This window comes from Micromonospora citrea (assembly GCF_049629545.1).
In the GTDB taxonomy this organism is placed as follows: Bacteria; Actinomycetota; Actinomycetes; order Mycobacteriales; family Micromonosporaceae; genus Micromonospora; species Micromonospora citrea_A.
Genome location: NZ_JBNADX010000012.1, coordinates 72,591 through 173,772, shown reverse-complemented (window position 1 = coordinate 173,772; position 101,182 = coordinate 72,591). Strand labels below are relative to the sequence as shown.

The window sequence follows — 101,182 nt, the reverse complement described above, 5'->3', positions numbered from 1 at the left end:
CACTGGGTCGCGGCCTGCGCCGCGGTGACCGGAATGGTCACCAGCCCGCCGGCCACCAGGGCGCTCGCACCGGCGAGTGCGACCGCCCGGCGCCTGCCGGACAGGTTTCTCCACAGATTCATGCCACTGAACTCCTTGGGCGAGACCGGATCCGTGTTACGGCCCGGCACGTGGCCCGGCGGACGCCCTGTACAGGACGACCCTCGGCGCCAACGGGATCTTCGGGGGGTGCGCCCGACCCGGACGGGCGTGGTGGTGGGGGGCGACCGGTCCGCCGGACCGGTCGGGTGGCCCACGTCGTCCGGCTCTCACCGGTTGCCCTCGACGTCTGCCTTCGCGGTGTAGCTCCCCGTACCGCGTGCAGCGATTCTTGCATGGGAGCGCTTCCATGGCAATGGCTCGATACTCGCCCGAAACCTTCCGGCAAGGGACGGACGACTCGGCGGACCCGGGACATTCGGCCCCATCAGCCGGTTTCCCCCCGGGAACCCCAGAGTTCGCGCGACCGCCTCCAAGGCCCGGAACACCAACAGAAGCCGTCTACCACCAGTAAAGCCGTGATCACTCGCAAACTCCAAAACACGAATCTTTCCCCGGATAAGTCGCGAAACGGTCTAACGTCGGTCATAGCTCGACTGACGTCGGGCTCAGGACAACAGGGATGGAGTGACGCAGGTCATGGCTAACAAGATGCTCGGGAAGGTCGTCGCGGGTGCCGCGCTCGGCGGCGCGTCCCTCCTGGTGTTCACGCCGGGGATCGCGTTCGCGGACGGTGCCCAGCCCGGCGGGGACCGTGAGGGCAAGGTCATCGCCAAGCCGCACGCCGTCAAGCCCGGCGAGACGGTCAAGCTCCTGGAGATCTGCCCGACGCCGCAGGAGCACGCCTACGTCTGGTCGAAGGTCACCGGCAAGGTGAAGCTCAAGGCGGCCGACGAGGGCCGCGGCGACCACGGCGGCAAGGACAAGGGCGGTTCCTGGGAAGGCGACAAGGGCGGCTCCTGGGAAGGCGACAAGGGCGGCGACAAGGGCGACGACGGCAAGGGGCCGCAGCCGAAGCCGCCGGCCAACGGTGGTCAGCCCCCGGCCGGAGACGCCCAGCCCCCGGCGGGTGGTTGGGGCGGTGGCTTCGCCACCGACGTCGCGCCCGATCGGGGCGGCAAGGCATACGAGGAGGAGCGGGCCGACGCGGGCCGCGAGGACGGCAAGCACCACTGGAAGGGCCACGAGTACGGCCAGGAGGCCGGTGCCGAGGGCGAGCACTCGTGGAAGGGCGGCGACAAGCGCGGCTCGTACGGCGGCGAGTCCGGCTCGTACGGCGGCGAGTCCGGCTCGTACGGCAGCGACAAGTACGGCAGCGAGTCCGGCTCGTACGGCGGCGAGTCCGGCTCGTACGGCAGCGACAAGTACGGCAGCGAGTCCGGCTCGTACGGCGGCGAGTCCGGCTCGTACGGCAGCGACAAGTACGGCAGCGACAAGTACAGCAGCGACAAGTACGGCAGCGAGGCCGACTCGCGCGGCTACGACAAGTACGGTCAGGACGCCGAGGCCGGCGCCGAGGCCTGGCAGGGCCACGGCGCCGAGTACGCCGAGGACGCCGCCGGGGCCGAGTCCGGCTACGGCTGGAAGGGCAGCGGCGAGGACGCCGCCGGGGCCGAGTCCGGATCCGGCTGGAAGGGCCGCGGCGAGGACGCCGCAGCCGCCGAGGCGGAGCGGAGCTGGGAGCACAAGAAGGACTTCGTCTACTACGGCGAGGCCCAGGTCGCCCCGGACGCCGCCCCGGGCACGTACGAGCTCAAGGGCTCGTGCGGCGAGGGCGAGCTGGTGGTCCTGCCGCGCGGCGGCGTCGAGGGCGGTGACGGTGGCATGACCACCACCGGCACCGACCGCGAGCTGGCGCTGGGCGGGGCGGGCATGATCGGCGCGGCCGCCCTGGGCGGCATCGTGCTGATGCGTCGGCGTCGGGCCGATGGGCTCGTCTGACCAGACGGCGACACGGGCCGGCGGCCGTCACGGGAGACCGTGGCGTGCCGCCGGCGCGGCCGTCGTCGTCCTGCTGGCCGTCGGGGGCGCCGGCATGATCGGCGCGTCGCTGCGGACCGAGCCGCCGCCCCGCCCGCCGCAGCCGATCGCCCAGGCCGCCCCGGACGCACGGACCGACCCGGACGTGGGCGGGATCGACCAGGCGGCGCCCCCCGCCCCCCTGCCCCGCTCGGCCCCCGTCACCGTCTCGATCCCGCGCATCGGCGTCGACGCCGAGGTCATGTCGCTGGGCACCAACCCGGACGGCACCGTCCAGGTTCCCCCGCTGGACCAGGCCGAACGCGCCGGCTGGTACGCCCCGGGCGCCAGCCCGGGCGAGGCCGGCAACGCGGTGATCGTGGGGCACGTCGACTCGGCGAAGCTCGGCCCGGCCGTCTTCTTCGAGCTGGGCTCCCTGGGCAAGGGCGACACCATCACCGTCACCCGGGACGACGGGACGAAGGCCACCTTCACCGTCGGCGACGTGCGGTCGTACCCGAAGACGGAGTTCCCCCACGAGTTGGTCTTCGGCCCGAACGAACGGCCCGCCCTGCGGGTGGTGACCTGCGGCGGCGTGTTCGACCAGAGCGCCGGCAGCTACACCGACAACGTCATCGTCTTCGCCACGATGACGTCCTGAGGGCCGGACACGGAAGCGCCCGCGACGGGACCGTCGGGTCCCGCCGCGGGCGTGTCGGCGTACGGGTCAGGCCGCGGCGGAGGTCCGCACCAGCGTGCGGATCTGGCGCAACAGCACCGACAGGGCGGCCAGGTCGGCCCGCGACTCGTCGAACTCCCCCATCGCCCGGCGGGCCCGGTGGATGGAGGTGGCGTTCGACTGCTCCCACTCCTGCACCCGCTCCTGGGCGGAGAGGCTGTCCGAGGTGGAGCCGAGCACCTCCGCGGTGAGCGCGGCGAGCGCGGCGTACAGGTCGTAGCGCAGCGCCATCCGGGCCAGCGTCTGCCAGCGGTCCTCCCGTGGCAGCAGGGAGATCTTCGACAGCAGGGAGTCCACCCGGAACAGGTCCGACAGGACGAAGTAGACCGAGGCCACCTCGTCGACGTCGCGTCCGCTCGTGGCCGCCGTCTCCACCACGTCCAGCAGACCGAAGCTGTACATCAGCCGGGTGGCCTGCTCGGCCAGCTCACGCGGCAGCCCGCGCCCGGTCATGGTGTCGATGTGCGCGGCCAGCGACTCACGCTCGCTGCCGTGGAAACGGGTCTCCAGATCGGGCAGGAGCCGGACCACCCCGGCGCGCAGCCGGGCGATCTCCGCCGGCACGTCGATCGGCGAGCGCCGGTTGGTGACCAGCCAGCGCACCGCCCGGTCGAGCAGCCGACGGGTGTCCAGGTAGACGCTGGTCTGCAACTCCGGCGAGACCTTGTTGTCCAGCGCCTCGACCGCGTCCCACAGCTCGCGCAGGCCGAAGACCTCACGCACCACCACGTACGCCCGGATCACGTCCGCCGCCGAGGCGGCCGTCTCCTCGACCACCCGGAAGACGAACGAGATGCCGCCCCGGTTGATCGCCTCGTTGACCAGCACCGTGGTCACGATGTCGCGGCGCAGCCGGTGCTGGGCCATCCGGTCGGCGAAGCGCTGGCGCATCGGCGTCGGGAAGTAGTTGACCAGGACGTCGGTCGTCCACTCCTCGTCCGCGAGCCCCTCCGCCAGGATCTCCCGCTCCAGGACGATCTTGACGTACGCGAGCAGCACCGCGAACTCCGGCGCGGTCAGCCCGGACTCGCTGCGCACCGCCAGTTCCTCGTCCGGCGGCAGCGCCTCCAGGGCCCGGTCGATCTGGCCCGCCCGCTCCAACTCGTTGATCATCCGGCGGTGCACCGGGAGCAGGCTGGCCGCCTGGGCCTGGGCGTTGTTGATCGCCCGCGCCTGGTCGTAGTTGTCCCGCAGCACCAGCTCGGCGACCTCGTCGGTCATCTGGGCGAGCAGTTCGTCCCGCTCGGCGATGTCCAGCGCCCCGTCGGCGACCACGGTGTTGAGCAGGATCTTGATGTTCACCTCGTGGTCGGAGCAGTCCACCCCGGCCGCGTTGTCGATGAAGTCGGTGTAGATCCGACCGCCCGTGAGGGCGTACTCGATCCGGCCGAGCTGGGTGCAGCCCAGGTTGCCGCCCTCGCCGACCACCCGGCACCGCAGGCTCTTGCCGTCCACCCGGATCGCGTCGTTGGACTTGTCGCCCACCTCCGCGTTGGTCTGGCTGCTGGCCTTCACGTACGTGCCGATGCCGCCGTTCCAGAACAGGTCGACCGGCGCGGTCAGGATCGCCTTCATCAGCTCCTGCGGGCTGAGCTGCGTGACGTCGTCGTCCAGGCCGAGCACCGCGCGGACCTGCGGCGAGACCGGCACCGACTTGGCGGTACGCGAATAGATGCCGCCGCCTTCACTGATCAGACCGGCGTCGTAGTCCTCCCAAGACGACCGGGGCAGGTCGAACAGGCGCTTGCGTTCGTCCCACGAGGTCGCCGCGTCCGGGTCCGGGTCGAGGAAGATGTGCCGGTGGTCGAAGGCGGCCACCAGCCGGATGTGCTTCGACAGCAGCATCCCGTTGCCGAACACGTCGCCGGACATGTCACCGACGCCGACGACCGTGAAGTCCTGGGTCTGGGTGTCGTGCCCCATCTCCCGGAAGTGCCGCTTGACCGACTCCCAGGCGCCCCGGGCGGTGATGCCCATCTTCTTGTGGTCGTAGCCGGCCGAGCCGCCGGAGGCGAACGCGTCGCCCAGCCAGAACCGGTGCGCCGTGGAGATCTCGTTGGCGATGTCGGAGAAGGTGGCCGTCCCCTTGTCCGCCGCGACCACCATGTACGGGTCGTCGCCGTCGTGCCGGACCACGTCCTCCGGCGGCACGATCTCACCGCTGACGATGTTGTCCGTGACGTCGAGCAGGGCGGAGATGAACTCCTTGTAGCAGATCACCGCCTCGTCCCGGTCGCCCGGCTTCTGCTTGAGCACGAAGCCGCCCTTGGCGCCCACCGGCACGATCACGGCGTTCTTCACCATCTGCGCCTTGACCAGGCCGAGCACCTCGGTACGGAAGTCCTCCCGCCGGTCGGACCAGCGCAACCCGCCCCGGGCCACCGGCCCGAACCGCAGGTGCACGCCCTCGAACCGGGGCGAGTAGACGAAGATCTCGAACTTCGGCCGCGGGGCCGGCAGGTCCGGGATGGCCTGCGGGTCCAGCTTGAACGCCACGTACGACTTCGGCCGCCCGCCGGCGCGCTTCTGGTAGAAGCTGGTCCGCAGGGTGGCCTGGATCAGCGTCAGGTACGACCGCAGGATCCGGTCCTGGTCGAGGCTGGCGACGTCGTCCAGCGCCTCGCCGATCGCGGTGACCAGCTCGCCGCTGCGCTGCCGGCGTGCCTGCGCGGTCAGCCCGCCGGGGGCGAACCGGCTCTCGAAGAGCTCCACCAGCAGCGACGCTATCCGCGGGTACGCGATGAAGGTGTGCTCCATGTACTCCTGGGAGTAGACCGTGCCGGCCTGCCGCAGGTACTTCGCGTACGCCCGCAGCACCACCACCTGCCGCCAGGTGAGGCCGCCGCGCAGCACCAGCTCGTTGAAGCCGTCCACCTCGGCCTCGCCCCGCCAGGCGGCGGCGAAGGCGTTCTCCACGTGCGGACGCACCTCGGCCAGCTCCTGGTGCCCCTCGGGCAGGCGCAGGCCGAAGTCGTACAGGAAGACCCGGCCGTCGATCCGGTCCACCTCGTACGGATGCTCGTCGACCACCCGCACGCCCAGCGAGTGCAGCACCGGCAGCACGGCGGAGAGCATCATCGGCTCGCCGTACCGGTAGACCTTGAACCGGACGTCCATCGTCTCGTCGACGGCGCCGTCGCCGCCCGCCCGCGGGGCGAGCTGCTTGCGGAACAGGTGCATCTCCAGCTGGCCGGGCTCCTCCAGCAGCTCCAGCTTGGCCAGGTCCTTCATCGCCTCGTACGGCGTGTGCCCGTCCTTGTAGCCCTCCGGGAAGGCGTCGGCGTACCGGGCGAACAGGTGCTTGGCCTGCTCGTCGCCGAGCTTGCGCTCCAGCACCAGCCGGTAGTCGTCGTCCCAGAGCCGGGTGGCGTCGGCCAGTTCCTCGGCGAGCAGGTCGGCGTCGATGTCGCCGGGCGGGTTGGTCGGGTCGGTCCGGACGATGAAGTGCACCCGGGCCAGCATCGACTCGGTCACCCGGGTGGTGTAGTCCACCCCGACGCCGTTGAGCTCCCGCAGCAGGATGTCCTGCATGCGCAGCCGGTTCTGGGTGGTGAACCGGTCCCGGGGCAGGTAGATCAGGCAGGAGATGAACCGCCCGTACGCGTCCCGGCGCAGGAAGACCCGCAGCTGGCGGCGACCCGCCATGCGCAGCACACCGGTCACCGCGTGGTACAGGTCGTCGGTCTTGATCTGGAACAGCTCGTCGCGCGGGTAGGTCTCCAGGATCTGCAGCAGGTCCTTGCCGGAGTGGCTGCGCAGGCTCAGGCCCGAGCGGTCCAGCACCTCGGCGACCTTGCGCCGGACCACCGGCAGCTCCTGCACGCTGGTCCGGTACGCGGCGGTGGAGAACAGGCCCAGGAACCGCCGCTCGCCGACCACCCGGCCGGCCTCGTCGAAGATCTTGAAACCGATGTAGTCGAGGTACGCCGAGCGGTGCACCGTGGCCCGCGAGTTCGCCTTGGTGATGATCAGCAGCCGCTTCTCCATCACCTTCTCGTGCGCCTCGGGGGTCATCGACGACAGCGACCGGGCCTCCGGCGAGTCCGACCGCAGGATGCCCAGGCCGGTGCCGAGCACCGCCTCCAGCGCCGGGCCCCGCCCGTCGCCGTCGACCAGCCGGTACTCCCGGTAGCCGAGGAAGGTGAAGTGGTCGTGGGCCAGCCAGCGCAGCAGCTCGACCGAGTCGGTGATGTCCTTCTCCGGCACCGGCGGGCGGTTGTCGGAGGTCCGCGCGGCGGCCAGCTCGTCGGCGAGCGCCAACGCCCGCTGGCGCATCTTCGGCCAGTCCTCCACGGCCTCCCGCACATCGGTGAGCACCCGCTGCAACTCGCGACGCAGCTTCTCCCGCTCGTCCGGGTCGCGGACCGGGTCGATCTCGATCCGCATCCAGCTCTCGACCAGGTCACCGGCGATCGCGTCGTCCGGCTCCACGTCGGCGGAGACCTCGGTCAGCCGGCCGAGCGGCTCCCGCCGCACCACGACCAGCGGGTGCACCAGCAGGTGCACGTCCAGGTGGTGGGAGTTCAACAGCGCGGTCACCGAGTCGACCAGGAACGGCATGTCGTCCGTGACGATCTCGATGACCGTGTGGTGCTGCTCGGCGTCGGGCTCGTGGATCCGCAACTTCAACTCGCCCGGCACCCGTTGCTGGGCGAGGTCACGGTGCGCCCGGGCCGCGTCGAGCATCTCCTCCGCGGTGAACCCGATCAGCTCCTCGTCCGGCGCGAACCGCCAGAACCGGCCCACCAGGGTCGCCGCGTCGTGGTCGTCGCCGGCCAGCGCCACCGCCTGCGCCACCAGGCGTTCCGCGTTGGGTACCGGCTCGTCGAGCTCGGTGTCCTCGGCGTCGTCGCCGAGCGCCTCCACCGGAAGCCCCAACTCGTAGAGGGTGTCGATACTCGAACCGGTCATCCCGGTCACTCCTGTGTCGAGTCGGCCGAAGCCGTCCCCGTCGGTCGCCGAATCGAAGCTGTCGTCCCGGCCGGTGTCAGCCTGCCGGAGGTCGGGTCCCGGTTTGATCGCCGGACGCCGGTCCATCGGTGCCACTCCCCTCGACCCACCGCGTTGTGGGTCACTCTGCCGCCCAGCCTAGGCCCTGCCGCTCTGTGCGTTCGTCGGCGGACCACCGGCCGGACGTCCGGTTCGGGACTCTGTCCTTTCACCCGTTGCAGACGCGTGGTCGGCCGGTCGCGGAGTACCCCGCCTCGCGATGTTCATCACACTGCCGACGGAGCCTCTTCACGCAGCGTGCGGCCACGCGGGGCGGTGCGGCGGACGAGTCCGTACTAGCGTGCGAGGCGGCATCGTGACCGCGGAGGTGTAAGGATTCATGACCCTGTCGTACCCGTACGGGCGTTTGCGCACGCGTCCCCGTCCGATGCTCTCGGCGCTGGCCGTCACCGCGCTGCTCGCCGGCGTGCTCGTCGGGTGCTCCGACGCGGACGGGCCGGAGCGGACGGTGGACGCCTTCCTCGCCGGCTGGCGCTCGGGGGACCTGAACGGGGTCGGCTTCATCGACCCGACCGGGGCGCGGCTGCCCGCCGCCGACGTCACGAAGGAGATCAAGGAGCTCTCCGGCGAACTGGCCGCCACCCCACCCACCCTGCGCCGCACCGGTGAGCCCGAGATCACCAAGGACATCGCCACCGCGAAGATCCGGGTGGAGTGGAAGCTGCCGGGCGACACCACCTGGGCGTACGACCGGCCGGTACGGCTGCGGCAGGGCCGCGACGACCAGTGGCAGCTGATCTGGGAGCCGCAGCTCGTCCAGGAGCAACTGGAGAAGGGCGACCGGCTGACCGTACGCCGGGAGCGGCCCGCCCGGGCGGCGGTGCTGGACGCCGCCGGGCAGCCGATCGTCGCGCCCCGCCCGGTGGTCCGGGTCGGCGTGCAGCCCTCCCAGGTCCCCGACCCGGCCGCCCTGGCCCGCCGGCTCGACGCGGCGTTCAAGGCGGTCCGGCCGGCGATCACGCCTCCGGTGGACGTCTCCGACCTGCCCCGGCGCATCGAGGAGGCCGACCCGGACGCGTTCGTCGAGGTGGTCACCCTGCGGGACGAGGCGTACCGGCAGATCAAGTCACGCATCCACGACCTGCCCGGCACCCTGTTCCCCACCGAGCAGCGCGACCTCGCGCCGACCCGGGAGTTCGCCCGGGCCCTGCTCGGTTCGGTCGACGAGGCGACGGCCGACGACCTCGCCGCGCGCCCCGACACGGTCGCCCGGGGCGACCAGGTGGGCCACGGCGGCCTCCAGGGCCGGTACGACGACCGGCTGCGCGGCGTGCCCGGGGTGGCGGTGCTGATCCAGCGGACCGGTCCGGACGGCAAGCCGGCCCCGGGCCCGCAGGTGCACCGGCACGAGCCGCAGCCGGGGCAGCCGCTGAAGACCACCCTCGACGTCGCCACCCAGAACGCGACCGACGGCGCGCTGCGCGGCGAGAAGCGACGCTCGGCCCTGGTGGCGGTACGGATCAGCGACGGCGCGGTGCTCGCCGCCGCCAACGGGCCCGGGGCGGCCGGGGAGAACCTCGCCTTCACCGCCCAGGTGCCACCCGGCTCCACCTTCAAGATGGTCAGCGCCCTCGGCCTGCTGGACCGGGGGGCGGTCACCGCCGACGCCACGGTGGACTGTCCGAAGACCCGCACCGTCGACGGCCGCCCGTTCAAGAACTCCGACGACTTCGCCCTCGGCAAGGTGCCGTTCCGGACGGACTTCGCGAAGTCCTGCAACACCGCCTTCGTCTCGCTGGCGCCGACGCTGGGGGCCGACGGGCTCGCCGTCACCGGCCGTACCCTCGGCCTGGAGGGGCAGTGGGACCTCGGGGTGGACGCGTTCACCGGCAAGGTCTCGGCCGACGGCGGCGCGACCGAGCAGGCCGCCGCCGCGATCGGCCAGGGCACCACCGTGGTCAGTCCGCTGGCGATGGCCGGCGCCACCGCCGCCGTGGCCCGGGGCCGTTTCACCCAGCCGAAGTTGATGCTCGATCCGGCGCCGACCAAGCCGGCCGAGCCGGGCCCGCAGCTCAAGGCCGAGTCGGTCGAGGCGCTGCGGGCGATGATGCGCGAGGTGGTCACCGCCGGCACGGGCACGGCGCTCGCCGACGTCCCCGGCGGCCCGGTGCACGGCAAGACCGGCACCGCCGAGTACGACGACAACCCCGAGCACACGCACGCCTGGTTCGTCGGCTGGCAGGGTGACGTGGCGTTCGCGGTCTTCGTCGAGCAGGGCGGGTCGAGCACGTCGAGCGCGGTCCCGATCGCCGAGCGCTTCCTGCGCGGCCTGAACTGACCCGCCCACGGGCCGCAGCCGCCCACGGGCCGGCCCGTCGACGGCTGCGGCCCCCGTTGCGGCATGTTGCGGTATCCCGGCCGAGCGACACCGCAACATGCCGCAAGCGGTGTGGATCAAGGCCGGGCAGGGATGGGTCCTCGGCGCTGTCGTGATGGCCGGTCCGAGAAGGGTTCGGCTCAGGCGATGCCGGCGGGTGGCTCGGCGGATCCCTCGTCGGCCTCGGGTGGTGACACCCGGCGTAGCAGGCCGGGCCCGGCCGAGGCGGGCGGCCCGACCGGCTCCACGACCACCGGGACCAGCTCCGGTGGCGCTGCCGGCCTCGGCACCGGACGGGCGTCCGGGCCCGCCGTACCCGCGCGCACCGGGTGGTCCGGCGCGGGGTCGGCGTCGGCCGCCCGCACACCACCGGCAGACAGCGAGCCGGGACCGTCCGACAGCGAGCCCGAAGCGGCCGACAGCGAGCCCGAAGCGGCCGACAGGGAGCCTGAGCCGGCGGAAGGGGCGGCGGCGGGGCGACCGTCTGCCGGGGAGTCGAGGCCGACGATGACGTCCGGCCGCCCCGCCTTCCGCACCCGGGCCACTGCGGAAGGTGACGTCGGGGACGACGGCAGCAGCCGGGGCGGCACCGCCTCCGGCGCCGACACCGGGGCCAGCCCGGCGACCACGGTGTTGACGATCTCGGCGGCGTACGCGCCGTCCGGGTCGTAGTCGGGGTCGAAGACGGTCAGCTCGACGCCGAGGCAGTGCGGGGTGTCGACCAGGCCGGCGAGGAGGATCTCCAGCTCGGCGAAGGCGATCCCGCCCGGGTCCGGCGCGTCGACCGCCGGCATGACCGCGGGGTCGAGCACGTCCACGTCGATGTGCACCCAGTAACCGGCGCAGTCCGCCAACTGCTCGTGCGCCCACTGGGCGGTCCGCGCGGCCCCCTCGGCGCGCAGCGCCGGCACCGGGCGGGTGGTGATCCCGGCGGCCTGGAGGTCGAGGCGGTACTCGTCCTGGGCCCGGATGCCGAGCACCACCACGTCGATGTCACGGAAGTAGGGGCGCCGCCCCTCGATGGCGGCCAGGTCGGCCTGCCCGCGCCCGGTGACCAGGGCCAGGTCCTCCCCCGCCGCCGCGCCCACGTACGAGGCGTTGCCGGGGTGCCGGAAGTCGGAGTGGCCGTCGACGAAGACCAGCCCGATCCGCCCGCCGACCGCCTCACCGAGCCGGTGCATGGCCAGCGCCGAGCCGAGCAGCACCGAGCAGTCCCCGCCGAGCACCAGCGGGAACTCGCCCCGGTCGATGATCGCGCCGATCCGGTCGGCGAGCGTCACCGAGTACCCGGAGATCTCCCGGGCGTGGCAGACCCCGTCACCGGGACGCCAGTCGCCCGGGTCGTACCGGGGCGGGGTGAGGCAGCCGGCGTCGCGGGCGCGCAGCCGGGCGAGCAGCCCGTGGTCGCGCAGCGCGCCGGGCGCCTTGGCGCAGCCGGGGACGGAGGTGGACGTGGGCGGGCGCAGGCCGAGGTTGGTCGGCGCGTCGAGGACGGCGATCCGGCGCATCATGGGCTCCCGTCCTCGATGGTCGGGCGGGCCGGCCGGTGCGCCGGCCCGCGCTGGCGTGCTACGAACTCAGAACAGTGCGCTGGCCAGGGCTCGGCGGGCCGAGGCGACGGCGGGGTCGTCCGGGCCGGCGACGGTGAAGAGCGAGACCAGGTGCTGGCGCACCTTCTCCCGGTCCTCGCCGGCGGTCCGCCGGACCAGGCCGACCAGGCGGGCGTACGCCTGCTCGGCCATGCCGCTGAGCACCTCGACGTCGGCGGCGAGGAGCTGGGCCTCGACATCGTCGGGGGCTTGTGCGGCGGCGGTGAGCGCGGCCTGCGGGTCCGCGCCGGCGACCCGGCGGGCCAGCCCGACCTGGGCCAGGCCGGCCTCGGCCGCGGCGTCCGCCGGGGACTCGGCCAGGATCTTCCGGTACGCCCGCTCGGCGGCCTCCAGGTCGCCGCTCATCAGGGCGTCGTCGGCCTCGTCGAGGCGGGGGTCCTCCGGCTCGGCGACGGCGACACCGCCGGCCTTGAGGACGGCCTGGAGCCACTGGCGGAGCTGGGCCTCCGGCACCACGCCGGAGAAGGCGTCGACGGGCTGGCCGCCGACGACCGCGTACACCATCGGGATGCCCTGCACCCGGAACATCTGGGCGATGCGCGGGTTGGCGTCCACGTCGACCTTGGCGAGCACCCAGGCCCCGCCGCCCTCGGCGGCCAGCCGCTCCAGCACCGGGGAGAGCTGCTTGCAGGGCTCGCACCACTCGGCCCAGAAGTCGACCACCACGGGTGTGCTGAGCGAGCGCTCCAGGACCTCGGACTGGAAGGTCGCCTCGGTCACGTCGATCACGGCCACCGCGCCGCCGGCGGGGCCACCCGGCAGACCGGTGGGCGGACCGGCCTGGGCCGGTGTGGTGGGACGGGGATTGGCCGGCGGTGTGCTGCGCAGTGCGCTGAGGTCGACGGCGCCGCGGGTGAAGATCGACGAAGTCATCCGTGGGTCGCTCATGGTTACCTAGTCTCGCACGGACCCCGCCGAACTCAGATCAACCGCGACGGCGCAGTTGCCACTCTCACCCCTGCTCACCACCCCCTCCCCCACCCCCACCGCCTCCCCACCGCCACCCCACCGCCTGCCCCGGCGATCTTGCACTTGTGGTTGGCCTTATGCGCAGTTCATGGCGCTTCGGGACCACCACAAGTGCAAGATCGCGGGGGTGGGCGGGGCGGGGCGGGCGTGGGCGGGGTGGGGTGGGAGCGGGGGTGGGGTGGGAGTGGGGTGGGTCAGAAGCGGGCGGGCTCGCGGTAGACGCCCCACTCGGCGCGCAGCGCGTCGCAGATCTCGCCGAGGGTGGCCTCGGCGCGGACGGCGTCGAGCATCGCCGGGATCATGTTCCCGTCGGTGCGGCTGACCTCGACCATCCGGGCCACCGCGGCCTTGACCGCGGTCTCGTCCCGGGCTGTCTTGCGCTCAGCCAGCACCCGGCGCTGCTCCAGCTCCACCTCGTGCGAGATGCGCAGGATCTCCAGGTCCTTGGCGACCGTGCCGGTGTGGCAGTTGACCCCGACGATCTTCTTGTCGCCCTTCTCCAGCGCCTGCTGGTAGACGAAGGCGGACTCGGCGATGTGGCCGGTGAACCAGCCGTCCTCGATGCCGCGCAGGATGCCGGAGGTCATCGGGCCGATCTGGTGCGGGCCCTCGCCGCCGAGCTGCCGGATCCGGGCGAAGATCTCCTCCGCCTCGGCCTCGATCTTGTCGGTGAGCGCCTCGACGTACCAGGAGCCGCCCAGCGGGTCGGCCACGTTGGTCACCCCGGTCTCCTCCATCAGCACCTGCTGGGTACGCAGGGCGATCTCGGCGGACTCGTCGGTGGGCAGGGCGAGGGTCTCGTCGAGGGCGTTGGTGTGCAGCGAGTTGGTCCCGCCGAGCACCGCGGCCAGCGCCTCGACGGCGGTCCGCACCACGTTGTTGACCGGCTGCTGGGCGGTCAGCGACACCCCGGCGGTCTGCGTGTGGAACCGCAGCCAGAGCGCCTTCTCGCTGGTGGCGCCGTAGACGTCACGCAGCCAGCGGGCCCAGATCCGGCGGGCGGCGCGGAACTTGGCGATCTCCTCGAAGAAGTCCACGTGCGAGTCGAAGAAGAAACTCAGACCCGGGGCGAAGACGTTGACGTCCAGCCCGCGCGAGAGCCCCAGCTCGACGTAGCCGAACCCGTCGGCCAGCGTGTACGCCAACTCCTGCGCGGCGGTCGAGCCGGCCTCGCGGATGTGGTAGCCGGAGACGGAGAGCGGCTTGTACCGGGGGATCTCCCGGGCGCAGTACTCCATCAGGTCGCCGATCAGGCGCAGGTGGGGCTCCGGGTCGAAGAGCCACTCCTTCTGCGCGATGTACTCCTTGAAGATGTCGGTCTGCAGGGTGCCGTCCAGGGTGGACACGTCGACGCCCTGCCGCTCGGCGGCGACCAGGTACATGCAGAAGACCGGCACGGCCGGGCCCGAGATGGTCATCGAGGTGGTGACGCCGGCCAGGTCGATGCCGTCGAACAGCGTCTCCATGTCGGCCGCGGTGTCGATGGCGACGCCGCAGTGGCCGACCTCGCCGAGCGCCTGCGGGTCGTCGGAGTCGCGCCCCATCAGGGTGGGCATGTCGAACGCGACGGAGAGGCCGCCGCCCCCGGCGCCCAGGATCATCTTGTAGCGCTCGTTGGTCTGCTGCGCGTTGCCGAACCCGGCGAACTGCCGGATCGTCCAGGTCCGCCCGCGGTAGCCGGTCGGGTGCAGGCCCCGGGTGTACGGGTACTCGCCCGGCCAGCCGATCCGGTCGAAGCCCGGGTACGCCACGCCCTCCGGCGGGCCGTAGACCGGGTCCACGGTCATCCCGGACAGGGTGGTGAAGTCCGCGTCCCGCTTGCGCGCGGCGTCGTAGCGGGCCTGCCAGCGTGCCCGTCCGGCGGCGATCTCGTCGGCGTTCATCCGCGGAGCTCCTCCTCGAGTCCTCGACTGCAGACCGAGTGTAGAACGGAGTCCTGAACGATCGCTAAGGAAGTTCGTACCCGCCGGTAACCTGATCAGGCCGGGGGCGCCTCCATGGCCACGTCGTCCACCCGGATGTTGATCTCGTCGGCCCGCAGCCCGTACGCCTCGACCGCCGCCGTCACCGCCACCCGCACCGCGTCGGTCACCTGCGGGACCGGGTGGCCGGCGGAGATCACCAGGACGAGGTTGACCACCGCCGCGCCGTTGCTGACGTGCGCCGAGCAGCCCCGCCGGGCGTCACCGACCTGGTCCAGGCCGACCTTGTCGAGCACCGCGTTGAAGAAGCGGGCCACGTCGCCGCCGAGCTCGGCCACCCCGGGCACGGACCTCGCGGCGGCCACCGCGATCTTCTCCACCACCTCGTCGGAGACGTACGTCGCCCCGCCCGCCATCGCGGCCGGGGTCACCGACAGTTCCTGGGTCGCCTCGTCAGCCATGCTCTCCCCACAACGTCGCACCGCCCCACGCCGAGCCGTGAGGCGGTGCGAGCGTACTAGGTGGACGGCGGGCTCAGGCCCCCAGTTGCGCGAGCAGTTCGTCCGCCGCCGCGTACGGGTCGATCGCGCCCTCGGCCACCTTGGCGGCCAGCGTCGGCAGCTCCGTACCGTCGCGCAGCGAACCGATCCGGTCGCGGAGCACGCCGAGCGCGATCGCCTCGACCTCGGCGGCGGCCCGCGCCTCCCGGCGGCGGCGCAGCTCGCCGTGCTGCTCCAGCCAGCCGCGGTGCTTGTCGATCGCGGCGGCGATGTCGTCGATGCCCTCGCCGCGCGCCGCGATCGAGCGGACCACCTGCGGCCGCCACTCGCCCGGGGCGCGCTCGCCGAGGGCGATCATGCCCTGGATGTCGCGGACGGTGGCGTCCGCGCCGTCCCGGTCGGCCTTGTTGACCACGAAGACGTCGGCGATCTCCAGGATGCCGGCCTTGACCGCCTGGATCGCGTCACCCATGCCCGGGGCGAGCAGCACCAGCGTGGTGTCCGCCAGGGAGGCCACCTCGACCTCGGCCTGCCCGACACCGACGGTCTCCACCAGCACCACGTCGCAGCCGGCACCCTCCAGCACCCGCACCGCCTGGGGCGTGGCCGCGGAGAGGCCGCCCAGGTGGCCCCGGCTGGACATCGACCGGATGTAGACGCCCGGGTCGGTGGCGTGGTCCTGCATCCGGACCCGGTCGCCGAGGATCGCCCCGCCGGTGAACGGGCTGGACGGGTCGATGGCCAGCACGCCCACCCGGTGCCCGCGCGCCCGCAGCGCCCGGACCAGCTCGTTGGTGGTGGTCGACTTGCCCACCCCGGGGGAACCGGTCAGACCCACCACCTGCGCCTGGCCGGCGTACGGCGCGAGCGCCGCCGCGACCTGCGGCAACACCGCGTCACCGGACTCGACCAGGGTGATCAGGCGGGCCACCGCGCGGGGGTCGCCCGCGCGGGCCCGCTCGACGAGCATGGGCACGTCCCGGCTGCGGCGCACCGGACCGGTGGCCGCCGCCGGGGCGTTCTCGATCGTCTCGCTCACTGGTGGGTCTCGGCGCCGTTCGGGACGTGGATGATCAGCGCGTCGCCCTGCCCACCGCCGCCGCACAGCGCCGCCGCGCCGGTGCCGCCGCCCCGGCGCTTGAGCTCCAGCGCGAGGGTGAGCACCAGCCGCGCGCCGGACATGCCGATCGGGTGGCCCAGCGCGATCGCGCCGCCGTTGACGTTGACCCTGTCCGGGCTGATGCCCAGGTCGCGGGTGGACTGGATGCCGACCGCCGCGAACGCCTCGTTGATCTCGACGAGGTCGATGTCCTCGATGCTCAGTCCGCCCTTCTTCAGGGCGTGACTGATCGCGTTCGACGGCTGCGAGTGCAGGGAGTTGTCCGGGCCTGCCACGTTGCCGTGCGCGCCGATCTCGGCCAGCCAGGTCAGCCCCAGCTCCTTGGCCTTGGCCTTGCTCATCACGACCACCGCGGCGGCGCCGTCGGAGATCGGCGAGGAGCTGCCGGCGGTGATGGTGCCGTCCTTGGCGAAGGCCGGGCGCAGCCGGCCCAGCGACTCGGCGGTGGTGTCCGGCCGGATGCCCTCGTCCTCGCTGATCACCAGCGGATCGCCCTTGCGCTGCGGGATGACCACGGGGGTGATCTCCTCGGCGAAGTGGCCGTTCTTCTGCGCGGCGGCGGCCCGCTGGTGGCTGGCCGCGGAGAAGGCGTCCTGCTCCTCGCGGGTGATGCCGTGCCTCGCGCCGTGCCGCTCGGTCGACTCGCCCATCGAGCAGCAGTCCCAGGCGTCGGTCAGTCCGTCGAGGGCCATGTGGTCCTTGATGGTGACGTCGCCGTACTTGTAGCCGGAGCGCTGGCCGAGCAGCAGGTGCGGGGCGTTGGTCATCGACTCCATGCCGCCGGCCACCACGATGTCGAACTCGCCGGCCCGGATGAGCTGGTCGGCCAGGGCGATCGCGTCCAGGCCGGAGAGGCAGACCTTGTTGATGGTCAGCGCCGGGGTGGACATCGGGATGCCGGCCTCGACGGCTGCCTGCCGGGCCGGGATCTGCCCGGTGCCGGCCTGGAGCACCTGCCCCATGATCACGTACTGGACCTGCTCCGGGGCGACGCCCGCCCGCTCCAGCGCCGCCTTGATGGCGATGCCGCCGAGCTTCGTCGCCGGAAGGTCCTTGAGGTTGCCCAGCAGGCGCCCCATCGGGGTCCGCGCGCCGCTGACGATCACCGAAGCCATTGCCTGCCTCCGAGGGGGGTGCCGACCTGTACGCCTTAACGATTGTTCGGTCAGACTAGCGCCATGGCTGAGAACTCCCCCGTCGAGCCCGCTGCCGACTATGTCACAGACATCGGCCTGCGCCGCATCGACCACGTCGGGGTCGCGGTCGCCGACCTCGACGCCGCGATCGACTTCTACCGGCGCACCTTCGGCATGCGCTGCGTGCACACCGAGACCAACACCGAGCAGGGCGTACGCGAGGCGATGCTGGCCGTCGGCCCGACGGCCGAGGGCGGCTGCGTGCAACTACTCGCCCCGCTGAGCCCGGAGTCGACCATCGCGAAGTTCCTGGACCGCAACGGCCCGGGCGTGCAGCAGGTGGCGTACACGGTGGCGGACATCGACGCCGCCTGCGCGGCGCTGCGCGAGCGGGGCGTACGGCTGCTCTACGAGACCCCGAAGCGGGGCACCGCGGACTCGCGGATCAACTTCGTGCACCCGAAGGACGCCGGCGGCGTCCTGGTCGAGTTGGTCGAGCCGGCCGCCGGGGGTCACTGACCGTCCCGTCCGCGCAGGTCGGGGCGTCCGTACGGCGCCCCGACCCGCGCGGCCCGTCGTCGACCGCGCGCCATCCCAGAAGGTGGGAACACGAGCGCCGTTGCGCGAATCGACGTTCCCACGAACAGCTCCACGCACGGCGCAATGCACTTTTTCACACAGGACTTCCGACCCTAGCTACCGTTCAGTAACGTCCGGCGGCACAGGAGCGTGACCGGTGCCGGTTGTGTCGATTGCCGACATGGCGGTCGGTCGCACCGGCGCCGACGATGGCAACAGCCCGTGCCCGGCGTGCGGGTGCGGACGAACGGGAGGTCACCGTGCAGGACATCCTCGAAGCGATCATGGCGGCGGAGGGCTCGGACCAGCCGGAGCGCGAACTGGCCGGCCTCGCCGGCCTGCCCGTGCCGGAGAGCTACCAGGGCATGGTCGTCCGCGCGGACGAGACCCGGATGTTCGACGGGCTGGCCACCCGGGACAAGGACCCGCGCAAGGCGCTGCACCTGCAGGAGGTGCCCACCCCGGAACTCGGCCCGGGCGAGGCCCTGGTCGCGGTGATGGCCAGCGCGATCAACTACAACACGGTCTGGACCAGCATCTTCGAGCCGCTGCCGACCTTCAAGTTCCTCCAGCGCTACGGCCGGCTCTCCGAGCTGACCCGCCGGCACGACCTGCCGTACCACGTGGTCGGCTCCGACGCCGCCGGCGTGGTGCTGCGCACCGGGCCCGGCGTGACGAAGTGGAAGGCCGGCGACGAGGTCGTCGCCCACTGCCTCTCCGTCGAGCTGGAGGACGCGGCCGGCCACGACGACACCATGCTCGACCCGCAGCAGCGGATCTGGGGCTTCGAGACCAACTTCGGCGGCCTCGCCGAGCTGTGCGTGGTCAAGGCCAACCAGCTGATGCCGAAGCCGCGCCACCTGAGCTGGGAGGAGGCGGCGAGCCCGGGCCTGGTCAACTCGACCGCGTACCGGCAGCTCGTCTCCCACCACGGCGCGAACATGAAGCAGGGCGACGTGGTGCTGATCTGGGGCGCCTCCGGCGGCCTGGGCAGCTACGCCACCCAGATGGCGCTCAACGGCGGTGCGATCCCGGTCTGCGTGGTCTCCTCGCCGGAGAAGGCCGAGCTGTGCCGGTCCATGGGGGCCGAGCTGGTCATCGACCGCTCCGCGGAGGGCTTCCGGTTCTGGAAGGACGAGCACACCCAGGACCAGGACGAGTGGCGCCGTTTCGGCGAGCGGATCCGCGAGCTGACCGGCGGCGACGACCCGGACATCGTCTTCGAGCACCCGGGCCGGGAGACCTTCGGCGCCAGCGTCTTCGTGGCCAAGAAGGGCGGCACCATCGTCACCTGCGCCTCCACCAGCGGCTACCAGCACCAGTACGACAACCGCTACCTGTGGATGCACCTCAAGCGGATCGTCGGCAGCCACTTCGCCAACTACCGCGAGGCGTGGGAGGCCAACCGGCTGGTGTCGCTGGGCCTGATCCACCCGACGGTGTCGAGGACCTACCCGCTGGAGCAGACCGGCCAGGCGGCGTACGAGGTGCACCGCAACGCGCACCAGGGCAAGGTCGGCGTGCGCTGCCTCGCCCCCACCGACGGCCTCGGCGTCCGGGACCCGCAGATGCGGGCCCGGCACGAGACCGCGATCAACCGGTTCCGCGGCCACTGAGCCGTCCGGGTGACGCCGGGTCGCCCATTGCGGTGAGGAGGCCATTGCCTTTCCACCGCGACCCGGACACCCATTCGAGTGAGGTCGGACAAAGGGCCGCGGGCACCGCCCCGCGGCCCTTTTCCGCTCACCTTGCGTGACGTGCGGCCCGCCCGGGAGCTGCCAAGATCGTCATTCGGGCGGGTCTCCCGACGCGGACCGGTGGACCATGTAATGAGGACACGAAAGCTCGGGACCGCTCTTGCGAACGACCCCGGGGGGTCTGCGAGTATGTCCCAATGCCCCAGCAGCAGTCCTCCCCTCTCGCGTTCTTCGATAACGCGAACTCGCAGCCGGATTTCACCGTCGGCCTGCGCGGATACAACACCCACCAGGTCGACGACTTCATCGGCCGGATGACCGCGGCGCTGACCCAGTCGGAGCAGGCCCGGGCCGAGGCCGAGCAGCGGATGAACGACGCCCAGCGTCGCCTCCGCCAGGCCGAGCAGCGCCAGAGCGCGCTCGAGCAGAAGCTCACCGACACCAACAAGCAGCTCGAGGAGAACAGCCGGCCCACCCTCTCCGGCCTGGGCACCCGGGTCGAGCAGATCCTCCGGCTGGCCGAAGAGCAGGCCAACGACCACCGCAACGAGGCCAAGCGGGAGTCGGAGGGCATCCTCTCCGCGGCCCGCCTCGAGGCGCGGGAGATCACCGACAAGGCGCGCGCCGAGGCGGCCGCCATGAAGGCCACCGCCGAGCGGGAGGCGGGCAACGTCCGCACCACCGCCGAGCGCGAGGCCGCCGAGGTGCGGGTGCAGGCCCGCCGCGAGGCCGACACGCTGCGCGCCGACGCCGAGCGGGAGACCAAGCAGCTGCGCACGGTCACCGCCCACGAGGTGGCCGAGCTGAAGTCCACCGTCGAGCGTGAGGTCGCCACCCTGCGGGCCACGGCCGAGCGGGAGATCACCCAGCAGCGGGCCAAGGCCGCCCGCGAGGCCGAGGAGAAGCGGGCCGAGGCGACCAAGCTGCTCACCGACGCCCGGGACAAGCGGGACAAGGACCTCCAGGCCCTGGAGCTCCAGCTCGCCGAGCGGCGCGAGAAGGCCGAGCGCGAGGAGTCGGAGCGGCACGCCGCCCAGGTCGCACAGACCCAGAAGCTCGTCGGCGAGGCCGAGCAGCGCGCCCACGCCGCTCAGGAGCGGGCCAAGGAGATCGAGCAGCGGGCCGAGGCCCGCCGGGTCGAGTCCGAGCGCACCGCCGCCGAGACGGTCGAGAAGGCCAAGGCACTGGCCGAGAAGACGCTGAGCGAGGCCAAGGCCGAGGCGAAGCGGCTGCTCACCGAGGCGCGCACCGAGGCGGAGCTGACCACCCAGGCCGCCCGCCGCGAGGTCGAGGACCTCACCCGCCAGAAGGACGCCGTCACCTCCCAGCTCGGGCAGATGCTCTCCGGCCTGGCCGGCATCGTGCCGGGCGTGCCGGCGCAGCAGCAGGCCGCCGCTCCGGCCAAGTCGGAGCCGGCCAAGGCCGACGCCGAGCAGCGGGCGACCGCGGAGACCGCCAGCTGACCCACCGCACGTCGGGGCATGAGTGACACGGCGCGGGGTGCCATCGGGTGACCGGTGGTACCCCGCGCCGTATGCGTTCGCCCACCCTCTGAGATCGGCGTGCCGGAACCAGTGAAGTAGGTCCCAACAGGGGCGTCCGTATCGCCCCAGGAGGGCCGGATGCGTGTGAGGATGGGGGCATGTCGCACGGCGAGGAACTGTTCGCTCTCGGCGGGGACGTGACCACGGAGCCCAGCTTCGAGTCCGCCCTGCGGGGGTACGAGAAACGACAGGTCGACCGGTACGTCGCTCGTGCGGAGCACGAGATCGCCACCCTGACGGCCGAGCGGGAGCAGGCGTACACCCAGATCCACAAGCTGGCCGGTCAGGTCGAGCACCTCCAGCGCGACCTGGCCCAGGTGCGCAAACAGGCCGCCGTGGTGGACCGGGCCTCCTTCAAGCACCTCGGGCCCCGGGTCGAACAGATCCTCGCCCTCGCCGAGGAGCAGGCCGACGCCATCCTCGCCGCCGCGAACGAGGAGATCGACGCCCGCCGCGCCGCCGCCGAACACATCATCGACGAGGCCCGGGAACAGGCCGCCCGAGCGCTGAAGGACTTCGAGATCGCGCTCGCCGCACGGCGCGCCGAGGAGGAGCGGCACACCGCCGCCCGCAAGGCCGAGGCGGACGCCGCCGTGAAGTCCGCCAAGGAGGACGCGGCCCGGCTGCGGGCGACCGCCCAGGACGAGTCCACCCGGCTGCGTACCGCCGCCCAGGAGGCGCTGAGCAAGGCCCAGCAGGAGGCCACCCAACTGCGGGACACCGCCAAGGAGATCCACGGCCGGGCCCAGCAGGAGGCCACCAAGCTGCGGGAGACGGCGAAGGAGGCCCTGGCCCGGGCGCAGCAGGAGGCCACCCAGCTCCGCGAGGCGGCCAAGGAGGTGCACGCCAAGGCCCAGCAGGAGGCCAAGCGGCTCACCGAGTCCGCGGCCGAGGCGGGGCGGGCCACCCACGCCAAGGCCCTCCAGGAGGCCAAGAAGATCGTCGACGACGCCGAGGAGGCGGCGAAGGGCGCCCGGGGCCGGGCCCGGCAGGAGGCGCACCGGCTCACCACCGAGGCGGCCGAGGCGGCCAGGCGCAGCCGCGCCGAGACCGAGGCGTACGTGCAGCGGATGCGGACCGAGACCGAGGCGTACGTGCAGCAGACCCGGGCCCAGACGCAGCAGGAGCTGGGTGCCTGGCGGGCCGGCGTCGAGAAGGAGGTCAACGGCCGGCGGGAGGCCGCCGACCGGGAGCTGGCCCAGCGCCGCGCCACCGCCGAGAAGGAGTACGCCAAGCGCCGCGACGAGCTGGAGAAGCAGGTCAAGTCCAAGCAGGACGAGCTGGCGCAGCAGCACCGGACGCGGCACGACGAGCTGGAACGGGAGTGGACGGCGCGGCGGGACGAGATCGAGCGGGGCGCCGCCGAGGTCCGCCGGGCCGCCGAGACCGACGCGCTGACCATGCGCCGGCGGGCCGAGGAGGAGGCCACCGAGCTGCTCCAGCAGGCCGAGCAGGAGGCCGCCGACAAGCGCCGCAAGGCCGACGAGCACGTCGCCGCCTCCCGTCGGCAGTTCGAGGAGTACGCGGCCACCACCCAGCAGCACCTGGCCACCACCCAGCAGCACCTCGCCGCGACGCAGCAGGAGGCGGCGGCCAGCCGCCAGCAGCTCGCCCAGGTGATGCTGGAGATCGCCCAGGCCCAGCAGCAGCTCGCCGACCTGCGGCAGGAGACCTGGCAGGCGCGGCAGGAGTCCGACGAGCTCCAGCGACAGATCACCGAGCTGAAACTGCGCAGGATGGCCCCCGTCGGGCTCGACGGCGGGTCGCCGGACGGCGCCCGACCGGCGCGTACGGCGGACGGTGGACGCCCGACGGCGGACGTGGACGGGGACGCCCCGACGAACGGCGCGAAGCCGAAGGCGGGGGTGACCACCGCCGCGGACGGTGCGCAGCCGTCGGCCGAACCGGTGGCGGGCGGCGCGTTGAAGGCCGAGCCGGTCGGCGGGGACACCACCGCGGCCAACGGCGCCAAACCGAAGGCGGAGCCGGTGACCACCGTCGACGGCGGGACCGCCAGCGCCGGGGTCGACGGCGAACCGACGGTCGCGGCGGTGCCGGGCACCGGGGGCCGGGGGGCCACCCCCACGAAGATCACCAGCACCGGGGAGAGCGGCAAGCGGCCGACGAAGCCGACCACCGACGAGCGCAGCGCCAAACCCAGCACGGTCACCGTCGAGTCGGAGTGACGTCCTGAGGGGACCCGGCCAGCACGGTGCGTGACGTAGGGGACCCGGCCAGCACGGTGCGTGACGGCGGGTGGCCCGGTGCGCCGGACGCCACTACCCTGCCGGGCAGGGCCTGCTGGCAGGGGCCCGCAGCGGCAGCCTCCGGCCACGTGCCGGAGCGGCACCCGGGGAGGTCCGGTGGAACAGGACGGGCCGGCGCGCGACGGCGACGACACCTCCGGCGGGCACGCCGGGCGGGATCCCACACCCGAGACCGGTGACGCGGACCCCACCGACTTCGAGGCGGCCGGTCCGGTGGCGAACGGCTCGGGCCGCTTCGGCCGGCCCGGGCGACCGCTGCGCCGCAGCAGCTTCCTGGTCGGCTTCACCGGGGCGCTCGGTGTGCTGCTGGCGTACACGGTGTGGCTGGGTGTCCGCAACGCCGGCGGCATCCTCGTCCTGGTGGTGATCGCGCTCTTCCTCGCGGTGGGGCTCAACCCGGCGGTGGTCCGGCTGCGCTCCTGGGGGCTGCCGCACGGGCTCGCCGTCGCGACGGTCGTGCTCGTCCTGCTCCTGCTGATCACCGCCGGCCTGGTGGCGCTGGTCCCACCGGTGATCACCCAGAGCGGCGAGTTCCTCACCCAACTGCCCAGCTACGTCGAGGAGCTGCGCCGCAACCGCGCGGTCAACGACCTGGTGGAGCGGTACGACGTGATGGAGCGGGTCCAGGCCGCGGCGAACGCCGACACCATCGGCCGGGCCCTCGGCGGGGTGCTCGGCGGGGCGCAACTGATCTTCGGCACCCTGTTCCGGGCGCTGACCGTGCTGGTGCTGACCATCTACTTCCTGGCCTACTTCGACCGGCTGCGGGACCTCGGCTACGCGCTGGTCCCCCGCTCCCGGCGGCAGCGGGCCAGCCTGATCGGTGACGAGATCCTGGCCAAGGTCGGCGCGTACATGGTCGGGGCGTTGAGCATCGCGGTGCTGGCCGGCGCGACCACCTTCACCTTCGCGCTGATCATCGGGTTGCCGTACCCGTTCGCGCTGGCGGTGGTGGTGGCGGTGACCGACCTGATCCCGCAGATCGGGGCCACCCTCGGCGCGGTGGTCGTGAGCCTGGTCGCGTTCGCCACCGGGCTGCCCGAGGGGATCGCGGCGCTGGTCTTCTTCGTGCTCTACCAGCAGGTGGAGAACTACCTCATCTACCCGAAGATCATGCGGCGGTCGGTGCAGGTCAACGAGGTGGCCGCACTGCTCGCCGCGCTGCTCGGGGTGGCCCTGATGGGGGTGGTCGGCGCGCTGATCGCGATCCCGACGGTGGCCGCCGGGCAGCTCATCCTGCGCGAGGTGGTGCTGCCCCGGCAGGAGCGGCGCTGACGCCGGCGGGGTCAGTCGCGCTGCGGTCCGGGCACCGGGGTGTCGGCGAAGGAGGCCACGGTACGGTCGGCGTACGCGCTGACGTCGCCGGTCTCCACCGGGCCGTCCCAGGTGGTCGGCAGCGGCAGCGGCGCCGCCGGGTCGACCCGGCGGACGATCTCGTCGAGCACCGTCTCGGCGTCGCCCACCCAGAGGTGCTTCGCGCCGGGCACCCCGACCACCTCGGCCTGCGGCACCACGGCGAAGCGCTCCTTCGCCTCGGCCGGACGCAGGTAGTCGTCGAACTCCGGCACCAGCGCGGTGAGCGGCGTGCCCCGCTCGGCCCAGACGGCCAGGTCCTCGGGCGTGGAGAAACGCAGTGGCGGGGAGAGCAGGATCGCCCCGGCCACCGCCGGGTCGCAGCCGTACTTCAGCGCCAGGTCGGTGCCGAACGACCAGCCGACCAGCCAGATGTTCGGCAGCTCGTGGAACTCGGCGTACTCGATGGCGGCGTGCACGTCGAAGCGCTCGCCGACGGCGGCGTCGAAGGCGCCGTCGCTGGTGCCGCGGACGCTGCTGGTGCCCCGGGTGTTGAACCGCAGCACCGCCAGGTCGGCCAGGGCGGGCAGCCGCCAGGCGGCCTTGCGGAAGACGTGGCTGTCCATCATCCCGCCGTGGGTGGGCAGCGGGTGCAGGCAGACCAGGGTGCCCACCGGCTCCCGGTCGACCGGCCGGGCCAGCTCACCGACCAGCCGCAGGCCGTCGGCGGTGTGCAGCTCGATGTCCTCCCGGTGGCCGGGGAGGATCGACGACGCGCGGATCGGTGTGCTCACCGCTCAAGTCTGGCGCGAACTCGCCGCCGCCGCCCGCCCGGGCGGAAACAGCGTGATCCAGATCGCTCAGCCGTACCTCGGGGCGCTGCGGCCGCGCTGGAGGTTCGGGGTGCGCCGGTCCCGGGCCCGCCAGCAGCCGCTGTGCCAGTGCCGCCGGTCGGTGAGGTCGCCCGCCCCGTCCGCCGGCCAGGCCACCAGGTGCGCCACCCCGGGCCGGATCTCCTGGTCGCACCCCGGGCAGCGGTACGTCTTGGTGGACGCGCCGCCGCTGATCCCGCGTACCTGCCAGTCGCCGTCGCGCCACTGCTGGACCGTGGGCACGCCCTGGCGTACCCGGTCGGAGTCCAGGTGGGCGGCGTCGTCCCGGCGGGGACGGTTGCGACGGGGGCTCACATCGTCAAGATTACGGTCAGTTCCAGGTCGACGGCCTGGTGAGGTCGTCGGCGAACCGTGCCCCGCCGAGCACGACGGTCGCGTCCGCCTCGGTGAACCCCCGGTACGGCCGACCGAAGCGGGCGGTGACGTACGCCTGGTGGACGCCGAGCAGTTCCAGCTCCCCGCCCTGCGGGGGGACGTAGCCGGCCCGGTCACCGATCGTCCGGTTCCCCACGGTACGGCCACCCGGGAACTCGCTGCCGTACTCCAGCCGGACGTCGAGGCGCTGGTCGCCGGGGCGGGTGACGGTGAGGAGCACGTCCAGCGAGTGCGGGAAGCCGATCACACTGACCTCGCAGCCGGCCAGCGAGGCGTCCGGCGGCAGGGTGGTCAACCGCAGCGGCGTCGCACACCGGTGCACCTCGTCCAGCCGCAGCGCCGCGACCGCCTCGCGCAGGCCGCCGTCGTCGTCGTCGACGGTGTGCACCCGGACGAAGAGGCCCGGGACCGGCTGCCAGCGCAGGAACCAGCCCGGCTGCCCGCCCGGCCCGGGCGACGGCACCCGCTGCACCCGCCCGTCGAAACCGGCGGCGGTGGCCGGCGTGTCCGGGTAGGTCATCCCCTGGTGCACCGACCGCTCCACGGCGGCGACGTCGGTGGACAGGTCGACCGCGACGATCCGGCCACCGCCCAGGTCGAGCCGGCCGCCCTCGACGCCCCCGCCGGTACGCCAGGTCAGCAGCCGGGCCCGCGCCGGGTCCACGCCGAAGTGCAGGAGGTGCGGATCGGTGCCGACCAGGGTCGGTTCGGCGAGTGCCCCCGGTACGCCGAGGACGGGCGGCGGCGCCGGCGTGGCAGCCGTCCACGCCGGCCGGCTCGGCAGTACGTCCAGGTGGGTGCCGAGGACGCCGAGGACGCCGACCAGCGCCAGGGCGGTCGCGGTGACGGCCCGGCGGCGTAGTCGGCGGCGGCGGCCCCGGGCCAGGGAGTCCCGCAGCAGCCGGTGGCTGTCGACCTCTCCCTCGGCGTGTGCCCGCAGCGTGCTGGTGATCCGCTCGTCGAGGTCGGTCACGGCCGGCTCCCGTTCGTCGCCGGGGCGGCGAAGCGCCCCCGGAGGTGGGTGAGCGCCCGCATGGCGTGGGTGCGGACGGTGACCGGCGAGCAGTCCAGGATCTGGGCGATGGTCGCGTCGTCGAGGTCCTCGTAGTACCGCAGCACCAGCACCGCGCGCTGCCGGTCGGGCAGGGCGCGGATCAGCCGCCACATCTCGTCCCGGTCGGCCGCCTCGCCGCCGAGGTCGCCGCGACCGGCCCGCTCGGCGAACTCCGGCACGGTCAGCTCACGGCTCGACCGGCGACGCCACCAGGAGGTGTTGGCGTTGACCAGCATCCGCCGCACGTACACGTCGGGACGGTCGGCCCGGGCGATCTTCCGCCAGTGCAGGTACGCGCGGGCCAGCACGTCCTGGGTGAGGTCCTCGGCGCGGTGCTCGTCACCGGTCAGCAGCCGGGCCAGCCGGACGAGGGCCGGCCCGCGGCTGCTGACGTACTCCTCGAAGGTCACACCCTCAAGACGCCGTCACCGGCGCCCGGTGTTGACCGGAGTCAGCGGCGGGTGTGGTCGCGGAAACCGCGACCGGTCTTGCGGCCCAGGTAGCCGGCGGTGACCAGGTGCTCCAGCAGCGGCGCGGGCGCGAAGCCCGGCTCGCGCAGCTCCAGGTACAGCTCGCGCTGGATGGCCAGCGAGACGTCCAGGCCGACCACGTCGAGCAGCTCGAACGGACCCATCGGGTAGCCGCAGCCGAGCTTCATCGCGTGGTCGATGTCGTCGGCGGTGGAGTAGCTCGCCTCCAGCATCTTCACCGCGTCGTTCAGGTACGGGAAGAGCAGCGCGTTGACGATGAAGCCGGAGCGGTCGCCGCAGACCACGCCGGTCTTGCCGAGCGCCGCGCAGACCGCCTTGGCGGTGGCGGTGGTCTCGGCCGAGGTGCGGATGGTCTGCACCACCTCGACCAGCGGCATGATCGGCGCCGGGTTGAAGAAGTGCAGACCCACCACATCGGCCGGACGCTGGGTGGCCATCGCCACGTCGATCACCGGCAGCGAGGAGGTGGTGGTGGCGAGCACGACGCCCGGCTTGCAGATCTCGTCGAGGCTGGCGAAGAGCGCCTTCTTGACACTCAGCTCCTCGACCACCGCCTCGACCACCAGGTCGACGTCGGCCAGGTGCTCCAGCGTCGCGGACCAGTTGATCCGGCCCAGCGCGGCGTCCCGGTCGGCCTCGCTGAGCTTGCCGCGTACCACGCCCTTGTTGAGCGAGGTCTTGACGGACTCGAAGACCTTGGCGGACTTCTCCGCGCCCCGGGTCACCGAGACGACCTCGTAGCCGGCCTTGGCGAAGACCTCGATGATGCCGGTGGCCATCGTGCCGGAGCCGACCACGCCGACCTTCATGATGCCGCGCGCGCCGTCGGCGAGCGCCGACTCCGTGGCCACGGGCGTCTGCTCGTCGGGTACGACCACCGGGGAGCCGGGCCGCTCGTAGGTGTAGAAGCCGCGGCCGGACTTGCGGCCGAGCAGACCCGCGGTGACCATCTGCTTGATCAGCGGCACCGGGGCGTGCCGGCGGTCCCGCCCGCCGCGCCGGTACATGGTGTCCAGGATCTCGTACGCGGTGTCGAGACCGATCAGGTCCATCAGGGCGAGCGGACCCATCGGCAGGCCGCAGCCGAGCTTCATCGCGGCGTCGATGTCCTCGCGGCTGGCGTAGTGCGACTCGAACATGCCGACGGCGTGGTTGAGGTAGCCGAAGAGCAGGGCGTTGGCGATGAAGCCGGCCCGGTCGCTGATGGTGACGTCGACCTTGCCGAGCCGCTTGCAGAGCGCCTCGACGTCGGCGACCACGTCGGCGGAGGTGACCACGGTGCGGACCACCTCGACCAGCTTCATCACCGGAGCCGGGTTGAAGAAGTGGATGCCGATCACCTGGTTGGGCCGGGTGGTGGCGACCGAGATCTCGGTGACGCTCAGCGAGGAGGTGTTGGTGGCCAGGATGGCCTCGGGCTTGCAGACCCGGTCCAGCTCGGCGAAGATCCGCTGCTTGAGGTCCAGGTGCTCGGGGACGGCCTCGATGACCAGGTCGACCGAGTGCAGGGCGTCCAGCCCGACCTGGAAGTCGACCCGGGACAGCAGGGCGTCCCGGTCGGCCTCGGCGAGCTTGCCCTTGGCGACCGCCCGGTCGGTGGAGCCGGTCAGGGTGGCCCGGCCGCGCTGCAGGGCGGTCTCGGAGATCTCCACCGCGACGACGTCGACGCCGTTGCGGGCGAACACCTCGACGATGCCGGCACCCATGGTGCCCAGACCCACCACACCCACACTGGTGAACTCGCGCGCCACGTCCGGCCTCCCCAGGATCGACTCCGCCGCCATCGACATGAACGGCCGCTAAGGTTATGCGCCGGAGTCTGCCACGTGACGCTACGTTGTCGAGACGCCGTGGGATATTTCACGCAGTGGCTCAGTTCGTGATCGGCACCCCGGCCAGCGCCAGCAGTTCCGCCACGAACTCCGCCGGCCGTTCCAGGTGCGGGCTGTGCCCGCAGCCGGGGAGCACCACCTCCCGGTACGAGCCTCCGGCGGCGGCGTAGCGCTCCAGCACCGCCCGGGTCTGCCCGACCATCGGCTGCGGCGGGCACGCCCGCTCACCCGGCCAGCCCGGCACCATCCCGAGCGACCCCAGGTACGCCAGGTCGAACAGGGAGGTGTCGGAGACGATCACGTCGGCGTCGCCGCGTACCCAGATGACCGGCGGTTTGTCTCCGACGGCGACCAGCTCGTCGGCGACCCGGAAGCGGGCGAGGGCGTTGAACACGCCCCGCTCCCCCGGCGCCGTGCCCGGCCAGTGCGGGGACGTCGTCCCGGTGCCCGGATAGTTGTCGTCGCCGACCACGGTGCTCAGGACGCTGTCCAGCAGCAGCTCCTCGTCGTCGCCGAGGCTGGCCGGGTCGGCGACGTAGGCGGTCCGCAGCACGGTGCGCGGGCTGGTCGGGCCGTCGACGCTCCGGTCCTTCGCGGCGAGCCGGGCCACGAACCCGGGGTTGGCCGTGCCCCCACCGGTGCCGGCGAGGTCCGGGGTGGTCGGGGTGCCGTCGAGATCCCGGGTGCCACCGAAGCCGTACGGGGAGACGGGGGCCTCCAACAGCAGGCCCGCCACCTGATCGGGTCGGTCCACCAGCAGTCGCATCGCCACGCCCCCGCCGAGGGAGTGCCCGACCACCACCGGTCGCGCGCCGGGCGGGTAGAGCCCCGGGACGTCGAGCAGGGCGGCCACGTCGTCGGCGAAGTCGGCCAGCCCCCGGGTCCCGTCCAGCGGGGCGGGCTCGGTGTCGCCGTACCCGCGCAGGTCCGGCGCGACCACCCGGAGCATCGGCGGCAGCCGGCGGATCAGCGGCTCCCAGAAGGCGGACGAGGAGACGTTGCCGTGCACCAGCAGCACCGGCACGCCGTCCGACGGGCCGGCGACCCGGACCCGCTGGGTGATGCCGTTGGCCGCCACGGTCCGCTGCTCGGTCTCCATCCGCGGCATGCTGCCACGGCCGGTGACCCCGGTCCATGGTCCGGCCGACCATCATCCGCCCGCCGGAGGTGGGGACCACCCCCGGCTCGGCCCGGGCAGCCGCCGGTACGCCGGCTCAGCCGGGGCGTGTCAGCGAGTCAGGCGGGGCCGTCGCCCCGGCCGACCGAGGCCACCGGCAGCGGCACGGTCGGGCGGTGGCTGCGCCGTGCGTCGCCGCCGCCCCCGCCGAGGAAGCGCAGCCCCACCGGGTCGGTGGTGGCCAGCCCCGGGTCTAAGAAGCGCAGTTCGGTACGGCCGAGCCGGATGACGTCGCCGTCGGCGAGCGGCTCGGCGCCGGTGATCCGCCGGTCGTTGAGCCAGGTCCCGTTGGTCGACCCCAGGTCGACCAGGAGCGCCCCGGCGTCGGTCAGTCGCACCTCGGCGTGCCGCCGGCTCAGGTGCGGATCGGGCACCACGATGTCGGCGTCGGGCGTGCGCCCGATCACCTGTGGCCGCGGGCTCAGCCGAAAGCTGGCCCCACGCATCGTGCCCGCCGTCACCGTCATCAACGGCGTCAGTTCCGGATGTTCCTCCATGGACAGTCAGCTCCCCACCCACCGTCACCCCGGCTCAGCCTGCCAGTTGCGCACCACCACCTCACCACCCGGCCGGCCACCTCCGCGACCCCGGCCGGACAACTCACGTTGGCCGATTCGTGACCCGGCCGGCCGACCCGCTCCGGCCCGCCACCGCTTCGGTGCCGGCGTCGGACGCTTCGACGGCCGTCAGCACCCCTACCGGCGAGTAATTCTCAGGTCTAGACTTCCGCCATGACGGCTGTGCATGTCCCCGGCACCCCGGTCATCGACGACGGTCGACTGGTCTCGACGAGCCCGGCGACGGGCGAGGAGGCGGGCCGGTTCCCCGTCGCCACCGTCGACGACGTCGCCCGCGCGGTGGACCTCGCCCGCGCCGCCGCCGACTGGTGGGCCGGGCTCGGCTTCACCGGGCGGCGGGAGCGGCTGCTGCGCTGGCGCGCCCTGCTCGCCCGGCGGATCGAGGAGCTGGCGCAGCTGGTGCACGTCGAGGGCGGCAAGCCGGTCCCCGACGCGATCGTCGAGATCCTCACCGCCATCGAGCACATCGACTGGGCCGCCCGCAACGCCCGCCGCGTGCTGGGGCCGCGCCGGGTCCGCTCCCGGCTGATCCTCGCCGAGTTCACCGGCCACCTCGAATACCAGCCGTACGGCGTGGTCGGCGTGATCGGTCCGTGGAACTATCCGGTCTTCACCCCGATCGGGTCCGCCGCGTACGCCCTCGCGGCCGGCAACACGGTCGTGCTGAAGCCGAGCGAATACACCCCGGCCGTCGGGCAGTGGCTGGTCGACAGCTTCGCCGAAGTGGTCGGGGAACAGCCCGTGCTGACCGCCGTGCACGGTCTCGGCGACGTGGGCGCGGCGCTGTGCCGCTCGGGCGTGGGCAAGCTCGCCTTCACCGGCTCGACCGCCACCGCGAAGAAGGTGATGGCCGCCTGCGCCGAGACGCTGACCCCGGTGCTGCTGGAGGCCGGCGGCAAGGACGCGATGATCGTCGACAGCGACGCCGACCTGGACGCCGCCGCCGAGGCGTGCGTCTGGGGCGCGCTGACCAACGCCGGGCAGACCTGCATCGGCATCGAGCGGGTCTACGCCGTCGACCCGGTCTTCGACGCGTTCGTCGGCAAGGTGGTCGCCAAGGCCGAGCGGCTGACCGTCGGCGCCGAGGGCGCGGACATCGGCCCGATCACCATGCCGAGCCAGCTCGACGTGATCCGCCGGCACATCGACGACGCGGTCGGCGCCGGCGGGCGCGCCGTGCTCGGCGGCCCGGCCGCGGTGCAACCCCCGTACGTGCACCCGACGGTGCTGGTGGACGTTCCCGAGTCCTCGGCGGCCGTCCGGGAGGAGACCTTCGGCCCCACCCTGACCATCAACCGGGTCCGCGACGCCGACGAGGCCGTACGCCGGGCCAACGCCCTGTCGTACGGCCTCGGGGGTTCGGTCTTCGGCCGCAAGCGGGCCGTGGCGATCGCCCGGCGGCTGCGCTCCGGCATGGCCTCGGTCAACTCGGCGCTCACCTTCGCCGGCATGTCCACCCTGCCGTTCGGCGGGGTGGGTGACTCCGGCTTCGGCCGGATCCACGGCGAGGACGGGCTGCGCGAGTTCGGCCGGGCCAAGTCGATCACCCGGCGCCGGGCCCGATCGCTGCTGCCGTCGATGACCTTCGAGCGGACCCCGGGCGACGTCGCCCGCCTGGTCAAGGCCGCCAAGCTGATGTACGGCCGGCGCTGAGCGGGCGGCCGGTCAGAAGAGGGTCAGCTCGTCACGCTCGATGCCGCGCAGCTTGTCGTAGTCGACCACCACGCAGCGGATGCCCCGGTCGGTGGCGAGGACGCGGGCCTGGGGCTTGATCTCCTGCGCGGCGAAGATCCCGGTGACCGGGGCGAGCAGCGGATCGCGGTTCATCAGCTCCAGGTAGCGGGTGAGCTGCTCCACGCCGTCGATCTCGCCGCGCCGCTTCACCTCGACCGCGACCGCGCCGGAGTTGGCGTCCCGGCAGAGCAGGTCGACCGGGCCGATCGCGGTCATGTACTCCCGCCGAACCAGGGTGAAGCCCTCGCCGAGGGTCTCCGGGTTGGCGGCCAGCAGCTCCTGCAGGTGCGCCTCGACGCCGTCCTTGCGCAGCCCCGGATCGACGCCCAGCTCGTACGAGGTGTCCTGGAAGATCTCCTCCAGGGTGATCCGCAGCTCCTCGCCGGCCTTGTTGACCACGCGCCAGACGCCCGGAGCCTCCTCGAGCCGACAGGGCGGGCTCATCCAGTTCAGTGGCTTGTACGCCCGGTCGTCCGCGTGGATCGAGACCGAGCCGTCCGCCTTCACCATCAACAGTCGGGTGGCCGGCGGCAGGTGAGCCGAGAGCCGTCCGACGTAGTCCACCGAGCACTTCGCAATCACCAGCCGCACCCGACGAGGGTAGCCGAGGACCGGCCCGTCGCCAGCGAGCGGCACTGGCGTGCCGGTGCGATGCTGAGACGGTGTTCGAAGTTCTCACCGGCACCGGGCTCGCCGCCTCGGCGGGCCTGAACGCCTACATCCCCCTGCTCACCATGGGGTTGCTCGCCCGGTACACCGATCTGATCGACCTGCCCGGCGGCTGGCAGTGGCTCGGCAACGGCTGGGTCCTGGCAATCCTGGCGGCGTTGTTCGCCGTCGAGGTCGTCGCCGACAAGGTGCCGGTGGTCGACCACGTCAACGACGTCGTGCAGACCGTGGTCCGCCCGACCGCCGGCGGCCTTGCCTTCGGGGCCGGCGCCAGCTCCGAGACGGTGACGGTCAGCGACCCGGACAGCTTCTTCTCGTCGAACCAGTGGGTGCCGGTGGTCACCGGTGTGGTGATCGCGCTCGGCGTGCACCTGCTCAAGTCGGCCGCCCGGCCCGTCGTCAACGCCACCACCGCCGGTTTCGGCGCGCCGGTGGCGAGCACCGCCGAGGACGCGACCAGCGTGGCGATGTCCCTGGTGGCGATCATCCTGCCGGTGCTGGTGCTGGCGTTCCTGCTCGGCCTGGTGGCCTTCCTCTTCTGGTTCCTGCGCCGCCGGGGCGACCGTCGCCGCGAACGCGAGGCGGCCCGCGCCGCCGGCTTCCGCGTCTGACCCACCCGCTCCACAGCTCGGCCACCCCCGTACGCCGCTGGCCGGCACCCCGTTGTGGGGTGCCGGCCAGCATGCGTGTGTGGGTGGGTCAGCTGTTCCAGTGCTCGGCGACGAGGTCGGCGGCCTGCTGCTCCCACTGGGCGTAGTGGTCCGGGTAGGCCGACACCTGCACCGTCTGCGCGGCCTCGGTCAGCGGCATGTCCTGCCAGCCGTCGACCTGCTTGAGACCCTTGAGGAAGGCCAGAGTGGAGTACTCGGGGTCGGTGATCTGCTCCACCGTGCCCCAACCCGAGGAGGGGCGCTGCTGGAACAGGCCCTGCGAGTCGTGGTCGTTGCGGTCACCCAGGTGGCCCAGGTTCTCCAGCTTCGACTCCTGCAACGCCGTCGCGATGGACACCACCGCGGCCCGCTCGTCCATGCCGGCCTTCTTCGTGGCGGCGATGATCGCCTTGACGTTGGCGACCTGCTCGTCGGTCAGGTCGATACGCGACTGCTGGCCCTGCACACCGTGCGGGATCAGCTTGCCCTTGTCCACGGCCGGCTTGTCGGCCTGCACCACACCGGCGGTCGGCACCGGAGCGGCCTGGGCCTCGGTCATCGGGCCGGCGAACACGCCACCGGCGAAAGCCAGACCAGCAATACCCAGAACGCTCTTACGCAGCATCGTGTTCATAGCAGAAGCTCCATTCGGGGGGTCGACACACACACGCCGTAGGGGGACGACAGCACGTGCGGGCACCTCGACAGGCGCTCAAAGGGGGAAAGTCGATGCCCGGCTCCACGCAAACCCCGAGGGGATCGCGGTCACGCCAAGCCGAGAGGCTCGCGACGCCGGGACCATGTGTAACGACCGGCGGGCCACCATCATTCCGGCCCCGCACCCCCCGGCCGGCCCGGCAATCGGGGCCTGGCAGCGGGGCGTGCTGCTGCGGTCGTACACATGATGTAACGACCCCGCCCCCGCCACCATTCCGCCACCACGGTGCCGCCGGTCACCGGACCCACACGCCATTCGGCATGAACCGGACCACAACGCACCACCACGCCATCGCCGAACCGGACACCCCACACCCATACCGCACACCACGCACACTCAGATCGGGCGCAATCGTTGTCGTCCCGGCAGCAACGAACGCACCCGAACCCGCCAACCGCCCACCAGACCGAAGGCGAACACACCCGCCCGCGGCCCGACCACGACGCGGTGTGGCCCGACCGTGACCGGCGCAGGTATCAAACCTGACCGCCCAAGCCGCGCACGGTCGAGCCACACCCCCTGCACCACTCCCCCGCCCCCACCTCGGCGATCTTGCACTTAGGGTTACCTCTATGGACCCTTTGTCCATCTATGCCCCCACCACAACTGCAAGATCGCGGCGGGCGGGGGGCGGGAGGGGGCGGAGGCAGGATCGCGGGCGGGCGGGAGGGGAGGGAGGGGAGGGAGAGGAGGGGAGGGAGGGGTAGCGGAGCGGGGCATACGGGGGTCGTTCGCGGCGGGCGCCGCCACGTCAACGGTCGGGCCACACCGCGACCGACCACAGGACAGCCGACCAGGGTCGTCCATTCGGGGGCCACCCGCACCACCTTCGCGCTGCGATCATCACCCGGTGCACGTGAAGAAGACCCGTATCCCGCTCGTCGCCGCCGCCGTCGCGCTCGTCGCCGTCGTCGCGCTGCTCCTCGCCCCGAATCCCCTACGCGGTCGGATGCAGGCGACCGCCCTCAACCCGACCGGCACCGCCCCGACCGGCACCGCCCCGGCCGGCAGCCCGCCGACCACACCCCCGGCAGCCGTCCCACCGCCCACCGCCACGCCGAGCAGCACCGCCGAGGGCCGGGACCAGGAGCGCGACGACGCCCACGTGCCGGGCGCGACGAAGCCGGGCAGCATGCCGCCGGTCGTCGACCACGGGCCGCGTACGGGCGGGAAGGTGGCGCTCACCTTCGACGCGGACATGACCGACGCGATGCGCCGCCAGCTGCGCGGCCCGAACCCGCCGTCGTACGCCAACCTGGCCATCGTGGAGCTGTTGGAGCGTCAGCGGGTGCCGGCGACCTTCTTCCTCACCGGCAAGTGGGTGCGGGAGTACCCGGCGCTGACCCGGCGACTGGCCGCCAACCCCCGGTTCGAGCTGGCCAACCACACCTACGGGCACGCGGCGTTCACGTCGGACTGCTACCACCTGACGCCGCTGCCCCGGCGCGAGATGACGGCCGACGTGGCGCGCACCTTCGACGTGATCGCCCCGTACGGCGGGCGGCAGACCCGGTACTTCCGCTTCCCGGGGCTCTGTCACGACCGGACGGCGTTGGCCGAGCTGGCGCCGCTCGGGCTGACCGTGGTGGACGGTGACGTGGTCAGCGGCGACCCGTTCGCCCGGTACTGGCAGCCGATCGTGCGGGCGGTCCTGAGCCAGGCCCGGCCCGGCTCGGTGATCATCCTGCACGTGACCGAGGCGAACGCGCCGATGACCGACGAGGCGCTGCCGCACATCCTGGCCGGGCTGGCCGAGCGGGGGCTGGAGCCGGCCCCGCTCTCCGAGGTGCTGGGCGACACCGCCGGGGTTGCGCCCCGGTCCTAGCCTGCGGCCATGACGTACGAGCCGATCATGGCGCCGAAGAGCAGCCGCCGCCCGCTGCGGATCGTCCTGGTCGTCGTCGGCGTCGTGCTGGCGCTCTGCTGTGTCGGCGGCGCGGTCGGCGGCTTCTTCGTCTACGGCGCGGTGAAGGAGACGGTCGGCCCGGTCAGCGAGGCCACGACGACCTACCTGGACGCCGTCCGGTCGGGCGACCACCAGCGGGCGTACGACCAGCTCTGCCGGCAGCGGCGGGAGCAGACGTCGCTGGCGGAGTTCACCCGGCAGCAGGAGGCCCAGCCGCAGGTGGTCGGCTACCGGGTGGGCGGCGTGAACGTCACCAACACCAACGGTCGGGTCCGGGGCAGCGCGACGGTACGGCTGACCACCGAGACCGGCAGCACGAGCACCCAGGTGTTCACCCTGGTCAAGGAGGACGGCGCCTGGCGCGTCTGCGGGTGACGGCGGGCGGAAGCGGCCCGACAAAACCTCCCAAATGCCTACCATGGGGGCAGAACCGAGAGGGAGGGTCGTCATGACCGCCGCGATGGAGATGCCCCGCGTCCAGGAATGCGCTGCCGCGTCCTGCGCCTACAACCACACCAACGACTGCCACGCGTTCGCCATCACGATCGGCAGCAGCGACCACGCGCACTGCCACACGTTCATCGAGATGCCGGTGCGGGGCGGGATCGGGCAGGCGATCGCCCAGGTCGGCGCCTGCCAGCGGGCCGACTGCCGGCACAACGCGGAACTGGAGTGCCACGCGCCGGCGATCAGCGTCGGCGGGTCCATGGACATGGCCGACTGCATGACGTACCAGAGCCGCTGAGACGGTCGGGTCGGCAGGACACCCGCCGGCCCCGGGGACGCGGGGCCGGCGGGGTCGCTCAGCCGGCCAGTCCGTTGGCCTCCCGGATCACGGTGACCAGCTCGTCGATGATCCCGGTCAACGCGAAGTCCTTCGGGGTGAAGACCCGGGCCACCCCGGCGGCCCGCAACGCGTCGGCGTCCCCGGCCGGGATGATGCCGCCGACCACCACCGGCAGGTCACCCCGCCCGGCGGCGCGCAGCCCGTCCAGCACCGCCGGTACGGCGGCCAGGTGCGAGCCGGAGAGCACCGAGAGGCCGACCAGGTCGACGTCCTCCTCGACGGCGGCGGCCACGATCTGCCCGGCGGTCAGCCGGATGCCCTGGTAGACCACCTCGAAGCCGGCGTCGCGGGCGCGTACCGCGATCTGCTCGGCGCCGTTGGAGTGCCCGTCCAGGCCCGGCTTGCCGACCAGCAGCCGCAGCCGGCCGCTGCCCAGCTCCCGGGCGGTGGCGGCGACCCGCTCGCGGACCGCGCCCAGGGTGGCGTCGCCGCCGGCCCCGGCCGCGCCGGCCAGCCCGGTCGGCGCCCGGTACTCGCCGAAGACCTGGCGCAGCGCGCCGGCCCACTCGCCGGTGGTCACCCCGGCCCGCACGCACTGCAGCGTCGCGTCCATCAGGTTCGTCGTGGTCGCGGCGTCCGCGCGGAGCCGGGCCAGCGCGGCGTCCACCGCCGCCGCGTCCCGACCGGCCCGCCATTCGCGTACGGACGCGGTGGCGGCCGCCTCGACGGCGGGATCGACCTGCTCGACGGCCTCGGCGCCGGCCGCGGTCAGCGGCGACGACTCGGTCTCGGTGAACCGGTTGACGCCGACCACCACATCGGCGCCGGACTCGATCCGGCGACGCCGGTCGGCGAGCGAGGCGACCAGCGCGCTCTTGAGGTAGCCGGTCTCCACGGCGGCGACCACGCCGCCCATCTCCAGCACCTTCTCCAGCTCGATCCGTGCTCCGGTGACGATCCCGTCGACCAGCGCGGTCATCACGTGCGAGCCCTCGAAGAGGTCCGGGTACTCCAGCAGGTCCGACTCGTACGCGAGCACCTGCTGCATCCGCAGCGACCACTGCTGGTCCCACGGGCGGGGCAGGCCGAGCGCCTCGTTCCAGGCGGGCAGCTGCACGGCGCGGGCCCGGGCGTCCCGGGAGAACGTGACGCCGAGCATCTCCAACACGATGCGCTGGATGTTGTTCTCCGGCTGGGCCTCGGTCAGCCCGAGCGAGTTGACCTGGACGCCGTAGCGGAACCGGCGCTGCTTCGGGTTCTCGACCCCGTAGCGTTCGCGGGTGATCTCGTCCCAGAGGGCGCCGAAGGCGCGCATCTTGGCGATCTCCTCGACGAAGCGCACCCCGGCGTTGACGAAGAAGGAGATCCGCGCGACGACGTCGCCCATCCGCTCGGCGGGCACCTGGCCGGAGTCGCGCACCGCGTCGAGCACGGCGACCGCGGTGGCCAGGGCGAAGCCGACCTCCTGCACCGGCGTCGCGCCGGCCTCCTGCAGGTGGTACGAGCAGATGTTAACCGGGTTCCACTTCGGCATCTCGCCCAGGGTGTACGCGATGACGTCGGCGGTGAGCCGCAGCGACGCCGCCGGCGGGAAGATGTACGTCCCCCGGGACAGGTACTCCTTGATGATGTCGTTCTGCGTGGTGCCCGCGCAGCGGGACAGCTCGGCGCCCTGCTCGGCGGCGACCGTGCCGTAGAGCCCGAGCAGCCACATCGCCGGCGCGTTGATGGTCATGGAGGTGTTCATCTCGGCGAGCGGGATGCCGTCGAAGAGGGCCCGCATGTCGCCGAGGTGCGCCACCGGCACGCCGACCCGGCCGACCTCGCCGGCGGCGAGTTCGTGGTCCGGGTCGTACCCGGTCTGGGTGGGCAGGTCGAAGGCGACCGAGAGCCCGGTCTGCCCCTTGCCCAGGTTGCGGCGGAAGAGCGCGTTGGTGGCCGCGGCCGAGGAGTGGCCGGCGTAGGTGCGCATCACCCAGGGGCGGTCGCGTTCGGGCAGCCGGCCGGGGAGAGCCTTCTCATCCATGGCCGGAGTTTAAGTTACCGTTCAGTAAAACGGGCTGTGGAAAACCACACAGGTCCATGGAGCGGACCACCGGGTACGCGGGGCGCGACATGGCCGACACCACCACACCCCCGGCAGCCGGCCGGCCCCGACGGGTCGCACACTTGACGTCATGGATGACCAGCTCGCGATCTCCGTACGGGGACTGCGCAAGGCGTACGGCGACAACGTCGCGGTGGCGGGAGTGGATCTCGACGTCCACCGGGGCGAGGTGTTCGCCCTGCTCGGCCCGAACGGCGCGGGCAAGACCACGACGGTGGAGATCCTGGAGGGCTACCGGCAGCGCGACGCCGGCGAGGTACGCGTGCTCGGCAGCGACCCGGCCCACCCGGACCCGCGCCACCGCTCCCGGGTCGGCATCGTGCTGCAGGGCACCGGCGAGTTCGACGAGCTGACCGTCGCCGAGGTGGTCCGGCACTTCTCCGGCTTCTACGCCGACGCCGACGACCCGGACAAGGTCGTCGAGCGGGTCGGGCTGGCCGGCAAGGCGACCGCCCGTACCCACACCCTTTCCGGCGGGCAGAAGCGCCGCCTGGACGTGGCGCTGGGCATCATCGGCCGTCCGGAGCTGCTCTTCCTCGACGAGCCGACCACCGGTTTCGACCCGGAGGCCCGGCGCGAGTTCTGGGAGCTGATCCGCGACCTGGCCGCCGCCGGCACCACCATCGTGCTCACCACCCACTACCTGGACGAGGCGGAGGCCCTCGCCGACCGGGTCGGGGTGATCGCCGCCGGCCGGCTGGTCGAGGTGGCCCCGCCGAACCGGCTCGGCAACCGGCAGGAGGCGCTGGCGACGGTCTCCTGGCGTACCCCCGACGGGACGCCGGAGACCGCGCAGAGCGCGACGCCGACGGCGCTGGTGGCGGAACTGGCCGCGCGCTTCGGCGGCGAGGTCCCCGGACTCACGGTGACCCGGCCCACCCTGGAAGACGTCTACCTGAAGATGATCGGACACTGATGACCACCACCTCGAAGCCCGCGATCCCGGTCGCCGCCGTGCCCGCCCGGCGGCTGGGCGGGGGCGCCCTCGCCCTGCGGCAGGGCTGGCTGGAGATCACCCAGTTCCTGCGCAGCCGGGAGTCCGTCGTCTTCACGATGGGCTTCCCGATCATCATGATCCTGATCTTCGCGGCGATCTTCAGCGACGAGATCGCCCCCGGGGTCAGCTACACCCAGTACTTCATCACCGGCATGATCGCGACCGGCCTGATGACGGTGAGCTTCCAGAACCTCGGCATCTGGATCCCGATCGAGCGGGACCGGGGCGTGCTCAAGCGCTACCGGGGCACCCCGATGCCGAAGTGGGTCTGGTTCGCCGGCAAGGTGATCATGGTGGTGGCGATCGGGATCGCCGAGACCGCGCTGCTGCTCGCCGTCTCGGTGGCCCTGTTCGACCTCGACCTGCCCGGCACCGCCGGCAAGTGGCTCACCTTCGGCTGGGTCTCCGTGCTGGGCGTGACCGCCTGCACCCTCTGCGGCATCGCCATCTCGTCGCTGGCCCGCACCGCCCGCAGCGGCTCCGCCGTGGTGACGCCGGTGGCGCTGGTGCTCCAGTTCATCTCCGGCGTGTTCTTCGTCTTCACCAGCCTGCCCAGCTGGATGCAGCAGGTCGCGGCCCTGTTCCCGCTGAAGTGGATGTGCCAGGGGCTGCGCGCCGTCTTCCTGCCCGAGAGCTTCGGCGCCCGGGAGCCGGGCGGCTCGTTCGAGCTGGGCCGGGTCGCCCTGGTGCTCGCCCTGTGGTGCGTGATCGGCCTGGTGCTGTGCCTCACCACCTTCCGGTGGACCACCAAGCGCGACGGCTGAGGACCGCCGGACGTGACGGGGCCGGACGCCTGCGCGTCCGGCCCCTCGTCTTCTTGATCCACTCCGTTGCGGCGAAGCCGTGGCATCACCGGCCCGGGGACACCACCGTTTCGGCGACACGGAGTCGATCAGGCTCAGTACTGGTAGAAGCCCTGGCCGGTCTTGCGGCCCAGGTCACCGGCGGTGGCCATGCGCTGGAGCAGCTCCGGCGGGAAGAACTTCGAGTCCGCGGTGTCGGTGTAGATGTTGCGGGTGGCGTTGAGCAGCACGTCCACGCCGGTCAGGTCGACCGTGGCCAGCGGGCCCATGGCGTGGCCGAAGCCGAGCTTGCACGCCGTGTCCAGGTCCTCGGCGGAGACCACGCCGGACTCGACCAGCGCGACCGCCTCCATGGCGAGGGCGCAGATCAGCCGGGTGGTGACGAAGCCGGCGATGTCCCGGTTGACCACCACGACGGTCTTGCCGATCCCCTCGGCGAACGCCTTCGCCGTCGCGATCGTCTCGTCGCTGGTCTTGTAGCCGCGTACCAGCTCGCAGAGCTTCATCATCGGCACCGGCGAGAAGAAGTGCGTGCCGACGACCGCCTCCGGCCGCTCGGTGACCGTGGCGATCTGGGTGACCGGGATGGCCGAGGTGTTGGTGGCGAGCACCGCGTCGGACTTGCAGATCTTGTCGAGCACGCGGAACACCTCGTGCTTGATCTCGATCTTCTCGAAGACCGCCTCGACGACGATGTCCGCGTCGGCCGCCGCCTCCAGGTCCGTGGTGGTGCTGATCCGCCCCAGGGTGGCGTCGACCTCGGCCGGGTCGATCTTCCCCTTCTCGGCGAACTTCTCCAGCGACTTCCGGATGCCGTCGACGCCGCGCCTGGTGGCCGCGTCGTCCAGGTCCCGCAGCGTCACCTGCCAGCCCGCCTGCGCCGCCACCTGGGCGATACCCGAACCCATCAGCCCGGCACCGACGACCGCGAGTCGACCCGCCATCTGCTTCTCCCTCGCTGCGATTGAGTGTCTGACTGCACCCTAGTGGGCGAGCCTGAACGAGGGCTAAGGCACCGGCGGCACTCCATTCTTCTCGCCCTTTGCGGCGTGTCGCGGTATCCCAGGGCCGAGATGCCGCGACACGCCGCAAACGACGGCGGCGTCCACCACCGGCGGGAACGCGACGGGGCGTTCAGATGGTCAGGTCCGGGGCCTGCGGGGCGGTGCCCCGTTCGACCTCCACACCGAGCGCCCGCAGGTCGCCCGCGAAGTCCGGGTACCCCCGGTCGACGTGGTGCACGTGGGAGACCTCGGTGACCCCGTCCGCGCAGAGACCGGCGATGATCAGCCCCGCGCCGGCCCGGATGTCGGTGGCCCGCACCGGCGCCCCGGAGAGCCGGTCGCGCCCCCGGACCACCGCGTGGTGTCCGTCGGTCTTGATGTCCGCGCCGAGGCGCATCATCTCGTTGGCGAACATGAACCGGCCGTCGAAGATGTTCTCGGTGATCAGCGAGGCCCCGTCGCTCACCGCGGCCAGCCCGATCGCCATCGGCAGCAGGTCGGTGGCGAAGCCGGGGTACGGCAGGGTCACCACGTCCACGGCCGAGGGACGGTCGTCGGCACGTACCCGGAAGGCGTCGCCCCGGGTCTCCACCAGCGCGCCGGCCGAGACCAGCTTGTCCAGCGCCACCTCCAGGAACGCCGGGTCGATGCCGGTGACCGTGACGTCCCCCCGGGTCATCGCCGCGCCGAACGCCCACGTCCCGGCGACGATCCGGTCCCCCACCGTGGCGTGCCGCACCGGGTGCAGCCCGGGCACCCCGACGATGCGCAGCATCGAGCTGCCGGCGCCGGAGATCCGCGCACCCATCTGGTTGAGCATGGTGCAGATGTCGACGATCTCCGGCTCCCGGGCGGCGTTGTCGATGACCGTCACGCCCCGGGCCAGCACCGCCGCCATCACCAGGTTCTCGGTGGCCCCGACACTCGGGAAGTCCAGCACGATCTCCGCGCCGTGCAGCCCCTCCGGGGCGGCGGCGATGACGAAGCCGTGCTCGCCGGAGATGTCCGCGCCCATCCGGGCCAGCCCGGCGATGTGCATGTCCAGGCCCCGGGAACCGATCGCGTCACCACCCGGGTGGGCCACCCGGACGTAACCCCGGCGGGCCAGCAGCGGGCCGAGCACGCAGATCGACGCGCGCAGCCGCCGGACCAGGTCGTAGTCGGCCTCGGTGCCCGGCCGCTCCGGCACGTCGATGACGACCGAGCGGGACCGGGCCGTCCCACCGTCGACCGCCATCGGGTCGACCGGGTCGTCCGCCTCGAAGCGCACCTCGCAGCCGAGACGGCGCAGCACCTCACCCATGATCGCGATGTCGGTGATCCGGGGGACGTTGGTGATCACGGTGCGTCCGGGGGCCAGCAGCGCCGCCGCCATCAGCTTCAACGCCGAGTTCTTCGCGCCCACCACGTGCACCGTGCCGGCCAGCCGGGCGTCGCCCGCCACCCGGATGACGTCGACGTCGCTGACCGCCGGGTCACCGGCGTCGCCGGGCCCCACCCGGGCGGGCCACCCGGCCGCGGGGTCCGGCCGCGCCGGGATCGTCAGGTCCGGTATCCGTAGGCTGTGCGTCATGGCCGTCCACCTCACGCGCATCTACACCAAGGCCGGCGACGCCGGCATGACCAGGCTGAGCAACAACGAGCAGGTGCCGAAGACCGATCCGCGCATCGCCGCGTACGCGGATGTCGACGAGTGCAACGCCGCGATCGGCGTGGCGCTCGCGCTGGGACAGCTCGACGACGAGCTGCGGGCGGTGCTGAGCTCGATCCAGAACGACATGTTCGACGTGGGCGCCGACCTGGCCACCCCCGTCGAGCCCGACCCGAAGTACCCGCCGCTGCGGGTCACCGAGGAGTACGTCGAACGTCTCGAGGGCTGGTGCGACGAGTACAACGCGCGCCTTGGCAAGCTCGACTCCTTCATCCTCCCCGGCGGCACCGCTGGCGCGGCGCTGCTGCACGTGGCACGGACGATCGCCCGGCGCGCCGAGCGGGCGGCCTGGGCACTGGTCGCTCACGATCCGGATCGCACCAACTCCCTTCCGGCAAAGTATCTCAACCGCCTCTCCGATCTGCTGTTCATCCTGTCAAGGTCGGCAAATCCGAACGGGGATGTGCTATGGGTGCCGGGCGGCAAGCGCTGAGCGTCGGCGCGCTGCACCACGTCGAGCTCTGGGTACCCGATCTCGACGCCGCCACCACGAGCTGGGGCTGGCTCCTCGGCGAGCTGGGCTGGACGCCGGTCCGTCCGCCGCGGTGGACCGGCTGGTGGCGGCCGCGCCGACGTACGGCTGGACGCTGCTCTTCCCCGACCGCCACCCGCACGCCGGCGGCCCCGGCACCTACGCCGCCTACCTCACCGACAACCAGGGCTACGAGGTAGAACTCGTCGCATCCCCCGAGGCGTAACGGTGCAAGGTTAAGAGCGTGACACGCGGCAGGGCATGAGGAGTTCGGGGAAGCCCGCCCGCGCAGGGATCAAGCCTGACCGCCCGGAGCGGGTGGGCTCCCCCGAACTCCGGAGCGCAGAGCGGGCGTCAGGCAGCCGGCCAGTCCTGGGACGCCAGACGCGGCGAGGCCGCCCCGGGTGGGGCGGCCTCGAGCCAGGAGAGGAACCCGGTGACCGTGGAGCGCGCCATGGCGATCTCGACGGGCGCGTGCTGACTGGTACACCGGAGGATCACCCAGTCGGCGGGCATGGAGAAGCGTTCCTGCCCCTCGGGCAGCCGGCGCCGCTCCACGATCAACTCCTTGCGGGAGAGCACCCGCTTGGGGCGTAGGGCGAAGCTGAACAGCCGGTACCACCGGAGCTCGTCGCCGACGAAGCGGCCGAAGCCGGGGGACCAGCCGCGACCGTCGAGGACCGTGGTGACCCGTACGCCGAGCCGGATGATGCCCCCGCTACGGGTGACCACCGCCCGCCGGGCGAAAAGGATCAGGATTGCGGCGAGAACCACCGCGATGCCGATTCCGATCCCTTCCACGATCTCCATCGGCGGGTCGGCTCAGCGCGCCGGAGTGGCCGGGGTGGCGCTCTCGGCGAGGACGGTGACGCCCTCACCGGTCACCGACAGGAAGCCGCCGGCGACGTCGTAGGCGACCTGCTCCCCGCCGGCCTGCTTGATGCGGACCTGGCTGGGCTCCGCGAGCTGGCCGAGCAGGGGCGCGTGCCCCGGCAGCACACCCAGCTCACCCTCGGTCGTCCGGGCGACGACCATCTCGGCCTCGCCGGACCAGACCTTCTCCTCGACGGCTACGAGCTCGACGTGAAGCTGCTGTGCCACGCTGTCTCCTTGCTGCGGCGGCGGATTGTCGAAAGTCTAGTCCCGCCGCCGTGGCCGACCCAACGCGGGTGGCGAGACCTGCGCCACCGCGGGCGCGACACGCCGGCGCGGGCCGGCACGGCGCCGGCCCGCTCGGGACGTGGTGGTCACTTGTTCCGGTTACGGAACTCCGGATGCTCCAGCAGGAAGGCGTCGAGCTGCTCGTTACGCAGGGCGGTGAAGAAGTCCTCGGCGACGGGCAGCAGCCGCTCCCCCCGGTACGCCGAACCGGTGCCGATCCCCTCCCCCGGCAGCTTGATCAGCTCGACGTTCTCCGCCCGGACGCCCTTGAGGGCGATGGCGAAGTCGACGACGCTGTTGCCCCGGCCGTTGAAGGTCAGCGACTGCCCGGCGGCCCGGACCACCCGGTCCAGCTTGATCGGGTTGCTCACCACGTCGGCACTGAACGCCTGCTTGACCATCGCCTTGACGAACTGCTGCTGGTGGCGCTGGCGACCGTAGTCGCCGTCCGGGACGCCGTTCTTCGGGTAGCGCTGCCGGACGTAGTCCAGCGCCTGCCAGCCGCTCAGGTGCTGGGTGCCCTTCTTGTACTCCGCCTGCGGACCGATGTAGCCCTCGCCGTACGGGTTGCCCTTGCGGTGCTTCCCGTCCGGCTCGCGGTGCTCGGACTTGACGTCCCGCTCGATGTACATGTCGACGCCGCCCATCGCGTCGACGATCTTCTGGAAGCCGGTGAAGTTGATGATCGCGCCGGCGTCGAAGCGCTCGATCCCGGTCACCTGCTGCACCGTCTTGGCGAGCAGCTCGAAGCCCTGCGCGACGCTCGGGTTCTGCCCCTGCACGATGCTGCCGTGCGACATGGCCCCGTTGAGCTTGCCGCTGCCGCCGCCGTAGTTGGCCTTGTCGAACTTCGGGATGTCGACGTAGAGGTCGCGCGGCATGGAGAAGAGGTACGCCCGGTCCATCGACTCCGGCACGTGCAGCACCATGATCGAGTCGGCCAGCGGCGGGGTCTCCGGCTTGCGCGGGTCGACCCCGACCAGCAGGATGTTCAACGGGCCCTTGATGTCGCTCTTGCGCTCCTGCGCCCCGGCCGCCTGGTCACCGAAGAGGTCGGCCTTGCCGACCGCGCCCTCGTACCGGGCCAGCAGCGCCTCGGAGCCGACCAGCACGGCGCCGCTGAGCAACATGAGCACGGCCCCGAAGAGGGTGCACACGCGGGCCCACCGCGGCACGCCCGCCCACACGGACGGTTTGCCACCGCCCTTGCCGGCCTTACCCACGGGCATCTCCATTCGTCGTCACACCCACGACTCAGAGACGGGCGGACGGAGCCGAAACGTTGCACGGGATCGACATCCGTTCGTGGACGCCGCGCACGAAACGGTACCCCGCCGAAGTGGGAATCGCTCGCCCGGGAACCGGACGCCGGGCACCAACCGGCAACGGAACGGCCGAAGGCCACCCCGGGCATCGCCGGGGTGGCCTTCGCGGGTGTGGTGGAGGTCTCAGCCCTCCGCCATCAGCTCCTTCGCCTTCTTCTCCAGGTCGTCCAGACCGCCGCACATGAAGAACGCCTGCTCGGGGAAGTGGTCGTACTCGCCCTCGCTGATCTTCCGGAACGCCTCGATGGTCTCCGCGATCGGGACCGTGGAGCCCGGCACGCCGGTGAACTGCTCGGCGGCGTACGTGTTCTGCGACAGGAAGCGCTCGATCCGCCGGGCCCGGCCGACGGTGAGCTTGTCCTCCTCGGAGAGCTCCTCGATACCCAGGATGGCGATGATGTCCTGCAGGTCCTTGTACTTCTGCAGGATCCGCTTCACCTCGGTGGCGACCGCGAAGTGCTCGGCGCCGACGAACTCCGGGGCGAGGATCCGGGACGAGGACGCCAGCGGGTCCACGGCCGGGTAGATGCCCTTGTCGGAGATCGACCGCTCCAGGTTGGTGGTCGCGTCCAGGTGGGCGAACGTGGTGGCCGGCGCCGGGTCGGTGTAGTCGTCGGCGGGCACGTAGATCGCCTGCATCGAGGTGATGGCCTGGCCCCGGACGGAGGTGATCCGCTCCTGGAGCTCGCCCATCTCGTCGGCCAGGGTCGGCTGGTAACCCACGGCGCTCGGCATCCGGCCGAGCAGGGTGGAGACCTCGGAACCGGCCTGCGTGAAGCGGAAGATGTTGTCGATGAAGAGCAGCACCTCCTGCTTCTTCACGTCGCGGAAGTACTCCGCCATGGTCAGCGCGGAGAGGGCGACCCGCAGCCGGGTGCCCGGCGGCTCGTCCATCTGGCCGTAGACCAGCGCGGTCTTGTCGATGACGCCGGACTCGGTCATCTCGGCGATGAGGTCGTTGCCCTCACGGGTCCGCTCCCCCACACCGGCGAAGACCGAGGTACCACCGAAGTTCCGGGCCACCCGGGTGATCATCTCCTGGATGAGCACCGTCTTGCCCACGCCCGCGCCGCCGAACAGGCCGATCTTGCCGCCCTTGACGTACGGGGCGAGCAGGTCGATGACCTTGATGCCGGTCTCCAGCATCTCGGTCTTCGGCTCCAGGTCCGCGAAGGCCGGGGCCTTGCGGTGGATACCCCAGTGGTCGTCCGGGGTGAGCGTCTCGCCCTCGGTCAGGTTCAGGCACTCGCCGATCGCGTTGAACACGTGACCCTTGACCGCGTCGCCCACCGGCACGGTGATCGGCGAGCCGGTGTCGCGCACCTCGGTGCCGCGGACCAGGCCGTCGGTCGGCTGCATCGAGATGGCGCGGACCATGTTGTCACCCAGGTGCTGGGCGACCTCCAGGGTCAGCGTCTTCTCACCGCCGGACAGGTTCACGTCGACGTGCAGGGCGTTGAACAGGGCCGGCATGGCGTCGCGCGGGAACTCGGCGTCGACGACCGGGCCGATGACCCGGACCACGCGACCCGTGGCCGTCTTGGTCTCTACTGGGGCAGTCATCACACTTCACTTCCCGACGCGGCGAGCGCGTTCGCGCCGCCGACGATCTCGCTGATCTCCTGGGTGATCCCGGCCTGGCGGGCCGAGTTCATCTCACGCGTGTACTTCTCGATCATCTCTTCGGCGTTGTCGGTGGCGCTCTTCATCGCCCGCCGCCGGGCCGCCGACTCGCTCGCCGCCGACTCCAACAACGCCGCGTAGATCCGCGTGTTGATGTACCTCGGCAGCAGCGCGTCGAGCAGCGCCTCCGCCTCCGGCTCGAACTCGTACGCCGGCAGCAGACCCTCGGACCGCGGACGGTCCTCGACCTGCATCGGGCCAATGATCTTGGTGACCGGGTTCTGGGTCATCAGGCTGTGGAACTCGGTGTAGACGATGTGCAGCTCGTCGATCCCGAGCACACCGTCCGCCCCGGCGTCGCCGTCCACGTCGTCCGCGCCGGCCGTGAACGCCTTGATCAGCGTCCCGCCCACCTCACGCGCGGCCTCGAAGGTCGGCTGCTCCGAGAAGCCCGTCCAGTTCGCCGCCATCTCCCGGTTGCGGAACCGGTAGAAGGAGACGCCCTTGCGCCCGATCACGTAGAGCACCGGGTCCTTGCCGTCGGCCTTGAGCCGGGCGATCAGCGACTCGGCCGTCCTGATCGCGTTGGAGCTGTAACCGCCGGCCAGACCGCGGTCGGCGGTGACGAGCAGGACACCCGCCCGCTGCACCCGCTCGCGCGGGGTGAGCAGCGGGTGGTCGATCCGGGCGTTCGAGGCCAGCGCCGTGAGCACGCCGGTGATGGCCTGGGCGTACGGCAGCGACGCCTCCACCCGGGCCTGGGCCTTGGCGATGCGGCTCGTCGCCACGAGCTCCATCGCCTTGGTGATCTTCTTCATCCCCTTCGCCGAGCGGATCCGTTGACGAAGAACGCGTACCTGGGCCGCCATGAGTCAGCCCTACTGCTTCTCGGCGTCGTCGGCGTACCGGGTCACCGTCTCGCGGCTCTCCTCGCCCTCCAGCGGCTTGGCCGGGGGCTCGTTGATCCGCCGCTCGTCCTCCTTGCCCAGGAAGACCCGCTTGAACTCGGCGATGGCCGAGTCGAGCGAGGCGACGATGTCGTCGCCCCACTTGTTGTCGGCGATGGCCGCCAGGACGCCCTCGTGCTTGTGGCGCAGGTACTGGAGGAACTCCGACTCGAAGCGGCGCACCTCACCGACCGGGACGTCGTCCAGCTTGCCCTCGGTACCGGCCCAGACGGAGACGACCTGCTCCTGCACCGGGTACGGCGAGTAGTTCGGCTGCTTGAGCAGCTCGACCAGGCGGGAGCCACGCTCCAGCTGGGCCCGGGAGGCCCGGTCCAGGTCGGAGGCGAAGGCGGCGAACGCCTCCAGCTCGCGGTACTGCGCCAGGTTCAGCCGCAGCGAGCCGGCGACCTTCTTCATCGGCTTCACCTGCGCGGCGCCACCGACCCGGGAGACCGAGGTGCCGACGTTGATGGCCGGCCGGACGCCCTGGTTGAACAGGTCGGTCTCCAGGAAGATCTGGCCGTCGGTGATGGAGATGACGTTGGTCGGGATGAAGGCCGAGATGTCGTTGGCCTTCGTCTCGATGATCGGCAGACCGGTCATCGAGCCGCCACCCAGCTCGTCGGAGAGCTTCGCGCAGCGCTCCAGCAGGCGCGAGTGCAGGTAGAAGACGTCACCCGGGTACGCCTCACGGCCCGGCGGGCGACGCAGCAGCAGGGACACGGCCCGGTACGCCTCGGCCTGCTTGCTCAGGTCGTCGAAGACGATCAGGACGTGCTTGCCGCCGTACATCCAGTGCTGGCCGATGGACGAGCCGGTGTACGGGGCGAGGTACTTGAAGCCGGCCGGGTCGGAGGCCGGGGAGGCGACGATGGTGGTGTACTCCATCGCGCCCGCCTCCTCCAGGATGCCCTTGATCGAGGCGATCGTGGAGGCCTTCTGGCCGATGGCGACGTAGATGCAGCGGACCTGCTTCTTCGGGTCGCCGGAGCGCCAGTTGTCCCGCTGGTTGAGGATGGTGTCCAGGGCGACCGTGGTCTTGCCGGTCTTCCGGTCACCGATGATCAGCTGACGCTGGCCACGGCCGATCGGGGTCATGGCGTCGACGGCCTTGATACCGGTCTGCAGCGGCTCGTCGACCGACTGCCGGGCCATCACGTTCGGGGCCTGGAGCTCCAGCTCGCGGAAGCCCTCGTTGGCGATGTCGCCGAGCCCGTCGATCGGCTGGCCGAGCGCGTTGACCACGCGGCCGAGGAAGGCGTCGCCGACCGGCACGGAGAGCACCCGGCCGGTGCGCTTGACGCGCTGCCCCTCCTCCAGCTTGGCGGAGTCACCGAGAACGACGACACCGATCTCCCGGACGTCGAGGTTCAACGCCACGCCGAGCGTGCCGTCCTCGAACTCCAGGAGCTCGTTGGTCATGGTCGAGGGCAGGCCCTCAACGTGGGCGATGCCGTCGCCGGTGTCGGCGACGGTGCCGACCTCCTCGCGGGAGACGTCGGTCGAGTAGGAGGAGACGTAGCGCTCCAGGGCGCCGCGGATCTCCTCCGTCGAGATGGTCAGCTCGGCCATCCTCTGCTTCCTTAAGTATCAGGGGCCCGGGATACCTAGTACCGACCGGTCCGAATGGCGTCGATCAAAGGGCTGCGAGGACGCTGGTCAGCGCTTCGCGAGCGCGTTGCGGGTCTCGTTGAGGCGGCGCAGGACGGTGCCGTCGTACAGGTCGGAACCGACCCGCACGCTCACCCCACCGAGCACCTCCGGGTCCACCGTCTGCTTGACGGAAACCTCTCGACCGTACATGGCGGAGAGGCGCGCACCGAGGCGTCGCTCCTCCTCGTCACTCAGCGGGGCGGCCACGGTCACGTACGCGACCTGCCGGTCCCGCCGGTCGGCGGCCAGCTCGACCAGCCGGGTGAGCGCCCCGCTGAAGGAGCGTCCCCCGAACCCGCCGAGGGCGACCCCGACGAGGTAGCCGGTGACCGGACGGGCCTTGCCGGCGAGCAGCTGGTCCACCAGGGTGGCCCGCCGCTCGGCCGGGGCCATCGGGTCGGAGAGCACGCTCGACAGCTCCGGGGAACCGGAGACGACCTGCCCGAAGCGGAACAGCTCGTCCTCGACCTCGCCCAGCTCGCCGGCGGAGTCGGCGCTCGCCAGGAGCGCCTCCACGCCGAGCCGCTCGGTGGCGTCGAGCAGCTCCGAGGGCACCGACCACCGGCCGGAGACCAGCGTGGCGAGCAGGTCGAGCGCGTCCGCGCCGATCCGGCCCCGCAGCATCTCACCGAGCAGGCCGGAGCGGTCCGCGCCGGAGCGCGCCGGGTCCGACAGCGCCCGGCGCAACCGCGGCTCGCGCCGCAGCAGGGCGGCGACGGAGAGGATGTCGTCGGCGGTGGTGGCCACCGCCGACGGCTCCGCGCCGCGGACGTACGCGTCGAGGCGCTCGGCCGCGACCTTGTACGACTCCCGGCTGGCGGCCTGCATCAGCGGGCCCCCGTGCTCTCGAGACCGCTCAGGAACCGGTCCACGGTGCCCTTGCGACGCGCCTCGTCGGCGAGCGACTCACCGACGATCTTGCTGGCCAGGTCCACCGCGATGGTGCCGACCTCCGTGCGCAGCTCGCGCACGATGGTGGCCCGCTCGGCGGCGAGCTGCTCCTTGCCGGCCGCGATGATCCGGTCGGACTCCTCCCGCGCCTTGGCGAGGATGTCCTGCCGGATGCCCTCCGCGTCGGCCCGGGCGTCGTCCCGGATCTTGGCGGCGTCGGTCCGCGCCTCGGCGAGCTGAGCCCGGTACTGCTCGAGGAGCTGGTTGGCCTCGGCCTGGGCGGCCTCGGCACGCTTGATGCCACCCTCGATCGCGTCGACCCGGGCCTGGAACGTCTGCTCCATGCGCGGGAAGACGAACTTCATCAGCACGATGCAGAGCAGGATGAAGGCGATACCACCGACCACGATCTCCTGCCAGATCGGCACGATCGGGTTGTGGGTCGACTCACCACCCTCTGCGGCGAGGAAGAACATGGAAGACCTCCCGGTCGAGGGGCCGAATTAGAGGTTGCCCTGCCAGATGAAGCCGAAGGCGATGCCCAGCAGCGCGAGGGCCTCGATGACGGCGAAGCCGATCCAGACGTACGGCAGGGTCATCCGCGACGACTCCGGCTGGCGGGCGGTCGACTGGATGTAGGCGGCGAAGACCAGGCCGACACCGATGCCCGGGCCGATGGCCGCGAGACCGTAGCCGATGGCGGCGGTGCTGCCCTCTACCGCGGCGTAGATGTCCATTAGTGGGTTCCTCCTGGTTATCACGCGTGACGGTCACGCGGGACGACAACTGTTGGTACGAGGTGGATCAGTGCTCGTCGGCGAGCGCGCCCTGCACGTAGCTGGCGGTCAGCACCGTGAAGACGTACGCCTGCAGGACGATCACCAGGAACTCGAGGAAGGTCAGGGCGACGGTCATCACCCAGGACAGCACCGAGACGGGCGCCAGCCAGACGTTGGCGTTGAGCATCGCGAAGCCGCCGAGCGTGAAGACCAGCAGGAGCATGTGGCCGGCGAACATGTTCGCGAAGAGACGGACGGCCAGCGAGAACGGCCGGACGAGGAAGGTCGAGAAGAACTCGATCGGGATCAGCAGCGGCAGGATGTACCAGGGTGCCGGCGGGATCAGGGAGTTCTTGAAGAACTTGCCGAAGCCGTGGTGCCGGATGCCGACCCAGATGAACATCACGTAGCTGATCACGGCGAGGAAGGCCGGGAAGGCGATGTGCGAGTTCGGCGAGATCTGGAACAGCGGCACGATCGCGAAGAAGTTGGTCAGCAGGATGAAGCAGAACAGCGTGGTGAAGTACGGCGCGAACCGCACACCCGCGTGCCCGATCATGTCGATCGCGATGTTGTTGCGCACGAAGCCGTAGATCGACTCGGCGAGCCACTGCTTCTTGGTCGGCACCAGCTGCGGCTTGCGGTAGCTGGCCAGGAAGAAGACGATCAGGACGCCCACCGCGATCCAGACCATGGCGGTGATCTTGGTGAACCAGTACGAGTTCTCCGCACCCCAGGGCAGGATGCTGGGCAGGTAGAAGTCCTCCACGCTGGGTGGGAATGCCGCCTGGCCCGCTGCCAGGACGTTCGCCTGTCCGAACACCGCGTCCCTTCCTAAGTAGGCGTGCCGAGTCGGCGGACGACCAGGATGATCCCCCCGGCCATGCCGAGCACGACGCCGATCCCGGTGGCGATGCCCCCGGTGTCGAGCCACTGGTCGACCAGCCAGCCGATGAAACCCCAGACGAGCATGCCCCCGATGAGGTACGAGAGCGCGGTCCAACCCTGGCCGGCTCCGGTCGGAACGTCGTCCGGGCCGCCGGTGGGTCGGGGGTTTTGGTCACCAGCCATGACGGGGCGAACGATATCAGCCGGGTAGACGAGGCTGTGCCTCACCCCCCGCACAACCGTCGTTGTGTGGGCGCCTGGCGGGTCACGTCGTCTGGGGGCACGCTACTCCCCTTCCGCCACCCAGAAAACGACCGAACACCGACAGTGCGGCGCGCCGTCCGACAGGTGGGACGGTCAGCGGGCGGAGCCACGGGAATGCACCCTGGTCAGCCACCAGATGTGCACCCCGGTCCAGACCACCACGCCTGCGGCGATGCCGACACAGAGCGGAATCAGACCGTCCCAGCCGGTCGACGCCACGGCCACCATCACCACCCCGAGGAGGGTGAACTTCGCCGCGTACAGGCCGAGTCCGAAGGGGAGCACCAGCTGCGGGTTGATCGCGTCGGCCCAGGCCAGCACCACCGTGGTCAGGGTGTAGCTGACCACGGTCACGGCCACCCCGGCCGCCGCGCCGAGCGCCGCGTCGGCGCCGCCGGTCACCCCGCCGACCAGAGCGGCCACCGCGCCCAGCACCGCCGAGGCCAGCAGCAGCACCGGGAGGTGGCGCAACCGCCAGCGCCGGTCGTCGGCCGCCTGCGCCGCGCGCACCCCGGGCTCAGCCACGGGGGTACGCCGGGAAGGCGGCGACCAGCTCGGCGACCTCACCGGCGATCCCGGCGAGCGTGTCGGCGCCCCCGGGGGCCGACGGGTCGGTACGCACCGCGCGGGCGATCAGCGCGGCGACCTGCCGCATCTGCCCCTCCCGCATGCCCTGGGTGGTGACGCTCGGGGTGCCGACCCGGATACCGGAGGCGACCATCGGCTTCTGCGGGTCGTACGGGATGGCGTTCTTGTTCAGGGTGATGGTCGCGGCGTCGCAGCGGGCCTCGGCCTCGGCCCCGGTCACCCCGGTCTCGCGCAGGTCGACCAGGGCCAGGTGGGTGTCGGTGCCGCCGGAGACCGGTCGCATCCCCTCGGCGGCCAGCCCGGCGGCGAGCGCCTGCGCGTTGGCGACCACCTGGGCGGCGTACGCGCGGAACTCCGGCTGCGCCGCCTCGCGCAGCGCGACCGCCTTGGCCGCGACGGCGTGCATGAGCGGTCCGCCCTGGGTGAACGGGAAGACCGCCTTGTCGATCCGCTGGGCCAGCGACTCCCGGCAGAGGATCATGCCGCCGCGCGGGCCGCGCAGCACCTTGTGGGTGGTGAGGCAGACGACGTCGGCGTGCGGCACCGGCGACGGGATCGCCCTGCCGGCGACCAGGCCGATGAAGTGCGCGGCGTCCACCATCAGGTACGCCCCGACCTCGTCGGCGATCTCCCGGAACCGGGCGAAGTCGATCAGGCGGGGGTATGCGGTGGCCCCACAGATGATCATCTTGGGCCGGTGTTCCCGCGCGAGATCGCGCACCTCGTCGTAGTCGATCAGCTCGGTGTCCGGCCGGACGGTGTAGCCGACGGTGTGGAACCACTTGCCGGAGAAGTTCACCCGGCTGCCGTGGGTGAGGTGCCCGCCGTGCGGCAGGTCCATCGCCAGCACGGTGTCCCCCGGCTGCGCCAGGGCGGCGTACGCGGCCAGGTTGGCGCTGGCCCCGGAGTGCGGCTGGAGGTTGGCGTGCTCGGCCCCGAAGAGCTCCTTCGCCCGGGCGATGCCGATCTCCTCGGCCCGGTCCACCTCGGCGCAGCCACCGTAGTAGCGCCGGCCCGGGTAGCCCTCGGCGTACTTGTTGGTGAGGGTGGAGCCGAGCGCCGCGAGCACCGCCGGGGAGGTCAGGTTCTCGCTGGCGATCAGTTGCAGGCCGCCGCGCAGCCGGTCCAGTTCGCCGAGCACCACCCCGGCGATCTCCGGGTCGACGGTGCTGAGCTGCTGGAAGTCCGGCCCCCAGAAGGTGTCCCTCGCGTTCTCCACAGCGAAGGAGTCTATGGGGCCGCACACTGGAAGCCGTGAGATGCCTCGTCACCGGAGCCACGGGTTACATCGGCGGGCGGCTGGCGCCCCGGCTGCTCGCCGAGGGGCACGAGGTGCGCTGTCTGGCCCGCAAGGCAGCCCGGCTGCGGGACGTGCCGTGGGCGGCACGGGCCGAGATCGCCGAGGGCGACCTGCGGAAACCGGAGACGCTGCCGGCCGCCTTCGCCGGCGTCGACGTCGCGTACTACCTCGTGCACTCGCTCGGGCAGGCCGGATTCGAGGCCGCCGACCGGGAGGCGGCGACCCGCTTCGCCGAGGCCGCCGTCGCGGCCGGCGTACGCCGGATCGTCTACCTCGGCGGGCCGGAGCCGAAGTCCGACGGCGAACTGCCCTCGCCGCACCTGCGCTCCCGCGCCGAGGTCGGCCGGATCCTGCTCGCCAGCGGCGTGCCGACGGTGGTGCTGCGGGCCGCGGTCATCATCGGCTCGGGCTCGGCGTCGTTCGAGATGCTGCGCTACCTGACCGAGCGGCTGCCCGCCATGGTCACCCCGCGCTGGGTACGCAACCGGATCCAGCCGATCGCGGTCCGCGACGTGCTGCGCTACCTGGTCGCCTGCGCCACCCTGCCGCCGGAGGTCGACCGGGCCTTCGACATCGGCGGCCCGGACGTGCTCACCTTCCAGGAGATGATGCAGCGCTACGCCCGGGTCGCCGGCCTGCGCCGCCGGATCATCCTGCCGGTGCGGCCGTTGACCCCGTCGCTCTCCTCGCACTGGGTCGGGCTGATCACCCCGGTGCCCAACAGCATCGCCCGACCGCTGGTGGAGAGCCTGGTCCACGAGGCGGTGGCGGGCGAACACGACATCGCCCGCTGGATCCCCGACCCGCCCGACGGGCTGACCAGCTTCGACCAGGCCGTCGCGCTGGCGCTGACCAAGGTGCGCGACGCCCAGGTGGAGACCCGCTGGTCGACCGCCAGCGGACCGGACGCGCCGGCCGAGCCGCTGCCCAGCGACCCGCAGTGGTCCGGTGGCACGGCCTACACCGACGTCCGGGAGCGGACGGTGGCCGCGCCGCGCGACGCGCTCTGGCGGGTCATCGAGGGGGTCGGCGGCGAGCACGGCTGGTACTCCTTCCCGCTCGCCTGGTCGGTGCGGGGCTGGCTGGACCGGTTGGTCGGCGGGGTGGGGCTGCGCCGGGGCCGGCGCGACCCGCACCGCCTCCAGGTCGGTGAGGCGCTGGACTTCTGGCGGGTCGAGGAGATCGTCCCGGGTGAACTGCTGCGGCTGCGCGCCGAGATGCGCCTGCCGGGCCGGGCCTGGCTGGAGATGCGCGCCGAGCCCGCCGGGGACGGACACAGCCGCTACGTCCAGCGCGCCGTCTTCCTCCCCCGCGGCCTCGCCGGGCACCTCTACTGGGGTGCGGTGGCCCCGTTCCACGCCGTCGTCTTCGGCGGCATGGCCCGCAACATCGCCCGCGGCGCCGCACACTCGCTCTGACCTCCGGCGACGCGTGTGTCGGCGGGCGCGCGGGGTGTTGGCGGGCGCGTGCGGCGCGTGTTGGCCGGTGGTCTCGCGGCGGGTGTCGGCGGGCGCGTGTGCGGCGCGTCTCGACGGCGCGCGGCGGCGGGTCAGTTGCCGTCGCGGGGGCCGCCGAGGCGGTAGGCGACGGCCTCGCTGGGCGGGACGAAGTCGCGCACCGGCTGCTCACGCAGGGAGTGGTCGAGGATCTCGCCGATCGCCGCGACCATCCGGCTCTGGACCGTCGGACCGACCGGGTCACGCGGGTCGTCGGGGTTGGCGGCGATCTGGGCGACCACGAGTTGCGGGGTGAAGGCCACCACCGACGTCGTCTCGTTCCGCTCCGAGGTGCCGGTCTTGCCGGCCACCGGCCGACCCAGCGCCCGGCGCAGCCGCTGCGCCGTCCCGCCGTCGCAGCGGCCGTACATCGACTGGTCGCCGACCGGGCAGCGGGCCGCGTCGGCCGCCGCCCGGGCCACGTCCGTGGCGACGGCCTGTCGACAGTCCGGACGCCCGGCGGCCACCTCCTGCCCGGCGCTGTCGGTGATCGACACGACCGGCAGCGGAGCGCACCAGGTGCCCTCGGCCGCCACCGTGGCGTACGCGTTGGCCAGGTCGAGCGGGGTGGTGGAGGAGACACCGAGGGTGAACGCACCCCAGTCCCGCGCGCCGCTGCGGGCCAGCTCGGCGTCGCCGTCGGCGCGGAACCCGATGCCCAGCCGCTGGGCCATCTCCACCACCTTGTCCGCCCCGACCCGCTCGATCAGCCAGGCGAAGTAGGTGTTCACGGAGCGGCCGAAGGCGGTCCACATGCTGTGGTAGCCGTCCATGTACGACGGGGAGGCGTTGACCGGGCACCACTGGCCGCCGCAGCTCGCCCGCCCCTCGTCGGCCGGGAAGCGGGTGAGGATCCGGCTGGGGGCGCGGAAGCCGGTCTCCAGCGGCAGCCCCGCCTCCAGCGCGGCCAGCAGGGTGAACAGCTTGAACGTCGATCCGGCCTGGTAGCCGGCGATGCCGTTGCCGCCGCCGACGAGCTGGTTGACCGTGTTCGGGTGGTTCTTCCACCCGCGTGGGTTGTCGGCCACGCTGTAGTTCCGGTTGACCGCCATGGCCAGCACCCGGCCGGTGCCGGGCTGGACCACCGCCGTGGGCACCGCGTGCCGCTCGTCGCGGTCGTAGATGTCGAGCACCTGCCGCATGGCGGCCTGCTGCACGTCGGGGTCGAGCGAGGAGACGATCCGGAAACCGCCCCGGCGCAGGGTGTCCTGCCGCTCGGGCGCGGACCCGCCGAAGGCCGGCTGGGCGCTCCACCACTGGGTGAACCAGTCGCAGAAGAACCCCCAGTCGTTCTGCTCCGCCGGCACGGCGGTGCAGTCGTTCGGGGTCTCGCTGGGCCGCAGCGCCAGCGGGGCCTGGCTCGCCTGCGCCGCCTCGGCGGGCGACACCTGCCGCAGTTCCACCAGCCGGTCCAGCACGTACGCCCGGCGGCCCAGCGCCGCGTCGGCGTCGCCGTTGATCGGGTCGTCGGTGTTCGGCGAGCGGACCAGTCCGGCCAGCAGGGCCGCCTGGGCGAGCGTGAGCTGGGCCGGCGGGATGGAGAAGTAGCGCTTGCTGGCGGCGGCGATCCCGTACGCCCCGGCGCCGAAGTAGGCGATGTTGAGGTAGCGCTTGAGGATCTCGTCCTTGCTCAGCCCCCGCTCCAGCGCGAGGGCGTACCGCATCTCCCGGATCTTGCGGGCGGCGGTGATCTCGGTGGCCGCCTGGCGCTGCTCCTTGGTCAGCCGGGGGTCACCCGCCAGCACGTTGCGCACGTACTGCATGGTCAGCGTGGAGGCGCCCTGCCGGGTGACGCCGTCGCGCCGGTTGTTGGTGAAGGCCCGGACCACGCCCCGGACGTCCACCCCCTTGTGCTGGTGGAACCGGGCGTCCTCGGCGGCCACGATGGCCTGCCGCATCACCGGGGCCACCTTGTCCAGCGGCACGTCCACCCGGTCCTCGGTGTAGAAGGACGTGATCAGGGTGCGGCCGTCGTTGGCGTACAGGTTCGACCGCTGGACCGTGGGCGGCTTGCGCAGGCTCTCCGGCAGCTCGGAGTACGGCATGGCGAAGGCGCCGAAGCCGATCCCGAACACCAGCGCGGCCGGAAGGGCCGCCACCGCCAGCACCAGCCCGGCGAGCACGCCGGCGAGCACCACGGTGAACAACTTGTCGAGATGGGCCCGGATCATCAGCTCTCCTCGCAGGAGCCGGCAGGACCCGTCCAGAATGACCCGCTATGCCCCTTCCGCCCTCACGTTTCCCCAGATCCGGAGGAAATTCGCGAGCGGGATGCGGCGCGCAGAGCCGGACACACCGTGACGCGTCACCCGGGAGGGTGGCGGCGGCTCCGGTCACCTCGTGCCACCGCCGCCGTCGGGCCGACGGCGCCGGCCGGCGGTCAGGGCAGCAGGGCCGCCGTCAGCGGGTGCACCGTCTCCTCGATCTCGTCGGCGACCCGGTCGAAGCACTGGTCGCCCCGCCCCCACGGGTCGTCCAGGTCGTCCGAGTGCAGCGGGGACGCCCCCTGCCGGGCCGCGTCGGCGGCCTCCACCAGCGCCACGCCCCGGGCGTACAGGGCGTCGGGGGTGGGCTGCGCCGCCGGCAGGGCGGCGGCGTCGACCAGCCCGAGCAGCCGGCCGAACTCACCGAGCACGAAGGTGCGGGACGCGGCGTCCGGACGCAGCGCCACCACGTACTCCTGCTGGTCGGCGGTGGCGGTGAGGACGAGGTCGGCGGCGTCGATCAGGTCCGAGCGGAGCTTGCGGGCGGCGAAGCCGTCGACGTCGCCGCCGCGGGCGAGCACCTGGCGGGCCGCCGGCGGGTTCATCTCCTCACCGGCGTGCCAGCCACCGGTGCCGGCGCTGTGGCTGTGCAGCAGCTCGTCGGAGCGGGTCGGGTCGACGCCGAGCCGGTCCAGCCGCTGGCGGACGGCCAGCGCCAGCAGCCGCTCGGCCATCGGGGACCGGCAGATGTTGCCCATGCAGACGTGCAGGACGGTGAACGGCGGCACTCAGGCCCCCTGCTCGTCGAGGATGTCCGGGACGACGTCCCGCAGCTTGTCCAGCCCGATCGCGCCGAGGCGCAGCACCCGCGGCACCTCGCCGGTGAGATCGACGATGGTGCTCGGCACCGGGTCCGGGCAGGGCCCGGCCTCCAGGTACGCGCGGACCTGGTACCCGAGCTGGTCGCGCGCCTCCTCGGCGGTGAGCGCGGCCGGCTGGCCGGTCTTGTTGGCCGACGCGACCGCCATCGGGCCGGTCTCCCGCAGCACCTCCAGCGCGACCGGGTGCAGCGGCATCCGCACCGCCACCGTGCCGCTGGCGTCGCCCAGGTCCCAGGCCAGGCTCGGCGAGTGCTCCACCACGATGGTCAGCGCCCCCGGCCAGAACGCCTCGACCAGGTCGCGGGCCGCGCGGGGCAGCGAGAAGACCAGGCCGTCGAGGGTGTGCCGGGAGCCGATCAGCACCGGCGGCGCCTGCCGGGAGCCGCCCTTGGCGTCGGCGAGGGCCTTGACCGCGTACGGGGTGAAGGCGTCCGCCCCGATCCCGTAGACCGTGTCCGTCGGCAGGACGACCAGTTCGCCGTTCTTGACCGCCTCGACGGCAGCGGCGATGCCGCGGTCCCGGTCGGCGGGCGACCGACAGTCGTAGAGCATCACGAGGAGCCAGTCTGCCACGCCGGGGCGGTGTCGGGGCGGCGGCCGTCCGCCCGGCGGGACGCGGTGGCGAACCGGGCCCGGCCGGCCAGGTCCCGGTGCTCCTCGACCTCGGCGTACCGGCCGTCGGCGGCGAGCAGCGCCGGCACCGCCGCGCCGTGCGTGTCGTCGTGCTCGACGCCCAGCCCACCGCCGGGGCGCAGCAGCTCGGCCGCGCGCGACAGCACCGGGCGGATCACGTCCAGCCCGTCCGCCCCGCCGAAGACCGCCTCGTCCGGGTCGTGGCGGGCCACCTCCGGCGGTACGGCCACCGCGCGCGGCACGTACGGCGGGTTGCAGAGCAGCACGTCGACCCGGCCGACCAGGGCGGCCAGCAGCCGCGGATCGGTGACGTCGGCGGCGACCACCTCGACCGGCCGGTCCCCCGCCGCGGCCCGCTCGGCGGCGTTGCGCCGCAGCCACTCCAACGCGGCCGGCGAGCGCTCCACGGCCACCACCCGCGCCGCCGGCACCTCCTGGGCCACCGCCAGGGCGATCGCGCCGGAGCCGCTGCACAGGTCGACCACCAGCGGGTCGGGCCGACGTCGGGCCCGGGCGATCCCCCAGCCGGCGAGCAGCTCGCTCTCCGGGCGGGGCGTGAACACCCCCGGCCCGACGGCCAGCTCCAGGTGCCGGAAGCCGGCCCGGCCGGTGAGGTGCTGCAACGGCTCCCGCTCGGCCCGCCGGGCCACCAGCGCCTCGAACCGGTCCCGCTGGCCGGGGTCGAAGCCGTCGGCGAGCGCCAGCCGGCCCCGGGGCACGTCGAGCACGTACGCCGCGAGCTGTTCGGCCTCCGCCCGGGCCGAGGCGACCCCGGCGGCGGCGAGGGTACGGGCGGCGCGGGCCACGGCCAGTGAGGGCCGCTCGCGTTCTGTCCCTTCGGAGGGGTGGCGCGGCAGGGAGGTCACGACATAATCATGAAGCGTCGCGGCCCCCTCCACGAGCGGGTGCGTCCCGACGCACACCGACAGGGAGGTTGGCAGGTGGCGTGGCTCGACCGGGTCGAGGACCAGGTTGACGCTCTCCAACGCTCCCGGGCGTTGCAGGAGGCGAGCCGCTCGGCCGAGGCGTGCGGCCTGCTCGACCGGGTGCTGCGCACCACCGCCGATCCGCACGCCCGCGCCGACGCGTTGGTCCAACGGCTCTGCGCACTGATCAATCTCGGCCGCACCGCGGAGTTCACCCGGGCGATCGAGGAGGCCTCCGACGCCGTCCGCGACCTGCCGGAGCCGTACCTGCACGGGCACCTCAACGCGCTGGCCGCACTCGCCGCGCACCACCAGGGCGCGCTGGACCGCTGCGTCACCCACCTGGTCCGGGCCGCCCGGGCGCTGGGCGCGGCCGAGGAGGAGGACCGGGACACCGCCTGGGGCTGGCACGACCTGGCGATGGCGTACTCCTACCTCAGCTTCCACGGGTACGCGCTCGGCGCGATCGAACGGGCCCGGCAGCACGGGCTGGCCGCCGGGCTCCCCGAGGAGGTCTTCGCCGCGCCGGGCATCCGACTGCGCAACGCGGTCGCCCTCGACCACAACGGCGACAGCGACGGCTGCCTGCGGGTGCTCCGGGACATCGCCATCGACCTGGCCCGCTTCGTCCGCGACGGCCGCGGCGACCGGCTGCGCCCCAGCAGCCTGGCCGCGTACGGCTACGCGGCGGCCCGCCGCGCCGCCCTCGGCGACCCGGTGGAGAGCGGCACGGCGGCCGACCCGGTCCGGCTGCTCGGCCACGGCGGGGACAGCGCCCGGGCCCGCGACATGCGCCAGCTCGGGCAGATCTGCCTGGCCATCGCCGGCGGCCGGCCGATCGAGGCGATCACCCGCCTGGACACCGCCCTGGTCTCCAACGAGACGCTCGGGGCGGCCGAGCCGTCCCGGCTGCGCAGCATCGCCTTCGCCCGGGCGGGCGACCACGCGGGCGCGCACCGGGCCGACCGGATGGCGTTCCGCCTCGCCGCCCAGCGCAACGACCGGCTGCGGGACGTCTACATCGACGGCATCGCGGCCCGCATCGACCACGAGGAGATGCGCCGCGAGGCCGCCCGGTACGAGGGCGAGGCGCTCACCGACCCGCTGACCGGGCTGCCCAACCGGCGCCGACTGGAGCGCTACGTCGCCTCGGTGACGGCCCGGGGCGAGCGGGTGGTGATCGGCGTCTGCGACCTCGACGGCTTCAAGGCGGTCAACACCCACCACGGCCACCACTCCGGCGACCTGGTCCTGCAACGGATCGCCGGGGTGATCAACCGGGTGATGCGCCGGGGCGACTTCGTGGCCCGCTACGGCGGGGACGAGTTCGTCGTGGTGCTGTCGGGGGCCGGGATGACCGAGGCCGCCGAGGTGGCCCGGCGCATCGACGCCGCGGTGCGCACCGAGGACTGGGAGTCGCTGGTGCCCGGCACCCCGGTCGGGGTGAGCATCGGCTTCGCCGAGGTCGACGGCGACAGCGGCGCGGCGCGGGACGCGCTCGGCGCGGCGTTCGAGATCGCCGACCGGGAGATGCTGCGCGCCAAGCACCGCCCCTACGCCTCCTGACCCCGCAGGGCCGGGGTCAGCGGCGGGTGAGTTCGGTGTCGCCGGCCAGCCGGGCGGCGCGGTCGGCCTCGACCAGGGCGTCCAGGACGCCGTCCAGGTCACCGGCGAGAGCCAGGTCCAGGTTGTACGCCGTGTAGCCGATGCGGTGGTCGGTGATCCGGTTCTGCGGGAAGTTGTAGGTGCGGATCCGCTCCGAGCGGTCCACCGTACGCACCTGCGCCTTGCGGGCGTCGGAGGCGGCGGCGTCGGCCTGCTCCTGGGCCACGGCGAGCAGCCGGGCGCGCAGGATGCGCATCGCCTGCTCGCGGTTCTGCAGCTGGGACTTCTCGTTCTGGCAGGAGACCACGACACCGGTCGGCAGGTGGGTGATCCGGACCGCCGAGTCGGTCGTGTTGACCGACTGCCCGCCCGGCCCCGACGAGCGGAACACGTCGATCCGCAGTTCGTTCGGGTCGATGGTGACGTCGACGTCCTCCGCCTCGGGCAGGACGAGCACCCCGGCGGCGCTGGTGTGGATCCGCCCCTGCGACTCGGTGACCGGGACGCGCTGCACCCGGTGCACGCCGCCCTCCCACTTCAGCCGGGACCAGACCCCGTTGCCGCCCTCGGGCACGCCCTTGGTCTTGATGGCCAGCGAGACGTCCTTGACCCCGCCCAGGTCGGAGTCCTGCGCGTCGATGACCTCGGTGAGCCAGCCGCGGCGCTCGGCGTACCGGGTGTACATCCGCAGCAGGTCACCGGCGAAGAGCGCGGACTCCTCACCGCCCTCGCCGGCCTTGATCTCGATGATCACGTCCTTGGCGTCGTGCGGGTCGCGCGGGATGAGCAGCTCGGCCAGGCGCTCCTCCAGCACCGGCAGGGTGGCCGCGATCGATTCGGCCTCCGCGGCGAAGGACGGTTCCTCGGCGGCCAGTTCCCTCGCCGCGGCCAGGTCGGCGCGGGCCTGCTCCAGCTCACCGGCGGCCTTGTGCAGCGGCACCAGCTCGGCGTACCGGCGGCCGACCCGGCGGGCGGTGCCCTGGTCGGCGTGGATCGCCGGGTCGGCCAACCGCTTCTCCAGCTGTCCGTACTCGTCGAGGAGGGCGGCCAGACGCTCGCTGCTCATGCGGGGTGCTCCTTCGACGATCGGGCGGCTGGGCCAGCTGCTGGTCGAACGACCAGGAAGGGGACGGAACGGACGAACGCCCGCGCCCGGCACGGAGCCGGACACGGGCGTCGTCGGGAAAGCTACTTGGCCTTCTTCGCCTGAACCTTGGCGTACTTCTGCTGGAACTTGGCGACCCGGCCGGCGGTGTCGAGGACGCGCTGCTTACCGGTGTAGAACGGGTGGCAGGCGCTGCAGGTCTCGACGTGGATGGCGCCGCCCTTGGCGGTGCTACGGGTCGTGAAGGTGTTACCGCAGGAGCAGGAGACCTCGGTGGTCACGTACTCCGGGTGGATGTTGGGCTTCATGTCGCCTCGGTCCTCTCGTCGGTGGTCGCCGGGTCGCCGCTGATCTCCCCGTCGCCCGGTGCGCGACGGACTCGGGCGTGAACCGGAACCGGTGGCCGATTGACCAGTGTGCCATGGGCGTGAGCCGACCCGTCAGGCGGGCCGCACGATCGGTCCGCACACGCCAACGCCCGGCGTACCTGCCGCATTCCCGCTGCCCGGGAGCAGCATTCACGTCGGCGGCGTACGGTGGGACGGTGCCCGATTCGTCCCCGAACCGGAGCGGAACGGGCAGGACGCCCCGTCTGGTCGCCACCCGCGGGCTGCCCGCCTCCGGCAAGACCACCTTCGCCCGTACGCTCCAACCGGCCGTGGTCCGGGTCAACCGGGACGACCTGCGCCGGATGCTGCACGGCGAGCGGCTCTTCACCCAACGCGCCGAGTACCAGGTGACGCTCGTCCAGCGGGCCCAGGTGGAGGCCCTGCTGCGCTCCGGGGCCAGTGTCTGCGTGGACGACACCAACCTGCGCTCGCGCACCCTGCGCGAGTGGGCCGACCTGGCCGCCCGCCACGGCGCGGAGTTCGAGGTGCACGACTTCACCGACGTGCCGCTGGACGAGTGCCTGCGCCGCGACGCCGCGCGGGCCGAGGGCGACCGGGTCGGCGAGGCGGCCATCCGCCGGCTGCACGAGCGCTACCTGGCCCACCGGCCGCTGCCGCTGCCGGTGCCCACGGCCCGCACCGGCCGGCCCGCCGAGGTGGCCACCGCCCCGTCCGGGCCACCGGAGATCGTGCTGGTCGACATCGACGGCACGGTCGCGTTGACCGTCTCGCGCAGCCCGTACGACATGACCCGGGTGGGCGAGGACGCGCCGAACGAGGCGGTGATCGCGGCGGTCCGGGCGATGCACGCCGCCGGGTACGGGGTGGTCTTCTGCTCGGGCCGGGACGCCTCCGCCCGGGAGGCCACGGTGGCCTGGCTGGACCGGCACGTCCGGGTGCCGTACCTCGGGCTGCACCTGCGCGCGGTGGGCGACCACCGCAAGGACGCCGTGGTGAAGCAGGAGATCTACGAGCGCGAGGTGCGCGACCGCTACCGGGTGGCCGGCGTCTTCGACGACCGGCAGCAGGTGGTACGGATGTGGCGGTCGCTGGGGTTGACCGTCTTCCAGGTCGCCGAGGGCGACTTCTGAGCCGGTGGGCCGACGGGGCTCACCCCGCCGGCCCACCCGGGCGACCGGGCGCGCGTCGCACCCGCGCGCCCCGGGCCACCCGTCAGGCGGCGGGAGCCTCCCCCGGGTCCACCGCCGTCAACGCGACCGTCGCCTCGGCGCGCACGTCGTTGACGGTCACCGCCAGCACCACCGACGCGCCGGGCCGCAACGCGGTCAACTCCCCGGTCGCCGGGTCGAAGCGCGCCACGTGCCACGGCTTGACCCCGGCCGCCGGTCCGACGTGCACCGACGGCGAGCCGGACCAGTCCGCGCTCACCGGCGCCGCCACCGGCACGGCACGACCACCGGGCTGGGTCAGCGTCGCCGTCACCCGGGCCGGCGCGCCCACCGCGACGGTGGCCGGCGCGGTCACCGCCAGCCGGTCGACGTGCGCGTGGAACTCGACCGCGACCCAGCGCGGCCCCTCGGCGAGCGGGTCACGCCGGGCCCGGTCGGCCTCGGCCGGGGTGACCGGGTCGACGCCGACCTCCGTCCAGCCGGTGAAGCCACCGAGCTGCGCCGGGGTGGACGGGTTCTTGCCGGCGTTGCCGTTGATCACGTACGGCACCCCGTCGACCCGGTCGGCGTGGAAGGTGCCGACGTGTCCGCCGACGAAGAGCGCGCCCTTGCCGGTGCGGTGCTGGAAGTCGGCGAGCCACTGCTCCACCAGCGCCGCCTCCTTGCGGTCGGTGAGCTGGCTGGCCTTCGCCGGGCTCGGGTCGCGCGGCGGATGGTGGTGCAGCACCACGACCGAGCCGACCGCGGGGTCCCCGACGGCGGAGTCGAGCGCCTCGCGCAACATCCGCACCTGGTCGAAGCCGCCGCCGCGCAGCGAGCCGGTGGCCGAGCTGAGCGTGACGAACCGGGTGCCCCGGTGGTCGAAGACCCGGGACGTGGCACCGAAGACGGACCGGAAGTTGTCGATCGGGGCCCCCATGATCTCGTGGTTGCCGGGGACGTAGTACCAGGGCACCGCGCCGCCCAGCTCCTCGTCCAGCAGCCGCTTCGCCAACGCGAAGTCCGCCGGGTACGCGGTGTCCACGAAGTCGCCGTCGATCACCAGGAAGTCGGGGTCGGCCGCGCGGACCTCGCGCAGCGTACGGCGGGCCTGGGCGACCAGGTCGCTGTCCGGGTCGGCGGCGACGAACTGGGCGTCGGACAGCACCGCGAAACGCCAGGGCGCGCCGTCCACGGTGCCGTCGTGCAGCACCACCCGGTCGGTGCGGGCCGGCTCGGCGGGTACGTCCACGGTGGGCGGCACCTTCGCCACCAGGTCGTCGATCACCACCTCGCTGGTGTACTGCGCGTCCGGCCTGGTCTCCGCCACGTAGAACCGGCGCACCCGCACCGGGTACTGCACCCCGGCCGGGACGGCGAACTCGACGTACCGCCAGCCGGACCAGGTGACCAGTGGGCCGCGCAGCACGTGCTGGGTGTCCTGCGCGTCGTGCAGGTGCAGGCTGGGCCACTCCCCGGTGCCGTTGCCGTGGATCCACATCCCGAACGCCTGCGGCTGGCCGGGTACCGCGATCCAGGCCGGCGGGTCGGCGTACGCGGCCCGGGTGCCGGTCGAGCGGCTGAAGTCGTACGACATCCGCAACCCGGTGCCGGTGTGCCCGGGAGCGGGGGCGACCGAGCCGGCGGCCCGGGCCTGGCTGAACCGCCAGGAGGCCGCGTCGTCGAAGCCGGCCACCGGCACGCCGGTCAGCCCGACGGTGACCGGCAGGACCGTGGTGTGGCCGCCGACCCGGGCGGTGACCAGGGCGGAGCCGGTGTCGGTGCGCGCCCTGACCGACAGGTTGCCGTCGGCGGTCGGGGTGACCTCCAGCAGCTCACGGTCGTACTCCAGGGCCAGGTCGGCCGGCTCGACCGGGGCGGTGTTCCCCTCCGCGTCGTAGCCGACGACGCCGAACAGGCCGGCGTCCCCGGCCCGGTTCAGCCCGACCCGGTCCACGGTGGAGTCGACCCGCGCCAGCGGGCCGAGCACGGTCAGGTCGAGGGTCCCGCTCGCCGAGTCCCGCCAGGCGGTGACGGTGCTGCGGCCGGGGACGCCGGCGGAGAAGACGCCGTCGCGGACCGTGCCGTGCACCGCCGGGTTCGCCCGCCATCGGGGCGCGCCGGCCGCCGGGCCGTACGTCTCGTCGTGGCCGGCGGCGGTGAGCCGACGGGTCAGGCCGGGGAAGACCCGGTCGGGACGGCCACCCCGGACCGGGGCGACGCCGGGCGCGGCGGTCGGGTCGCTCGCGGTCTCCAGCCAGTACCCGGTGAGCCGGCCGCTGCCCTGCGGGGCGTAGACGGCCAGACCGTTGGGCACGGCCCGTTCGACGCCGTCGGACGGGCTGTTCTCCACCTGCACGGCGGCCGCGCCGGGCTCCCGGGCGAGCAGGGTGGACGAACCGCCACCGTCCAGGTTGAGCGCGTGGTGCGCGCCGAGTTCGGCCATCATCCGGCCCATCTCGGTCTGGGTGACGCCCCGGCTGTCCACCTGCCGGCCGTCCACGGTCAGCAGGATCATCCGCCGGCCGTCGGCGGAGAAACCGACCGCGGTGCGCGGGGCCAGGGTCGGGTCGGCGATGGACTGCACCACCCCGTCGCGGACCAGCACGTTGCCACCACCGACCGCGGCGCGCAGCGGGCCGCCGTCCGAGGGCTTCGGCTGCCAGGTCAGGTCGACCAGGTCTCCGGGACGCAGCACGGCCAGCGCGTCGGCGCCCGCGTCCCGGCCGAGCAGCACGGTGCTGCCGGCCGGGATCGGCCCCTCACCCGCCGCGCCGGTCACCGACACCACCCGGCCGTCCCGGACGACGACCTCGGCCACCCGGGCCGCCCCGGCCACCGCGCGCACCCGGGGGTACGAACCCCAGAGCGCGGTGAACACGCCGACGCCACCCACCTGCACCATGTTGTTGAACTGGGTCAGCCGCAACGGCCCGGCGGGCAGCGTCGCGGTGCCGTCGAAGTGCACCTGCACCACCCGGCCGAGGCCGTCGGCGGTGATCGCGGCGGCGTTGTGGTGACCGGCGACCGGCGACTGGACCAGCTCACCGCCCTGGATGCCGACGCCCTGCGCCGCGCCGGAGTTGTTGATGTCGAAGAAGTCGCCGTTGACGGCGGCCACCGCGCGGGACCGGTCCACCGCGCCGCGCAGCGGCTCGGCCTTCGCCACCGCGCCGGAGTTGACGTAGTCGACCCGCAGCCCGCCGCCGAGGTCGGCGGTGAGCGCGTCGGCGCGCAACCAGCCGGCCGCGTCGTACCGGTCGAAGGAGGTCAGGTGCAGCCCCGGCGCGACCGGCCGGGTGGTCCGCTCGGTCTCCAGGCCGCCGGCCGGCTCGACGCCGGTGGTCGTCGCCGTCGCGGCGACGGCGGCGGCCGGGTCGCGGGCCAGCGTGACGGAGCCGGCGGGGTGTGACGAGGAGCGGGGAGCGTCCTCGGCGGCGGTGCCGACACCGGGGTCGGCTGTCCCCGCGCCGGCCGGTACCGGCCCGGCCAGGCCGATCAGCGGCGTCAGCAGCAGGACGCCGGCGAGGTGGGCGGTGCGACTGCGGGTGCGCATGGACGACAGTCAACCCGAAGACGAACAGGAGTTTCAATACTTCGCGCTGAACTGAAGGAAAATTTCAGGCCACCCGGGCCCCGATGCGCGGAAGGGCACGACCGGTGACCGGTCGTGCCCTTCCGTCGTCTCGGCCGGACTACTCGCCCGGCGTCGACTTCGCGATCTGCATCAGGAACTCGATGTTGGTGCGGGACTGCTTGAGCCGGTCCAGCAGGAGGTCGAGCGCCGCCTGCGAGTCCAGCGAGTGCAGCACCTTGCGGAGCTTGTGCACGATGGCCAGCTCCTCCGGCGCGAGCAGGATCTCCTCCTTGCGCGTGCCGGACGGGTGGATGTCGATGGCCGGGAAGGTCCGCTTGTCGGCGATCTTCCGGTCCAGCTTCAGCTCCGCGTTACCGGTGCCCTTGAACTCCTCGAAGATGACCGTGTCCGCCATGGACCCGGTCTCCACCAGCGCGGTGGCGAGGATGGTCAGCGAGCCGCCGTTCTCGATGTTGCGGGCCGCACCCAGGAAGCGCTTCGGCGGGTACAGCGCGGTGGAGTCGATACCACCCGACATGATCCGGCCGCTGGCCGGCGCCGCCAGGTTGTACGACCGCCCGAGCCGGGTCACCGAGTCGAGCAACACGACGACGTCGTGCCCCAGCTCGACCAGGCGCTTGGCCCGCTCGATCGCCAACTCCGCCACGGTGGTGTGGTCCTGCGGCGGACGGTCGAACGTGGCCGCGATGACCTCGCCCTTCACCGACCGCTGCATGTCGGTGACCTCTTCGGGCCGCTCGTCCACCAGCACCACCATCAGGTGGCACTCCGGGTTGTTGTGCGTGATCGCGTTCGCGATCGCCTGCAGCACCATGGTCTTACCGGCCTTCGGCGGCGACACGATCAGTGCGCGCTGCCCCTTGCCGATCGGCATGACCAGGTCGATCACCCGGGTGGTGAGGATGTGCGGCTCGGTCTCCAGCCGCAGCCGCTCCTGCGGGTAGAGCGGGGTGAGCTTGTAGAACTCGGGACGACGCTTGGCCTCGTCCGGCTCCATGCCGTTGATGGTGTCCAGCCGGACCAGCGGGTTGTACTTGTCCCGCCGCTGCTCACCGTCGCGGGCGGCCCGCACCGCACCGGTGATCGCGTCACCGCGGCGCAGGCCGTACTTCTTGATCTGCGACATGGAGACGTACACGTCGTTCGGGCCGGCCAGGTAGCCGGTGGTCCGGACGAAGGCGTAGTTGTCGAGCACGTCGATGATGCCGGCCACCGGGACGAGCACGTCGTCCTCGCCGACCTGCGGCTCGCGGCCGCCACCGTCGTTGCCGCCCTCGGCCCGCTCGCCCCGGCCTCGCCGGCGGTCACGGAAACGGCTGCGCCGGCCACGCCGGCCGCCGCCCTCGCCGTCCTCGTCGGAGTCGTCGACGCGCTGCGCCCGGTCGCCACCGCGGTCGTTGCGGTCACCACGGTCGTTGCGGTCACCGCGGTCGGCCCGCTCACCGCGGTCGGCCCGCTCGTTGCGGTCGCCGCCCCGCTCGGCCCGCTCGCCCCGGTCACCACGATCGGCACGCTCGCCCCGGTCGTTACGGTCGCCACGCTCGGCCCGCTCGCCACGCTCGGCCCGCTCGCCACGCTCGGCCCGCTCGCCACGCTCGGCCCGGTCACCGCGCTCGGCCCGGTCACCGCGCTCGGCCCGGTCGCCACGCTCGGCCCGGTCACCGCGCTCGGCCCGCTCGCCACGCTCGGCCCGGTCACCGCGCTCGGCCCGCTCGCCACGCTCGGCCCGGTCACCGCGCTCGGCCCGCTCGCCACGCTCGGCCCGGTCACCGCGCTCGGCCCGGTCCCGGCCACCTCGACCCTCGCCGCGCTCGGCGCGCTCGCCCGTCTCGGGGGCGGCCTCCTCGGTCCGGGTCTCGGCGGGACGGGTGGTCTCCGCGGCACGGGTCTCGGCCGCGGCGGCCCGGCTGCGCCGGGTCCGGGTACGTCCCTCGGGCTCCCCGGCGGCGGCCGGAGCGGCCGGCGCCTGCTCGGCGGTCTCGCGTACCTCGGCGTGGACCTCTTCACGGGCCGGGGCGGTCGCGGCCGCGACCTCGGCCCGCGGTCGAGGGGTGCCGGTGGCGGCGGCGCCACCCTGCTGCCGCTCGGTGATCGCGCTGATCAGCTCGCCCTTGCGCATGCGAGCCGTACCGGAGATGCCGAGCGACGCGGCCAGGCTCTGGAGCTCCGGCAGCAGCATGGCCGACAGGCCGGTACCGCTGCGCCGACGACGGGCAGGGGCGGCAGTGGTGGCATCGCCAGCGACGTTGGAAACATCCGACGTCACGTCGGTGGTGTCGCTCAATGGATTCCTTCCCTCGATAGGCCGGGACTGCCCGGAGTCGACAAGCTCAGGTGGCCGGGCGGCCTCGGTGCACCCGCCTCGCAGGGACGCGTCGCGGGAGTCTGTGGCACAGCAGCCGGTCGGTCTCCCGACTCACCAACCTCGGTGAGCAGGTCTCGCCGTCTGCGGCGACCTGTGGAAACTGCGGTGCGGCGTGGGCCTTTGGCAGGGGTGACGGGCTGACCGCCGATAGCTTCGGGGGTGCGCCGACCCGCAGGGAGATCGCATGCTTCGCGGCTGTGCTGAGTCTAGAGCGTAATCAACTCTTCCGACCTGCGGCAACAGGGCCCCGCTCGGCGTGTCCCAGTCTACCCCGCGCGACGGTCGCACCGCTCGCCTCTATCGCCAACCGCCAGACCTGCCATTCTGTTCCCGGCGCGAAGTCGGCGGGCGGCTCGGTCAGGGCCAGCACGGTCGGCCCCGCCCCACTGACCACGGCCGCCACACCCGCCGCACGCAGCGCCGCGACCAGGGCCGCCGTCTGCGGCATACCGGGGGCACGGTGGTCCTGGTGCAGCCGGTCGACGGTGGCCGGCAGCAGCAGCGCCGGCGCGGCGGTCAGGGCGTGCACCAGCAGCGCTGCCCGGCCGGCGTTCATCGCGGCGTCGGCATGCGGGACGGTGGGTGGGAGCGCCGCCCGCGCCGTCTCGGTGAGGCCACGCTCGGCCGGGACGAAGACGGTGGGCCGGACCCCCTCGGCGACGGGCAGCGAAACCGCGTCGGCCCCGGACGGCTCCGTCCAGGCGATCGTGAAGCCGCCCAGCAGGCAGGGGGCCACGTTGTCCGGATGGCCCTCGATCTCGGCCGCCAGCCGCAGCGCCCCGGCGTCGTCGAGCCGCTCGGCGCCGTCGGTCACCAACGCCCGGGCCAGCAGCACCCCGGCCACGATCGCCGCCGAGGACGAACCCAGCCCACGGGCCTGCGGGATCCGGTTGACGCACTCCAGCGCCAGCCCGGCCGGCTGCCCCCCGAGCACGTCGAAGGTACGACGCATCGACCGGGCCACCAGGTGCCGGTCGTCCGCCGGCAGCTCGCCGGCGCCCTCGCCGCGCACCGTCACGCGTACGCCCCCGGAGGTCACCTCCGCCGCCACGTCGTCGTGCAGCCCGAGGGCGAGACCGAGCGCGTCGAAGCCCGGACCGAGGTTGGCGCTGGTGGCGGGGACCCGGACCCGGACCGGCCCGGCGGCGAAAGTCAACGGCACCGGCTCATGCTAGGGCCCCGGGCCGCCGTCGCGGAGCGTCGCCCGGACCGTGGGACTTGATCGTCACGGCTAGCCTGACCCCGACATCGGCAGGCGGAGGCGGCATGCAGCGGTACGGTTTCTCGATCCTGACCTTCGTCATGGAGCTGCCCACCATCGCGGTCCTGGTGACCGCCCTGGTGCTGGCCGCGACCCGTCGAGACCGACTGCCGCGCCGGGCCCGGGTGCTGCTGTCGTCCGGCGCGCTCGTGCTGCTGGCGGCCGGGCTGGTCTCCCTGGCCTGGAACCTCGCCTTTCCGCACCTGGTCGGCGCCGATTGGATGCGCGACGGCGGCTACCGGCGCATCAGCATGATCAGCTTCGCGGTGACCGCGGTCGCCTCGGTGGGCTTCCCGGTCGGGCTCGGGCTGCTGGTCGGCGCGGTGTTCGCCGGGCGCGGCCGCACCGACGCGCCGGTCGGCCCGTTTGGGTCCTGGACCGCACCGGCCGTTGACGCGGCCCCTCCCGCCGCGCCGGCCGGAGCCGGCACGACGCCGCCCGCCACCCAGTGGGGCGCCACCGACCTGCCCTCGCCCGCCCCCGGCCGGGACTGACGCCGGCGGGTCAGGTCGTCGCCGTCGGCTGCGGCTCGACGGCCGGGTCGGAGAGCGAGAGGCGGCGGGTGGCGATCCGCCAGCCCACCGCGTACACCAGGGTCACCAGGCCGCAGCCGGCCAGCACCACCCGCTCGTCGACCACGTCCACCACCGAGGCCACCACGAGCTGACTGACCGAGATGGCCAGCGTCGCCAGCATCATGTCGGTGGCGAAGACCCGGCCGCGCAGCCGGTCCGGCACCTCGCCCTGGAGGGCGAAGTTGGAGAGCACCCAGTTGCTGCCGCCGCCGAAGTGGGCGACGAAGACCAGCAGCAGCACCAGCGGGAACCAGCCGGCCACCGAGGCGCCCAGGTAGGACAGGCCGTACAGGGACATCGACACGGCCAGGCCGGGCAGCAGCCAGGCCCGGTTGGTGAGTACCCGACGCATCAGGATCGGCCCGACCAGCGCCCCCGCGCCCCGGGCGGCGAAGAGCAGGCCGGTGCCGACGGAACCCGCCCCGTACACGGCGGCGAGCAGCGGGAAGACGGTGAGCACACCGTTGCCCAGGCCGACCGCCGACTTCACCGTGACCAGCGCGAGCACCCGGGGGCGGTGCCCGATGTGACCGAGGGCCTCACGGATCGCCGCCCAGGTGCGCGGCGTCGGCCGGTCGGCCTCGCGGGGCGCCTGCAACGGCCGGCGGATCAACGCGGCCAGGCACGCCGCCAGCGCCAGGCCGACCGCCGCCACCCAGAAGCTGGTGTACGGCCCGGTGGCCGCGCTGAGGACACCGCCGAGCGAGGCGCCGACCACGGTCATCGTGCCCCACGCCGAGCCGGCGATCGCGTTGCCGGCGGCCAACTCCTCGGGATCGAGCACGTTGGGCAGGGCGGCCTGGGCGGCGGGCGAGTAGAACGCCTTGGCCACCGCCACCACGGCGATCCCCACCATCGCCAGCCAGGCGGTGCCGGCGTCGCGGACGCCGAGCAGGAGCAGCACGCCGACCAGGGCGGCCAGGTTCGCCACCATCATGATCTTCTTGCGGTCGAAGCGGTCCGCGATCGTGCCCGTGTACGGCAGCAGCAGCGCCACGACACCGGTGTCCAGCGCCAGCACGAGGGCTCCCCAGACGCCGCTGCCGGTCAACTCGGGCAGCAGCACGAGCAGCGGCACCATGACGAACCAGTCGGCCCCGAAGACCACCAGCTCGGCCAGGAAGAGATTGCGGAAGTCCCGGTTACGGGTCAGGACCGAGAGGGTGGAGGACACGTGCCGAAACCCTACCCCGCCCGGTCAGACCTTCGCGCTGGTGCGCAGCAGGTCGGAGACGGTGACGAAGGTGAAGCCCCGCTCGCGCAGACCGTCGATCATGGCGGGCAGGCCGTCCAGCGCCACCTGGCGGTTGTCCGGGCCGACGTCGTGGGCGAGCAGGATGGTGCCCGGTGTGACGTCGGCGACGATGCGCCGGGCGTGCCCCGCCGGGTCGTCCGGGTACTCACCCTCGACCATCTTCAGCGACCAGAGCACCAGGAGATAGCCCAGGCGTACGGCGGCGTGCAGCACCCCGCCGCCCAGGTGGCCGTAGGGCGGACGGACCAGCCGGGGCGGTCGGCCGACGATCGCGGCGATGGTGTCGTGGCTGCGACGCAGGTCGTCGTAGGCCTCCCGGGCATCCATCCGGGCCAGGTCACGGTGCCGCCAACTGTGGTTGCCCACCTCGTGCCGGTCCAACCGGTCCCGGATGAGCCCGGCATGCCGCCGCACGCGCTCGCCGACCAGGAAGAAGGTGGCCGGGACGTCGTACCGGTCGAGGGTGTCCAGCACCATCGGGGTCCACCGTGGCCCGGGACCGTCGTCGAAGGTCAGCGCGACCTTCCGGTCACCGCCGGGGACGTTCCAGACCACCTGCAACGCGCCGCCGCCGACCTGCTGGGGGCGGTTGCCCACCGTGGCGCTGGCCGGGCCCCCGGCCAACGGCAGCCGCCGATCCGCGACCCAGGTCGTCTCCACCGCGCCGGCCGCGCCCGCCACGACACCCCCGGCCAGCAGGGCGCTCCCGCGCAGCATGGCTCGCCGGTCCCACCGCACGCCGCCCCCGCTCGTCATTCCGCACCCCGCCCGGTCCCACCGTCGAATTCATGATCGAGAGCGACGGTAGGCGGTGGGCGCAACGACGGTGCGGAGCGACGTCACCCCGGTCGTCACCCCGACGACGGCGCCCCCGGCCGGTCGTACCGGTCCGGGGGCGCGTCGTGGCGCTCGGGGCTACTCCGTCGGAGGCAGCGGCGACGTGCGGCTCTTCGGCAGGCGCAGCACCTCGAACTGGTCGGTGCCGTCCACCAGCGCCGCCGAGGGCGCCGGCCGGGCCGGAGGCGTCGCGTCCGGCGTACCGTCGGCAGCGCCGGCGCCCACCGTGACCGGGACCGCGGCGGGAGCCTCGCCCCCGGCGGAGGCCCGCGGACCCGGGTCCGACCCACCGGAGCGGCGGGCGCGGCGCTCCCGCAGCGACTCCTTGGTCCGCTCCACCATGGTGTAGAGCGTCGGCACCAGGACCAGGGTCAGCAGCGTGGAGCTGAGCAGACCACCGATCACCACCACCGCGAGCGGCTGGGAGATGAACCCGCCCTGACCGGTCAGCCCGAGGGCCATCGGCAGCAGCGCGAAGATGGTGGCGACCGCGGTCATCAGGATCGGCCGCAGCCGGCGCCGGCCGCCCTCGACCACCGCCTCGGTCACCCCCATCCCCTGCGCCCGGTACTGGTTGACCAGGTCGAGCAGCACGATCGCGTTGGTCACCACGATGCCGACCAGCATCAGCACGCCGATCAGCGCCGGCACGCCGAGCGGGGTGCCGGTGGCCAGCAGCAGGCCGATCGCGCCGGTCGCGGCGAACGGGATGGAGATCAGCAGGATCAGCGCCTGGGTGATGCTGCGGAAGGTCGCCACCATGATCAGGAAGACGATGGCGATCGCCGCGAGCACGGCCAGCCCCAGGTCGGCGAAGGCCTCCTGCTGGTCGGCGCTGGCACCGCCGACGGTGACGGTCGCGCCCGGCACGTCGATCGCGTCCAGCCGCTTCTTCAGCTCGGTGGTGGTCGCGCCGAGGTTCGAGCCGGTGGCCGAGCCGGTCACCGAGACGCTGCGCTCACCGTCGATCCGGGTGACCTGCTGCGGCCCGGTGCCCTCGGTGACGTCGGCGATGGCGTCCAGCGGGACCGGGCCGACCCGCAGCGCGCGCAGCTGCTCCACGGTCAGCGGCGGGGTCGCCGCCGTACGCAGGACCACGTCCTGCTGGCCACCGTCGAGCGTCACCTGCCCGAGCGGGGCGCCCCGGTACGCCTGGGCCACGAGCTGCCCGACCGCCGCCTCGCTCAACCCGACCTTTGCCGCGGCGAGCCGGTCGACGACCACGTCGACCCGCGGCACCCGCGTCGCCAGGCTGGACTGCACGTCCTCGACGCCCGGCGTGCCCTCCATCGCCGTGCGGGCGGCGTCGGCGGCCCGGGTCAGCGTCTCCTGGTCGGCGGCCTGGACGACCACCTCCAGCTTGTCGCCCTGCCCCTGCCCGAAGGTCAGCTCGCCGACCTGGTCGCTGAGGGGCGCGAGCCGCTCGCGGAGGACCTCCTTCATCTCCTTGGCGTCGGTGCCGTCGCCCAGCGCCAGCGACCAGCGGGCGAGGTTGTTGCCGCTGTCGCCCTCCCACGGCCGGTCGCTGCCGCCCACCGTCACCTGGTACGTCTCGACGCCGTCGGTGCCGGCCAGCACCTCCTCGACCTTGCGGGCGGCCTGGTCGGTGGCGGCCAGGCCGGCGCCGGCCGGCAGCTCCTGGGTCATGGTGAGGGTGTCCTGGCCGGAGTCGTCCAGGAAGTTCGTCTCGAGCTGCCGGGAGAGGCCGAAGGTGCCGAGCAGCACCAGCAGCCCCACCGCCACGGTGATCCAGCGGGTCGCCCGGGACCGGGTGGCGAACCCGATCGCCGGCAGGTACGCCCGCTGCAACGGGCTGCGCAGCTCCCTGGCCTCGGCGGCCCGGCGCACCTCGGCGTCGTCCGCGCCGGTGCGGGGCTTCAGGAACCAGTACGCCAGCACCGGGATCACGGTCAGCGAGACCAGCAGCGACGCGAGCAGGGCCACCGTCACGGTGATCGCGAAGGGCGCGAAGAGCTGCCCGACGAAGCCACCCACCAGCGCGATCGGCGCGAACACGGCGACCGTGGTGAGGGTGGACGCGGTGACCGCGCCGGCCACCTCGCGGACCGCGGTGACGATCGCGTCCCGCTTCTCCTCGCCGTACTCCAGGTGGCGTTTGATGTTCTCCAGCACGACGATCGAGTCGTCGACCACCCGGCCGACCGCGATGGTGAGCGCGCCGAGGGTGAGCAGGTTGAGCGAGTAGTCGCCGACCCAGAGCGCGATCAGCGCCACCACCACCGACAGCGGGATGGAGACCGCGGTGACCACCGTGGAGCGCACCGACAGCAGGAAGACCAGGATCACCACCACGGCCATCACCAGGCCGAGCAGGCCCTCGGTGGTGAGGCTCTCGATCGACTTCTCCACGAACGGGGCCTGGTCGAAGACGACGGTCAGCTCGGTGCCCGAGTCGGCGCGCAGGTCGGCCAGCCGGTCGCGGATCTCGTGGGAGATGCGGACCGCGTTGCCGTCCAGGGTGGCGGTGACCTCGACGCCGATGCTCTCCTTGCCGTTGGTGCGGGTGATCGCGGTGGCCGGGGCGGTCTGCTGCTCCACCGTCGCCACGTCGCCGAGGAGGACCGGGGGCGCCTTCGGCGCGGTCGGGGTCAGCACGATGCCGCGCAGCTCGTCCAGGGTGGTGACCGGGGCGCCGACCTGCACCGGGAGGGCCCGGGTGCCGTCGGTGACCGCCCCGGCGGGGACCGAGACGCCGTTGGTCTTGAGTGCCGTGCCGATCGCGGTGGGAGCGAGCCGGGCGGCGGCGAACTTCGCCGGGTCCGGGGTGATCGTCACGACCTGGTCGCGGGTTCCGGTCACCGCGACCGTACGGACGCCGTCGATCCCCTCCAGCTCGGGTACGACGGTGGCGCGCAGCTTCTCCGCCAGCGCCTGCTCGTCGCCGCCACCGCTGGCGGCGAGCACCACCGCCGGCAGGTCGTCCGTGCTGCCGGTCAGCACCTGCGGGTCGACGCCCTCGGGCAGCTGCGCCTGGATCCGGCCCAGCGCGGTCTGCATCTTGTTGGCCGCGTCGTCGGTGTCGGTGCCGAAGGTGAACTCGACGGCGACGGTGGCCGAGCCCTCACGGGAGGTGGAGGTGATCTTCTCCAGCCCGGGCAGTCCCCGAAGGCTGTTCTCGATCGGCTCGGTGACCTGGGACTCGACGATCTCGGGGCCGGCGCCGGGGTAGACGGCGACGACGAACGCCCCCGGGAACTCCAGGGACGGCAGGAGCTGCTGCTTGAGCGAGGGCACCGCGAACGCCCCGAACAGCGCGGTGACCACCGCGATCAGGGCGACGAGACCCCGGTTGGCGAGACTGGATCTGGCGAGCAACGACATCGGCGTGACTCACTTCTGGGAAGGCGGCGACGAAGTACGCAAAGTCTGCCCGACCCGCCCTCCCCCGCCCGCCCCACCCCCGCACCCACCCTCCCCACGGTCTCCCCACGGTCTCCCCACACCGACCCCAGCACCGTTGATCATGAAGTTATTGCCCCCGGAAAGCGCGTTCCAAGGCAATAACTTCATGATCAACCCGTGGGGGGTGGGGTGGGGTGGGGTTAGGCGAGGTCTAGGGCGCGGGCGGCGGAGAGGGGGTCGTTGGCGATGGTGATCGGGGAGGGCGCCGTGGAGATGGCCCACTCCGGGTCCTTGAGGCCGTGACCGGTGACCGTGCAGACGACCGTGGAGCCGGCCGGGACCCGGCCCGCCGCGCCCTGCTGGAGCAGGCCGGCGACGCTCGCCGCGCTGCCCAGCTCGACGAAGACCCCCACCTCACGGGCAAGCAGCCGGTACGCCGACAGGATCTCGCGGTCGGTGACCGCCGCGATCAGCCCCCGCGAGGCGTCCCGGGCGTCGACCGCCTTCGTCCAGCTGGCCGGGTTGCCGATCCGGATCGCGGTGGCGATGGTGGACGGCTCCGGCACCACCTGGCCGGTGACGATCGGGGCCGCCCCGGCGGCCTGGAAGCCGTACATCTTCGGGGCCCGGGTGGCGTTGCCGACCGCCAGGTCCTCCGAGTAGCCCATCCAGTAGGCGGAGACGTTACCGGCGTTGCCGACCGGCAGGCAGTGGATGTCCGGGGCGTCGCCGAGCGCCTCGACGATCTCGAAGGCGGCGGTCTTCTGCCCGTGCAGCCGGTCCGGGTTCACGGAGTTGACCAGGGCCACCGGGTAGTCCAGGGCGAGCTTCGAGGCGAGCGCGAGGCAGTCGTCGAAGTTGCCCTGCACCTGGAGCAGCTTCGCGCCGTGCACCAGCGCCTGGGCCAGCTTGCCCAGCGCGATCTTGCCCTGCGGCACCAGCACCGCGCAGGTGATCCCGGCGCGGGCCGCGTACGCCGCGGCGGAGGCGCTGGTGTTGCCGGTGGACGCGCAGATGATCGCCTTGTCACCCGCCTCGACCGCCTTGGAGACCGCGACGGTCATGCCCCGGTCCTTGAACGAGCCGGTCGGGTTGGCCCCCTCGACCTTCAGCCAGACGTCGGCGTCGAGCCGGGCGGAGAGCACCGGCGCGGGCAGCAGCGGGGTGTTCCCCTCGTGCAGAGTGACGACGGGAGTCGCGTCGGTGACCGGCAGCCGGTCCCGGTACGTCTCGATCAGACCCCGCCACATGTCGCTCTCCTCGCCTTCGTCGCCCCGGGTCACGCCGGGGCCCCTTCCCAGAGTGGACCAGCCGCCCGGACCGGCCGACGGCACACCCGCCCGTAACCACCAGGCGAGACGCGCGCTACGCGCCGCCCTCGACCCGCAGCACGCTCGCCACCGACCGGACGATCTCCAACCCGCGCAGCTCCCGCACGGTGGCGGCGAGCGCGGCGTCCGGGGCGATGTGGGTGACGATGACCAGCTCGGCGTCGGAGCCCCGTCCGGCCGGGCCGCCGCCTGCCGGGCCCTGCCGGACGGTGGCGATGGAGACCTCGTGCCGGGCGAAGACCCCGGCCACCGCCTCCAGCACACCCGGACGGTCGGCCACGTCGAGGCTGATGTGGTAGCGGGTCAGCGCCTCCCCCATCGGCCGCACCGCCAGGTCGGCGTACGCGGACTCGCTGGCCGCACGCGCTCCGGCGAGCCGGTTGCGGGCCACCGCCACCACGTCGCCGAGCACCGCGCTGGCGGTCGGCGCGCCACCGGCGCCCCGGCCGTAGAACATCAGCTGCCCGGCCGCCTCGGCCTCGACGAAGACCGCGTTGAACGCGTCGGAGACGCTGGCCAGGGGGTGGGTGAGCGGGATCATCGCCGGGTGCACCCGGACGCTGACCGTCTCCCGGCCCTCGGCGTCGGCGCCCCGGGCGGCGATGCAGAGCAGCTTGATGGTGCAGCCCATCGCCTTGGCGCTGGCCACGTCCGCGGCGGTCACCTCGGTGATGCCCTCGCGGTGCACGTCGGCGGCGGTGACCCGGGTGTGGAAGGCGAGCGAGGCGAGGATGGCGGCCTTGGCGGCGGCGTCGAAGCCCTCGACGTCGGCCGTCGGGTCGGCCTCGGCGTACCCCAGCTCGGTGGCCTCCTCCAGCGCCTCGGCGAAGCCGGCGCCGGTGGCGTCCATGGCGGAGAGGATGAAGTTGGTGGTGCCGTTGACGATGCCGGTGACCCGGTTGATCCGGTCCCCGTGCAGCGACTCGCGCAGCGGACGCAGCAGCGGGATCGCCCCGGCCACGCTGGCCTCGTAGTAGAGGTCGGCGCCGCCCTCGGCGGCCGCGTCGTGCAGGGACGCGCCGTCCTCGGCGAGCAGCGCCTTGTTGGCGGTGACCACGCTCTTGCCGGCCCGCAGCGCCTCGACCAGCCAGCTCCGGGCCGGTTCGATGCCGCCGACGACCTCGACCACGACGTCCACGTCCTCGCGCTTGATCAGGGCGAGCGGGTCGGTGGTGAAGAGCGCCGGGTCCACCGGCAGGTCGCCGCGGTCACGCCCGACCCGGCGTACGGCGATGCCGGCGATCTCCAGCGGCGCGCCGATCCGGGCCGCGAGGTCGGCCGACTGCTCGTGCAGCAGCCGGACCACCTCGCTGCCCACGGTCCCGCAGCCGAGCAGCGCCAAACGCACAGGTGACGTCATCCCACATCCAAAGCGAGCAGGTCCTCTTCGGTTTCCCGCCGGACGATCAGCCGGGCCGCACCCTCGCGCACCGCGACCACCGGGGGCCGGGGCACGTGGTTGTAGTTGCTGGCCATGCTGCGGCAGTAGGCGCCCGTGCCGGGCACCGCCACAAGATCTCCGGGCTGCACGTCGGCGGGCAGGAATTCATCCTTCACCACGATGTCCCCGGACTCACAGTGCTTTCCCACCACGCGGGCGAGCAGCGCCGGGGCCACCGAGGCCCGGTTGGCCAGCGTCGCCGAGTACGACGCGTCGTAGAGGGCGGTGCGGATGTTGTCGCTCATCCCCCCGTCCACGCTGACGTACGTCCGGATGCCGTCGACGTCCTTGACGGTGCCCACCTCGTACAGGGTGAAGACCGCGGGGCCGACGATGGCCCGGCCCGGCTCGATCGACAGGTGCGGCACGGCCAGCCGCTCGCTGGCGCACTCCGAGTCGACGATCTTGCGCAGCCGCTTGGCCAGGTCCTGCGGGCTGGCCGGGTCGTCCTGCGTGGTGTACGCGATGCCGAAGCCCCCGCCGAGGTCCAGCTCGGGCAACTCCACCCCGCGCGCGTCGCGGATCTGCGCCTGCAGGGCGAGCACCCGGCGGGCGGAGACCTCGAAGCCGCTGGCGTCGAAGATCTGCGAGCCGATGTGCGAGTGCAGGCCGCGCAGGTCCAGCACGCCCTCGTCGAGGACCTTGAAGGCGGCCGCCGCGGCGGCCCCGCCGGCGAGGGAGAAGCCGAACTTCTGGTCCTCGTGGGCGGTGGCGATGAACTCGTGGGTGTGCGCCTCGACGCCGACGGTCACCCGGATCAGCACGCCGGGGCGTACCCCCCGCTCGCGGGCGAGCGCGGTGAGCCGGTCGATCTCGGTGAACGAGTCGAGGATGATCCGGCCGACCCCGGCGTCCAGCGCCCGGGTCAGCTCGGTCACGGACTTGTTGTTGCCGTGGAAGCCGATCCGCTCGGGCGGCATCCCGGCCGAGAGCGCGGTGGCCAGCTCGCCGCCGGTGCAGACGTCGAGGTGCAGGCCTTCCTCGGCGATCATCCGGACCACCGCGCGGCAGAGGAACGCCTTGCCGGCGTAGTAGACGTCCACGTCGCTGAAGGCGTCGCGGAAGTCGCGGCAGCGGGAGCGCAGGTCGTCCTCGTCCAGCACGTACACCGGGGTGCCGAACTCGGCGGCGACGTCGCGGATGCCGAGGCCGGCGACGGTGAGCGCGCCGTCCGCGGCGCGCGCGACGTTGCGCGGCCACAGCTGCGGCACCAGGGCGTTGACGTCGGCCGGGGGACGCAGCCACGCCGGCCCCCGGTGGCCGATGTCGCCGTGCAGGGCGCCTGCCTCGTGCGCGCGCATGGTTACATCCTCTCCGGGGCGGAGACGCCGAGCAGCCGCAGGCCGTTGGCGATGACCACCCGGGTCGCGTCGTTGAGCCAGAGCCGGGCGCGGTGCAGGTCGGTGACCTCCTCCTCGCCGCGCGGCAGGATCCGGCAGTTGTCGTAGAACCGGTGGTACGCGCCGGCCAGGTCCTCCAGGTAGCGGGCCACCCGGTGCGGGCCGCGCAGCTCGGCCGCCGTGGCTACCACGTCGGGGAACTCGGCGAGCGCCTTGAGCAGCTCGTTCTCCTTCTCGTGGCCGAGCAGCCCGGCCCGGAAGTCCACGCCGTCGCCCCGGGTCAGCCCGATCTCGGCGGCGTTGCGGCCGACGCTGGCGGTCCGCGCCGCCACGTACTGCACGTAGTAGACCGGGTTGTCGCGGGTCGCCCTGGTCCACAGCTCGACGTCGATGTCGATCGGGGAGTCGCTGGAGTAGCGGGCCAGCGCGTACCGGGAGGCGTCCACGCCGATGGCGTCGACCAGGTCCTCCAGGGTGACCACCGTGCCGGCCCGCTTGCTCATCCGCACCGGGGCGCCGTCGCGGACCAGGTTGACCAGTTGGCCGATGAGGATCTCCAGGTTGCGCTCCGGGTCGTCGCCGAAGCAGGCGGCCATCGCCTTCATCCGGCCGATGTAGCCGTGGTGGTCGGCGCCCAGCATGATCACGACCCGCTCGAAGCCGCGCTCGCGCTTGTCGAGGTAGTAGGCGCAGTCGGCGGCGAAGTAGGTCCACTCGCCGTTGGACTTGCGCAGCACCCGGTCCTTGTCGTCACCGAAGTCGGTGGTGCGCAGCCAGGTCGCGCCCTCGGACTCGAAGACGTGGCCCTGCTCCCGCAGCCGGTTGAGGGCGAGGTCCAGCTCGCCCCGGTCGTGCAGGTCCTTCTCGTTGAAGTACGTGTCGAACTCGACCCCGAAGCCGGCCAGCGAGGACTTGATCTCGGCGAACATCAGCGCGACGCCCTCGACCCGGAAGACCTCCTGGGCCGCGGCGTCGTCCAGCTCCAGCACGTCGGGGCGGGTCCGCCGGACCGCCTCGGCGATCTCCGCGATGTACGCCCCGCCGTACCCGTCCTCGGGGGCGGGCTCGGCCTTGGCGGCGGCGAGCAGCGAGCGGGCGAACCGGTCGATCTGGGAGCCGGCGTCGTTGAAGTAGTACTCCGTGCCGACCTGGGCGCCGGTGGCCCGCAGCAGCCGGCTGAGCGCGTCGCCGACGGCGGCCCAGCGGACCCCGCCGATGTGCACCGGGCCGGTCGGGTTGGCCGAGACGAACTCCAGGTTGATCTTCAGACCGGCGAGCCGGTCGCTGCGGCCGTACTCCTCGCCGGCCTCGACGATCACCCGGGCGAGCTGGCCGGCGGCGGCCGCGTCGAGCCGGATGTTCAGGAAGCCGGGGCCGGCGATCTCCACCGACTTGACCCCGGCGGCCCGGCCGAGCTGCTCGGCCAGCGCGGTGGCCAGCTCGCGCGGCGGCACCCCCACCTTCTTGCTGAGCTGCAGCGCCAGCGTCGAGGCGTAGTCCCCGTGCTCGGGATTGCGCGGTCGCTCGACCGCGGTCTTCGCCGGGAGCGCGGCGGGATCCAGCCCTCGCTCGGTGAAGACGGCGTGGGCTGCGGAGAGGACGACCTCGGCGAGTTCTGCAGGAGTCACCGAACCATGCTAGCGGGGGTAGACTCGGTCCCCGCGGCGGCGACCCAGCATGTGAACCCGGCCCGCCAGATCCCCTGACCGACCGACCTGACGAGGCACGATGAGCATCAGCACCCCGGGCGGCCCGGAGCGCCGCCCGACCGTGGTCAGCACCGGCAAGAAGCCGGCGGCAGGCCGGCCCGCGTCCGGCGCCAAGCCGGGGGCCGGCAAGTCGACGGGCACTCCCCGCCAGACGGCGGGCGGTAAGGGCCCCCGCAAGCCGATCGCCCCGGTGAAGGTGAGCCAGGGCCGGTCGTGGGGCCCGATCGCGCTCTTCGTCGCCGTCGGCGTGCTCGCCGCGTCGATCATCGGCTACGGCGCGTACGCGGCCTTCCAGGGCTCCAAGCCGTGGGAGAAGCGGGCCGCCGACATCGACGGCATCGTCGACTTCCGGGCGAAGGACTCGAAGCTGGTGCAGGGCGGCCAGCACCAGCAGGGCGCGATCAAGTACGACATCACCCCGCCGGTGGCCGGCCCGCACAACGCGGCCTGGCAGAACTGCATGGGTGACGTCTACGACGCCCCGATCGCCAGCGAGCACGCGGTGCACAGCCTGGAGCACGGCGCGGTCTGGATCACCTACCGCCCCGACCTGCCCGCCGACCAGGTGGCGAAGCTGCGCGAGAAGGTCCAGGGCAAGGAGAAGCTGATGCTCAGCCCGCACGAGGGGCTGGACAAGGCGATCTCGCTGCAGGCCTGGGGTTACCAGCTCAAGGTCGACAACGCCGACGACGGCCGGATCGACGAGTTCATCAAGACGCTGCGGGTGAACGCCTCCGTCGAGGGCCCGAACGCCAACTGCGGCCAGGGCATCACGGCGACCGGCACCACGCCGCGTGACCTCGGCAACCAGATGCAGACCCAGTGACGAGGGACGCCCGATGACCGCACCCACGACGACGGCGCAGACGCCGGTCACCGACCCCGGCGACCGGGGGTCGGCCCGCCGCTTCGGCACCCTGGCGCTCGCGGCCGCCGTCGTGGTCGGCCTCCTGCTCGGGTACGCGGGTGGCCTGCTCACGCCGACGCTCACCCGCCCGGGTGACACCTCGGCGGAGGCGGGCTTCGCCCGGGACATGACCAGCCACCACGCCCAGGCGGTGGAGATGGGGCTGATCGCCTTCCAGCGGGGCACCGACCCCGAGGTACGCCAGGTCGGCGGCGACATCGCCACCGGCCAGCAGGGCGAGATCGGCACCATGCAGACCTGGCTGCGCTCCTGGGGGCTGGACCCGACCGGCTCCGAGCCGGCGATGGCCTGGATGCCCGACGGCAAGGCCGGCGTGCAGAACGGGCTGATGCCCGGCATGGCCACCCCGGAGGAGATGGCGAAGCTGCGCGCCGCGCAGGGCGCGGAGCTGGACCGGCTCTTCCTGCAGATGATGATCAAGCATCACCTGGGTGGGATCCACATGATCCAGGGCATCCTCGACGCCGGTGGGGACGACGACGTGCTCAAGGTGGCCCAGACGATGAAGAACACCCAGCAGACGGACCTGGTCAACCTCCAGAACGCCCTCAAGCGCCTGGGCGGCTGACCGACCCTGCCGCACCCGAGGCCCGCGTACCGCTCCGACGGACGCGGGCCTCGGCGCGTTTCGTACCACTTAAGTCCGTTTGGCGCGTATAGCACCATCCGACCCATTGCGTGGGTTGGAGACTTTTCTACCTACATATCGTGACCAGTTGCGATTCGGGCTCGTTGCGCAGGACGTGGGGGTTGCACTGAGAGACGCGCGGCGTTCGGTCACCAGCTGGTGCCGACGCCACACCATCGGCGGTGACGGAGCGGTGGCAGCCGTCCGTCGCGGACACCGGCAGGGCGAGCCCGGAACGCTCAGCCGCGAACAGGAACTCGAACTGATCGACGTCCTGCGGGGCGTCCACCCCGACGCGTTCGGGCTGGACGAGGAGCTCTGGACGCGACAGAGCCTCACCACGCTGATCCAGCGCCAGTTCGACCTGGCGATGGACGCCGGCACGGTCGGGGCGTACCTGCGGGCCTGGGGGCTGGGTCCGCGGGAGCCGCGGGAGCGGGCCTGCGGGCTCTGCGTGGGCGCGGTCGAGCGTTGGGTACGCAGCGAGTACCCGGCGATCACCCGGGCCGCCCAGGAGCACGCCGCGGAGGTCTACTGGATCGGCCGGGTACGCCTGCGCGGCACCATGCCCGCCGCAGACGTGATCTCCGCGGTCTCCTCGCGGGGCCGGGTGCGGTTCATGGTGACCACGCCGAGCGTCGACCCGCCGCTCCCCCGCGAGTTCGTGCTGCGGCTCAGCGGCGCCGACGAGCGCACCGTGCACCTGATCGTCGACGGCTCGTGGCCCAAGAACGAGTGGCCGCGCCGGCTGCCCCGACGCATCGTCCTGCACCCGCTGCCCAGCTGCGGCCGCACCCTCCTCGCCGCCTGACCCACCCACCACGCCCCACCGGCCAGCCCGGTGCTCATGAGGTCGGCGGCACTCGTGGAGATCCACTCCGCCGCCAACTTCATGATCACCGCAGGTCGTCGCGGGGGCGGGTGACACGGGTGGGGGTCGGGAGATACCGATTGGGTGATCGGGGAAGGGGTTTGCTACTCTTTCCGGGTCGCTGAGCCCCCGTAGCTCAGGGGATAGAGCACCGCCCTCCGGAGGCGGGGGCGCAGGTTCGAATCCTGCCGGGGGCACAGACACGAGAAGCCCGGGCCGATGGTCCGGGCTTCTCCGCGTATCCCATCGGTCACATGCCGGGCCGACCGGCCTCCCGCCGGGCGCGGGCCCGCCGTTTCCCCTCGTGCATGGCCTGCACCCGGGCCACCGGGATGGTCCGCCCCTCGGCGACCAGCTCGGCCGGGAGGCGCTGCGGCGCGGGCATCGCCTCCGCCCACGGGTCGCGGTCGGCCACCAGAGCGGGAACGGTCCGCACGGTGAAGTCGGCAGGGGTGACCGCGTCGAGGTCGTCCCAGGCCACCGGGAAGGAGACCGGCAGGCCGGGCCGCACCCGAGGGCTGTACGCGGCGACCACCGTCGCCCCGCCGGCCCGGGTCGGGTCGACGAAGACCCGACCGCCCCGGTCCTCGCGGATGAAGGCGGTGGTGGCCAACGCCGGGTCGAGCCGCTCGGTGTGCACGGCGAGCGCCCGGGTCGCGGCGGCCGCCTCCTCGGCGGTGGTCTCCCCGGCCACCGGCACGAAGACGTGCAGCCCCTTGGCGCCGCTGGTCTTCACCGCGCCGGCCAGGCCCACGTCGGCCAGCGCCCGCCGGACCAGCGCGGCCGTCCGGACGACCGGGCCGAACGCGTCACCCTCCGGCGGGTCCAGGTCGAGCACCAGGTGGGTGGGGTGCTCCGGCCGCGCCACCGTGGAAAGCGTCGGGTGGTACTCGATCGCCCGCTGGTTGGCGAACCAGAGCAGCGTGCGCCGGTCGTCGCAGAGCGCGTACGACACCTGCCGGTGCGACGCCTCCGCCCACACCGAGGTGCGGCGCACCCACTCCGGCGTGTACTTCGGCAGGTTCTTTTGCATGAACGGGCCCTGGCCGCGCAGCAGCCGGATCACCGACAGCGGCCGGTCGGCCAGCCCGGGCAGGATTTGCTCGCGGACCGCGTCCAGGTAGTCGACCAGGTCGCGCTTGGTGACGTCACCACCGGCGAGCAGCGGCTGGTCCAGATTGGTCAGCCCGACCCCGTCCCGGGTCTCGTCCGCGTCCCCCATCCGACCACCCTGGCGGCCGGGCCGGTCCCGGTCAACCGGAAGCGCCGGAATAGCTCCACGGAGCGATGCCGGGCCGGTGGTGCCGCTCCTAGCGTCGATGGCATGTCCCGACCTCGTACCCGATCCGTCCCCGTACGCCGGATGCTCGGCGCGGCACTGGCCCTCTTCGGCGTGTTCGTCCTCTTCGGCGGACTGTTCGTGCCGCCGCACGTGATCCTCCGCGAGCCGGCCGTGGTCCCGGCCCCGGAGTCCTGGGTGGCCGGCTGGCTGATCCTGGTCGGGCTGGTCGTCACCGCCTGGCCCGGGCGGCACGGCCGGTGACCTCCCGACGTCGGCTGCTGCGGCTGGCCGGACTGGCCGGCCTGGCGACCGTGGTGCCCGCCGCCGCGCTGGCCGGCCACGTCTGGGTCGGTGCGGGCCGGGGCAACGTCGGCCGCGTCCGGTTCGACCGTCCCCTGGCGATCCCGCCGATCGCCGAGGCGCGCCGGGACGACGCGGGGCGGAGGGTCCATGAACTGACCCTGCGTACCGGCACGACCGAGCTGCTGCCCGGACGGACCACCGGCACCTGGGGCGTCAACGGGGCGTACCTGGGCCCGACCCTGCGGATGCGCCGTGGCGACCAGGTGGCCCCCCTGGTGCGCAACGCCCTGCCGGAGGCCACCACCCTGCACTGGCACGGGATGGAGCTGCCGGCCGCCGCCGACGGCGGCCCGCACCAGTTGGTCCCGCCGGGTGACCGGTGGCAGCCCTCCTGGCGGGTGGACCAGCCGGCCGCGACGCTCTGGTACCACCCCCACCCGCACGGCACCACCCGGCACCACGTGCACCGCGGCCTGGCGGGACTGCTCCTGGTCGACGACGGCCGGGCCACGGGTCTGCTCCCCGAGCGCTACGGCGTGGACGACGTCCCGGTGGTCCTGCAGGACCGGACGGTGCGCAGGGACGGGAGCACGGACACCGGCGGCATCGACTTCGCCGGCATCGACATCGTGGGACTGCTCGGCGAGGACGTCTTCGTCAACGGCACCTGGGGGCCGGTGCTGCGGGTGACCAGCGAGCGGGTGCGGCTACGCGTGCTGAACGCCTCCAACGCCCGGGTGTACGACCTCGCCCTCGCCGACGGCCGTTCCTTCCACGTGGTGGCCTCCGACGCCGGGCTGCTGCCGGCTCCGGTGGAGACCGACCGCGTCCTGTTGACTCCGGGCGAGCGGGTCGAGCTGCTGGTCGCCGTCCGGCCCGGCGAGCGGTTGCTGCTGCTCAGCCGCCCGCCCGAGCTGGGGGCGAACGTGCTGTACGACCGGCTGGCCGGCGGCGACGACGAGTTCCACCTGCTCCTGCTCGCGGCGGACGAACGGCTGACCCCGTCGCCCCCCGTCCCGGCCGCGCTGCCGGCCGCCCCACCGGTCCCGGCGCCTCCACCGGGCCGGCCCGACCGGCATTTCGAGCTGGGCGACTTCACGATCAACGGCAGGACGGCGGACCTCGGCCGGATCGACTTCGCCGTGCCGCTCGGGACGACGGAACGATGGCGGATCCGCAACACCCAGGAAGTGCCGCACAACTTCCACGTGCACAACGCGGCGTTCACGGTCAGCGGGACCGGTGGCGGCCCCGTACCGCCGGAGCTGCGCGGCCGCAAGGACACGGTGTTCGTCCCGCCCGGCGCCGAGGTTACGCTGCTGGTCGCCTTCGGACAGCACGCCGACCCGACACGTCCGTACATGTTCCACTGTCACCTGCTGGCGCACGAGGACGCCGGCATGATGGGACAGTACGTCGTCGTACCGCCCGGGACGGAGGACCAGGTGAGCCCGACGCACCCGCGCCCGCACGCGCACCCGTGAGATGCCGCGACGCGGCGCTGGCCGCGATCGTCACCGGTTCGGTCTGGGTGGCCGCCGACATCGCCGTCGAGCCGGCCAGCCGCTCGCCGGAGCTGGCCGGCTGGGTGCTCGGCGCCGTGCTGGGCGGCCTGCACCTGGCCGGTCTACGCCGGCCGGTGCCGGTGCTGGTGCTCTCCGCCGTGGCGGTGGTCGCCTACCACCTGGCCGGCTACCCGGCGATCGGCCTGGGCTGGCCGCTGCTGGTGCCGTACGCGGTGGCGGCCGGCGCGGGACGGCTGCCGGCCGCCGCCCTGACCGCCGTCGTCATCGCCGCCGGTGACGTCGGGTGGCGTACCGGAGTCGAGGGCGAGCCGATGCTGCTGGTGGTCGTCGGCGAGGCGCAGACCCTGGTCGTCGTCGGCCTGGCCCTCGCCGTCGGCGAGGCGGCCTGGCAGCGACGCCGCTGGGCGGACGAGGTACGGGAACGGCTGGCCCGGGCTGCCGAGGAGAACCGTCGCGAGGCAGCCCGACGGCTGGCCGAACAGCGCCTCGCCGTCGCGGCCGACCTGCACGACGTGGCCGCGCACAGTCTGGTGGTGATCGGGTTGCAGCTCCGGATCGCCGAGGAGACCGTGGAATCCGACCCGCGCGCCTGCCGGATGGCGGTGGCGGCGGCGCTGACCGCCCACGACGAGGCGTTACGGGAGACCACGAGGACGGTCCGTCTGCTGCGCGACGGCGACCGTCCGGGCGCGGCCCCGCTCGCGCCGACGCCCGGCCTGGCCGACCTGGAGCGACTCCGGGAGGTGGCCGCCGCGGCCGGGGTGGAGCTGGAGGTGCGGGTCGATCCCCGGTCGCGGTTGACCGGCTCGGTGGCGCTCGCCGTCTACCGAATCAGCCAGGAGGCGCTGACGAACACCATCCGGCACTCCGGCGCGCGGCGGGCAAGGCTCGTGGTGGAGAGCACCGATGACGGGGTGTGCCTGCGCTTCGACGACGACGGCCGTCCGGGACCGGTGCCCGCACAGGGCGGCCACGGGTTGACCGGCATGTCCGACCGGGCCCGCGGCGTCGGCGGTCGGCTGCGCGCCGGACCCGGTCCCGACCAGGGATTCCTGGTGGAGGCCTGGCTGCCCGCCGACGCCGGAGCGCCGCAGTGAGCGTCCGGGTACTGCTCGCCGACGACCAGCGGGCGGTGCGCGAGGCGCTGCGCTCCCTCCTGGACCGGACCGGCGACATCCGTGTGGTCGGCGAGGCGCGCGACGGCGAGGAGGCGGTCGCGCTCAGCGCCCACCTGCGTCCCGACGTGGTGCTCATGGACGTGCGGATGCCGGGCGTCGACGGCATCGCAGCCACCCGGCGGATCGTGGCACGGCACGGCGACACCTCGGCGCGGGTGATCGTGCTGACCACCTTCGACCTGGACGAGTACGTCTTCGCCGCGCTGCGTGCCGGCGCGAGCGGCTTCCTGCTGAAGAACGCGCCGCCGGCCAGCCTCCGTGCGTCCGTGCGGGTGGTCGCTGCCGGTCAGGCGCTGCTGGACCCGGCCGTCACCCGCCGGGTCATCGCCCGGTACGCCGACCCGCCCCGGCCGGCGGATGCCGCCGCCCTGGACGGCCTCACCGCGCGGGAGCGGGAGGTCGCGCTGCTCATCGCCGCCGGTCTGAGCAACGAGGAGATCGCCGCCCACCTGGTGCTCAGCGGGTGGACGGTCAAGACCCACGTCCGGCACATCCTCGACAAGCTCGGTGTGCGCGACCGGGTGCACGTCGTCATCGCGGTGCACCGCGCCGGCCTGGACCGGACCGACCCGCGCCGGCCCGGCTGACCGCCCGACGGGTCAACCGGCGAACGCGTCGCCGCCGTCGCGCAGCGCGGCCAGCATCGCATCGGCCCGGGCGCGGGCGGCGGCGTACACGCCGGAGCCGAGGCTGATCCGGGCCACCCCGAGCCGGGCCAGCGCGGCGACGGTCGGCGTGTCGGGGCGGAGCATCACGTTCACCGGGCCGCCGACCTCCGCCACGAACCGGCCGACCAGTGCCGGGTCGGCCAGCAGGATCGGGTAGACGCAGTCCGCGCCGGCCGCCAGGTAGCGGCGGGCCCGCCGGACCCCCTCGTCGAACCCGCCGGCCGGGTCGCCGCCGGCACGCAGGAAGACGTCGACCCGGGCGTTGACCACCAGGGCCTCCCCGGCCGCCGCGCGTACGGCCGCGAGCAGGTCGGCCTGCTCGTCCACGTCGCACAGTTCCCTGGTACGCGGGTCGGAGTCCTCCAGGTTGAGCCCGGCCGCCCCGGTGGCGAGCACCCGCTCGACCAGCTCGGCCGGGCGCAGCCCGTACCCCCGTTCCAGGTCGGCGGTGACCGGGACCGCGACGGCCCGGACCACCCGGGCCACCGCGTCGAGCATCTCCCCCACCGGGGTGGCCTCGCCGTCGGCGTGGCCCAGCGACTGGGCCACGGCGGCGCTGCTGGTGGCGACGGCGGGGAAGCCGGCGTCCACCACGGCGCGGGCCGAGCCGGCGTCCCAGGCGTTGGGCAGGATCAGTGGCTCACCCGGGCGGTGCAGGGCGCGCAGGGCGGCGGCGGTGCCGGTCGTCATGGCCCGATTCTCGCCGACGACCGGCCCGCCCCTAAGCTCCAATCCCGTGCCGATGGACTGGGCCGGTTTCGGCGTCGACCTGCACCTGGAGCTGGACGCCACCGGCGGACGCCGGGCCGGCCTGGAAGGTGCCCTGCGGACGGCGATCCGGGACGGGCGGCTGCCGCCGTCGACCCGGCTGCCCGCGACCCGCGCGCTCGCCGCCGAGCTGGGCCTGGCCCGGGGTACGGTCAGCGCCGCCTACGACCAGCTCGTCGCCGAGGGCTGGCTGGTGGCCCGGGTCGGCTCCGGCACCGAGGTGAGCCCGCTGCGGCAGGCCCCACCGCCCTCCCCCGCCCGGCCGCCGGGCCCCGCCACGCCCCGGTACGACCTGCGGCCGGGCAGCCCCGACGTGGCGGCCTTCCCGGTCACCGCCTGGCTGCGGGCGACCCGCCGGGCACTGGCCGTCGCGCCGGCCACCGCGTACGGGTACGGCGACCCGCGCGGGCGTCCCGAGCTGCGCACCGCGCTCGCCGGTTATCTGGGCCGGGCCCGGGGCGTGCTCGCCGACCCGGAGCGGATCGTGGTCACCACCGGGTACGCGCAGGCGTTGGTCCTGCTCACCACCGTGCTCCGCCGCAGCGGCCCGCCGGTGCTGGCGATGGAGGACCCGGGGCTGCCCTTCCACCGCGAGGTGGTCCGCCGCCAGGGCGCCCGGGTGCTGCCGCTGCCGGTGGACGGCCGGGGCGCGCGGGCCGACCTGCTCGGCGTCGACGCGCTGGCGGAGGTCGCCGCCGCCGTGGTCACCCCGGCGCACCAGTACCCGACCGGGGTGACCCTGCACCCGGCCCGCCGGCACGCGCTGACCGGCTGGGCGCGCGACGCCGACGCCCTGGTGGTGGAGGACGACTACGACGGCGAGTTCCGCTACGACCGGCAGCCGGTCGGCGCGGTGCAGGGCATGGCCCCGGAGCAGGTCGCGTACGTCGGCACCGCGGCCAAGACCCTGGGGCCGGGGCTGCGGCTGGCCTGGCTGGTGCTACCGGCCCGGCTGGTCGAGCCGGTGGTGGAGGCCAAACGGCACCTGGACGTGCAGACGGAGGTGATCGGGCAGCTCGCCCTCGCCGACCTGATCACCACCCACGGGTACGACCGGCAGGTGCGGACCGTCCGCCGCCGCTACCGGCAGCGGCGCGACCTGCTGCTGGAGCGCCTGGGCGGGTGGGCGGTCGTGGGCGGGGTCTCCGCCGGGCTGCACGCCACCGTGGCGTTGCCGCCGGACGGGCCGGCCGAGGCGGAGGTGCTGGCCGGGGCGAGCGCCCGGGGGCTGGCGCTGGCCGGCCTGGACGCGCACCGGCACCACCCCGGTAGCGGCCCGCCCGGCCTGGTCGTCGGGTACGCCACCGCGCCGGCGCACCGGTACCGGGCCGCCCTGGACGTCCTCGCCGACGTGCTGCGTACCGCCCGTGGCCGGGCCTGACCGGGGCCCGGCCGCGGCGCGACGCCCGCCGGTGGTGTCGCTGTGACCATGACAGCGAGCGGAAGGAGGCACTTTCGTGTCCCAGGGGAACAACTGTGTGACCGTCGGCGCGGCCCAGGCGCGGGCCTGCACCGTCCGGGAGGCGCTGGACCGGGTGGGCGGCAAGTGGAGCATCGGCATCCTGGTGGCCGCCGCCCGGGGGCCGGTCCGCTTCACCGAACTGGAACGCCAGGTGGAGGGGATCAGCCGGCGGATGCTCACGCTGACCCTGCGCAACCTGGAGCGGGACGGCCTGCTGCACCGGAAGGTGTACCCGACCGTGCCGCCCAGGGTCGAGTACACCGCCACCCCGATGGCGCTGGAGCTGTACGAGTCCCTGGTGGCGCTCACCGACTGGGCCGAGCGGCACCGGATGGCGATCGGCGCGGCGCGCGAGGCGTACGACCGGGAGCACGCCGCCGGGGACGACTGAGCGCCGTGTGGCGAAGGCCACCTAATCGTTCTGACCGATCGGTCAGGCTCTGACCGATCGGTCAGGCATGCTGGTGGGCATGGCTCGCGTGACCCCGCAGACGCACGGCGACATCCTGGCCGCCGCGGCACGGCGGTTCGCGGTGACCGGTTACAAGGGCACCTCGTTGCAGGACATCGCCCGGGAGGTCGGCTGCTCCAAGGCGGCGGTGCTCTACCACTTCGCCAACAAGGAGGCCCTGCTCGCCGAGCTGATGGCCAAGCCGCTCGACGTGCTGCGTCAGCTCGACGAACAGCTCGCCACCCTCGACGGGGCGGACGCCCAACGGGCCGCCGCCGAGGGCTTCGTCGACCTCGCGGTGCGCTTCCGCCGCGAGATCGCCCTGCTCCGCGGCGAGTTCCCCGAACTGCTGGCGCAGCCGGCGTTCGCGCATGTCCAGCGGATCTCCGAACGGCTGATCGACGCGCTCACCGGGCACACCGACCGGGTGGAGGCCCGGATCGCGGCCCTGGTGCTGCTCGCCGGTATCTCCGAGGCGTGCGCCGAGTTCGTGGACGTGCCCGACGAGGACCTGCGCCCGGCCCTGCTGGCCATCGCCCGGCGGTTGCTCGCCCCGCTGGACCCGCCACCACCACCCGCCCCATCCGTCAACCATTGAGGACAAGGATCTGATGGCGACCCTGCTGTACCGGCTCGGCCGGGCCTCGTTGCGCCGCCGGCGACTCGTCGTCGCCGCCTGGCTCGTCGTACTCGTCGGCCTCGGCATCGCCGCGGCGACGCTGAAAGGCCCGACGGCGAGCAACTTCACCATGCCCGGCACCGAGTCGCAGCAGGCGCTCGACCTACTCGCCGAGCGGTTCCCGGCGGCCAGCGGCGCCACCGGCACCATCGCGGTCAAGGCCCCCGCACCCGGCCAACTCGGCACGCCCGAGGGGCAGGCCGTCGTCAGGCAGGTCGTCCAGGAGGCCGCCACGCTGCCCGGCGTGGTCGGCGCCGTCGACCCCTTCCAGGTCCAGGCGCTCTCCCCCGACGGCCGGTACGCCCTGGTCCAGGTGCAGTTCGCCGAGGGCGCGGACGCGGTGACCGACGAGCAGCGCGAGGCGTACGAGAAGGTCGGCGCGCAGGCCGAGGCGCAGGGCTGGCAGATCGCGCCCGGCGGTGAGGTGCTCAACGCCGAGCCCGAGGTCGGCTCCACCGAGGCGCTCGGTGTGCTGGTCGCCGCGATCGTCCTCGTCATCACCTTCGGCTCGCTGGTCGCCGCCGGCATGACCATGCTCAACGCGCTGATCGGCGTCGGCGTCGGCATGGCCGGCCTGTTCGCCCTCAGCGGCGTCGTCGAGCTGACCAGCACCGCGCCGATCCTGGCCCTGATGCTCGGCCTCGCGGTCGGCATCGACTACTCGCTCTTCATCACCTCCCGGCACCGGCAGAACCTGCTCGACGGGCTGGAGCCGGACGAGGCGGTCGGCCGGGCCGTGGGCACCGCCGGCTCCGCCGTGGTCTTCGCCGGCGCCACCGTGGTCATCGCGCTGGCCGGCCTGGCCGTGGTCAACATCCCGTTCCTCACCGTGATGGGTCTCGCCGCGGCCGGCACGGTCACCGTCGCGGTGCTGGTCGCCATCACCCTCGCCCCTGCGCTGCTCGGCTTCGCCGGTCGTCGGGTGCTCCCCCGCAAGCTGCGCGGGCGCGAGGCGGTCGAGTCCGACGCCACCGGCTCGGAGGACCGCTCCGGCTTCGGCTTCCGCTGGGCGCACTGGGTGACGAAGCTGCGTATCCCGGTGATCCTGGTCGGCGTGCTCGGCCTCGGGCTGCTCGCGCTGCCCGCCCAGGACATGCGGCTGGCCCTGCCGGACGCCTCCACCGCCCCGGAGGGCACCCCGGCGCGGGTCAGCAACGACGTGGTGCGGGAGGGCTTCGGCCCCGGCTTCACCGGCCGGCTCGCGGTCGTCGTCACCTCCGACTCGCCGCAGACCACCCAGGCCGCCGTGCCGCAGGTGACCGCGCTGATCCAGCGTACGGAGAACGTGCTGGCCGTGGCCCCGCCGCAGGTCGACCCGTCGGGCCGTACCGCGCTGCTCGGCGTCATCCCGAAGACCGGGCCGACCGACGCGGCCACCGAGACGCTGGTCAACGACATCCGGGCGGAGGTCGGCTCGATCGGCGGCGCGCAGGTGCTGCTCACCGGCGTCACCGCGATCGGCATCGACGTCTCCGAGAAGCTCTCCGACGCGCTGCCGGTCTACCTGCTGCTCGTGGTCGGCCTGTCGATCCTGCTGCTGATGCTGGTGTTCCGCTCGATCCTGGTGCCGGTCAAGGCGGCCCTGGGCTTCCTGCTCACCGTGGCCGCCACCTTCGGCATCACCGTCTGGGTGTTCCAGCAGGGCAACCTGGCCGGCCTGGTCGGTCTGGACACCCCCGGCCCGCTGATCAGCTTCCTGCCGATCCTGCTCATCGGCATCCTGTTCGGCCTGGCCATGGACTACGAGGTCTTCCTCGTCTCCCGGATGCGGGAGGACTTCGTGCACGGCGACACCGCCCACCAGGCCACCATCAACGGGATGGGCCACGGCGCGCGGGTGGTCACCGCCGCCGCGCTGATCATGATCTCGGTCTTCGGCGGCTTCGTCTTCCTCGACGACCCGGTCATCAAGTCGATGGGCTTCGCGCTGGCCGTCGGCGTCGCCATCGACGCGTTCGTGGTCCGGATGACCATCGTCCCGGCGGTGATGTCGCTGCTCAACAACTCCGCCTGGTGGCTGCCGCGCTGGCTGGACAAGGTCCTGCCGAACGTGGACGTCGAGGGCGAAGGGTTGCGGGCCCACCTCGACCGGGAACCCGCCAACGTCTGACCGGCGTGTGACAGGGCCCCCGCCGCACCGGCGGGGGCCCTGTCCCGTCGTCTAGACACCTGCCGGGTAGGTCTCCATCTCGCCCAACGAGGTGAGGGCCGGCAACGGGTGCAGCGCCGTGGTCTCGTCGCACCAGATGAACGCGTCGTACCGGTCGGCCAACCGGGTCGGCACGTAGTTGCCCCAGGACTCGAAGCTCGGGTCGTAGACCACCCCGATGGCACGGTGGTCGAGCGGTCCGGTGGCCCACTCCGGCTGGTCGGGGCCGCCGAGGACGAGCACCGCCCGCTCCGGCATCAGCTCGTGCAGCCGCCGCTCCAGCGAGCCCTCCCGGGCCGGTGGCACCACCATCGCCTCCGCCGGTGAGCCCCAGCGCGGAGCGGCGATCACCGTGCCCCGGTAGCTGCCGAAGCCGACCAGCGCGACGGCGTCGGGACCGAGCCGCTCCCGGGCCAGCTGGCCGATGTTGACCATGCCGTCGTCGGCCATGTCGGTGGCCCGGGCGTCGCCGACGTGGGTGTTGTGCGCCCACACGATGCCCCGGGAGTCGGGGCCGTAGTGCTCCAGCAGCCGGTCCAGGGTGTCGGCCATGTGAATGTCCCGGACGTTCCACGACTCCGGGCCGCCGTGCACCATCGCCCGGTAGTAGCGCTCCGCGCCGGCCACCACCTGCGCGTTCTGCCAGGCCGCGAAGGCCGCCGGGCCGTCCGACACGGCGTGTTCGCGGGTACGCGCCAGCAGGCGCACCACTTCCTCCTCGCACCGGGCGGAGACGAACCGGCTCGCGGCGCCGTACTCCTCGAACCGCTTGCCGTACGGCTCGAAGCACCGGTAGGCGTCCTGCGCGGCCTCCAGCGAGCGCGGGTCCTCCTCGCCCAGGTAGTCGAAGATGGCCTGCATGGACTCCCAGAGGCTGTAGACGTCCAGCCCGTGGAAGCCGGCGCGCCCGCCCTCCGGACGCTCGGCGTTCCACGCCTTCAGCCAGCGGCAGAAGCGGTCCACCTCGGCGTTCGCCCACATCCAGGTGGGCCACCGCTCGAACTGCTCCAGGGCGGCACGCGGGTCCGCCGTCCCGCCGGGAGCGCCGGTCACCGACCGGTTCACCCGGTCGCAGTCCGGCCAGTCCCCCTCCACCGCGACGAACGAGAAGCCCTGCTCGGCGATGAGCCGGCGGGTGAGCTGCTCGCGCAGCCGGTAGTAGTCGTAGCTGCCGTGGGTGGCCTCGCCGATCATCACCACCCGGGCGTCCCGGACGCGCGCCAGCAACGGGTCGAAGTCGCTCGGCGCGCCGAGCCGCTGAACCAGCATGGGAGCGGCTACCCGGCGGCCCGGCGGGCAAACGCCCGCCCCCACGGGCCACCGTCGCGGGGGCGGCGGGTGTGGGGGCGGGCTGACGGGGTAGCCGGGCGGCATGACCGTTACCGGGGTGCAGTTGCAGGAGTACCTGGCCGGGCTCGACTACCCGGTCTCCCGCGAGGACCTCATCCGGTGGGCCCAGGAGAACGGGGCCAGCACGGAACTGCTCCAGATGCTCAGGGCCCTGCCCGTCGAGCAGTTCAACGACCCGGCGGAGTTGCACGAGTCGCTCGCCACGCTCGCCTGACGACCCGGCGCGGCGAAGATCTTGGACAGTTACCGTTCGTGTCGAACGACAACTGTCCAAGATCTCGATTGGCCTGCGGTCGACCGAGCGGCGCTGTGCGGCAGCGACCCCCGATCCGCCACCTGGCCGGCGTCCGGCCGAGTCACCGGCGGTGTCGTCGCGGGTCGTACGGCCCGGCCCGCCGTGCGCTGCTGCCGCCGACACGGTGGGCGGGCGGCGCGGACGCCGGACCGGACGGGTCAGGATCCACCGCGTGCAGCAGGCGGAACAGGACGAGCCACTGCTCCGGCCAGACCAGCCCGACCGGCGTCGCCGGGTCCAGCCGGGCGGCCCGCAGCGCCCCGTCGACCCGGGCCCGCCGATGGGCCGTCCGCAGCGATGCCGCCAGCGAGCCGCCGGCGCCGCCGAAGCCCAGCTCCACCATCCTCCGGTACGCCGGCAGCGCCGCCGGGGGCAGCAACGGTTCGGCCCGGCGCTCGACGCGCAGGATGCCGCCGTCCACCCCCGGCACCGGGCGGAACGCGCCGCGGGGCACCCGCCCGGCCAGCCGCCAGTGGTGCTCCGGCCAGGTGAGGACGGTCAGCCGGCTCCACCGGCCGTGGTCGCCGCTGCGCTTGCGGGCGTATTCCAACTGGGTGAGCAGGGTCGCCGCCCTCAGGCCGGACGCGGCCAGGCACCAGCGGACCACCGCCGCGGTCAGCGACCACGGGATGTTCCCGACGACGTGGAACGGCTCGTCGGGCGGGACGGTGGCGAGGAAGTCCGCCTGCCGGTGGGTGACCCGGGGCAGCCGCGCGCAGACGGCGGACAGCTCCGGCGCGACGGTCGGGTCCACCTCGTACGCGACCAGCCGGCCGCAGCGGGCGGCGAGCGGGCGGGTCAGCTGCCCGCGCCCGGCCCCCACCTCCAGCACGAGGTCGTCGGGGGACAATCGGGCCGCCCGGACCAGCCGTGCGACGGCGGCCGGGTCGGCGAGGAAGTTCTGGGACAGCACGCGACGGGACCGGTCGCGTGCGGTGGTACGGGTTCGGCGGGGCGCCACGGGATCGTCCTGTCTGTCGCCGGTCGGCGACGGTCCGGACAGGCGGCGCAGCGGCGGGCCTGTCCGAGCGGATCGGGACTCGGACGACCCTGGAGATCGGCGTGAGGACGCGGGCGCGCGACGGCGACCGCCGGGTCGCGTCGGCGGGTGCAGAGCGCTCTGCACCCGCCGACGCGACCCGG

At 73.0% G+C, this 101,182-nt stretch carries 83 protein-coding genes, 1 tRNA gene and 2 pseudogenes; 34 read left to right on the top strand and 52 right to left on the bottom strand.

Features of this window, described 5'->3' with window-relative positions; all coding sequences use genetic code 11:
* The first annotated feature begins 678 nt into the window (after positions 1 to 678).
* On the top strand, positions 679 to 1,980 hold the full coding sequence (locus tag ACPFP2_RS15655; RefSeq protein ID WP_424089886.1) for a hypothetical protein: 1,302 nt from the start codon (positions 679 to 681) through the stop codon (positions 1,978 to 1,980).
* Positions 1,967 to 2,659 (top strand): class F sortase, encoded by a 693-nt coding sequence (locus ACPFP2_RS15650; RefSeq protein WP_424089885.1) that lies wholly within the window; start codon positions 1,967 to 1,969, stop codon positions 2,657 to 2,659. Before ACPFP2_RS15655 ends, ACPFP2_RS15650 begins: the two co-directional genes overlap by 14 nt.
* 66 nt (positions 2,660 to 2,725) lie before the next feature.
* Here the strand turns inward: ACPFP2_RS15650 and ACPFP2_RS15645 are convergent, their stop codons facing one another.
* A complete protein-coding gene (locus ACPFP2_RS15645; protein ID WP_424089884.1) occupies positions 2,726 to 7,774 on the bottom strand; it encodes an NAD-glutamate dehydrogenase in 5,049 nt (1,682 codons plus the stop codon).
* Between the two features lie 292 nt (positions 7,775 to 8,066).
* On the opposite strand from ACPFP2_RS15645, the gene ACPFP2_RS15640 reads away from it, so the two are divergent.
* A complete protein-coding gene (locus ACPFP2_RS15640) occupies positions 8,067 to 10,025 on the top strand; it encodes a penicillin-binding transpeptidase domain-containing protein (protein WP_424089883.1) in 1,959 nt (652 codons plus the stop codon).
* Between the two features lie 179 nt (positions 10,026 to 10,204).
* On the opposite strand, the gene ACPFP2_RS15635 is transcribed toward ACPFP2_RS15640, so the two are convergent.
* The 6 genes from ACPFP2_RS15635 to ACPFP2_RS15610 all read right to left on the bottom strand — a co-directional run bounded on the left by ACPFP2_RS15635 (position 10,205) and on the right by ACPFP2_RS15610 (position 17,300).
* Positions 10,205 to 11,575: an arginase family protein gene (locus ACPFP2_RS15635; RefSeq protein WP_424089882.1), complete on the bottom strand. Its 1,371-nt coding sequence runs from the start codon at positions 11,573 to 11,575 to the stop codon at positions 10,205 to 10,207.
* 66 nt (positions 11,576 to 11,641) lie between these two features.
* Positions 11,642 to 12,562 carry a tetratricopeptide repeat protein gene (locus tag ACPFP2_RS15630; RefSeq protein WP_424089881.1) on the bottom strand — a complete coding sequence of 307 codons (921 nt, stop codon included), beginning with the start codon at positions 12,560 to 12,562 and terminating at the stop codon, positions 11,642 to 11,644.
* A 275-nt stretch (positions 12,563 to 12,837) separates the two neighbouring features.
* Positions 12,838 to 14,526, bottom strand: a complete 1,689-nt coding sequence (locus tag ACPFP2_RS15625; RefSeq protein WP_424089880.1) for an acyl-CoA mutase large subunit family protein — start codon at positions 14,524 to 14,526, stop codon at positions 12,838 to 12,840.
* Positions 14,527 to 14,621: 95 nt separating this feature from the next.
* Positions 14,622 to 15,026 carry an Asp23/Gls24 family envelope stress response protein gene (locus ACPFP2_RS15620; protein ID WP_424089879.1) on the bottom strand — a complete coding sequence of 135 codons (405 nt, stop codon included), beginning with the start codon at positions 15,024 to 15,026 and terminating at the stop codon, positions 14,622 to 14,624.
* Between the two features lie 73 nt (positions 15,027 to 15,099).
* A complete protein-coding gene (gene meaB, locus ACPFP2_RS15615) occupies positions 15,100 to 16,035 on the bottom strand; it encodes a methylmalonyl Co-A mutase-associated GTPase MeaB (protein ID WP_424089901.1) in 936 nt (311 codons plus the stop codon).
* A 65-nt stretch (positions 16,036 to 16,100) separates the two neighbouring features.
* Positions 16,101 to 17,300: an acetyl-CoA C-acetyltransferase gene (locus ACPFP2_RS15610; protein WP_424089878.1), complete on the bottom strand. Its 1,200-nt coding sequence runs from the start codon at positions 17,298 to 17,300 to the stop codon at positions 16,101 to 16,103.
* Positions 17,301 to 17,363: 63 nt separating this feature from the next.
* Here ACPFP2_RS15610 and mce point away from each other — a divergent pair, with 63 nt between their 5' ends.
* The 5 genes from mce (at position 17,364) to ACPFP2_RS15585 (ending at position 24,683) form a co-directional block, all read left to right on the top strand.
* Positions 17,364 to 17,840, top strand: a complete 477-nt coding sequence (gene mce, locus ACPFP2_RS15605; protein ID WP_424089877.1) for a methylmalonyl-CoA epimerase — start codon at positions 17,364 to 17,366, stop codon at positions 17,838 to 17,840.
* A gap of 320 nt (positions 17,841 to 18,160) precedes the next feature.
* Complete coding sequence (gene ccrA, locus ACPFP2_RS15600) at positions 18,161 to 19,516, top strand: crotonyl-CoA carboxylase/reductase (RefSeq protein WP_424089900.1); 1,356 nt, start codon at positions 18,161 to 18,163, stop codon at positions 19,514 to 19,516.
* A gap of 278 nt (positions 19,517 to 19,794) precedes the next feature.
* Complete coding sequence (locus ACPFP2_RS15595) at positions 19,795 to 21,060, top strand: cell division protein DivIVA (protein WP_424089876.1); 1,266 nt, start codon at positions 19,795 to 19,797, stop codon at positions 21,058 to 21,060.
* 179 nt (positions 21,061 to 21,239) lie between these two features.
* Complete coding sequence (locus ACPFP2_RS15590; protein WP_424089875.1) at positions 21,240 to 23,327, top strand: hypothetical protein; 2,088 nt, start codon at positions 21,240 to 21,242, stop codon at positions 23,325 to 23,327.
* A gap of 294 nt (positions 23,328 to 23,621) precedes the next feature.
* The gene (locus tag ACPFP2_RS15585) at positions 23,622 to 24,683 is read left to right on the top strand and encodes an AI-2E family transporter (protein ID WP_424089899.1); all 1,062 of its coding nucleotides are present in this window, start codon (positions 23,622 to 23,624) and stop codon (positions 24,681 to 24,683) included.
* Positions 24,684 to 24,694: 11 nt separating this feature from the next.
* On the opposite strand, the gene ACPFP2_RS15580 is transcribed toward ACPFP2_RS15585, so the two are convergent.
* The 7 genes from ACPFP2_RS15580 to ACPFP2_RS15550 form a co-directional block, all read right to left on the bottom strand.
* Entirely contained in the window at positions 24,695 to 25,495 is an 801-nt protein-coding gene (locus ACPFP2_RS15580) for an alpha/beta hydrolase (RefSeq protein ID WP_424089874.1), read from the bottom strand.
* Between the two features lie 66 nt (positions 25,496 to 25,561).
* On the bottom strand, positions 25,562 to 25,888 hold the full coding sequence (locus ACPFP2_RS15575; RefSeq protein WP_424089873.1) for a hypothetical protein: 327 nt from the start codon (positions 25,886 to 25,888) through the stop codon (positions 25,562 to 25,564).
* Between the two features lie 16 nt (positions 25,889 to 25,904).
* Complete coding sequence (locus ACPFP2_RS15570; protein ID WP_424089872.1) at positions 25,905 to 26,942, bottom strand: hypothetical protein; 1,038 nt, start codon at positions 26,940 to 26,942, stop codon at positions 25,905 to 25,907.
* Entirely contained in the window at positions 26,939 to 27,433 is a 495-nt protein-coding gene (locus ACPFP2_RS15565; protein WP_424089871.1) for a SigE family RNA polymerase sigma factor, read from the bottom strand. Before ACPFP2_RS15565 ends, ACPFP2_RS15570 begins: the two co-directional genes overlap by 4 nt.
* A 41-nt stretch (positions 27,434 to 27,474) precedes the next feature.
* Complete coding sequence (locus tag ACPFP2_RS15560; protein WP_424089898.1) at positions 27,475 to 29,265, bottom strand: 3-hydroxyacyl-CoA dehydrogenase family protein; 1,791 nt, start codon at positions 29,263 to 29,265, stop codon at positions 27,475 to 27,477.
* 121 nt (positions 29,266 to 29,386) lie between these two features.
* Positions 29,387 to 30,445 carry an alpha/beta fold hydrolase gene (locus ACPFP2_RS15555; RefSeq protein WP_424089870.1) on the bottom strand — a complete coding sequence of 353 codons (1,059 nt, stop codon included), beginning with the start codon at positions 30,443 to 30,445 and terminating at the stop codon, positions 29,387 to 29,389.
* Positions 30,446 to 30,582: 137 nt separating this feature from the next.
* Positions 30,583 to 31,020, bottom strand: a complete 438-nt coding sequence (locus ACPFP2_RS15550; protein WP_424089869.1) for an FHA domain-containing protein — start codon at positions 31,018 to 31,020, stop codon at positions 30,583 to 30,585.
* Between the two features lie 234 nt (positions 31,021 to 31,254).
* Between ACPFP2_RS15550 and ACPFP2_RS15545 the strand changes: the two genes are divergently transcribed.
* Positions 31,255 to 32,754: an aldehyde dehydrogenase family protein gene (locus tag ACPFP2_RS15545; RefSeq protein ID WP_424089868.1), complete on the top strand. Its 1,500-nt coding sequence runs from the start codon at positions 31,255 to 31,257 to the stop codon at positions 32,752 to 32,754.
* Between the two features lie 12 nt (positions 32,755 to 32,766).
* Here ACPFP2_RS15545 and nucS read toward each other — a convergent pair whose 3' ends face one another.
* Positions 32,767 to 33,426 (bottom strand): endonuclease NucS, encoded by a 660-nt coding sequence (gene nucS, locus ACPFP2_RS15540; RefSeq protein ID WP_424089867.1) that lies wholly within the window; start codon positions 33,424 to 33,426, stop codon positions 32,767 to 32,769.
* Positions 33,427 to 33,497: 71 nt separating this feature from the next.
* On the opposite strand from nucS, the gene ACPFP2_RS15535 reads away from it, so the two are divergent.
* Positions 33,498 to 34,115 carry a DUF4126 domain-containing protein gene (locus tag ACPFP2_RS15535; RefSeq protein WP_424089866.1) on the top strand — a complete coding sequence of 206 codons (618 nt, stop codon included), beginning with the start codon at positions 33,498 to 33,500 and terminating at the stop codon, positions 34,113 to 34,115.
* Between the two features lie 88 nt (positions 34,116 to 34,203).
* Here ACPFP2_RS15535 and ACPFP2_RS15530 read toward each other — a convergent pair whose 3' ends face one another.
* Positions 34,204 to 34,788: a hypothetical protein gene (locus ACPFP2_RS15530; RefSeq protein WP_424089865.1), complete on the bottom strand. Its 585-nt coding sequence runs from the start codon at positions 34,786 to 34,788 to the stop codon at positions 34,204 to 34,206.
* A gap of 934 nt (positions 34,789 to 35,722) precedes the next feature.
* Here ACPFP2_RS15530 and ACPFP2_RS15525 point away from each other — a divergent pair.
* The 3 genes from ACPFP2_RS15525 (at position 35,723) to ACPFP2_RS15515 (ending at position 37,523) form a co-directional block, all read left to right on the top strand.
* Positions 35,723 to 36,697 carry a polysaccharide deacetylase family protein gene (locus ACPFP2_RS15525; protein ID WP_424089864.1) on the top strand — a complete coding sequence of 325 codons (975 nt, stop codon included), beginning with the start codon at positions 35,723 to 35,725 and terminating at the stop codon, positions 36,695 to 36,697.
* A gap of 9 nt (positions 36,698 to 36,706) precedes the next feature.
* Complete coding sequence (locus ACPFP2_RS15520; protein ID WP_424089863.1) at positions 36,707 to 37,153, top strand: hypothetical protein; 447 nt, start codon at positions 36,707 to 36,709, stop codon at positions 37,151 to 37,153.
* 73 nt (positions 37,154 to 37,226) lie between these two features.
* Positions 37,227 to 37,523 carry a DUF1540 domain-containing protein gene (locus ACPFP2_RS15515; protein ID WP_424089862.1) on the top strand — a complete coding sequence of 99 codons (297 nt, stop codon included), beginning with the start codon at positions 37,227 to 37,229 and terminating at the stop codon, positions 37,521 to 37,523.
* A 58-nt stretch (positions 37,524 to 37,581) separates the two neighbouring features.
* Here ACPFP2_RS15515 and ACPFP2_RS15510 read toward each other — a convergent pair whose 3' ends face one another.
* Positions 37,582 to 39,591, bottom strand: a complete 2,010-nt coding sequence (locus ACPFP2_RS15510; RefSeq protein WP_424089861.1) for a protein meaA — start codon at positions 39,589 to 39,591, stop codon at positions 37,582 to 37,584.
* A gap of 151 nt (positions 39,592 to 39,742) precedes the next feature.
* On the opposite strand from ACPFP2_RS15510, the gene ACPFP2_RS15505 reads away from it, so the two are divergent.
* Both ACPFP2_RS15505 and ACPFP2_RS15500 read left to right on the top strand, forming a co-directional pair.
* A complete protein-coding gene (locus ACPFP2_RS15505) occupies positions 39,743 to 40,588 on the top strand; it encodes an ABC transporter ATP-binding protein (protein ID WP_424089860.1) in 846 nt (281 codons plus the stop codon).
* The gene (locus ACPFP2_RS15500; protein ID WP_424089859.1) at positions 40,588 to 41,433 is read left to right on the top strand and encodes an ABC transporter permease; all 846 of its coding nucleotides are present in this window, start codon (positions 40,588 to 40,590) and stop codon (positions 41,431 to 41,433) included. Before ACPFP2_RS15505 ends, ACPFP2_RS15500 begins: the two co-directional genes overlap by 1 nt.
* A gap of 134 nt (positions 41,434 to 41,567) precedes the next feature.
* Here ACPFP2_RS15500 and ACPFP2_RS15495 read toward each other — a convergent pair whose 3' ends face one another.
* Positions 41,568 to 42,416, bottom strand: a complete 849-nt coding sequence (locus tag ACPFP2_RS15495; RefSeq protein WP_424089858.1) for a 3-hydroxyacyl-CoA dehydrogenase family protein — start codon at positions 42,414 to 42,416, stop codon at positions 41,568 to 41,570.
* Positions 42,417 to 42,606: 190 nt separating this feature from the next.
* Positions 42,607 to 44,049, bottom strand: a complete 1,443-nt coding sequence (gene murA / locus ACPFP2_RS15490) for a UDP-N-acetylglucosamine 1-carboxyvinyltransferase (protein WP_424089857.1) — start codon at positions 44,047 to 44,049, stop codon at positions 42,607 to 42,609.
* Here murA and ACPFP2_RS15485 point away from each other — a divergent pair.
* Positions 44,048 to 44,620, top strand: coding sequence for a cob(I)yrinic acid a,c-diamide adenosyltransferase (locus ACPFP2_RS15485; RefSeq protein WP_424089856.1), 573 nt, complete (start codon positions 44,048 to 44,050; stop codon positions 44,618 to 44,620). The two genes, murA and ACPFP2_RS15485, sit on opposite strands and share 2 nt — an antisense overlap.
* A pseudogene (locus ACPFP2_RS15480) lies at positions 44,596 to 44,885 on the top strand (hypothetical protein). The gene ACPFP2_RS15485 and the pseudogene ACPFP2_RS15480 overlap by 25 nt, the downstream one beginning before the upstream one ends.
* 128 nt (positions 44,886 to 45,013) lie before the next feature.
* On the opposite strand, the gene ACPFP2_RS15475 reads toward ACPFP2_RS15480, so the two are convergent.
* From ACPFP2_RS15475 to glyA, 13 genes are all read right to left on the bottom strand, one after another.
* A complete protein-coding gene (locus ACPFP2_RS15475) occupies positions 45,014 to 45,469 on the bottom strand; it encodes a DUF2550 domain-containing protein (protein ID WP_424089855.1) in 456 nt (151 codons plus the stop codon).
* Positions 45,470 to 45,481: 12 nt separating this feature from the next.
* Positions 45,482 to 45,760, bottom strand: a complete 279-nt coding sequence (locus tag ACPFP2_RS15470; RefSeq protein ID WP_088975797.1) for a F0F1 ATP synthase subunit epsilon — start codon at positions 45,758 to 45,760, stop codon at positions 45,482 to 45,484.
* Between the two features lie 146 nt (positions 45,761 to 45,906).
* Positions 45,907 to 47,049, bottom strand: coding sequence for an LCP family protein (locus ACPFP2_RS15465; RefSeq protein WP_424089854.1), 1,143 nt, complete (start codon positions 47,047 to 47,049; stop codon positions 45,907 to 45,909).
* 219 nt (positions 47,050 to 47,268) lie between these two features.
* Positions 47,269 to 48,708, bottom strand: a complete 1,440-nt coding sequence (atpD, locus tag ACPFP2_RS15460) for a F0F1 ATP synthase subunit beta (RefSeq protein WP_424089853.1) — start codon at positions 48,706 to 48,708, stop codon at positions 47,269 to 47,271.
* The gene (locus ACPFP2_RS15455; protein WP_424089852.1) at positions 48,708 to 49,637 is read right to left on the bottom strand and encodes a F0F1 ATP synthase subunit gamma; all 930 of its coding nucleotides are present in this window, start codon (positions 49,635 to 49,637) and stop codon (positions 48,708 to 48,710) included. Before ACPFP2_RS15455 ends, atpD begins: the two co-directional genes overlap by 1 nt.
* A gap of 9 nt (positions 49,638 to 49,646) precedes the next feature.
* Complete coding sequence (gene atpA, locus ACPFP2_RS15450) at positions 49,647 to 51,287, bottom strand: F0F1 ATP synthase subunit alpha (protein ID WP_424089851.1); 1,641 nt, start codon at positions 51,285 to 51,287, stop codon at positions 49,647 to 49,649.
* A gap of 87 nt (positions 51,288 to 51,374) precedes the next feature.
* Entirely contained in the window at positions 51,375 to 52,196 is an 822-nt protein-coding gene (locus ACPFP2_RS15445; protein WP_424089850.1) for a F0F1 ATP synthase subunit delta, read from the bottom strand.
* Complete coding sequence (locus tag ACPFP2_RS15440) at positions 52,196 to 52,735, bottom strand: F0F1 ATP synthase subunit B (RefSeq protein WP_088975802.1); 540 nt, start codon at positions 52,733 to 52,735, stop codon at positions 52,196 to 52,198. Before ACPFP2_RS15440 ends, ACPFP2_RS15445 begins: the two co-directional genes overlap by 1 nt.
* A gap of 27 nt (positions 52,736 to 52,762) precedes the next feature.
* Positions 52,763 to 52,996, bottom strand: a complete 234-nt coding sequence (locus tag ACPFP2_RS15435; RefSeq protein WP_088975803.1) for an ATP synthase F0 subunit C — start codon at positions 52,994 to 52,996, stop codon at positions 52,763 to 52,765.
* A gap of 67 nt (positions 52,997 to 53,063) precedes the next feature.
* On the bottom strand, positions 53,064 to 53,861 hold the full coding sequence (atpB, locus tag ACPFP2_RS15430; RefSeq protein ID WP_424089849.1) for a F0F1 ATP synthase subunit A: 798 nt from the start codon (positions 53,859 to 53,861) through the stop codon (positions 53,064 to 53,066).
* An 11-nt stretch (positions 53,862 to 53,872) separates the two neighbouring features.
* Entirely contained in the window at positions 53,873 to 54,109 is a 237-nt protein-coding gene (locus tag ACPFP2_RS15425) for an AtpZ/AtpI family protein (RefSeq protein WP_424089848.1), read from the bottom strand.
* A 174-nt stretch (positions 54,110 to 54,283) separates the two neighbouring features.
* Entirely contained in the window at positions 54,284 to 54,715 is a 432-nt protein-coding gene (locus ACPFP2_RS15420) for a hypothetical protein (RefSeq protein WP_424089847.1), read from the bottom strand.
* Positions 54,708 to 55,997, bottom strand: coding sequence for a serine hydroxymethyltransferase (gene glyA / locus ACPFP2_RS15415; RefSeq protein ID WP_424089846.1), 1,290 nt, complete (start codon positions 55,995 to 55,997; stop codon positions 54,708 to 54,710). Before glyA ends, ACPFP2_RS15420 begins: the two co-directional genes overlap by 8 nt.
* 35 nt (positions 55,998 to 56,032) lie before the next feature.
* Here glyA and ACPFP2_RS15410 point away from each other — a divergent pair, with 35 nt between their 5' ends.
* Complete coding sequence (locus ACPFP2_RS15410; protein WP_424089845.1) at positions 56,033 to 57,496, top strand: SDR family oxidoreductase; 1,464 nt, start codon at positions 56,033 to 56,035, stop codon at positions 57,494 to 57,496.
* Between the two features lie 131 nt (positions 57,497 to 57,627).
* On the opposite strand, the gene ACPFP2_RS15405 is transcribed toward ACPFP2_RS15410, so the two are convergent.
* From ACPFP2_RS15405 to prmC, 4 genes are all read right to left on the bottom strand, one after another.
* Positions 57,628 to 59,745: a transglycosylase domain-containing protein gene (locus tag ACPFP2_RS15405; protein WP_424089844.1), complete on the bottom strand. Its 2,118-nt coding sequence runs from the start codon at positions 59,743 to 59,745 to the stop codon at positions 57,628 to 57,630.
* A gap of 209 nt (positions 59,746 to 59,954) precedes the next feature.
* A complete protein-coding gene (locus ACPFP2_RS15400) occupies positions 59,955 to 60,566 on the bottom strand; it encodes a phosphotyrosine protein phosphatase (protein ID WP_424089843.1) in 612 nt (203 codons plus the stop codon).
* Positions 60,567 to 61,211 carry an L-threonylcarbamoyladenylate synthase gene (locus tag ACPFP2_RS15395; protein ID WP_424089897.1) on the bottom strand — a complete coding sequence of 215 codons (645 nt, stop codon included), beginning with the start codon at positions 61,209 to 61,211 and terminating at the stop codon, positions 60,567 to 60,569. It abuts the gene before it with no gap.
* The gene (gene prmC / locus ACPFP2_RS15390) at positions 61,211 to 62,149 is read right to left on the bottom strand and encodes a peptide chain release factor N(5)-glutamine methyltransferase (RefSeq protein WP_424089896.1); all 939 of its coding nucleotides are present in this window, start codon (positions 62,147 to 62,149) and stop codon (positions 61,211 to 61,213) included. Before prmC ends, ACPFP2_RS15395 begins: the two co-directional genes overlap by 1 nt.
* A gap of 84 nt (positions 62,150 to 62,233) precedes the next feature.
* Here prmC and ACPFP2_RS15385 point away from each other — a divergent pair, with 84 nt between their 5' ends.
* Positions 62,234 to 63,784: a diguanylate cyclase domain-containing protein gene (locus ACPFP2_RS15385; protein ID WP_424089842.1), complete on the top strand. Its 1,551-nt coding sequence runs from the start codon at positions 62,234 to 62,236 to the stop codon at positions 63,782 to 63,784.
* A gap of 16 nt (positions 63,785 to 63,800) precedes the next feature.
* Here the strand turns inward: ACPFP2_RS15385 and prfA are convergent, their stop codons facing one another.
* Positions 63,801 to 64,889: a peptide chain release factor 1 gene (gene prfA / locus ACPFP2_RS15380; RefSeq protein ID WP_424089841.1), complete on the bottom strand. Its 1,089-nt coding sequence runs from the start codon at positions 64,887 to 64,889 to the stop codon at positions 63,801 to 63,803.
* Positions 64,890 to 65,011: 122 nt separating this feature from the next.
* Entirely contained in the window at positions 65,012 to 65,236 is a 225-nt protein-coding gene (rpmE, locus tag ACPFP2_RS15375) for a 50S ribosomal protein L31 (protein ID WP_088975813.1), read from the bottom strand.
* Positions 65,237 to 65,472: 236 nt separating this feature from the next.
* Between rpmE and ACPFP2_RS15370 the strand changes: the two genes are divergently transcribed.
* Entirely contained in the window at positions 65,473 to 66,408 is a 936-nt protein-coding gene (locus tag ACPFP2_RS15370; protein ID WP_424089840.1) for an AAA family ATPase, read from the top strand.
* Positions 66,409 to 66,490: 82 nt separating this feature from the next.
* On the opposite strand, the gene ACPFP2_RS15365 is transcribed toward ACPFP2_RS15370, so the two are convergent.
* The 3 genes from ACPFP2_RS15365 to thrB all read right to left on the bottom strand — a co-directional run bounded on the left by ACPFP2_RS15365 (position 66,491) and on the right by thrB (position 73,551).
* Complete coding sequence (locus ACPFP2_RS15365; RefSeq protein WP_424089839.1) at positions 66,491 to 69,982, bottom strand: phosphodiester glycosidase family protein; 3,492 nt, start codon at positions 69,980 to 69,982, stop codon at positions 66,491 to 66,493.
* A gap of 139 nt (positions 69,983 to 70,121) precedes the next feature.
* The gene (gene rho, locus ACPFP2_RS15360; protein WP_424089838.1) at positions 70,122 to 72,308 is read right to left on the bottom strand and encodes a transcription termination factor Rho; all 2,187 of its coding nucleotides are present in this window, start codon (positions 72,306 to 72,308) and stop codon (positions 70,122 to 70,124) included.
* 298 nt (positions 72,309 to 72,606) lie between these two features.
* On the bottom strand, positions 72,607 to 73,551 hold the full coding sequence (gene thrB, locus ACPFP2_RS15355) for a homoserine kinase (RefSeq protein WP_424089837.1): 945 nt from the start codon (positions 73,549 to 73,551) through the stop codon (positions 72,607 to 72,609).
* Positions 73,552 to 73,655: 104 nt separating this feature from the next.
* Here thrB and ACPFP2_RS15350 point away from each other — a divergent pair, with 104 nt between their 5' ends.
* Positions 73,656 to 74,144, top strand: coding sequence for a hypothetical protein (locus tag ACPFP2_RS15350; protein ID WP_424089836.1), 489 nt, complete (start codon positions 73,656 to 73,658; stop codon positions 74,142 to 74,144).
* A gap of 10 nt (positions 74,145 to 74,154) precedes the next feature.
* On the opposite strand, the gene ACPFP2_RS15345 is transcribed toward ACPFP2_RS15350, so the two are convergent.
* The 7 genes from ACPFP2_RS15345 to argS all read right to left on the bottom strand — a co-directional run bounded on the left by ACPFP2_RS15345 (position 74,155) and on the right by argS (position 85,420).
* Positions 74,155 to 75,399, bottom strand: coding sequence for an MFS transporter (locus ACPFP2_RS15345; protein ID WP_424089835.1), 1,245 nt, complete (start codon positions 75,397 to 75,399; stop codon positions 74,155 to 74,157).
* A gap of 24 nt (positions 75,400 to 75,423) precedes the next feature.
* The gene (locus tag ACPFP2_RS15340; RefSeq protein ID WP_424089834.1) at positions 75,424 to 76,236 is read right to left on the bottom strand and encodes a polysaccharide deacetylase family protein; all 813 of its coding nucleotides are present in this window, start codon (positions 76,234 to 76,236) and stop codon (positions 75,424 to 75,426) included.
* Positions 76,237 to 76,395: 159 nt separating this feature from the next.
* Positions 76,396 to 79,659 (bottom strand): efflux RND transporter permease subunit, encoded by a 3,264-nt coding sequence (locus ACPFP2_RS15335; RefSeq protein ID WP_424089833.1) that lies wholly within the window; start codon positions 79,657 to 79,659, stop codon positions 76,396 to 76,398.
* Between the two features lie 221 nt (positions 79,660 to 79,880).
* Positions 79,881 to 80,930 carry a threonine synthase gene (gene thrC / locus ACPFP2_RS15330; protein ID WP_424089895.1) on the bottom strand — a complete coding sequence of 350 codons (1,050 nt, stop codon included), beginning with the start codon at positions 80,928 to 80,930 and terminating at the stop codon, positions 79,881 to 79,883.
* Between the two features lie 115 nt (positions 80,931 to 81,045).
* On the bottom strand, positions 81,046 to 82,359 hold the full coding sequence (locus tag ACPFP2_RS15325; protein WP_424089894.1) for a homoserine dehydrogenase: 1,314 nt from the start codon (positions 82,357 to 82,359) through the stop codon (positions 81,046 to 81,048).
* Positions 82,360 to 82,367: 8 nt separating this feature from the next.
* A complete protein-coding gene (lysA, locus tag ACPFP2_RS15320; RefSeq protein ID WP_424089832.1) occupies positions 82,368 to 83,753 on the bottom strand; it encodes a diaminopimelate decarboxylase in 1,386 nt (461 codons plus the stop codon).
* Positions 83,754 to 83,755: 2 nt separating this feature from the next.
* The gene (gene argS / locus ACPFP2_RS15315) at positions 83,756 to 85,420 is read right to left on the bottom strand and encodes an arginine--tRNA ligase (protein ID WP_424089831.1); all 1,665 of its coding nucleotides are present in this window, start codon (positions 85,418 to 85,420) and stop codon (positions 83,756 to 83,758) included.
* Between the two features lie 100 nt (positions 85,421 to 85,520).
* Between argS and ACPFP2_RS15310 the strand changes: the two genes are divergently transcribed.
* From ACPFP2_RS15310 to ACPFP2_RS15295, 4 genes are all read left to right on the top strand, one after another.
* Positions 85,521 to 86,327 carry a DUF3105 domain-containing protein gene (locus ACPFP2_RS15310; RefSeq protein WP_424089830.1) on the top strand — a complete coding sequence of 269 codons (807 nt, stop codon included), beginning with the start codon at positions 85,521 to 85,523 and terminating at the stop codon, positions 86,325 to 86,327.
* Positions 86,328 to 86,340: 13 nt separating this feature from the next.
* A complete protein-coding gene (locus tag ACPFP2_RS15305) occupies positions 86,341 to 86,997 on the top strand; it encodes a DUF305 domain-containing protein (protein WP_424089829.1) in 657 nt (218 codons plus the stop codon).
* A 175-nt stretch (positions 86,998 to 87,172) separates the two neighbouring features.
* Positions 87,173 to 87,868, top strand: coding sequence for a winged helix-turn-helix domain-containing protein (locus ACPFP2_RS15300; RefSeq protein WP_424089828.1), 696 nt, complete (start codon positions 87,173 to 87,175; stop codon positions 87,866 to 87,868).
* Positions 87,869 to 88,053: 185 nt separating this feature from the next.
* Positions 88,054 to 88,125 (top strand) — tRNA-Arg (locus ACPFP2_RS15295).
* Between the two features lie 53 nt (positions 88,126 to 88,178).
* Here ACPFP2_RS15295 and ligD read toward each other — a convergent pair.
* A complete protein-coding gene (gene ligD / locus ACPFP2_RS15290) occupies positions 88,179 to 89,150 on the bottom strand; it encodes a non-homologous end-joining DNA ligase (RefSeq protein ID WP_424089827.1) in 972 nt (323 codons plus the stop codon).
* 102 nt (positions 89,151 to 89,252) lie between these two features.
* Between ligD and ACPFP2_RS15285 the strand changes: the two genes are divergently transcribed.
* The 4 genes from ACPFP2_RS15285 to ACPFP2_RS15270 are packed head-to-tail and all read left to right on the top strand — an operon-like array spanning position 89,253 to position 92,804.
* On the top strand, positions 89,253 to 89,471 hold the full coding sequence (locus tag ACPFP2_RS15285; RefSeq protein WP_424089826.1) for a hypothetical protein: 219 nt from the start codon (positions 89,253 to 89,255) through the stop codon (positions 89,469 to 89,471).
* Positions 89,468 to 90,997, top strand: coding sequence for a multicopper oxidase family protein (locus ACPFP2_RS15280; protein ID WP_424089825.1), 1,530 nt, complete (start codon positions 89,468 to 89,470; stop codon positions 90,995 to 90,997). The genes ACPFP2_RS15285 and ACPFP2_RS15280 overlap by 4 nt, the downstream gene beginning before the upstream one ends.
* Positions 90,994 to 92,136, top strand: coding sequence for a sensor histidine kinase (locus ACPFP2_RS15275; protein ID WP_424089824.1), 1,143 nt, complete (start codon positions 90,994 to 90,996; stop codon positions 92,134 to 92,136). The genes ACPFP2_RS15280 and ACPFP2_RS15275 overlap by 4 nt, the downstream gene beginning before the upstream one ends.
* Positions 92,133 to 92,804, top strand: a complete 672-nt coding sequence (locus ACPFP2_RS15270) for a response regulator (protein ID WP_424089823.1) — start codon at positions 92,133 to 92,135, stop codon at positions 92,802 to 92,804. Before ACPFP2_RS15275 ends, ACPFP2_RS15270 begins: the two co-directional genes overlap by 4 nt.
* 12 nt (positions 92,805 to 92,816) lie before the next feature.
* Here the strand turns inward: ACPFP2_RS15270 and ACPFP2_RS15265 are convergent, their stop codons facing one another.
* Positions 92,817 to 93,575: an isocitrate lyase/PEP mutase family protein gene (locus ACPFP2_RS15265; RefSeq protein WP_424089822.1), complete on the bottom strand. Its 759-nt coding sequence runs from the start codon at positions 93,573 to 93,575 to the stop codon at positions 92,817 to 92,819.
* 52 nt (positions 93,576 to 93,627) lie between these two features.
* Between ACPFP2_RS15265 and ACPFP2_RS15260 the strand changes: the two genes are divergently transcribed.
* The 4 genes from ACPFP2_RS15260 to ACPFP2_RS15245 all read left to right on the top strand — a co-directional run bounded on the left by ACPFP2_RS15260 (position 93,628) and on the right by ACPFP2_RS15245 (position 98,355).
* The gene (locus ACPFP2_RS15260) at positions 93,628 to 95,034 is read left to right on the top strand and encodes a PLP-dependent aminotransferase family protein (RefSeq protein ID WP_424089893.1); all 1,407 of its coding nucleotides are present in this window, start codon (positions 93,628 to 93,630) and stop codon (positions 95,032 to 95,034) included.
* Positions 95,035 to 95,110: 76 nt separating this feature from the next.
* On the top strand, positions 95,111 to 95,506 hold the full coding sequence (locus ACPFP2_RS15255) for a winged helix-turn-helix transcriptional regulator (RefSeq protein WP_424089821.1): 396 nt from the start codon (positions 95,111 to 95,113) through the stop codon (positions 95,504 to 95,506).
* Positions 95,507 to 95,585: 79 nt separating this feature from the next.
* Positions 95,586 to 96,164 carry a TetR/AcrR family transcriptional regulator gene (locus ACPFP2_RS15250; RefSeq protein WP_424089820.1) on the top strand — a complete coding sequence of 193 codons (579 nt, stop codon included), beginning with the start codon at positions 95,586 to 95,588 and terminating at the stop codon, positions 96,162 to 96,164.
* A 13-nt stretch (positions 96,165 to 96,177) separates the two neighbouring features.
* Positions 96,178 to 98,355, top strand: a complete 2,178-nt coding sequence (locus ACPFP2_RS15245) for an MMPL family transporter (protein ID WP_424089819.1) — start codon at positions 96,178 to 96,180, stop codon at positions 98,353 to 98,355.
* A 51-nt stretch (positions 98,356 to 98,406) separates the two neighbouring features.
* On the opposite strand, the gene ACPFP2_RS15240 is transcribed toward ACPFP2_RS15245, so the two are convergent.
* Positions 98,407 to 99,663 carry an erythromycin esterase family protein gene (locus ACPFP2_RS15240; RefSeq protein ID WP_424089818.1) on the bottom strand — a complete coding sequence of 419 codons (1,257 nt, stop codon included), beginning with the start codon at positions 99,661 to 99,663 and terminating at the stop codon, positions 98,407 to 98,409.
* 103 nt (positions 99,664 to 99,766) lie between these two features.
* Between ACPFP2_RS15240 and ACPFP2_RS15235 the strand changes: the two genes are divergently transcribed.
* Entirely contained in the window at positions 99,767 to 99,958 is a 192-nt protein-coding gene (locus tag ACPFP2_RS15235) for a DUF2795 domain-containing protein (protein WP_424089817.1), read from the top strand.
* Between the two features lie 250 nt (positions 99,959 to 100,208).
* Here ACPFP2_RS15235 and erm read toward each other — a convergent pair.
* Positions 100,209 to 101,000: pseudogene (gene erm, locus ACPFP2_RS15230) on the bottom strand (ErmE/ErmH/ErmO/ErmR family 23S rRNA (adenine(2058)-N(6))-methyltransferase); the annotation flags it as partial.
* Between the last annotated feature and the right edge of the window lie 182 nt (positions 101,001 to 101,182).

Excerpts from the sequence above, each read along its gene's own strand:
- ACPFP2_RS15635 (WP_424089882.1), bottom strand. The coding sequence starts at position 11,575 with ATGATGCGCCGGATCGCCGTCCTCGACGCGCCGACCAACCTCGGCCTG.
- ACPFP2_RS15495 (WP_424089858.1), bottom strand. The coding sequence starts at position 42,416 with ATGGCGGGTCGACTCGCGGTCGTCGGTGCCGGGCTGATGGGTTCGGGT.
- rpmE (WP_088975813.1), bottom strand. The coding sequence starts at position 65,236 with ATGAAGCCCAACATCCACCCGGAGTACGTGACCACCGAGGTCTCCTGC.
- ACPFP2_RS15485 (WP_424089856.1), top strand. The coding sequence starts at position 44,048 with ATGGCCGTCCACCTCACGCGCATCTACACCAAGGCCGGCGACGCCGGC.
- murA (WP_424089857.1), bottom strand. The coding sequence starts at position 44,049 with ATGACGCACAGCCTACGGATACCGGACCTGACGATCCCGGCGCGGCCG.
- ACPFP2_RS15465 (WP_424089854.1), bottom strand. The coding sequence starts at position 47,049 with ATGCCCGTGGGTAAGGCCGGCAAGGGCGGTGGCAAACCGTCCGTGTGG.
- ACPFP2_RS15510 (WP_424089861.1), bottom strand. The coding sequence starts at position 39,591 with ATGGATGAGAAGGCTCTCCCCGGCCGGCTGCCCGAACGCGACCGCCCC.
- ACPFP2_RS15505 (WP_424089860.1), top strand. The coding sequence starts at position 39,743 with ATGGATGACCAGCTCGCGATCTCCGTACGGGGACTGCGCAAGGCGTAC.
- ACPFP2_RS15645 (WP_424089884.1), bottom strand. The coding sequence starts at position 7,774 with ATGGACCGGCGTCCGGCGATCAAACCGGGACCCGACCTCCGGCAGGCT.
- ACPFP2_RS15500 (WP_424089859.1), top strand. The coding sequence starts at position 40,588 with ATGACCACCACCTCGAAGCCCGCGATCCCGGTCGCCGCCGTGCCCGCC.
- ACPFP2_RS15240 (WP_424089818.1), bottom strand. The coding sequence starts at position 99,663 with ATGCTGGTTCAGCGGCTCGGCGCGCCGAGCGACTTCGACCCGTTGCTG.
- ACPFP2_RS15610 (WP_424089878.1), bottom strand. The coding sequence starts at position 17,300 with ATGGCTTCGGTGATCGTCAGCGGCGCGCGGACCCCGATGGGGCGCCTG.
- ACPFP2_RS15520 (WP_424089863.1), top strand. The coding sequence starts at position 36,707 with ATGACGTACGAGCCGATCATGGCGCCGAAGAGCAGCCGCCGCCCGCTG.
- ACPFP2_RS15250 (WP_424089820.1), top strand. The coding sequence starts at position 95,586 with ATGGCTCGCGTGACCCCGCAGACGCACGGCGACATCCTGGCCGCCGCG.
- ACPFP2_RS15235 (WP_424089817.1), top strand. The coding sequence starts at position 99,767 with ATGACCGTTACCGGGGTGCAGTTGCAGGAGTACCTGGCCGGGCTCGAC.
- ACPFP2_RS15445 (WP_424089850.1), bottom strand. The coding sequence starts at position 52,196 with ATGCAGGCCGCCAGCCGGGAGTCGTACAAGGTCGCGGCCGAGCGCCTC.
- ACPFP2_RS15350 (WP_424089836.1), top strand. The coding sequence starts at position 73,656 with ATGCAGCGGTACGGTTTCTCGATCCTGACCTTCGTCATGGAGCTGCCC.
- prfA (WP_424089841.1), bottom strand. The coding sequence starts at position 64,889 with ATGAGCAGCGAGCGTCTGGCCGCCCTCCTCGACGAGTACGGACAGCTG.
- ACPFP2_RS15650 (WP_424089885.1), top strand. The coding sequence starts at position 1,967 with ATGGGCTCGTCTGACCAGACGGCGACACGGGCCGGCGGCCGTCACGGG.
- ACPFP2_RS15625 (WP_424089880.1), bottom strand. The coding sequence starts at position 14,526 with ATGAACGCCGACGAGATCGCCGCCGGACGGGCACGCTGGCAGGCCCGC.
- ACPFP2_RS15530 (WP_424089865.1), bottom strand. The coding sequence starts at position 34,788 with ATGAACACGATGCTGCGTAAGAGCGTTCTGGGTATTGCTGGTCTGGCT.
- atpD (WP_424089853.1), bottom strand. The coding sequence starts at position 48,708 with ATGACTGCCCCAGTAGAGACCAAGACGGCCACGGGTCGCGTGGTCCGG.
- ACPFP2_RS15455 (WP_424089852.1), bottom strand. The coding sequence starts at position 49,637 with ATGGCGGCCCAGGTACGCGTTCTTCGTCAACGGATCCGCTCGGCGAAG.
- ACPFP2_RS15425 (WP_424089848.1), bottom strand. The coding sequence starts at position 54,109 with ATGGCTGGTGACCAAAACCCCCGACCCACCGGCGGCCCGGACGACGTT.
- atpA (WP_424089851.1), bottom strand. The coding sequence starts at position 51,287 with ATGGCCGAGCTGACCATCTCGACGGAGGAGATCCGCGGCGCCCTGGAG.
- ACPFP2_RS15340 (WP_424089834.1), bottom strand. The coding sequence starts at position 76,236 with ATGACGAGCGGGGGCGGCGTGCGGTGGGACCGGCGAGCCATGCTGCGC.
- ACPFP2_RS15260 (WP_424089893.1), top strand. The coding sequence starts at position 93,628 with ATGGACTGGGCCGGTTTCGGCGTCGACCTGCACCTGGAGCTGGACGCC.
- ACPFP2_RS15335 (WP_424089833.1), bottom strand. The coding sequence starts at position 79,659 with ATGTCGTTGCTCGCCAGATCCAGTCTCGCCAACCGGGGTCTCGTCGCC.
- ACPFP2_RS15620 (WP_424089879.1), bottom strand. The coding sequence starts at position 15,026 with ATGGCTGACGAGGCGACCCAGGAACTGTCGGTGACCCCGGCCGCGATG.
- mce (WP_424089877.1), top strand. The coding sequence starts at position 17,364 with ATGGCTGAGAACTCCCCCGTCGAGCCCGCTGCCGACTATGTCACAGAC.
- ACPFP2_RS15655 (WP_424089886.1), top strand. The coding sequence starts at position 679 with ATGGCTAACAAGATGCTCGGGAAGGTCGTCGCGGGTGCCGCGCTCGGC.
- ACPFP2_RS15405 (WP_424089844.1), bottom strand. The coding sequence starts at position 59,745 with ATGATCCGGGCCCATCTCGACAAGTTGTTCACCGTGGTGCTCGCCGGC.
- thrC (WP_424089895.1), bottom strand. The coding sequence starts at position 80,930 with ATGTGGCGGGGTCTGATCGAGACGTACCGGGACCGGCTGCCGGTCACC.
- ACPFP2_RS15515 (WP_424089862.1), top strand. The coding sequence starts at position 37,227 with ATGACCGCCGCGATGGAGATGCCCCGCGTCCAGGAATGCGCTGCCGCG.
- ACPFP2_RS15595 (WP_424089876.1), top strand. The coding sequence starts at position 19,795 with ATGCCCCAGCAGCAGTCCTCCCCTCTCGCGTTCTTCGATAACGCGAAC.
- ACPFP2_RS15475 (WP_424089855.1), bottom strand. The coding sequence starts at position 45,469 with ATGGAGATCGTGGAAGGGATCGGAATCGGCATCGCGGTGGTTCTCGCC.
- ACPFP2_RS15310 (WP_424089830.1), top strand. The coding sequence starts at position 85,521 with ATGAGCATCAGCACCCCGGGCGGCCCGGAGCGCCGCCCGACCGTGGTC.
- ACPFP2_RS15395 (WP_424089897.1), bottom strand. The coding sequence starts at position 61,211 with ATGCTCTACGACTGTCGGTCGCCCGCCGACCGGGACCGCGGCATCGCC.
- ACPFP2_RS15640 (WP_424089883.1), top strand. The coding sequence starts at position 8,067 with ATGACCCTGTCGTACCCGTACGGGCGTTTGCGCACGCGTCCCCGTCCG.
- ACPFP2_RS15285 (WP_424089826.1), top strand. The coding sequence starts at position 89,253 with ATGTCCCGACCTCGTACCCGATCCGTCCCCGTACGCCGGATGCTCGGC.
- ACPFP2_RS15365 (WP_424089839.1), bottom strand. The coding sequence starts at position 69,982 with ATGCGCACCCGCAGTCGCACCGCCCACCTCGCCGGCGTCCTGCTGCTG.
- ACPFP2_RS15630 (WP_424089881.1), bottom strand. The coding sequence starts at position 12,562 with ATGAGCGACCCACGGATGACTTCGTCGATCTTCACCCGCGGCGCCGTC.
- meaB (WP_424089901.1), bottom strand. The coding sequence starts at position 16,035 with ATGCTCGTCGAGCGGGCCCGCGCGGGCGACCCCCGCGCGGTGGCCCGC.
- ACPFP2_RS15440 (WP_088975802.1), bottom strand. The coding sequence starts at position 52,735 with ATGTTCTTCCTCGCCGCAGAGGGTGGTGAGTCGACCCACAACCCGATC.
- ligD (WP_424089827.1), bottom strand. The coding sequence starts at position 89,150 with ATGGGGGACGCGGACGAGACCCGGGACGGGGTCGGGCTGACCAATCTG.
- ACPFP2_RS15550 (WP_424089869.1), bottom strand. The coding sequence starts at position 31,020 with ATGGAGGAACATCCGGAACTGACGCCGTTGATGACGGTGACGGCGGGC.
- ACPFP2_RS15305 (WP_424089829.1), top strand. The coding sequence starts at position 86,341 with ATGACCGCACCCACGACGACGGCGCAGACGCCGGTCACCGACCCCGGC.
- ACPFP2_RS15545 (WP_424089868.1), top strand. The coding sequence starts at position 31,255 with ATGACGGCTGTGCATGTCCCCGGCACCCCGGTCATCGACGACGGTCGA.
- ACPFP2_RS15590 (WP_424089875.1), top strand. The coding sequence starts at position 21,240 with ATGTCGCACGGCGAGGAACTGTTCGCTCTCGGCGGGGACGTGACCACG.
- ACPFP2_RS15555 (WP_424089870.1), bottom strand. The coding sequence starts at position 30,445 with ATGGAGACCGAGCAGCGGACCGTGGCGGCCAACGGCATCACCCAGCGG.
- ACPFP2_RS15265 (WP_424089822.1), bottom strand. The coding sequence starts at position 93,575 with ATGACGACCGGCACCGCCGCCGCCCTGCGCGCCCTGCACCGCCCGGGT.
- ACPFP2_RS15435 (WP_088975803.1), bottom strand. The coding sequence starts at position 52,996 with ATGGACATCTACGCCGCGGTAGAGGGCAGCACCGCCGCCATCGGCTAC.
- ACPFP2_RS15245 (WP_424089819.1), top strand. The coding sequence starts at position 96,178 with ATGGCGACCCTGCTGTACCGGCTCGGCCGGGCCTCGTTGCGCCGCCGG.
- lysA (WP_424089832.1), bottom strand. The coding sequence starts at position 83,753 with ATGCGCGCGCACGAGGCAGGCGCCCTGCACGGCGACATCGGCCACCGG.